Genomic DNA, 84,705 nt, shown 5'->3' on the forward strand with positions numbered 1-84,705 from the left:
TATCTGGGAAATCGCCTCAGGGTATTCGCTGCAAAACTCGCGTGGGATCACGTAATCGTTGGCAAGGCAGGTGCCTGCAGGGCGATAGGCTTAAGCCCATGAGTGCACAGATCAAGGTGGCCGTGCTCGGCGCGGCCGGACGAATGGGCTCGGAAGCGGTCAAGGCCGTAACTGAGGCTGCAGACATGGAATTGGTAGCAAGCTTGGGAAGAGGCGACGATTTGTCGCAGATCCTTGAAGCCGGCGCAACGCACATTGTTGACCTTTCTGTGCCGGCATCCACCGAGGCCAATGTGCGTTTTGCCGTCGAGAACGGGCTTCATGCAGTGGTTGGCACCACTGGCTGGGATGATGATCGCCGCGCGAATTTGGAAGGGCTGCTGGGCAAGCATCCGCAGGCAGGTGTGCTGATTGCGCCCAACTTCGCCCTGGGCTCGGTGCTCGCCAGCGCTTTCGCGGCTACGGCAGCCAAGTACTTCGAATCCGTAGAGATCATTGAGCTGCACCACCCGAACAAGGTGGACGCGCCTAGCGGCACCGCGGTGCGTACCGCTGAACTGATCGCGAAGTCGCGTGAAGCCGCTGGAGTCCCCGCGAGCCCGGACGCTACCGAGACCCAGCTCGATGGCGCCCGTGGCGCAGTCGTCGATGGAATCAACGTTCATTCGGTACGCCTGCGCGGCCTCGTAGCCCACCAGGAAGTGCTCTTTGGCGGCCCGGGGGAGCAGTTCACCTTGCGCCATGATTCCTTCGACCGTGCCTCGTTCATGCCAGGCGTCCTCCTGGGCCTGCGTACTGTTGCCTCCCGCCCGGGCCTGACCTATGGCCTTGATGGCTTCCTGGAGTTGGGCCAGTGAAAACGAAACTTTGGGTAGGCGGCATTCTGCTGCTGTTCGCGCTGTACATTGGAATGACCTTCACCCAGGCGATCCGTCTGCTAAAAACCGGGGAACTGGTCGCGCAGGTCATGGGCATTGCAATCCTGGTTATTCCTGCACTGTGCGTCTGGATCCTCATTCGCGAGGTGCTCTTCGGGCTGCGCACTGAGAAAATGGGCAAGTCCTTGGCCTCCTCAGGTGAGCTGCCAGAGGATCTTCCCCGCATGCCGTCGGGACGTTTCCTCCGTTCGGCCGCCGACGCTGATTTCCCTATCCATCAGCAGGATGTGGAAGAGAACCCGGAATCATGGAAATCCTGGTACCGTCTGGCACTGGCGTATGAAGCCTGCGGTGACAAGCCGCGCGCCCGCAAATCCATGCGTACTGCGATCGAATTCTGGCGAGCAGACCAGAAGGTCAGCCAGTAATTGCATAAAGCAGCATCATGTTGATGGCCCGGACTCACGAGAGTCCGGGCCATCGCTCTAGAATTTGCTCTTCGTCTCGGGGGTGCTGTCAGCTCCGCTAAACACCCGGACGCCATATTCCAAAGGGCCAGAGGCCTTGCTGAAGCCAAGCCAAATTCCGAAGACGGCCGTCGTTGCACAGAGAACCCACCAAATCACCATTGGGTCCAAGTGCTCTTTCAGCGCCGGCAGCAAGATAATGTGCCCTGCATACAGGGTCAGCGGGGCCCGGCCGGCGCCAGCCAGAATCCGGCCGAGCGCACCCAGCCGACCAATAATCAGCTGGAGCAGGCCGATGATAGCGACAGCGCAGGCGGCGTTGTGCAGCGTGGAGAGCGAAGAATTGCTGTGACCGGTCGGCAGCCAAAGATAGGCTGGATTGTCCAGGAACGGATCCAGGTTGGCGCCCGGCAAACGCCCGGTGGTGATCATTGTGGGAACGAGGGATAATTCCAGGCCCAGTTCACGGGCTATGAGCCCGGCATTGTGCATGCTCACCGAATGGCCCGCCCATTGGGTTGCCGCCGCGATAATCGAACCGCCCAATGCAAGCAGGCTCGCAGTCCTCGTGCTGTGCAGGTTGCATCTTGCGATGGCTATTCCAAGAAGGCCGAAACCGAACCAGACCATCAATGGGTAGTATCCGGTGACCGTTAGATCCTTGAGGAGCAGTTGCGGGGTGAGAATGTCGCCGAAGCTCGGATTATGGTCCAGCGAGTCCGCAATCCAGTTGCTGGCCAGCGGTCGCCAAAGAACCGGCATAAGCAGCAGCCAAAGGGCCGAGACTACCCAAATGGTTGTTCTCGACAGCTTCAGCGCCAGTGGAAGCAATAGAAACAGTAGCCCATAGTGGACAAGAATGACCGCGATGGCTTCATTTACTGACCCAATTGCCATTCCGAGCACGGCAATAATTAATGCTCTCAGCACAAGGACTGAGTAAACCTTAGGGTGGGAACAGCCCTTTCGAGCCAAGGATTTCGAGAGCAGGACCAGGGATAAACCCGCCAGCACCATGAACAGGACAGATGCTCGGCCGGAGGCGAAAGCCCCGGTAAATGTTGGGGAGTAGGCGGGTGCGCCGCTGGTTTCATAGAGCGCGAAAACGTGCGCGGCGAACATCCCGAGGATGGCGGCAAGCCGTGCCGCGTCCACGCCCAGCAACCGCTGGGAACTACCCAAATCGTTCATGGAATCATCGCACCACGAATTGCGCGGGGGATGCCATTGCAACATGCGCGAGTGTAGATTTAATGCCATGGCTACAAGTGCAATTGATAATCAGGCATACCCGTTCGGTACCGTGCTGACCGCTATGGTCACGCCCTTCGATGAAGCGGGTGAAGTCGATTACGCGATGGCTGCCAAACTGGCAACGAAGCTGGTTGATGATGGCTGCGACGGACTGGTCGTCACCGGCACCACCGGCGAGACCTCGACCCTGACCGATGAAGAGAACATCGAGATGTTCCGTACCGTCGCCGAGGCGGTGGGGGACCGTGCCGCAGTGCTGGCCGGTTCCACTACCAACGACACCCGTCACTCCATCAAGCTCTCGCTGGCTGCCAAGGAAGCGGGCGTAGACGGTGTGCTGTTGACCACCCCCTACTACAACAAGCCAAGCCAGGCCGGCATCATCGCCCACGTCAAGGCCATCGCCGAAGCCGTTGAGCTGCCCATCATGCTCTACGACATCCCGGGACGCACCGGCATCGCGCTGGCGCCCGAGACCATCATTGAACTGTCCAGGATTCCTCAGGTCATTGCCCTGAAGGACGCCAAGGCGGATTACCAGTCCACCACCACCGTGCTGGCCACAACCGATCTGCACGTGTACTCCGGCGACGATGGGCTGACTTTGCCGCTGATGGCGGCAGGTGCTGTCGGCGTGGTTTCGGTCACCGCTCACGTTGCGGCCGCTAAGTACCGTACGCTTGTTAATGCAATGCATGCAGGAGATCTGGCGACTGCACGCACCACACACTTTGAGCTGGACGCGATCCAGCGCGGCATCATGGGCCACATTCAGGGCGCCGTGGCCGCAAAATATGGACTTCACTGGCAGGGTGTCCTGCCGAACACCGTCGTCCGACTGCCGCTGTTGGCACCGTCGGACGCAGAGCTCGATGCCATCCGCGCGGACCTACGTGAAGGTGGATGGGATCTGTAACGAAAGGGACTAACCACATATGACTGAGAGTTCAGTAGGCAAGGCTGACGCTGCGCGTATGCAGACTCCGGCGAAGCTGAAGAAGGGAACAATGCGAATTGTTCCCCTCGGCGGCTTGGGCGAGGTCGGCCGAAACATGACCGTTTTCGAACTCAACGGGAAACTGTTGATCATCGACTGCGGCGTGCTCTTCCCCGAGGAGCACCAGCCTGGCGTGGATCTGATCCTGCCAGACTTCTCCTACATCAAGGACCGCTTGGACGACGTGGTGGGCCTCGTGCTGACCCACGGCCACGAGGACCACATCGGTGCTGTTCCGTACCTGTTGCGCCTGCGCGAAGACATCCCTTTGTACGGGTCGAAGCTGACCCTGGCCTTCGTCGAAGCAAAGCTGGCAGAACACCGCATCAAGGCCAACACCAATATCGTGGTGGAGGGCGAGATCGCGCAGGTTGGCAACTTCGAATGCGAGTTCGTAGCTGTGAACCACTCGATCCCGGATGCCTTGGCAGTATTCCTGCGCACCGAAGCCGGTACCGTGCTGCACACCGGCGACTTCAAGATGGACCAGCTGCCACTTGACGGCCGCATCACCGACCTGCGCCACTTCGCGCGCCTGGGCGAGGAAGGCGTGGACTTGTTCCTGCCGGACTCCACCAACGCCGAAGTTCCGGGCTTCACCGTTGCCGAACGCGAAATCGGCCCGGTACTCGAGGCCAAGTTCGCGCGCGCCCGCCGCCGCATCATCGTCGCTTCGTTCTCCTCGCACGTCCACCGCGTGCAGCAGGTTCTGGACGCCGCAGCGGTGCACGGCCGCAAGGTGGCCTTCATCGGCCGCTCGATGGTGCGCAATATGGGCATCGCCGAACGCTTGGGCTACCTCGAAGTGCCACAGGGTGTCCTGGTCGACCTGAAGCAGATCGATTCGCTGCCAGACCACAAGGTCGTGCTGATGTCCACCGGTTCGCAGGGCGAGCCGATGGCTGCACTGTCCCGCATGGCCAACGGCGAGCACAAGGTCCAGATCAACCCGGGCGACACCGTCATCCTGGCCTCCAGCCTGATCCCGGGCAATGAGAACTCGGTCTTCCGCGTGATCAACGGCCTGATGCGCTTGGGTGCCGAGGTCATCCACAAGGGCATGGCCAAGGTCCACGTTTCCGGTCACGCATCGGCTGGCGAATTGCTCTACTGCTACAACATCCTGCGCCCGAAGAACGTGCTTCCGGTGCACGGCGAAACCCGCCACCTGATTGCCAACGGCCGCCTGGCCGCGCAGGCCGGTGTCCCGGAGGACAACGTGCTGCTGGCAGACGACGGCTCGGTCATCGACATGAAGGACGGCGTAGCAAAGCTCGTTGGCCAGGTCGAATGCGGCTACGTCTACGTTGACGGTTCCAAGGTCGGCACCATAACCGATGATGACCTGAAGGACCGCGTCACCCTGGGTGAAGAAGGCTTCATCTCGGTCATCACCGTCATCAACCGCCAGAACGGCACGATCATCTCCGGCCCGGACATCCACGCACGTGGCGTAGCCGAAGAGGACTCGGTCTTCAACGAGATCAAGCCGAAGATCGCAGCTGCGATTATGGAAGCGGTGGGCAACAACCCGAACCACTCCACGCACCAGCTGCAGCAGATCACGCGCCGCGTGATCGGCTCGTGGGTATCGCGCAAGCTGCGTCGCCGCCCAATGATCGTTCCTGTAGTGCTCGAAGCCTAGGCTTCCAAAAATATTGCCTCGAACCAATTAAGGTTCGAGGCAATATTTTTATGGGAAATCAAGCGCAAGGCATGCACCACAGCTCAAGCGTCAGCCAAAGAAGCCCAGGTATGCAGGACTTGGCGAGTCATCGAGCTCGATTGACGGGGCGGGACTTTGCGGCAGGATTTGCCCTGTTTGCGCGTCTACTACGACGACCGAATCCCACTGGTCCATATCGATCTGCTCCAGCACCTCGCCGGTGCGGGCTTCCATGGACACTGAGCTGTCCCAATCACCGGATGGGGCGACGTCTTGCTGGCCAGCGAATGCCGGTGATGAGAGTGCCAGGGCGCCAACGATTAAGGTTGCCGTCGCGATGCCAATTGTGCGTATGCGCAAGGTCTTCTCCCAATGCAGTAAAGATGATTTTCACTGACTCTACCGATGTTCCCGAAGGAAACCGGGAACCACCACGCAGTATGAAACTGGCTATTTCCCGGCATCTGGTGCCGTCACAGCACTTTTAAGGCAGAATTGGGCTCAACGCCAGCTCAAGGAGACGGAATATGCCCGGGCATCACCCAATGGGTTGGATCGAAGCCGCTGTGGAGGAATGTGCATGATTGAGTTCGATAATGTTTCCAAGCACTATCCGGATGGCACCGTTGCCGTCAAGGATTTCAGCCTGCAAATTCCGGCCCACCGCACCACTGTCTTCGTCGGTTCCTCAGGCTGCGGCAAGACAACATTGCTGCGGATGATCAACCGCATGGTTGATCCGAGCAGCGGTACGCTCCGTATCGACGGCGAGGACATCGCCAGCAAGCCGGCGGTGGGCCTGCGCCGCAGCATCGGCTACGTGATGCAGAACTCCGGCCTGCTGCCTCATTTCACTGTCGCACAGAACATTGCGACCGTGCCGCGGCTCATGGGTGAAACGAGCAAGGCATCACGAGCGCGTGCCTTGGAACTGATGGGCACGGTTGGGCTTGCCGGCTCCATGGCCGACAGGTATCCGCATCAGCTCTCTGGAGGCCAGCAGCAACGCGTTGGCGTGGCACGCGGGCTGGCCGCCGATCCGAACATCCTGCTCATGGACGAGCCCTTCGGCGCCGTGGACCCTATCGTTCGCGCCGAGCTGCAAGAAGAATTGCTTCGTCTCCAAAGAGAACTCGATAAGACCATAGTCTTTGTCACCCACGATATTGATGAAGCCTTCCTCCTGGGGGACCAGGTGGTAATTCTGGCGGCGGGCGCACAGAAGCTCCAGGTCGGCAGCCCCAGCGAGATCATTGAAAATCCGGCCAATGATTTTGTCGCCTCCTTCATTGGCGCGCAGCGTGGGGCACGGGCGCTGAGCTTGAAGCAGACGGAGCACGGAACCGTCCTGGTTGATGCGCAAGGCCGGACTCAAGGCAAGCTCGTCGAGGATGGGTCTGTCCAGTGAACTGGGTCCTGGAAAATCTCGGACTCATTGGTTCGCTATCGCTGGAGCACCTGCGCCAGTCCCTGATAGCAATCATTCTCGGATTCGTTCTGTCGATTCCGCTGGGTTGGGTGGCCTGGCGCTACAAACTGGTGCGCGGACCGGTCGTGAGCATCACCGGATTGCTCTACACGATCCCTTCGCTGGCTCTGCTGATGATCCTGCCCGTACTCACCGGGATGAGCGCGATCAGCGAAGCCAATCTCATTCTCGCCTTGGCGATCTACGCGATAGCGATCATGGTGCGCAGCGTGGTCGATGGGCTGAACTCGGTGGACCCGGCGACCAGGTCGGCCGCAACTGCCATGGGCTACGGATCGGCACGCCGCTTCTTCGCTGTCGACCTTCCCTTGGCCGGTCCCGTAGTTCTGGCTGGATTGCGAGTGACAGCGGTCAGCACCATCTCGCTGGCAACGGTCGGCATCCTGGTCGGGGTAACCAACTTGGGCTACCTGTTCACCAACGGTCTGCAGCGTCGCATCATTGAAGAAGTCCTGGCGGGGATCATCGCGGTGGCAGCGATCGCGTTGCTCGTTGACCTGTTGTTGCTCCTGGCCGGCCGTTGGCTGATGCCTTGGGCTGCAACGAGCACCAGGCAAAAACGAACTGCAGCGCAGCCGTCCACGCAGAAGGTGTCCTCATGAATCTGATTTCCGATGCGCTGGCGTGGATCTTCGCTCCCGAGCAGTGGCAGGGCGATGGGGGACTGGCTAGCTTGCTGGGGCAGCACTTGCTGTTCACGGTGGTTGCTGTGCTGATTGCTAGCGCGATTGCCATCCCTGCGGGGTGGGCCATTGGGCATACGGGGCGAGGAAGGGAATTGGCCGTCGGGCTGGCCGGCGTTGCGCGTGCGGTGCCATCCTTCGGACTGCTGATTCTGCTGGTGCTGCTTCTGGGGGTACTGCACAAGCCAGAAGCGGCCATGCTGACCTTCGTCGTGCTGGCAATTCCATCATTGCTGGCCGGAGCTTATACCGGCTTCGAAGCAATTGACCGCAAGACCATCGATGCTGCCCGGGCCATGGGGATGACCGAATGGCAGATCCTCGTCAAAGTCGAGATCCCGCTGGGACTTGCGCTGCTCGTAGGCGGGATCCGCTCCGCAGTGCTTCAAGTGGTCGCCACCGTTACTGTTGCCGCCTACGTGAATCTCGGCGGCCTGGGATTGCCCATCATCACCGGTCTGAACCTGCGGCGCTTCGACATGGTCCTGGGCGGCGCCTTGATGGTTGCCGCGCTGGCCTTGGTGCTGGATTTGGCATTTGCCATCGCCCAGAAAGCGGCAGTACCCCGCGGGCTGGGCGTGCCCTCAAAGAAGAAGACTTTCCAAGATACCGATGACTCAATCACCCGCGAAAGGGAAATGTCATGAAAATCAAGCAGATTTTGTCCACGAGTGCTCTCGTGCTGGCCGGAAGCCTCGCACTTGCTGGATGCTCCGGTGCGGATCCGTTGGCCACCGAAAGCGATGCTGCCCAGGAGGGGGGAGAATCGATCGTTGTCGGTTCGCAGGCCTACTATTCCAATGAAATCGTTGCTGAGATCTATGCCCAGGCGCTTGAAGGAGCCGGCATGGAAGTGGAACGGAAATTCAGCATCGGGCAGCGCGATGCCTACATGCCCCAGCTGGAAGACGGCAGCATTGATGTCTTCCCTGAATACACCGGCAACCTGCTGCAGTTCTACAAGGAAGACACCGAAGCACGCTCTGCCGATGAGGTGTACAGCGAGCTGAAGGAATCCTTGCCGGAATCATTGGCCGTGCTCGAAGCCGCGCCAGCATCGGATCAGGACTCCTACACGGTGACCAAGGAATTCGCTGAAGCCAATAAGGTCGCGAGCATCGAGGATCTGGCCGGCATTTCCGAACCCTTGACCGTGGGCGGCCCACCTGAATTGGCCCAACGCCCCTATGGACCCCAGGGCTTGGAGAGCGTCTATGGCGTTAAGGCCGAATTCTCGGCAACTGGCGACACGACCGTTGAAGACCTTGCCGCCGGCACGGTGAATGTCGCCAACGTCTTTACCGCCGATCCGCGGATCCAGACGGAGGACTTGGTAGTTCTTGAGGACCCGAAGTCGCTATTCCTGGCATCGAATGTGGTGCCATTGGTGGCCGCTGATCAATCCGGGAAATTGGCAGAAGTCCTGAACCCGGTCAGCGAAAAACTGACAGCGCAGGTTCTGGTGGACCTCAACGTGCAGAGCACCGTGGACAAGAAGTCTGCCGCCGACATCGCTTCGGCATGGCTGACTTCCGAGGGGCTGTAGCCCGGCAAGCCAGCATAAGAACATAGCTTCACCGCAGTCGCACCGCCCACGCAATGACGGGCAGTGCGGCTGCTTTTCCTTGTCCGGAAACGGCAGTGGCTTGGCTGAGGGGAATTCCGTTGCTTGCTCGTTTTGACAATTGATAATGATTCTCATTAGTGTTTAGCTCTGTTGGCAGAGGAGCTCGCCGGAAATCGGCGGCCGAGGCCTGCCCGCCATGAATGGAGCACTAATAGATGAAAAAACTCAATCCTTGGAAGTTGGCCGTGCCGGTTGCCATCCTGGTCCTGGCCACCGGATGCAGCGCGCCAGCCGGATCTGCCAGCGGTGCACCGCAGGGCACCGGCGCCAAGAGCATTTCCCTGGACAGCTGCGGAAGGCAGGTCGTCTTCGACAAGGCGCCGGACAGCGTTCTTGCAGTTGGCTCGGAAGCCCCGGCCCTGCTGTCTGCCGCTGGAGCGGGAGACAAGCTCACGCACTACGCAGGCAGCTGGCAGGTGCCTTTCGACGAAGAAACCATGGCGGCAGTGCGCAACGCGGAGCGGATTACCGAGGACTCGCATGATGTCTCCTACGAAATGATCCTGGACTCGGGAGCAGACGTGGTGATCGGCACCGATATCGCTGCTGGAATCGATCTCGACTCGTTGGCTGAACGCCTGGAAAGCGCCGGAGTGAAGATGCTGACCGTCAGCGGATATTGCGCCGGATTCGAGGACCGATCCACCGGCGGGCTGAGCGGCTTCGACCAGATCTACAAGGATGTCCAGTCCTACGGCCAGCTCTTCGGCACCGAGCAGGCGGCCGAGGACTCCGTGCAGCAGATGCGAGCACGCGTCGAGCAAGCCGCGCGCAGCGTCAAGCAGGAAAGCCAGCAGCGCGGGATGCCGCTGTACGTGCCCACCGCAGGCACCTTGGGATCCTACGGCCATGAATCGCTGGTTGCCGAGCAGATGGAACTGCTTGGCCTTCAGAACGTCTTCAACGACGTGCCCAAGCGCTACTTCGAGCCCTCCACCGAAGAACTCGTGAACAGCGGCGCCGACAAGGTCTTCGCCATGTACCTGCCGACAGGCTCCTCGAACTTGGAAACCGACCAGCAGGTCATCGAGGCGCTGCGCGACCGCCCCGAATTGGCCGGATTGCCCGCCATCGAGCAGGACAGCGCCATCGTGCCGCTGAACTACTACTATTCCTCGCCCGGTCCGCTGGCAGTGGACGGGGTCGAGCTGATCGCCGACCGGCTGGCCCGTTGATGAGCCAGCCAGCGGCGCTGCGCCGGCAAGCGGCCTCATCGCGCCGCGTGGCCCGCCCGGGGCACGGACGCGGCCCCAACCGCGGCCTGGTCCGGGGCGCCACCCCCGTGGAATTCGTCAAGCTCAGTCCGGCATCGAATACCACCGTGCTGGTGACCAGCCGGCACCCGGCGGCGCACTACCGCAGTATCGCTGACCGGCTGCTGCGCGCCGAGCATGTGCACGCCGAGCAAGTCGGGTTCATCCTGCCTCCCAGCTCGCCCCGGGCCCAGGCCCGGCTGCACATGGCCGGTGGCGAATTCTGCGCCAATGCCGCGATGTCGCTGGCCGCGCTGCAGGCCGCGCGCCGCGCCCGCAGCGGCCCGCTTGAGCTGCTGATCGAAGCCTCCGGCGCCGCGCAGCTGCTGGGCTGCCGGGTCGAGCCGGCCGGTGCCGCCTACCGCTGCCAGCTGAAGATGCCCTGGCCGCTGCGCATCGACCCGTACCCGTTCCCGGGCGTCGCCGGCGCCGGGCTGGTGCGCTACGCCGATGCGGTCCATCTGGTCGCCGAATGCGACGTCTCGGATCCCCAGCTGCGCGGGCATGCGCAGCAGCTGGCCCTGGATCTGGGCGCCAGCGAAGCGGTGTCCGTCGTGGGCATCATGCTCTACGATCCGGACCGCGGGCAACTGGCCCCGCTGGTCAGCGTCCCGGCACTGGGCAGCCTCATCTGGGAGGGCAGCTGCGGCTCGGGAAGCGCCGCGCTGGGCGCCTACCTGGCAACGAAAGCCGGCGCTCCGGTCAATGCCAGCGTGAAACAGCCCGGAGGCACCGTGCAGGTGCACGCCGATGGCAGCCGCGCCAAGGCCACCGCGCTGCAGATCAGCACCGAAGTAAGCATCGTGGCCGAAGGGACTGCATATATCCATGACTGAAACACCACTGGCCACCCAGGCCGCCGCCGCCGGCCTGGCCGGCGTGCTGCACGGCTACCTCGGACGGTTCGCCGAAGCCGCCCGAGACTATGACGGATCGACGCGGCACGCGGCGGCGCTCGAAGAGCTGCTGGCCGGCTATGCGCAGCTGGTCACCGACCCGGCCAATGAACCGGGCTATGCCCAGATGGCCGCCACCGACCAGGGCACGGCGCTGGTGGCGGCGCTGCGCACCGAATCGGCGCGCTGCGTCGCAGTCATCGAGAAGTACCGGGCGCTGCGCCTGCTCGAAGGCCGCAGCGGAGCCGAGGGCTACTTCGCCAACATCGAATCGTGCATCGCCGGGGAATTCGGCGCCGTCGCCCCGGACTCCAGCTCCAAGGTGCTGCTGGTCGGTTCGGGTTCCTTCCCGATGACCCTGCTGAACCTGGCCTCGCGCACCGGGGCCAGCGCCGTGGGGATCGACATCGATCCCGAAGCGCTGGAGCTGGGCCGCCGGGTCGTGGCGCAGCTGGGGCAGGGCCTGGACATCGGCCTGCAGGCCGATCAAATCCACCAGCTGGACTTCCTGCCGCAGGCCACGCACATCGTCTTCAGCTCCACGGTAGCCGTGAAATACGAGCTGCTGCACCAGCTGCACGCGCGCACCCGGCAGGACGTGGTGGTCGCAATGCGCTTCGGCGACGGGCTGAAGTCGCTGTTCAACTACCCGATGCAACCAGTGGACCCCCGGCGGTGGCAGCTGGACGGAACGATCCGCCAGCCCGGGCAGGTCTTCGACATCGCGCTGTACACCAAGGCGCGCACGAGAACGGAAAGCAATTAGCCCATGGATGAACTGGGAAATATCCTCATTGCCGGAACCGGACCGGTTGCGGTGCAAAGCGCCGTGCTGCTCGGGGCGCTGCCCGGGGAACTGGGCATTGCCGGGCGCGCCTCGCAGCGCTGCGCCGCCTTCTTCGACGCGCTGGAGGCCAACGCCGGCACCGCCCGCGTCCAGGTGCAAAACCCCTCCCATGCCGCACTGGCCGGGCAGGTGCGCATCGAGCACCGCTACCGCGGCTACCAGCAGGTGCGCGGCGGCTGGGACACCCTGGTACTGGCGGCCACCGCCGACGCCTACCTGCCGGTGCTGCGCGAACTGCCGCCGGGGGTGCTCGCATCGCTGGCGCGGATCGTGCTGCTCTCGCCCACGCTGGGCTCGGCGGCACTGGTGCGCGAATTCGCCCGCCGCAGCGGCGCCGACCCGGAAATCATCAGCTTCTCCAGCTATCTGGGGGACACCCGGCAGGTGGAGGGGACCGGCGGAGCGCTGGTGCTGACCGCCGGCGCCAAGGCCCGCATCTACGCCGGCTCCACTGGCGGGGCCACGCCCGCGCTGCAGCGGCTGCGTGCGGTGCATGCCGCGGCCGGCACCGAAGTGCAGCTGGCGGGATCGCCGGTTGAAGCCGAGGCGCGGAACATGTCGCTGTACGTGCATCCGGCCCTGTTCTTCAACGAGCAGGCGCTGCGCGCGGTCTTCGCTCCCGCCCCGCCCGTCCAGTACGTCTACAAGCTCTATCCCGAAGGCCCGGTCACCCCGGCGCTGATCCACTCCATGGCCGAGGCCTGGCGGGAACTGTCGGCCATCACCGCCGCACTGGGCGGCCAGCCGGTCAACCTGCTGGCCTTCATGCTCGATGACGGGTATCCGGTGCACCCCCAGAGCATCGACCCGGGGAAAGCAGCCAGCTTCGAGCAGCTGCCGGCCATCGAGCAGGAGTACCTGCTCTACGTGCGCTACGCCTCGCTGCTCATCGACCCCTTCTCGCAGCCCGACGCGCAGGGCCGCTACTTCGACTTCTCGGCCATCGCCTTCCGCCCGGTCTTCCTCAATGACCAGGGCCAGTGGGATGTGCCGCGGATGCCCAAGGAAGACTACTACCGCACCAGGATCATCGCCGGCCTGGCCCGGGAACTGGCCGTGGCCTGCCCGATGATCGACGCGCTGCTCGCCGCCTACGAAGACGCCCTGGTGCAAGCGGCCTCGGCCCGGGAGGGCCAGGGCTGCTCGCCGGCCTTCGCGGTGCAGGATTTCGCCGAGGACCTGGCCATGATCAGCGCCGGAATCGGGAGTGCGGCATGAGCCAGCCAGAAGTCGAAACAGCGCCGCAGCTGCCCAGCGAACGGCGCATCATCGCCGAGATCTGGCCGGCGCTGCTGGCCTCGGCGCTGGGCCTTTTGCCCTTCACGGTGCTGAGCACCTTCCTGGTGCCCATCGCCGACTGGGCCGGGGCCGGCTATGCCGAGACCGGCACCCTGCGCGGGCTGGCCGGCGTCGGCGCGGTGCTCGCCGGGGTTGCGCTGGCCCCGCTGATCGGGCGCATCGCCCCGGGCACCGTGGCCGCCGCGGCGCTGGGGCTGATGGGCGCCGCCGCCATCGCGGGGACCTTCTCGGGCCTGGCGGCACTGGCAGTTTTCTGCCTGGCCACCGGGGTGTCCAACGCGCTGCTCTACCCGGCGCTGTCCACCGCGGCCGCGGACCGCTTCGGCACCACCCCGGCCGCGGGCCGGGCAGCCACCTTGGTGATGACGGCCCAGACTCTGGCCTCCACGATCGGCGCGCCGCTGCTGGTGCTGCCGGCGATGTTCTGGGGCTGGCAGGGAAACCTGGTCGCCATCGCCGCCATCAGCATCGCCCTGATCCCGGCGGTGCTGCGCTACGGCCGCCGCGGCGCCGGGCACTGCGCGGCAGACCCGGCTCCGGCTCCAGCCCGGCTGGGCTACCTGGCTGCCTTCCGCACCCTGGCCGGCGTGCCCGGAGCCCGGGCGCTGCTGCTGGTCTCCTTCGGCCGCGCCGGCGCCTTCATGGGGCACCTGGCCTTCCTGGCCCCGCTGTACGCGGAGAAGTTCGCGCTGACCGCCAGCTGGTTCGCGTTCATCTGGTCGGTCAGCGGCGGGGCCTTCTTCCTGGGGCACCTGCTGGCCGGGCGGATGCTCAACGCCGGGGATTCGCAGCGGCGCACCCGTGCGGTGATGGTTTTCAGCCTGGGCATTTCGCTGGTGGCGCTGTTCGGCGTCTACCTCTCACCGGTGCTGCCGCTGGCGGTGGCCGGCACGGCGCTGCTTTCGGCTAGCCACGCGGTGGTCGCGGCCGCCGTGATGAGCCTGCTGGTGAGCCGTTGCACGCAGGTGCGCGGCACCGCGCTGAGCCTGAACGCGGCCGGCATGTCCCTGGGCCTGTTCCTGGGCACAGCAGCCTCCGGAGCGGCGCTGGCCGCCGCCGGATACCTGGCCGCCGCTGCCGTGCTTGGCGCATTGACCCTGATTGCGCTGGGTGCCGCACTGGGCCTGCGCACCGATTCCATTGGCGAAACCCCCGAAAGGCAGCCATGACCCCGTTGGAACCTATCGTGCGAGAACCCCGGGAACCGCTGGCCTGCGCCGGCGATGACCTGGACCATGACCGGCGGGCCCGGCACAGCTGGCTGTGGATCGCCGGGCTGCTCGCCGTACTGCTGGCCACCTTGCCGGTGGCCGTAGGGCTCGGCCCGGTGTCCATCGAGCCGGGCACCGTGCTGCAGATCCTCAAGGCGCACCTTTCCGGGATGCCCGCACCTGGTGCATTCAGCGCCTCCGATGAGTCCATCGTCCTGCTGCTGCGCGTACCGCGGGTGCTGCTGGGTGCCGCCGTCGGGGCCGGGCTGGCCCTGGCCGGGGTGGCGCTGCAGGCGCTGACCCGCAACATCCTGGCCGAACCCTACCTGCTGGGCGTGACCTCCGGGGCCTCCACGCTCTCGGCGGCCGCGATCCTCTTCGGCGCCACCGCCGGCATCGGCACGGCCTCGCTGGCGACGAGCGCCTTTGCCGGCGCGCTGGCCGCCGGGATCTTCGTCTACCTGCTGGCGCGGGTCGGTTCGGAGATGACGTCCACCCGGCTGGTGCTGGCCGGGGTGTCCGTGGGCTATGTGCTCCACGCGCTCACCTCGCTGCTGATCTTCGCTTCGGATGACCCCAATGCGGGCCGTTCGGTGCTCTTCTGGACGCTGGGTTCACTGGCGCAGGCAACCGGGCAATCGGCAATGATCACCTGGATCGTGGTGCTCGGGACCGCCACGCTGCTGGCCTATTGGTCGCGGCCGATGGACGCGCTGGCCATCGGCGATGGCACCGCGCAAGCGCTGGGAATATCTCCGGCCAAGCTGCGTGCGGCCGTCATGGTGGTGACCGCGGTGTGCGTGGGCGCGCTGGTCGCGTCCTCCGGCGGCATCGGATTCGTCGGGCTGGTGATTCCGCACGTAGCCCGGCTGTGCGTCGGCTCCACGCACCGCACCCTGATTCCGGTAGCCGCCCTGCTCGGCGCGATCTTCCTGGTCTGGGCCGATGTGCTGGCCCGGACGGCCATGGCACCGCAGGAATTGCCCCTGGGAATCGTCACCGCATTGCTCGGCGCCCCGCTGCTGTTCGCGCTGGTTCGCAAGCTCAATGCGGCCCAATAGGAACCAAGGACCTGGAAGAAGGCAAGAACCATGATTACTGCTACAGATATTTCCGTGGGCTATGGCGGAAAGCTGGTCATTGAATCGGCAGGGCTGCAGGCAGGCCCCGGGGAAGTCGTGGGGCTGATCGGCCCCAACGGCAGCGGCAAATCCACCCTGCTGCGCACGCTCTATGCGGCGCTCCGGCCCACGGCAGGACTGGTGCTCGTGGACGAGCGCCCCGTCACCGAGCTGCGCGGCAACGAACTGGCCCGCAGGATTGCCGTCGTGGCCCAGGAAACGCCCACCGAGCTGCCGGTCAGTGTCGCCGAAATGGTGCTCCTGGGCAGGGCTCCGCACCGCAAGGCGCTGGCCGCCTTTGCCCGCGAGGACCACCAGGCAGTTGCCTCGGCATTGTCCCGGGTCGGCGCCCGGCACTTGGCCGACCGCCGCTACTCGACCCTGTCCGGCGGCGAAAAGCAGCGCGTGCTGGTTGCCCGGACACTGGCCCAGCAGGCCGAGCACCTGCTACTGGATGAACCCACCAACCACCTGGATATCCGCTACCAGCATGAGCTGCTGCGCATGGTCGGGGAACTGGGAACCACCACGGTGGTGGTGCTGCACGATTTGAACCTGGCCGCCCGCTACTGCAGCAAGCTGGTCATGCTGGCCAACGGCGGGGTCATCGCTGCGGGCACGCCCCAGGAGGTGCTGAAACCTGAACTTCTGCTGCAGGTCTACGGGATCCACGCGCAGCCGGTGCTCGTGAACGGCATCGTGCAACTGGTCTTCAGCCTGGCCGATGAGCCCAAGGTGCAACATAGTGGCACTCCAGTGCCCGGATGATAGCCTGCCCGGTAGGCAAGCAATGGCCAAGCGCCTGCCTGCCGGGCCCCAGCATTGACCGTGAAAGGTACCCCTGCCATGACGAATTCCGCCGCAATCGAGGCAGACAAGCACTACGATCTGATCATCCTCGGCACAGGTTCTGGCAACTCCATCCCCGGTCCAGAATTCGATGGAAAATCCATTGCCATCATCGAGAAGGGCGCTTTCGGCGGTACCTGCCTGAACGTCGGCTGCATCCCCACCAAGATGTATGTCTACGCCGCAGACGTCGCCCTGGAAACCAGGCAAGCGGCACGGCTCGGAATCGATGCCCAGGTCAATTCCGTGGACTGGCCAGGCATCGTCCGCCGGGTCTTCGATAAGCGCATCGATCCCATTGCCCAGGGCGGCGAAGACTACCGCCGTGGCGCGCAGACACCGAATATCGACGTCTACGACCAGCACGCGCGTTTTATCGGCGAGCGCACGCTGCGTACCGGGCAGGGAACAGAAACCAAGACCATCAGCGCGGACCAGATTGTCCTGGCCGCCGGTTCACGCCCCTTCATTCCGCAGGAAATCATCGATTCGGGCGTGGCCTTCCACACCAACGAAGACATCATGCGCTTGGCCCGCCAGCCCAAGTCCATCGTGATCATCGGCGGCGGCTACATTGCCATGGAGTTCGCCCACGTTTTCGAAGCACTGGGCACCAAGGTCACCATCCTGGCCCGCTCCGAACTCATGCGCCAGCTGGATGCCGATCTGCGCGAGCCATTCAACCAGATGGCCGCAGAACGCTATGACGTGCGCCAGGGCAGGACCGTGATCAGTGCCGTGCAAGAGCCCGACGGGGTGAAGCTGACCCTGGATGACGGTTCCACCGCCAGTGCGGAGGTGCTGCTTGTGGCCACGGGGCGCATCCCCAATGGCGACCAGCTGGATCTGGACCGTGCCGGCATCGACTCCGAGGACGGCCGGGTCAGCGTGGATGAGTACGGCCGTTCGACATCTGCCGAGGGCATCTGGGCGCTGGGCGATATTTCCTCGCCCTTCCTGCTCAAGCATGTGGCCAACGCGGAAATGCGCGCGGTACGCCATAACTTGCTGAACCCGCAGAACATGAAGCAGATGCCCCATGAGCACGTGCCGGCGGCGGTCTTCACCCACCCGCAGATCGCCTACGTCGGCATGACCGAGGACGAAGCCCGCGAGGCAGGCCATGACATTACCGCCAAGGTGCAGAAGTACGGGGATGTGGCCTACGGCTGGGCGATGGAAGACAGCACCGGTATCGCAAAGCTCATCGCTGATAGGGAAACCGGCAAGCTGCTGGGCGCGCACTACATGGGACCGCAAGCTTCAACGCTGATCCAGCAGATGATTACGGTCATGGCCTTCGGACTGGATGTGCGCGAGGTCGCCACGCAGCAGTACTGGATCCACCCTGCCTTGCCGGAGGTCACCGAGAACGCATTGCTCGGCCTGGACTTCTCCTAGCGGCGGTTTTTCGGACCGGCGGCGAACGGATGATAGCTGGCAGCAGAACCCGAAAGGCAGTAGCAAATAGCGCCTGTTCGTCCTAGGGTGGAGCCATGAATGGGAAAACTTCAAGGACCGTGGCCTTGATGACCCGAAGCATGTTCGCGATCGCTGCCGGGGCAGGCATGGTCCTGGGGATGCTGGCGGTGCTCTGGATGTTCTGGCCGATCCGCGAGAACGGCTATGGCGGCAGCCTGGGCGATCTGGGCCTCCCGCTGGCATACGGCGCGGTTGCCGGAGTGCTGATGGGGCTTGTCTGCTGCAGCGGTGCGTATGCGGCCATTGAGATCCAGGCCATGGGGAACCAGCCGGCCACGGCTGCCAGGCAATCGGCCGCTGCCGGAATCGGCGCGGTCCTCGCGGCACTGCTTCCGGCGTTGGCCATAGCCGCGCTGGGCCTGGGCGAAATCGATCCGGCCCCGTTCCTAGGCACGGCCCTGGGGTTCCTGGCAGTGTGCTTTGCCTCGGGCTTCGCTATCCTGGCTGGGCTCAACCGCTGCGCGGCCCGCGGCTGAGGCCATCCGGGCTCCGCGGCCAGGCGCTGGCTGGCTACTGGCTGGAAGCTGCTGGCAGTGCAGGGCGTGCTGTGGCACTTTTGGAAGCGGGCGCTTGGCCCAAGCGCCGGGGACGAAAGCAGACCAGGAGTGCAAATGAAGTTCAAGAGCCATCTCGCCGCATGCGCCGTGGCCGGCCTGCTGGCCGGGGCGGTGGGGCTGGCCGGAATTCCGGGGGCCCACGCCAGCGGCACGACCTACACCCAAGAGGTCTCCAGCGCCGCTACCTGCGCCATGATGGAAACCGCCACGGTGGATGCCTTCAAGGCGTCCGGGTACGAAGTCGGCAGCCACGCCTGCCTGGAAGGCAATGGCCGCTACACCTTGGTGATCGAGTACTCGCAATAGTTCCCGGGCGCCACGTGACGATTATCTAGCTGCTGGCGCACCCCGTGCAGACGTGTAAATTCGGGGCGCATCCAGCCGGGGGCGATACCCTTGGAGTATGGCCCCACGTACCCAGTCTCAGGGGACGAAGAAGACCGCGGCGCGCAAACCCAAGGCGCCTGGCTCCTCGTCCTCCAAGAAAACGCCCGAGAACCCGGATGCGGAACTCGCCCTGCCGCTGCGCGCAATACGCAGCGTGTGGATGGGCATTGCCCGGATCTTCGGCGGCGCATTCCGCCGCATCGGCGGAACCGTCAAGCCTGACTACGAGCTGCGCCGCGACGGCACCGGACTGTTCCTCGCGCTGATCTCGATGATCGTCGCGATCATCGAATGGTGGGGCCTGCGCGATGCGGGCTGGTTCGGCACCGGCGTGCACGCGGTCGCCGGCGGCACCCTGGGCTTCATGGCCGTGCTGCTGCCGGTGATCTTGTTCATCGGCGCCTTCCGGCTCTTCCGCTACCCGGAGGCGGTCACCGCGAACAACCGCATCGGCATCGGCCTGCTGATCATGACGCTCTCCGGCTCGTCCATCGCCTCGCTGGCCAACGGCTCGCCAGCGGTCTCCGACGATTTCCAGGCGCTCTGGAATGCCGGCGGCATGGCCGGTTCCATCCTGGGCACCCCGCTGGGCCTGCTGATCTCGGTCCCGGGCGCCATGGCCGTGTTCATCTTCCTGGTGGTCATGTCCATCCTGATCGTCACCGCCACGCCATTTACGCAGATCCCTTCGCGCGTGCGTTCGGGCTACAACCGCCTGCTCGGCCAGGACCCGGACGCACCCCGTGCCGCCCGCCCCACGGCCGCAGTGGAACTTGATCCAGCCGGCGAGGACCATGACCAGTCCTACCTCTACCCGCAGGACGAGGCTCCGGCCCCCGCTGCCAGGAAGAAGAAGCCCGGCTTCTTCGAACGCCGGGCCGCGGCCGCCCGCAAGGTCACCGAGGTCTACGACGTGGACGGCGGCGAGCACGCTGAACGCCCCGGCGATGTCGCCTACGACAAGGCGGTCATCGGCCAGGATGATCCTGCCGAGCAGTCCACCGGCGCGATGCCTGCCGTCAACCGCAACTCCGGCAAGATCTTCGACGCCGACGAGGCCGCCACCCAGGCCATCGCCCGCCCGGACTTCGAGTCCGCCGCCGCCCCAGCCCAGGAAGACACCGCCACGGTTGCCATCCCGAAGCCCTCCGGTCCTCCGCCAGGGGTCAAGCGCCCGACCAAGGCCGAATCCGAGATGGCCGAGATCATGGCCAATATCGGGCTCAAGGCCGAGCCCGAGGCCACCACCTCCGCGATGGACCAGGTCTCCTCGCGCGCCGCCGGGCTCTCCGCATCCCCGCAGGCGCCGATCCCCGCGCGCAGCGAGCAGCTGCAGCTATCCGGGGATGTCACCTACACCCTGCCCGAGGAGCACTACCTTCCTGCCGGCCCGCCGGCCAAGGAAGCATCCGAGGCCAACCAGGTGGTGGTCGACGCGCTGACCAACACCCTGCAGCAATTCAAGGTCGACGCGAAGGTCACCGGGTTCTCCCGCGGGCCCACGGTGACCCGCTACGAGATCGAGCTGGCCCCGGGCACCAAGGTGGAGAAGGTCACCGCGCTGTCCAAGAACATCTCCTATGCGGTGGCTTCCTCGGATGTGCGCATCCTCTCGCCGATTCCGGGCAAGTCCGCCATCGGCATCGAGATCCCGAACACCGACAAGGAAGTCGTGGCGCTGGGCGATGTGCTGCGCAGCTCCAATGCCCGCAAGACCGAGCACCCGATGGTGATGGGCGTGGGCAAGGACGTGGAAGGCGGCTTCGTCGTGGCCAACCTGGCCAAGATGCCGCACCTGCTGGTGGCAGGCGCCACCGGCGCGGGCAAGTCCTCGTTCGTGAACTCGATGATCACCTCGATCCTGATGCGCTCCACCCCGGACGAGGTGCGCATGGTCATGGTCGACCCCAAGCGCGTGGAGCTGACCGCCTACGAAGGCGTGCCGCACCTGATCACCCCGATCATCACCAACCCGAAGAAGGCCGCCGAGGCACTGGGCTGGGTGGTCCGCGAAATGGACACCCGCTACGACGATCTGGCCAACTTCGGTTTCAAGCACATCGACGACTTCAACAAGGCGGTCAAGGCCGGCAAGGTGCACCCTCCGGAGGGTTCCAAGCGCGTGCTCAAGCCCTACCCGTACCTGCTGGTGATCGTCGATGAGCTCGCCGACTTGATGATGGTCGCCCCGCGCGATGTCGAAGAGTCCATCGTGCGCATCACCCAGCTGGCGCGTGCCGCCGGCATCCACCTGGTGCTGGCCACCCAGCGCCCCTCGGTGGATGTGGTCACCGGCTTGATCAAGGCCAACGTGCCCTCGCGCATGGCCTTCGCGACCTCATCGGTCACCGACTCCCGCGTGGTCCTGGACCAGCCCGGGGCCGAGAAGCTGCTGGGCCAGGGCGACGCCCTGTTCCTGCCGATGGGCACCTCCAAGCCGATGCGCGTGCAGGGCGCCTGGGTGACCGAATCCGAAATCCACCGCGTGGTCGAGCACGTCAAGAGCCAGCTGAAGCCCGAGTACCGGGAAGACGTGATCCCGGCTGCCGAGAAGAAGAAGCAGATCGATGAGGACATCGGAGACGATCTGGATCTGCTGCTGCAGGCTACCGAGCTCGTGGTCACCAGCCAGTTCGGCTCCACCTCGATGCTGCAGCGCAAGCTGCGCGTGGGCTTCGCCAAGGCCGGACGCCTGATGGACCTGATGGAATCGCGGGGCGTTGTTGGCCCTTCCGAGGGCTCCAAGGCCCGCGATGTGCTGATCCAGCCCGATGACCTGCCCATGGTCCTGGCCGCGATGCGCGGCGATGACCCGGCGACCAGCACCCCGTCGGCCACCGAGGCCGCGCTGGTGGCCGAAGCCAACGTGAACCACGCCGAGCCGGTCACCGACTATGCCGAGGACCTGGTTGCCAAGGATCTGGAAGATCGCCCGCAAGCCGTCGACTACTTCGATGGCTCCGACGAACCTGGCGAAGACGCCTGGGACCTGACAGGAAGAAACTGAAACCCATGAGCGAGCAAGCTGGCCGCAATGCCCAGCCACCGGTACCGACGCTGAATATCGCCAACGTGCTCACTACCATCCGCATCATCATGGTGCCTTTCTTCGTCTGGGCCCTGATGGCCGATAACCACGAGCAAGGCCTGTGGCGCTGGGTCGCGCTGGGACTTTTCGTGGTGGCCATGTACACCGACAAGCTCGACGGGGACCTGGCGCGCAGCCGCGGGCTGGTAACCAACTTCGGCAAGATCGCGGACCCGATCGCCGACAAGCTGCTCACCGGTTCGGCGCTGGTTTGCTTCTCGATCCTGGCCGAGCTGCCTTGGTGGGTCACCATCGTGATCCTGGCGCGCGAATGGGGCATCACCTTGCTGCGCGTGGTGGTCATCCGCTACGGCGTGATTGCCGCGAATATGGGCGGCAAGATCAAGACCGTGTTGCAGGCCATCGTGATCGGCCTGTACCTGCTGCCCTACACCCACACCATTGACTGGCTGGGCACCGTGGCGTGGTACCTGATGCTGCTGACCCTGGCCGTCACCGTGGTCACCGGACTGGAATACCTGGTCAAGGCCGGCCAGCTGGCAGCCGCGGCCAAGAAGCAGAAGTAGGGCCGGCACCATGAAGCCCCAGGCACCCGAGGTGATCGCCAAGGCCATTGAAGGCGATGTGCAGCTGGCTACGGCCGAATCGCTGACCGCTGGCATGATTGCCGCGCGCCTGGCCGAGGTGCCCGGCGCCTCGGCGGTGCTGCGCGGGGGAGTTGTCAGCTATTCCTCGGCGGTGAAGTCATCGCTGCTGGGCGTCGACGAGATGCTGCTTGCCTCCAACGGATCGGTGGATCCCGAGGTTGCCCGGCAGATGGCCGTAGGGGCGCAGCGTGCCTGCGGTGCAGACGCGGCGATTTCTGCAACCGGGGTCGCTGGACCGGACCCGCACGATGGCAAGGCGGTGGGAACCGTGTATATTGGGTGGGCCATGGGCGCTGACTCGGGATCCGAAGTCCACCACTTCGTGGGAGACCGGGCACAGATCCGCGAGCAGAGCACCCTGGCGGCACTTCACCAGTTCGCTGCCATCTTGGATAAAGCTTCTTCACAGTAAGACGCGAAATACTCTTCTTCCCGAGATGTTACGCAAAAATCACGGCATATGTGGCGTAGGTCGCATTTAAGTGATTAGGGTGAATGTACGGGAACAAAATCGTATGACCTGTCGTTGTACGAATTGCAGGGCCGCAAGGATGGCCCCCGTATTTGATTAGATCTTCGAGATGGACCTAGGAGCAGAGGCTAAATTCATGGTCAAGCAACCCGTAACTGTCAATGGTGTCGTCCGTTGGCGCGATATGGGAGAAGCCCATATGGTCCAGCCCGAGAAGGAGGAGCACAAAATGGTAGTACTCCGTCATGAAATCGGCGATGTTCTGCGCGACGTCCGTCAGCGCCAGGGACGTACCCTTCGCGAGGTTTCGCATAGCGCACGTGTTTCCCTTGGCTACCTGTCCGAGGTTGAGCGTGGCCAGAAGGAAGCCTCTTCGGAGCTGCTCTCCTCGATCTGCGTGGCGCTGGAAATCCCATTGTCCCTGATGCTCCGTGAAGTATCCGAGCGCGTTGCCCTGGCAGAGGGCATTGCTATCCCGGATACCGTCCCTACGGATATGGCCAACGAGTTTGCGGCCAAGAGCGGCAACAAGCCATTGGCCTCGGTCTAGAACCAAATTTTTTAGGGCTACCGCTACTCAGTAATCGAGACTGCCGGCAGCCGTGCAAGGAGCCTGCGCGAAATGCGTGGGCTCCTTGCCTATGCGTGGGAGAATAATTAGGTGAAAATCAGCGATTTCTGGCGCAACATGGAAAACGAGTTCGGCGCGCGGTACTCCCACGTGCTGGCCGATTCCATGGCCCTTACCGAACTTGGCAGCCTTACCGCCGCGCAGGCGCTGGACAAGGGCATCAAGCCCAAGCAGATTTGGGAAGCCCTGTGCAAGGCGCAAGACATTCCGGCCGAACGCTGGCTTGGCGTGGATATCGAGCCGAAGGAATCGTAGCGACTCCGTTCGAAAGTCCCGGCACTGGATCTTCGAACATGCCGTGTTGAATTTCGAACACCTGTTCGGATAGGGTTATCCTAGAAGCAACGCAGGAAACTGCACCAAGAACTTAAGCACTGAGACTGTCCACACTTGAGGGCTATCGGAGTCCAAAGTGTCGGTGGGCAAGCATACTGTCTATTGCAGGACAAAATTCATGAGCAAGTACGTAGCAGGCTTGCAAGAGCAAAGGTGAACCATGGCAGCAAAAAATGATCGGGAAAAGGCGCTAGAGGCTGTCCTGGGCCAAATCGACAAGGCCTACGGCAAGGGCTCGGTCATGCGCCTGGGCGATGAAACCCGTGCACCCATTGAAGTAATTCCTACCGGTTCGGTTGCCTTGGATGTCGCCCTTGGCATTGGCGGCCTGCCACGCGGCCGCGTGGTTGAAATCTACGGCCCTGAGTCCTCGGGTAAAACCACGGTTGCCCTGCATGCAGTCGCCAGCGCGCAGAAGGCCGGCGGCGTTGCGGCTTTCATCGATGCTGAGCACGCGCTTGATCCGGAATACGCCAAGAAGCTGGGCGTCGACACCGACGCACTGCTGGTCTCCCAGCCGGATACCGGCGAGCAGGCTCTGGAAATCATGGATATGCTCGTGGGCTCCGGCGCGCTGGATATCATCGTCATCGACTCCGTGGCAGCGCTGGTTCCACGTGCCGAAATCGAAGGCGAAATGGGTGACAGCCATGTCGGCCTGCAGGCCCGCTTGATGTCCCAGGCTCTGCGCAAGATCACCGGCCGCCTCTCGGCCTCGAAGACTACCGCAATCTTCATCAACCAGCTGCGTGAAAAGATTGGCGTCTTCTTCGGCAGCCCGGAAACCACCACTGGCGGCAAGGCGCTGAAGTTCTACGCTTCGGTCCGCATCGACATCCGCCGCATTGAGACCCTGAAAGAGGGCACCAATGCGGTCGGCAACCGCACCCGCTGCAAGGTCGTCAAGAACAAGATGGCTCCTCCTTTCAAGCAGGCTGAATTCGACATCCTGTACGGCCACGGCATCTCCCGCGAAGGTTCGCTCATCGATATGGGTGTCGAGCATAACCTGGTCAAGAAGTCCGGTGCCTGGTTCACCTACGACGGGGACCAGCTGGGCCAGGGCAAGGAAAACGCCCGCCGCTTCCTGCGCGACAACCCGGATCTGGCCGACGAACTCGAGCGCCAGATCTTGCAGAAGCTCGGCGTTCTGCCACAGGAAGAAGTTGAAGAAGACGAGACCGAACTGCGAGTCGTCGAGGGCGATAAGTAGTGGCCCCAGGCTTCCAGCGACGTAGCGTCCGACCCGGAAAGAATTCCGGGTCGGACGCTACGTCCGTTTCCAAAGAGTTCCAGGGGGATCCCGAGGACATGCCGGACTGGGCAAAACCCAGCCCGGAAGAAGTGGAAGCACAAGCGGCTGAGGAATCAGCTAGGCGGGAACGCGCCGCCCGGCGCGCCGCAACCCCAGCCATGCCAGCGGGCAGCACCTCCCGCACCATTGCCAGCTTCCCGGAGGAATCCAGGAAACCGGGCAGTGTTGAAGAGCTGCGTGCGGCGATGGAACAGATTGTTGCCGCGCCCGCACCGGCCAAACCCTCGAAGCAGGAACGCCGCGAAGCACGCGAAGCGAGAAAAGCGGCGCGCGAAGCCGGGGAGCCCGAAGAGCTCAGCGATGACCAGTGGCGGGAAAAGGCGCGTGGCATTTTGCTGCGCCAGCTCACAGCCAGCGACAAGACCGCGAAACAGCTCAAGGCCAAGCTTCTTGACAACCAATGCCCTGAGGATATCGCTGATGAAGTCATCGACCGGTATGCCGAGATCAATCTCGTTGATGATGAACGCTTTGCGAAGTCGTGGGTAGTTGCCCGCGCGCGCTCGCGCGGTTTGGCCCGTGGGGCGATCAAGCGCGAGCTGCGCACCAAGGGCGTAGACGATGAACTGGCCGCTGAAGCGCTTGAGCAGATTGATGATGAGGCCGAGGAGCAGCGGGCCCGTGAACTGGTTCGCGCGAAACTGCGCCCGGAATCCATGGGCGCAGATCGGGATAGGGCATTACGCCGACTAGTAGGGATGCTGGGGCGTAAAGGCTACAACGGCGGCTTGGCCTTCAAAGTCGCGCGCGAAGAATGGGAAGAGCGCTTCGGTAGCCGCTACTGATTGCGCTTCGGATCCTGGGCAGGTGCTTTGCTGCGGCGTCCAAACCAATCGTCAATGCCCTGGTATGCCCACAGGATCAAGGCGGCGATCCCGGCAAGCACCGAGCCAACACCGATATTGAACAGCAGGTCATCGGTCTCGTGGTCCATCGGCGGGAGGAGGCCGATGGCGATCGGGATGGCGAAAAGGAAAAGTGCGGATATTCCGGCCATCCAGATATGGAAGACCTTCATGCCGCGTGACAAGCGCAATGGGCGGGATTTCTCGGGTTCCGGTTGTGGGCGGGGTGAATGGTTTTCCACGGAAATCTCTCTCATAGGCCGAATTGGCTAGTTGATAGTCTAATTCAATCCTAACCCTTCCGAGGGAAGCGGTGAATTCGGCGATTAGCGGGCACGCGCTGCGAACAGCACGCAGGAGCGCGTCCCAAGGTCACCTGTATTTCAGCAGTACCCAATCTTCGGTAATCTTGAAGAGTGACTGAGCAACATACCTTGAGCAACATCGGCAGTGGAGAACTACCCCGTACCTATGAAGTACGTACCTTCGGCTGCCAAATGAACGTGCACGATTCCGAGCGGCTCTCCGGTCTCCTGGAAGATGCGGGCCTAAGCCGCAAATCCGAAGAGCTGGCCGAAGAAGCAGCCGACGTCGTCGTCTTCAATACCTGCGCAGTGCGTGAAAACGCAGACAACAAGCTCTACGGGCATCTGGGCCTGCTGAAGAACCTGAAGGCCGAACGCCCCAATATGCAAATTGCCGTCGGCGGGTGCCTTGCCCAGAAGGACCGGGACACCATCGTCAAGAAAGCCCCATGGGTAGACGTGGTGTTCGGCACGCACAATATCGGTTCGTTGCCTACGCTGCTGGCCCGCTCGCGCCACAACCAGGAGGCGCAACTGGAGATCCTGGAATCACTGGATGTCTTCCCATCCACCTTGCCGACTCGACGCGAATCCGTGTACGCAGGCTGGGTCTCCATTTCCGTGGGTTGCAACAATACCTGCACCTTCTGCATCGTCCCATCCTTGCGCGGCAAGGAGCGCGATCGCCGCCCGGGCGAGATCCTCGCCGAAATCCAGGCCCTGGTCGATGATGGGGCCATCGAAGTGACCCTGCTGGGCCAGAACGTGAATTCCTACGGCGTGGAATTCGGAGACCGCTTGGCCTTCGGCAAGTTGCTGCGCGCTTGCGGCGAAATAGAAGGACTCGAACGCGTGCGCTTCACCAGCCCGCACCCAGCGGCCTTCACCGATGACGTCATCGATGCCATGGCCGAGACCCCGAACGTGATGCCGCAGCTGCATATGCCGCTGCAGTCCGGCTCGGACAGGGTGCTCAAGGAAATGCGCCGCTCCTACCGGTCCAAGAAATTCCTGGGCATCCTGGAAAAGGTTCGCGAACGCATCCCGCATGCGGCAATCACCACCGACATCATCGTTGGCTTCCCGGGCGAAACCGAAGAGGACTTCCAAGCCACCCTCGACGTGGTTGAAGCGTCGCGATTCTCCTCGGCATTCACCTTCCAGTATTCCAAGCGGCCGGGAACACCGGCAGCCGAACTTGAAGACCAGCTGCCCAAGGCCGTGGTCCAGGAACGCTACGAGCGCCTGACCGCGCTCCAGGACCGCATTGCCAAGGAAGAGAATGCGAAGCAGCTGGGCCGTACCGTAGAAGTGATGGCCACCGAGCAGTCCGGACGCAAGTCCGGGGAAACCCGGCGCCTGTCCGGACGCTCGCAGGACCAGCGCCTGGTGCACTTCTCTGTGCCTGACGGAGCCCAAGCCCCGCGCCCAGGCGATCTGGTCACCCTGCCTATTACCGAAGTGGCATCATTCCACCTGATTTCCGATCCCACCGCTGACCAGTACTCCCTGCGCCGTTCGCGTGCCGGGGATGCCTGGGACCGTGCCCAAGCCGAAAGCTGCGGGGTACCTTCGCCAGCTGCGAACGGTTCCAGCGGCCGCACGAGCTTGGGCATGCCAACCTTGAAAGTGCGTAGCTAAGTACATGACCAATTCGAACCTGCCGGTCATCGCCATCGTCGGCCCCACCGGCACCGGCAAGTCAGATTTGGCTATTGCCCTGGCCCGGGAACTGGGCGGGGAAATCGTCAATTCAGATGCCCTGCAGTTCTACCGCGGCATGGATATCGGCACCGCGAAGCTGCCGGTGGATGAACGTGGCGGCATCGAGCATCATTTGCTCGACACCATGGCCATCACCGAGGAAGCGTCCGTCGCGGCCTTCCAAGCCCAAGCCCGCGACCACTTCGCCCGAATCCGGGCCCGCGGCAAGATTCCGGTGATGGTCGGCGGCTCTGGACTGTATGTGCGCGCAGCACTTGACGTCATCGATTTCCCGCCGACGGATCCCGGGGTCAGGAAACGGCTGGAGGCTGAGGTCGAGGCCGAAGGCGACGGACCCCTGCGCCGCCGTTTGGCCGAGGTGGACCCGGTGTCAGCTGGGCGCAACCTGGATTTGCGCCGCGCGATCCGGGCCTTTGAAGTCTACGAGATTTCCGGGCGGGCCTTCAGCTCCTTCATGCCGCAACGCGAGTATGCCGCACCGGCAATCCAGATCGGTTTGAACTATGACCGGCATGCATTGCACGAAGCCCTGGAGGCCCGCGTGCACAAGATGGATGCCATGGGATTAGCCGAAGAAGTCGCAGGACTTCTTGAACAAGGATTACGCGAAGGCAAGACCGCTTCGCGTGCCATCGGGTACCAGCAGTACATTGACTATTTGGATGGGCTGATCACCCGAGCCGAAGCCATCGACCAGACGATCATCGCCACGCGCAAGTTCGCGCGACGGCAGATCACCTGGTTCAATGCAGACCAGCGGGTCAACTGGCTGAACCCGATCGAACCGGGACTGCTGGAAAAAACGCTGAAGATCATTGGCTAGCCAACATACGCAGGAAAACTCTAGGAGCATTGATGTACCGCACCGAACTAGGACAGCTGGCTGGACAACATTTTGCCAAGGGCCACGCTACCGGCAACGACTTCGTACTGGTTGCAGACCCTGAAGCAAAGCTCGAAATCACCCCCGAACAGGTAGCGGCCCTGTGCCATCGCCGATTCGGCATTGGCGGCGACGGGCTCATCCGTGCCGTGCCAACCTCCAAGGTTCCGGGATACGAAGAGCAGTTCCTGGAGAACCCCAAGGCCTACTGGTTCATGGATTACCGGAACAACGACGGTTCCATCGCCGAAATGTGCGGCAATGGCGTGCGTGCCTTCGCGCACTACCTGATTGCCGAGGGGCTGGTGAGCCTCCAGGTGGGGCAAAGCTTCCAGATCGGCAGCCGTGCAGGGGTCAAGGAAATTACCCGCCTGGTCGATGGCTACGCAGTGAACCTGGGTCCTTGGGGCCTGATCTTCGAGCAGGACGCGGCCGAAAAATCCGTGGACTCCATGGTCAAGCCGCGTGGCTGGGAACAGGCCCTGCCGGCCTTGAGCATCACCATGGGCAATCCGCACACCGTTGTGGCGTTGCCCGATGCCCGAATGCTCGAAGAATTGGACCTGTTCCAGGCACCAGAGGTATCTCCCGTTCCTGCCCACGGCACCAACGTGGAATTCGTGGTTCCATCCGAACCGCTGATTGAAGAAGACGGAGTTGCCCAGGTCCAGATGCGCGTCCATGAACGCGGGGTAGGCGAGACCCTCTCTTGCGGTACCGGTGCCTGCGCGGCTGCAGCTGCCGTACGCTACTGGGCGCGCAGCACCGCGCTGATCAACCAGTGGGCTGTTGCGGTGCCAGGCGGCGTGGTCGGCGTTGAATTCCGCGGCAATGCAAGCGGCGGAGAAGATACGATCCTCAGCGGCCCAGCGGATCTGGTGGCGCGCGGGATCCTCGGTGCGCAGTAGAACTGATCCGGTTCTTCGCAGAACCGCAGATTGGCTCGGCAGCCGATCTGCGGTTTGCCTTCGGTCCTCTAGGCCGGGCGCGCTACCTTCAGCACGCGGAAGGCCTTGGCGGTCGCTTCGCGGGTGATCTTCCACTCCGAGGGAAGCTGCTCAACCAGCCACTTCTGCAAGGAGTCACTGCCAAGGTTCTTCTGCACCACCATCCAGGCCTCGCCGCCCGGGGCCAAACGCGGCAACCACAGCATCAGCAGCTCATGCAGGGCATCCTTGCCGATGCGAATGGGCGGGTTGGACCAGATGGTGTCGAATTCCAGGTTCGGATCCACGGATTCAGGAGTGCCGACAACAACGTTGGACAAGCCCAACGCCGTGGCGTTCAAGCGGGCCAGATCGATGGAACGCTCATTGACGTCGACGCCGTAGACCTCGGACTGCGGGGACTGCTCGGCAGCGGCCAAGGTGATGGGCCCCCAGCCGCACCCGATATCCAGGATGCGTCCGCGAGGGGCCGGCACGTACTGCAGCAATACCGCTGTGCCCTTATCCAGCCCGGCAGGGGAGAAAATGCCGGAGGCCGTCTGCACTTTGCGCAGCGAGCCATTGAGCTCGACTTCGATGGTGCGACGTTCGTCTGCCGAGGCCGGGCTGGCGGTGAAGTAGTGATCCGAGGTCATAGGCAAAGTTTATCGCCCAGTACGGTTACCCCAAAGAACAGGGTCGCCAACGTGAGCAAAGCGATATAGGCACGACACGATATCACTGATAGAGTTTTCCCTATGACTTTGATTTTCGTCTAATACGTAATCCTCTTGGTTACCCGCGATTCCACGAGCTGGCCGTGCACTTCTTGCGCGCCCACCTGCATGAATCAGCAGACAGCAAAGTCATTTCCCCTTCTTGGCAGTTCTTCTTTTTGGAACCCCGCATTCGCCTTTGCTCACCGGTAACCATGCATTCACCTGTCTGCTCATAGACCTTTACTCCTTGCAAAGGACCACGAATGTTTGATGAACCAACCGAAACTGAACGCGCCACGTCGCAAAGTGGGGCCCACCCGCACTATTCTGGAAAGCGAAGTACTTCTAAGGAGACCATGACTAACTCCGAGTCACACGAGCACGATTCGGCATCTATGGATGATGCCCAGATCCAGGCCGCCATCGATCGAATCCTCGCAGCCGACGATGCGCAGAGCCCGCAGGTCCAGCACTTCGGCGAAGAAGAGAGTTCCATCTTCGCCGGGCAAGCCTCTGCACTGAACCGTTTTTCCTCCGGCCTCACCCATTTCGACGGGGACCAGGAAGATTTGGACGACCGCCGTGCGCTGCGCCGCGTCGCAGGCCTGTCCACGGAACTGGAAGACGTCACCGAAGTCGAGTACCGCCAGCTGCGCCTGGAACGCGTCGTGCTGGCTGGCATCTGGAGCGACGGCACCGTCACCGACGCCGAGAATTCTCTGCGTGAGCTCGCCGCTTTGGCAGAGACCGCCGGCTCGGAGGTCCTGGACGGGCTGGTGCAGCGTCGCAGCAAGCCGGACCCATCGACTTTCCTCGGCTCGGGCAAGGCTGAAGAGCTGCGCGGAATTGTTGCTTCCACTGGCGCCGATACCGTGGTTGTCGATGCAGAGCTGGCTCCTTCGCAGCGTCGCGCCTTGGAGGATATCGTCAAGGTCAAGGTGATCGACCGCACCAGCCTGATCCTGGATATCTTTGCGCAGCATGCCCAGTCGCGAGAGGGCAAGGCACAGGTTGAACTGGCCCAGCTCGAATACCTGCTGCCGCGCCTTCGCGGTTGGGGAGAATCGATGTCCCGCCAGGCCGGTGGCCGCGTGGGTGCCGCCGGTGGCGGTATCGGTTCGCGTGGACCGGGTGAAACCAAGATTGAAATGGACCGCCGCCGCATTCGCGACCGCATGGCGAAGCTGCGCCGCGAGATCAAGGCCATGAAGCCTGCGCGCGAAGCCAAGCGTGCCAACCGCAAGCGCAATGAGGTTCCGGCCGTAGCCATTGCCGGCTACACCAACGCTGGCAAGTCATCGCTGCTTAACCGACTGACCAACGCCGGTGTGCTGGTGGAGAACGCGCTGTTCGCTACCCTGGACCCGACCGTTCGCCAGTCGGCGACCGAAGACGGGCTGACCTACACCCTGGCCGATACCGTGGGATTCGTTTCCAACCTTCCGACCCAGCTGGTGGAAGCCTTCCGTTCCACTTTGGAGGAAATCGCCGATTCGGATCTCATCCTGCACGTCGTTGACGGTTCCCATCCGGATCCCGAAGGGCAGATCCAGGCCGTGCGCACCGTGCTCGGCGAAGTCGACGCGTTGAACATCCCAGAGATCATCGTGGTGAATAAGGCTGATGTGGCTGATCCGTTCGTTATCGAACGCATCCGCAACAAGGAATCCAACACTGTGGTTGTCTCTGCGCATACCGGTGAAGGCATCCAGGAGCTGCTGGAAAAGATCAGTTCCTCGATTCCACGCCCCGGAGTCCAGCTTGAGGTACTCATTCCCTACAACCGGGGGGATTTGATCGCCAAGCTGCACCAGAGCGAATCCGAGATCCTGGAAAGCGAACACCTGGAGGAGGGCACCCGGCTGATCGTCAAGGTGCGCGATTCCTTTGCTGCAGAGTTGGAGACCTTCAACCTTCATGGATAAGCAAGAGCAGGCCCTGGGGCTCCTGGAGGCCGCGGTCACTTCCATGGGCGGCGCCATGCGCACCGGCCAGCAGGAAATGGTCAAGCACGTGGTCAGCGCGTTGGAAGACGAAAAGCATTTGCTGGTGCAGGCCGGTACCGGAACGGGCAAGTCCATGGGTTACCTGATTCCGGCACTGGCCCACGCGCAAACCAGCGCCAAGCCAGTGATCGTCTCCACCGCGACATTGGCGCTGCAATCGCAGATTGTCGGCCGTGACGTACCGCGATTACTCGACTCGCTCAAGGGCAAGCTCTCGCGCCCGATGGATGTCGCGCTGCTCAAGGGGCGCTCGAACTACCTGTGCCAGTACAAGCTCGGCGGCGGATACCCGGATGACGAAGGCACTCTTTTTTCCATGGACGAGCCGGCAATACCTGCCGGCACCACTTACTCGCCGCTGGCTAGCGAAGTAATGAAACTGCGTGAATGGGCCGAAGAGACCGACACGGGTGACCGCGATGAACTGGTGCCCGGGGTTAGTGACAAGGCTTGGAAGCAGGTCTCGGTTTCGGCCATGGAGTGCCTCGGCTCGCAGAAGTGCCCGATGGCGGACGAATGCTTCTCGGAAATGGCGCGTGCCCGTGCCGCCGAGTCCGACGTGGTCATTACGAACCATGCGTTGCTGGCGGTTTCGGCCTTCGAGGGGCTTTCGGTTCTCCCGGACTTCGAAGTAGCGATCATCGATGAGGCCCACGAACTGCAAGATCGCGTGACCAGCTCGGTTTCGGGCGCGCTCTCCTCGCGCATGGTGCTTACCGCCGCTGGCGGTGCCAAGCGCCATTGCGGTATCAATGCGGATGAGATGGTCAAGGCCGCAAACCGCCTGGAAAAGTCGTTGACCGGGTTGCCGACAGGCTTGCTGGAACATGGTCTGCGCGAAGACATGGGCATTGCCCTGAACGACATCGTGGAGCAGGCCCGGCTGGCTCTGGCGCTGTCCAAGCCCGAAGCCAATGCACCGGCCGATGGCGGCCGCCAGACTGCCCGCTCCCAGCTGCAGGCAGTGATGGATGATGCGATTCGCATGCTCGAATCCGAAGAACGCCGCGAGGTCCTGTACACCACCCGTCCGCGGGAGTTTGTCGAAGGCCGGGGCTACGTCGAGGCCGATGAGAGCCAGCCTGCAACCTTGAACGTGGCACCGTTGTCGGTGGCCGGCAAGTTGCGCGAGGGCCTCTTCGACGGGCGCACGGTCGTATTGACCAGCGCCACCTTGGCCATTGGCTCGCAGTTCGACTCGGTAGCAGGCTCCTTGGGCCTGATGGGCGCCGGCGCTCCATCATGGACCGGCGTAGATGTTGGCAGCCCTTTCGATTACCCCAAGCAGGGCATCCTCTACGTGGCCAAGCACCTGCCCAAGCCAGGACGCCAACTGGCGGCGGAGACGCTGGATGAGATCGAAGATCTCATCAAGGCCTCCGGTGGCGGCGCCTTGGCGCTGTTCACTTCCAAGCGTTCCGCCGAGGAAGCGGCAAGCATCTTGCGCGAGCGCCTGGACGTGGAAATCTTGTGCCAGGGTGAAGCCAGCATGAAGTCGTTGGTCGAACAGTTCAGCAGCGAACGCGACACCTGCCTGTTTGGAACCATGACCTTGTGGCAGGGCGTGGACGTGCCGGGCGATTCTTGCCGGCTGGTCATCATCGACAAGATTCCTTTCCCGCGCCCGGATGATCCTATCTCCAAGGCCCGTTCCGAGGACGTGGCCAAGCATGGCGGAAATGGCTTCATGCAGGTTGCCGCCACCCATGCGGCGATTCGTCTGGCCCAGGGTGCTGGGCGCTTGATTCGTTCGGTCGGGGATAAGGGCGTTGTGGCGATCCTTGATTCGCGCATGGCCACGGCGCGGTATGGCAGCTTCTTGAAAGCTACCCTGCCTCCGATGTGGCCGACTGTCGATAAGAAGGTCATCACTGGTGTTCTCAAGCGATTGAACCCGGGCGGGAAGTAGCCGCAACCAGAATATGAACTTGAGCTGTCCTTCGGGACAGCTCAAGTTCTTTAACCGGTACCAGCATGATGCTTCCAGATGCACTAAGGTCTGTGACAAGAACTGATGAAGCTCGAATCGGAAGGCACCATGGAGTCCATGCAGGAATTGGCGCACCAAGCCGCGATCGACACCCACCAGCGGTTCGGGCATCGCCTCATGGGGTTGCCCGGAACGTGGATTGGACAGAGCTACAGCAAAGCGCATCGGTTGCGCGACGGAAGCATGCTCAGCAATCTCAATGGTTTCGCGCACCCGCTTGCGGAGTGGAACTATTGGTGGCAGGCGCACTATCTGGATGCCATCATCGATGAGGGCCGATCGTACTGGGACGAAGGCAATGAACACCGGGCGCGCGAAGCGCTTGCCCGGGCCAACGGCCTATTGCGCGGCATTCGAATTCGAAACTTCGGGATCTTGCCCAACTACTTCTTCGACGACATGGCTTGGCTTGCTCTGGCCAGCGGCCGCCTGTCAAAGTTCACGCAGCTGGCGACGGGGCACAAGAGCCGTCCTGCCGAGGCGGCAGTTCGGACGCTGGGACGGCAGCTCCATGCCGGCATGGATGGGGTGCTGGACGGCGGCCTGTACTGGTCCAGAAAGCGGGATTTCAAGAACACGCCAGCCAACGCGCCGGCGGCACTGTTCTTTGCCCGTACCGGGGAGATAGAGACCGCGCGAGAGCTTCTCCAGTGGCTGGAAAAGAATCTGTTCAGCGTGGAGCGAGGACTGTATCTGGACGGACTTCGGTTGACCACGCAGGGACACGCCGTGGAACCAGCGGTCTACACCTATAACCAGGGCCTGGTGCTCGGGGCATTGCTTGAGCTTGGCGAGCCTGCTGATCTGGCTCACGCTAAAGTACTGATCGATGCCACCACGAAATCGCTGTCAACTGTTGCCGGGGTCCTCTCGTTCAACAGCGGGGGAGACGGCAACCTGTTCGCGGGGATACTCTGCCGATATCTGGCCCTCGCCGGTAATGATGTCCGCTTGGAAGCCCGGAGCCGGGAGCAGGCCAGGAGGCTGGTCATGGCAACGGCGCGCCATCTGGCTGACCAGGAACCACGCCGGCTTTCGGCGGCAATCCAACGCTGGATGATCTTCTCGGCGGCCGCTCAATTCGAGTTGAACGCCGGCCAATAGCGGGTTAAACGAGAATTGCGCTGGTGCCAAGCACCAGCGCAATGACCGTACGTATTCTAGAGCGAGCGCATCACCGAGACGACGCGTCCCATGATCGTTGCGGCATCACCCAAAATTGGTTCGTAGCGCGAGTTCTGCGGAAGCAGCCAGGTATGCCCGTCACGCTGCCGGAAAGTCTTTACCGTGGCTTCTTCATCGAGCAGGGCAGCTACGATGTCGCCGTTGTCCGCCGTCTGCTGGCGGCGGACAACTACCCAGTCGCCATCGCAAATCGCAGCGTCAACCATTGAATCGCCGGAAACCTTGAGCATGAACAGTTCGCCGTGGCCTACGAGCTGACGAGGCAACGAGAAAACATCTTCGACGGACTGTTCGGCAAGGATCGGACCGCCGGCAGCGATACGGCCAACCAGGGGAACCATGGTGGTGTCAGCGGAAGTGCTCAATTCAATGATCTTGGCGTCTTCGCTGGCATCTGGCTCGACCGGCTTCGAAACTTCGGCCTTCTCGGCGTCTTCGGCCAGCTGCAGAGGCAGCAGGATTTCCATTGCGCGCGGACGGCGTGGATCTCGACGGATATAGCCGAGCTTTTCCAGCTGGCTCAGCTGGTGGGTGACGCTCGAAAGGCTCTTGAGCCCCACTGCGTCACCAATCTCACGCATCGATGGTGGATAACCGTTCTTGCCGATTGACCGCTGGATCGTCTCCAGGATCTTCTTTTGGCGAATCGTCAGCGAACGTGCATTCGATCGGGGAGTGCGTTGTGAAGCTGACATGAGATTTTGCCTTCCCTAGCAATCATTCGAAAGTTCGTAAGTCCAAACTGTCGGCGCTAGATGGTGAGATGTTTTCATTGCTCGTCTACTTCGAAATCTTAGTAGATAAGCGAGCTTCTTTCAAAGATTTGTTCGAAAACTTCTGGACAAGTTCCGCAAACCTCTGTTAGAACAGATATACGAGGTTCGAACAAGTTTTCGAATCTACGCTTTCGAATACAAATTCGCATCACTTGAATTTCTTGAGGAGACAAAGTCATGGCAACCGTCGCACTTGACTCAAATCAGACCCAGGCACCACTGAAGATCCGCATCAACCGTCGCGGATGGGCCGTGCTTGTGGGTATGCCCATTTTCGCACTCACCATCGCCGCAGCTTTCTTCATCTCCATGTTTGCCTCTGACGCGCATGCCGCAGCTGATACTCCTGTTGGAGTCGGAACCGTTGATGTCACCGTTATTCCAGGGGATACGCTGTGGAGCCTGGCCCGGGATTACGCCACCGGTTACGACGTGACCTCGGCAGTGGGCCACATCGCCGAACTCAATGCCCTGACCGGCAGTGAAATCCAGGTTGGCGAAACCTTGTCGATTCCGGTCCTTGCCGGCTAGCTTCCCCAGCCTGCTTCGAGTTTGTTACCTGTGGCCGTAGCGGATTCACCGGCAGGCGCGCTGCGCACGTAGACTTGATGCGTGAATGACCGCAGTGAACTTTTGAGTCAGCTGCCCTTGCGTGAGAATCTCCGCGGGCTATCCCCTTATGGCGCACCACAAATTGACGTGCCCATCCAGCTGAACGTCAACGAGAACACCCATCCGTTGCCACCGACAGTCGTCGATGCCATTGCACAAGAGGTGGCCAAGGCGGCGGCAACGTTGAACCGGTATCCGGACCGCGAGTTCACCGAGCTTCGCGAACTCCTAGCCGATTACCTCGGCCACTCGCTCACCAAGGACAATATCTGGGCCGCTAACGGTTCCAATGAAATCCTGCAGCAAATCCTGCAAGCCTTTGGCGGCCCCGGCCGTGCCGTGATGAGCTTCGGCCCAACCTACTCCATGTACCCGCTGCTTGCCAGTGGTACTGACACGAAATATATCGCCGGTGAACGCGCCGCAGATTTCACGTTGTCCGCCGATTCCGCAGCCGCACAGGTTCGCGAGCACAAGCCGAACATCGTTTTCCTCTGCTCTCCGAATAACCCCACCGGCACGGCCCTTGGCCTGGACGTCATCACCGCGGTATATGAAGCCATGAGCGAGCATAACGGCATGGTGATCGTGGATGAGGCGTACGCCGAGTTCTCCTTGGCCAGCACCACCTCGGCGCTGAGCCTGCTCGAAGGCCGCCAGCGGCTGATTGTCTCGCGCACCATGTCCAAGGCTTTCGGCCTGGCCGGTGCGCGCGTAGGCTACCTGGCCGCTGCGCCAGAAGTCACCGATGCCATCCGCTTGGTGCGACTGCCGTACCACCTGTCGGCAGTGACCCAGGCAACCGCCATCGCGGCCTTGAAGAACATCGAGTTGCTGTTGGCCCAGGTCGAGGACATCAAGTCCCAGCGGGACCGCATCGTCGCGCGCCTGAAGGAACTTGGCCTCAAGCCATCGGTCTCCGACTCCAACTTCGTCTTCTTCGGTGGCGTCGAAGACCCCCACAAGATTTGGGAAGGCCTGTTGGAAGCCGGCATCATCATCCGCGACAATGGAATCCCGGGAACCTTGCGTGTTACGGCAGGAACCGAATCGGAAACCACAGCCTTCTTGGAACGACTTGCCGAACTGCTCGGCTCGCAGAAGTAATCAAAGACAAGCGAAGGAAGACATGTCTGCCGAATTGATTGGCGCACGTCGCGCCCGCATGGAACGCGTGACCAGCGAATCGTCCGTATTCGTTGAACTGGACCTCGATGGCACCGGTGTCTCTGAGATCAGCACCTCGGTGCCGTTCTACGACCACATGCTGACTGCGCTATCCAAGCATTCGCTCATCGATCTCACCGTGCGTGCAACCGGCGATACCCACATCGACGTTCACCACACCGTCGAGGACACCGCGATCACCATTGGCGAAGTACTGCGCGTGGCACTGGGCAACAAGGCCGGCATCCGCCGTTTCGGCACCTCCTACGCTCCACTGGACGAAGCCCTGTCCCGTTCGGTAGTCGATGTGTCGGGCCGGCCATACCTCGTGCACTCCGGCGAGCCTGCGGGCCAGGAATACCACCTGATCGGTGGTCACTTCACCGGTTCGATGACCCGTCACGTCTTCGAAGCCATCACTTTCCACGCACAGATCTGTGCTCACATCGAGGTGCTCTCGGGTCGCGACCCGCACCACATCGTTGAAGCGCAGTTCAAGTCCTTCGCGCGCGCATTGCGCGAAGCGGTAGAGCGCGATGAGCGCATGGGCGACAAGATCCCATCCACGAAGGGTGCACTGTAAGTGGAAAAGAAAACAGTAGTTGTCCTGGATTATGGTTCCGGCAACGTCCGCTCCGCTGTGCGCGCTTTGGAAGCCGCCGGCGCCGAAGTGGAACTGACCGCAGATCCGAAGAAGATCGTGGCCGCCGACGGCCTGGTAGTCCCCGGTGTTGGCGCCTACGCCTCGGTCATGGAGCAGCTGGCCAAAACCGGTTCCCTGCGCTGGATCGGTCGCCGCATTGCCGGGGGCCTGCCGGTTTTGGGTATCTGCGTGGGACACCAGGTCTTCTTTGAAGAAGGCGTGGAACACGGTGTGAAAACCGAAGGCATTGGCGAATGGCCGGGCAAGGTTGAACGCCTGCAGTCAGATGTCATCCCGCACATGGGCTGGAACACGGTACGCCCGCCGGAGGGATCCAAGCTGTTCGCCGGCATCGAGGGTGAACGATTCTACTTCGTGCACTCCTACGCTGTTCAGAAGTGGGAATTCGACGTAACGCAGCCAGCGATGACCCCGCCACAGGTGACCTGGTCGACGCACGGAACGCCCTTCGTGGCCGCCGTCGAGAACGGCCCGCTATCGGCAGTGCAGTTCCACCCGGAGAAGTCCGGGGACGCTGGCGCGCAGCTGCTTCGCAATTGGTTGGGGACGCTCTAGGCATGTGGACCCTTATTCTGGGCGTTGTCGGGGCCTTCCTGATTGGCGGAGCCATTTCGCTGAAGAGCCAGAAGGCCCATATCTCATGGATCATCGCGCTGTGGGTACTTGCAGGCCTGAGCCTGATCGCAGCCTGGTCCTTGACCTACTAATCACACTACTTCTTCACTAAGGACATCATGAGCGAGCAACCAATCCTCGAACTTTTGCCTGCAGTAGATATCGCTGGCGGACAGGCAGTGCGCCTGGTCCAGGGCGAAGCCGGTTCCGAGACCGGATACGGCGACCCGCTGGAAGCTGCGCTCTCCTGGCAGAATGCCGGCGCTGAATGGCTGCACCTGGTCGACCTGGACGCAGCCTTTGACCGTGGCAGCAATGTTGAGATTGTCCAGCGCATTGCCAAGGAACTGGATATCAAGGTCGAGCTCTCCGGCGGTATCCGCGATGACGCTTCACTTGACCGGGCCCTGGAATTCGGTGCTACCCGCGTCAACCTCGGAACCGCCGCGCTGGAGAACCCGGAATGGACCAAGCAGGCCATTGCCCGCCACGGCGACAAGATCGCCGTGGGCATGGACGTGCGCGGAACCACCTTGTCCGGCCACGGCTGGACCAAGGACGGAGGCGACCTGTGGGATGTTCTGGCCCGCCTCGAAGATGCCGGATGCGCCCGTTACGTCGTCACCGACGTGACCAAGGACGGCACCCTGCGCGGACCGAACGTTGAACTATTGCGCGAAATCGCTGCCAAGACCAGCAAGCCGATTGTCGCCTCGGGCGGCATCTCCTCGCTCGAAGACCTCCGGGTCTTGCGCGAGCTGGTTCGAGAAGGCATCGAAGGAGCCATCATGGGCAAGGCGCTGTACTCGGGCCAATTCACCTTGCAAGAAGCGCTCGATGTAGCAGGGCGCCGCTAGGCCCCATGCTGCAGCAGGGAAAGACGATTCAGGAGCTCGCGCTTTTGAATCGTCTTTTTTTATTCGTGAAAGCGGATCCCGGTCTTTCCCTCCTCGGGCCCGCGACTGCGCGCAGGTGCTGGGAAAGAAATCTGAAATCATCGGATAGGGGTGTCCAAGCTCATGACTGCAGTTTTGAAACTTCCCTCCAACAACCCCGAAACCACCGATAGCATGGAGCTATGAGTACCGAGCAACCTGAATCTGCACCCAAACGCCACCTGCCGGGACATATTGTCGCTGCACTGGCGCAGGCAGGCTCTAGCACCGACTCTGCCGGTCAGGACTGGGAAGGCCGGGACCTGAGCGGTGAAGGCAACCCCCTGCATAATTTCGACAAGGACGACGGCAAGGCCGACGCCAACGTCGTTGCCGCACTGGCGGCCTTGCGCGATGGCAGCGCAGGGGAGGGCGAGGTGCATAAATCCTTGTCCGAGGCACGCGTTTTCGTTGCGGTGGTAGCCCAGCTCGGCGAAGAAGCCATGACGGAACACGGCTTCGCATCCGACAAGGAAGCCGATATGGCGCTGGTGAAAATCAAGGCTCCAGATGGCCGCATGGCCCTGCCGATCTTCACGACCGTCGAACGATTGCAGGCTTGGCACAAGGAAGCTCGACCAGTGGCGGTTTACGCCCCGCGGGCGGCCCTCTCGGCAGTCAGCGAGGAATGCCAGCTGCTGGTACTCGATCCCGGAAGCGAATTCACCTTCGTGCTTCGACGACCGGGGGTCTGGAACCTGGCCAAGCAGATCGACTGGATTCCGAGTTATCAGAACCAGCGGATCGCCAACCTGGTGCAGGATGCAACCGAAGGCTTTGGCCAGTTGCAGACCGTCAAGGTTGCCCCGGGCAGGGGAGTCGGCTCACGCAGCAAGGACGGGAAAGTGGTCCTTGGCGGAGGTCCCGGACCGGAACTGAACTTGCAGTTTGTTTTTGTTCCCGGAACGAGCGAGAACGACGCTCGCGAGACGACTCGCGCAATCCACGGACGTTTGTCCCAAAACACCGAATTCGCTGAAGCAGTGGATTCCCTCGAACTCAGTTTGCACAGCGCGCCGAACTAAACCGGCGGGCTCCTTTCGACCAGACAAGGAACTTTCCGGGCATGAAAAGCTATTGGCAGATTTTGCGTCAACCGCAGATCTCACTTTTGTTGCTGATTGGCATGATTGCCCGACTTCCGCACTCCGCATTGAGCATGCTGCTGCTCCTGCATCTGGTGAACAACCTCGGCCAATCCTGGGTTTCGGCCGGTCTGGTCACGGCCGTCATGACCTTGGGCATCGCCATTGGCGCCCCGTGGCGCGGTGCCCGCGTAGATGTCTGGGGATTGCGCCGCGCGATGATCCCATCGGTGATCGTCGAAACACTCGTCTGGTGCACGGTGCCGCATGTTCCACTGGTCTGGGTGTACCCGCTGGCCTTCATCGGCGGACTCTTCGCGCTACCGGTCTTCTCCGTGGTGCGTACCGCGCTGGGCATCATGACCACCGGCGAACAGCGCCGTACCGCCTTCGCCTTGGATGCAACCGCCACCGAACTGGTGTTCATCGTCGGACCTGCAAGCGCCGGTATTGTCGCCACCCAGATCAGCAGCGTCATTGGATTGAGCGTCATCGGCGTGACCTCGACGGTTGCCGGGTTGGCGCTGATGATCCTGAATCCGCCAACGCGCAGCGATGATCCCAAGGCGATCGCCTCGCGGGCCAACGTGCACGAGGAACGCTTGGGGGCGGAGGCCAGCTTCATTGCGGCCGCGCCGATGGGTGTACCCGAAGTCGAGGGCGAGCTGATCGCAGCCGGCATGAAGTCTGCCCGCGCCCGCATCAAGCAGCGTGGTCGCAACTTCAAGAACCGTTTCAACTGGGTCAGCGCTTCGGTCCTGGCAGTATTCATTGCCGCGGCCGGAGCAGGCATGCTGCTCACCGGCACAGAAGTGGCCATCGTGGCCGAATTGGATGCGTCGGCGCAGAGCCACCAGCTGGGTCTGGTGTTCTTCTTCTGGTGCGGAGCTTCGCTGGTCGGCGGCCTGATCTACGGGTCGATGAAGCGGGTTATTTCTCCACTGGTGCTGCTGCTGAGCATGGCCGTGCTGACGATCCCCATGTACTTCGCGTGGGATACCTGGTCATTGGCGCTGTTCTCCGCACTCCCCGGCTTCCTGTGCGCGCCGACGCTGTCGGCGGCCTCTGAGTGGCTCACCGACTTGGTGGCCGAAAAGCGTCGCGGCGAAGCCATGGGCTGGTATGGCTCTGCGATGACCGCTGGCACCGCGTTGGGATCGCCGATCACCGGCATATTCGTCGACAACCTCGGACCCGCCCCGGCCTTCCTTGGCATCGGCGCCATGGCTGCAGTGGTCGTGGTGATTGCCTTGATTGCGCAGCAGATCCGCCGCCGCGTTCGCCGCGCCCGCCGCCGTCGCCTGGAAACGATCGCCTAGGCTCTTGGAGTCGCCCTGAGCCGCGAGTACATGTACATGTCCCTGCGTGCGGTGCCCACCTGTTCCCAGCTGCGCAGCAAGCCTTCACGCTGGAAGCCGCACGCTTCAGCGGCCCGCCACGACCCCTCGTTCCACGGCTCCACGTAGAGTTCGATCCGGTCGATTCCCGGATGCTCCAATGCCCAGGCGCCGAGCGCAGCCAACGCGTGCTTGGCAATGCCGCGCCTGCGGTGCTCCGGTGCGATCCAATACCCGATGCTGGCCCTGCCGTGGTCGGCATTGCGCAGCCACAAGCCGATTTGCCCAACGGCACGATCCGTGGCCGTTTCGGCTATGGCAAATGAATACCCGCTGCCCTCGGCCACCCGGCGGTGCTGGCGCTCGATGAATGCCGCATAGCCGGCTTCAGTTCCTTGCGCCGGGACCGTGGTGATTTGCGTAATGTAGGGGTCCGTGGAGGCCTGCCTCACGGCAGGAATGTCGCTGGGCTGGAAGGGGCGGAGCCGGAAAGCGCCGGCGTCGATCACTGGTTGTTCGAGCATCTGCATGATTCCAACCTAGCTTGGTGATCCGAACAACAATGGACCCGTTTCCCTGGGGAAACGAGTCCATGATGTTAATCTCTTAAAATTCAGCCAATATTACTTAGTTGACCGGTCCGGTGAACTTCTCGCCCGGGCCCTTGCCTGGTGCATCCGGGATGATTGAAGCTTCGCGGAAGGCCAGCTGCAGGCTGCGCAGGCCGTCACGCAAAGGCGCTGCGTGCTGCGAGCCGATCTCAGGCGCACCGGCGGTGACTAGGCCTGCCAGTGCGGTGATCAGCTTGCGGGCCTCATCGAGATCCTTCAGCTCATTGGCATCTTCGCCCTCTGCAAGTCCGCACTTGACTGCTGCTGCACTCATCAGGTGGACGGCGGCCGTGGTGATGATTTCAACGGCTGCAACTTCTGCGATATCGCGCACCTGCTGGTCGACAGCGTGCTGGTGCGAGTTGGTGTCTTCGTTAGTCATACTGCTAAGCTTGTCACAGACCGACTCGATGCCGGTACTTCTCGCAGTTCTCCAGCTAGCACTGGATGTGGGATTCGTACTAGTATTGAGCCATGCAAGTGGAGGCCAACTCCCACCCGCTGTCGCCGTTTCCAGGCTTCCGGGTATTTCGGCAGGATTGCAGCAATGCATTCCCCAAGCGCTTACGCAGGAGCAATCCCGTGTTCGGCTTTGTCGTTCTTTTTGGCCTTCGCCTGCAATCGCAGACGGGGGCCTTCTTTGTTTGCGGTCATGGATTACGAATTTCAGGAGTGACACATCAGCGATCCACGCATTAATGAGCGCATTCGCGTGCCAGAGGTACGTCTCGTCGGCCCTAATGGCGAGCAGGTAGGCATCGTCCGTATCGAGGACGCGCTTCGTCTTGCTCTCGAGTCCGATCTGGACTTGGTCGAGGTGGCACCCAGCGCCAAGCCTCCAGTGTGCAAATTGATGGATTTCGGCAAGTACAAGTACGAAGCCGCTGTCAAGGCTCGCGAAGCTCGTAAGAACCAGACCAACACGGTCTTGAAGGAAGTCCGCTTCCGCCTGAAGATCGACACCCACGACTACGAGACCAAGGTCGGCCACGCACTGCGCTTCCTGGGCGCCGGCGACAAGGTCAAGGCCATGATCCAGTTCCGTGGTCGTGAGCAGCAGCGTCCAGAGATGGGCATTCGCTTGCTTGAAAAGTTTGCAGCAGACGTCGCCGAAGTTGGAATCATTGAGTCCAGCCCGCGCATCGATGGCCGAAACATGGTCATGGTTGTTGGTCCGCTGAAGAACAAGGCAGAGGCTCGCCGCGAACAGCAGCAGAAGTCGGGTGGCCGCAGCGCGGCCAAGCGCAAGATCCGCACCGACGCTCCGGCTGAGACCGAGGGCCAGAATGTCGCAGCTTCCATGGATGATGAAGCCCGCGCCAAGTTGGAGCAGGCACGTCAGGCAGCTGAAGGCGACGCCTAGCCAAGCCTGTTGGGCTTTCGAGCCCGTCACCGTTCACGGTGAAGGATCTTCTTCCGGGAAGGTCCAACTACAAGAGAACAACAGCGGTCACCTTTATCGGGGCCCGCTTCGGATGATCCCCACCCGGTGCTTTACCGGGTGGAGCACGTAAGGAGAACGGCAGCTATGCCGAAGTTCAAGACTCACAGTGGCGCCAAGAAGCGCTTCAAGCTCACCGGTAGCGGTAAGCTCGCTCGCCAGCAGGCCAACCGTCGCCACTACCTGGAGCACAAGTCCTCGCGCGTTACCCGTCGCCTGGCTTCTGACCAGATCGTCGCTAAGGCCGATGTAAAGACCATCAAGCGGATGCTGGGCCTCTAAGCTCTCCCTTTCGCAATACGGGGAAGCAATACCCCACCACCCATAGATTTCACCCATCCCGCAAAATCGCGGGCACTGGGGAACTGACTTGAAGGAGTACACACGTGGCACGTGTGAAGCGGGCAGTAAACGCCCACAAGAAGCGTCGCGTCGTTCTGGAACGCGCAAAGGGTTACCGCGGTCAGCGTTCGCGCCTGTACCGTAAGGCCAAGGAGCAGCTGCTCCACTCGTTCGTTTACAGCTTCAACGACCGCCGTAAGCGCAAGGGCGACTTCCGCCGCCTGTGGATCCAGCGCATCAACGCTGCATCCCGCGCCAACGGCATGACCTACAACCGTCTGATCCAGGGCCTGAAGGCTGCTCAGATCGAGGTTGACCGTCGTATGCTCGCAGAGCTGGCTGTTTCGGACTCGAACGCTTTCGCTACCCTGGTAAAGCTTGCCAAGGATGCACTTCCAGCTGACGTCAACGCCCCAAAGGCTGCCGCTGCTGAGGTTGCTGCACCTAAGGCTGCCAAGGCTCCAAAGGCTGCTGCCAAGTCCGTCGAGGGCGAAGGCGTAGTCAAGGCCGTTGAAGGCGAAGACGCACCTGAGGGCTTCATCATCAAGGGCAACGCCGGCTCGAACAAGTACCACGTTCCAGGCTCGACCTGGTACGACCAGACCGAAGCCGAGTTCTGGTTCAACTCCATCGAAGCTGCCAAGGCTGCAGGCTTCGAACCAGCTGGCGGCGAATCCCGTCAGCAGATGAAGTAAATCTCTTCTCCCTTTGAGCTGAGGCTCAGGTAGGACAGATCACACCGAAGGGTGGGTCCCGCGCACAGCGCGGACCCGCCCTTTGCGTGTTTCTACCGGTATTCTCGAGACATGAGCAGTTTTCCTCCAGAAGTGATGTCCAATCCACGCGCCGAACGAGTCAAGGCCATCGCGCGTCTGGCCAAGAGCAAGGGGCGCGAAGCCACCGGCGAATACCTCGTTGAGGGCCCGCAGGCGGTACGCGAAGCACTCAAGGCCCATCTGGAGGACGACAACCTGGTCCAGGGCGTCTATGTTGTCGGCGGCTTTCTGGAGAGCCACGAAGAATTCGTGCAGCTGCTCGATAGCGCCAAGGTTCCAACCCGCATCGTCACCGGCGAAGTGCTGCACGCCATGGCTGACACCCAGACCCCGCAGGGCATCCTTGCCGTGGTCGCCATGTCCCAGCCGCAGCTGAGCGAGGTGCTGGACACCAAGCCGAAGCTGATCGCCGTGCTCTGCCGCATCCAGGACCCGGGCAATGCCGGCACCATCCTGCGTGCCGCCGATGCCGCCGGAGCCGATGCGGTGATCCTGACCAAGGGCAGCGTGGATATCTACAACCCGAAGGCCGTGCGCTCCACCGCCGGCTCGCTGTTCCACGTACCGGTGCTGAACAACATCGAATTCGACCACCTGGTCGCCGCCGCGAAGACCACCGGAAGCCAGATCCTGGCCGCCGACGGCTATGCTGCCCACAACCTGGACACCCTGCAGGATGCCGCCGTGCTGCGTGCAAGCCAGCCAGGCACCGAAGCGCCAGAAGCACAGCCGGTGCTGGAAGCGCCAACCCTGTGGCTGTTCGGCAATGAAGGCCAGGGGCTGGAGGAGCGCGAGAAGGACGCCGCCGACTACCGCGTGGCCGTGCCGCTCTACGGTGTTGCCGAATCCCTGAACGTGGGTACCGCATCCACCGTCTGCCTGTACGCTTCGGCCCGCGCCCAGCGCTCAGCGAATCGGAGCGCACTGGACTCCCATGGCAGCTGAACTCAAGCAAATTGTTGCCGTGGCCATCGTCGATGACCTGGCCCGGCCCACCAGGCTGCTTGCCGCGCGCCGCAACCGCCCTCAAGCCCTTGCCGGGCTCTGGGAATTCCCCGGTGGAAAAGTCGAACCCGGCGAGAGCGAAGTCCAGGCCGTGCACCGCGAGCTGCGCGAGGAACTCGGGGTGCAGATGCGTCTTGGCGCGCCCATCCCAGGCCCGCATCCCCAAGGGTGGCAGCTGAACGAGAAGGCTGCCATGCGCATGTGGTTCGCCCAGATCACCGAGGGCGAGCCAGCGACCCTGGACGGGCATGACCAGCTGGCCTGGCTGGAACTCGATGACTCGCTGTCCGCCGTCGTCCCGTGGATTCCGGCCGATGCGCCGATCGTGGCGGCATGCCTGGCCCAGGCACGTGCCGGGGCGCAGCACTAAACACCCGTAAGCTTATTACCGCGCCAACTTCTGGCACTGTGCCTATAGCCGATATTTTGAGGAGCACTTTTCGTGAAGCGATTTATGAGCGTTATCGCTCTGGCCTTCGCCGCCGTCCTAGCACTTTCTGGTTGCGTCAACATGAACGCAGAAGTCAACGTCTTGGGCAAAGACAAGGTCGCCGGGGCCATGCAGTTGACCCTGCACAAGTCGACGCTCAATGGCGTCAGCTTTGAAGAAGTCCTCGAGAGCCAGATCGACATCGAAATGATGGAACAGCAGCTGGGGGACCAGTGGAGCTACAGCAACATCGATGATGGCGAAAACGTCGGCCTGCGCTTTGAAACCACCAGCCCGATGACCTACGTCCAGCTGGCTGACGCATTCCGCGTCTTCGGCTTCGAAATCAGCCTGGGCGATGACGGGAAGGAATACTCCTTCTCGATGCCGGGCGACAAAGCCACCGTGGATTCTTCCTTCACCGAAGCGAACCTGCACGTCACCTTCCCCGGCGCAGTCACCTCGCACACCCCGGGTACCGTCGAGCACCACACCGTCACCTTCGACATGATCAAGGGCGCCGCCGCCTACCAGGCTACCGCCAAGGTTGACCACACCATGTTCTACTCCGCAGTATTCGGCGGGGCGCTGCTGGTTTTGACCTTCGTCTTCGTTGCCGCTTTCGCGCCAAAGGGTGCCAAGGAATCGCATTAATGAGCAGCAATCCTGCTTCAAGGTAAGAAGCTTCACGCCAAGGGCCCGTCATCGGTGAAACGATCACGGGCCCTTAGCCATAGAATGGAAGCAAAGTGTTCTACGCGTAAGTACAAGATAAGAGTAAGGATCGATCGATCCCATGTCTGATCAGACAACTGAACAAGCTCCTGTCGGGGAGTCCAATGTTCCGCACCCAACCGATGAAGCCGGCATCCAGGGCGCGGTCGACGCCGCCCTGGCAGCCATCCAGGCCGCTGGCGACCTGAACGAGCTGAAGGAAGCGCGCCTGGCCCACACCGGCGAGAAGTCCGCGCTGTCCCTGGCCAACCGCCAGATCGGCAAGCTGGACAAGACCCAGAAGGCTGTTGCCGGCAAGCTCGTCGGCGGTGCCCGCGGACGGGTCAACAAGGCCCTGGCTGCCCGCACCACCGTGCTCGAAGAAGCCGAAGCCGCCCGCATCCTGGTCGAAGAAACCGTGGATGTCACCGCCGCCGCCCGCCGCCGCAGCGTTGGCGCCCGCCACCCGCTCTCGGTCCTGCAGGACCGTGTATCCGACATCTTCGTCGGCATGGGCTGGGAAATCGCCGAGGGCCCGGAAGTCGAATCCGAATGGTTCAACTTCGACGCGCTGAACTTCAAGCCGGACCATCCTGCCCGCGAAATGCAGGACACCTTCTTCGTGGAGCCTGCCGACGCGCACCTGGTGCTGCGTACCCACACCTCCCCGGTGCAGGTCCGCTCGATGCTCGAGCGCGATGTGCCGGTCTACGTGCTGTGCCCTGGGCGCACCTTCCGCACCGATGAGCTCGATGCCACCCACACCCCGGTTTTCCACCAGTTCGAAGGCCTGGCCGTGGACAAGGGCCTGACCATGGCCGACCTGCGCGGCACCCTGGAGCACTTCGCCCGGCAGATGTTCGGCGCCGAAGCGCAGATCCGCCTGCGCCCTGCCTACTTCCCGTTCACCGAGCCATCGGCAGAGCTGGACATCTGGCACCCAGGTGCCAAGGGCGGACCGCGCTGGATCGAGTGGGGCGGCTGCGGCATGATCAACCCGAACGTGCTGCGCGCAGCTGGCATTGATCCCGAAGAGTACTCCGGCTTCGCCTTCGGCATGGGCATCGAGCGCACGCTCATGTTCCGCAACGATGTCCCAGACATGCACGACATGATCGAGGGCGACATCCGTTTCAGCCAGCACTTCGGGATGGAGATCTAAGCAATGCGTATTCCACTATCTTGGCTGCGCGAGTACGCGCAGGTACCAGCCGACGCATCGGCTGAAGACGTCATGGCAGACCTGGTCAAGGTCGGCCTCGAAGAAGAAGATGTCCACCGTCCAAGCGATGAGCTCTCGGGCCCCATCGTGGTCGGCCAGGTGATTTCCCTGGAAAAGGAAGTTGCCTCCAATGGCAAGACCATCAACTGGTGCCAGGTTCGCGTGGTTCCAAAAGGCGCCGAGCAGACCCTGACCGGCAAGGGCATCGACCCCTCGGGCGTGCAGGGGATCGTGTGCGGTGCGCACAACTTCGTGGAAGGCGACAAGGTCGTTGTCACCCTGCCCGGCGCCGTGCTGCCAGGGGACTTCAAGATCTCGCCGCGCAAGACCTATGGCCACACCTCGGCGGGCATGATCGCTTCCTCCCGCGAGCTGGGCATCGGCGAAGACCACGACGGCATCATGGTCCTGTCCAAGCTGGGCCTGGACCCGGAACTGGGCACCGACGTCTTCGAGCTCTTCGGCCTGGATGACCAGGCGGCGGAGATCAACGTGACCCCGGACCGCGGCTACTGCTTCTCGATCCGCGGCGTAGCGCGCGAATACGCGCTGGCCACCGGCACCTCCTTCACCGATCCCGCATCGATCGTGACCGTTTCGGAAGCCACCGAAGCCGGCCATGAGGTAGTGCTCCGCGACGAAGCGCCGATCTACGGCGTACCGGGCTGCACCCGCTTCGTGACCCGCGAGGTCACCGGCATCAACCCGAGCCTCCCGACCCCGCGCTGGATGGCTTCGCGCCTGCAGCTGGCCGGCATGCGCTCGATCTCGCTGGTAGTCGATATCTCCAACTACGTCATGCTGGAACTCGGCGCGCCACTGCACTTCTACGATGCTGACAAGCTGGCCGGTGCGATTACCGTGCGCCGCGCCAACGCCGGCGAAAAGCTGGTGACCTTGGATGCCAAGGAACGCGAGCTGTCGGTCGAGGACCTGCTGATCACCGATGAGTCCGGCGCCATTGGCATTGCCGGCGTCATGGGCGGCGCGGCCACCGAGGTCTCGGATTCGACCAGCCGCGTGCTGATCGAAGCCGCTCACTTCGACACCGTGTCCATCGGCCGTTCGCGCCGTCGCCACAAGCTGCCTTCCGAAGCCTCCAAGCGCTTCGAGCGTGGCGTGGACCCACGCATCATGCAGATCGCGGCCCAGCGTGCCGTGGACCTGCTGGTGCAGCTGGCCGGCGGCACCGAAACCACCAAGGCCACCGACGCGGGCCAGATTCCTGCCGACACCCAGATCCAGCTGCCGGCAGGTTTCGCGGGAGCCCTGATCGGCGTGGACTACACCGATGAGCAGACCATCACCGCGCTGGAAGGCATCGGCGCGAGCGTTGAGCAGAACGCCGAGGGCTTCCTGGTCACCGCACCAAGCTGGCGCCCGGATTTGGACATCAAGGAAGACCTGGTCGAGGAAGTAGCCCGCGTAGTCGGCTATGACAAGATCCCGGCGACCTTGCCTGTGGCCCCTCCGGGCCGTGGCCTGACCCGCGCCCAGTCCCAGCGCCGCCGCCTGCTGCAGGGCTTGGCAGATGCAGGGCTGACCGAGGTCTTGAACTACCCGTTCGTTTCCGAAGCGCAGAACAGCACCTTTGGTGCTGCGCAAGCCGGTACCGAGGTCAAGGCCATTTCGCTGGCCAACCCGATTTCCAAGGAATTCCGCTTCCTGCGCACCTCGCTGCTGCCGGGCTTGCTGGAAACCGCTCGCCGCAACATCGGCCGTGGCTTCCGCGACCTGGCGCTGTATGAAGGAGGCCTCGTCTTCCTGCCAGGTACGCAGCTGGGCTCCTCGGTTCTGCCTCCGCTGGGAGAAAAGCCAAGCGATGAGGTCCTGGCCGAGCTGCTCAACGGCGTCCCTAACCAGCCATGGCACCTGGCCGCGGTTCTCACCGGCCGCGAAGCATCGGCTGCGGCCGGCTTCGCACCGCGTGCCTGGGACTGGGCCGACGCGCTGGATGCGGCGCACTGCGCGGCAGATGTCCTCGGCGTTGAGCTTGAGGTTGCCCAGGGCAGCCACCAGGCCTTCCACCCGGGCCGTGTTGCAGTACTGAAGGTTTCCGGGCAGGTCGTTGGCTACGCCGGTGAACTGCACCCGCAGCTGCTCAAGGACCAGGACCTGCCAGCACGTACCGTGGCCATGGAACTGAATGCTGCCGCACTGATGGCTGCTGCACCTGCAGTGGTTGTGGCCCAGCAGCACCTGTCCGCCCAGCCGCTGGCTACCCAGGACGTGGCCTTAGTTGTCGACCAGGACGTCGTGGCTGGCGATGTGCTTGCCGCCCTTCGCGAAGGCGCCGGTGAACTGCTCGAAGACATCGCGCTGTTCGACGTGTACCAGGGCCAGGGCATCGAAGACGGCAAGAAGTCGTTGGCCTTCGGCCTGAGGTTCCGTGCCGCCGACCGCACCCTGACCGCCGACGAGGCGTCCGAGGCTCGTGCCGCGGCGGTGGCTGCGGCTACCGAGAAGTTCGGCGCTTCCCAGCGCTAGGCTTTTGGCCTGCCAGATGCCCTGCTGCTCTCCTGATGATCGGAAAGCGGCAGGGCATTTTGCTTTGTCGCCATGCCCGGTTGGACAGGTTGAGGACTACACTTGATCTGGGATATCCCGACAATGCGACTAGATGAGGGAAGAGGCTTGAAGTGAAGGGATTGCGTTCATGCGGTGCTGTGCTGCTGGTGTTCTTCCTCGGGATCCTGGCCGTTGCCGTCCTCATCGCGGCAGGCTGGGCAGCGGTGCTGTTTATCCAGCGTGGCGCCGGAACCCACCTCGAAGAACCGGCGACCCCGAGCGCTACGGTAGAGGAAGAAGCACCCGATAGGCTCCGCCCATCGAAAACCTACACGCCCTAGCTGGCTGGCGGCACCGGTACAGTGGGAAGAACCCGTGTCAGCGTTATGAGCCCAGGGCCTTCCTTCGCCTGCGCGATGAACCCGTAACGGGCAAGCACTTTCAGCGAGGCGATATTCGAGGCATCGGCACGAGCGATAAATGCGCTTCGACCGGTTTCCTGCAATTGCGCGAGCCCTTCGCTGACTATTGCCTTCGCCAAGCCTTGGCCCCAGCATTCCGGGGCGATCCAATAGCCGATTTCGGTGGCATGCCTGCGTTCGGTAGCGGTGAAAAGTCCAACCGGAGAATTCTGGCGGCGCGCGATAAACCAGGAGATCTCCGGACTGCTCAGGGCATGTTCCACGCGTTGCGCGGTGTGCTCCGCGCTCCAGGTGCTTCCGTCGCCGATATGGGCCATGACGCGTTCGTCTGCAGCCAGGCGCGCAACGAAATCTGCATCCGCCTCGGTCATTGGCGTTAGCAGCAGTGAAGGACCCATGGGTTCAGCCTATGCGGGAACGAAGCGCGCGCAAACTTGTTTCATTGGCCGTAGTTCTTCTACGAGTCCTTCGGGATGGAAGCCGACTTCACCGGGGACTTTCCGCAATGCCCCGGATTCAGCCTGGACTTGCGCCCGCGGCAGTAGCTTCAAAACAAAAGCAGGGAACGGCGAAAGCTCGCCGTTCCCTGCTGAAATTCAAATACTTTACTTGGCTGCGCCAGCGGTAACTGGTGGCAGATCCGACCATGGGAAGGTAATCCACTTGTCGGTGCGGCGCCATTCGTAATCCGGGACCATGATGGTGCGCGGCTTGGTGTACAGGCAGACGGTCTTGACCTCGGCGCCCCAGGCGGACACCAGATCGACAACCTTTTCAAGGGTGCGGCCGGAGTCGGAGACATCGTCAACGATCAGGATCTTCTTGTCGCGCAGGTGGCCATCGTCCAGCATTGGAGGAAGAACCACTGGCTCCGGCAGGACGGTGCCGATGCCGGTGTAGAACTCCACGTTCAGCGCACCGCAGGCCTTGACGCCCAGAGCGTAGGAAATCGAGCCGGCCAGCAGCAGGCCGCCTCGTGCTACTGCCAGAACGATGTCCGGCTCGAAGCCGTCGTCGACAATGGTCTGTGCCAGTTCGCGGGAAGCTTCACCGAAGGTGTCCCAGGTGAGGATCTCGCGCTCTGGTTCTGAAAGGACGGATGCCCCGGAATCGTCAATGCTAGTCATTCTGCAATTTTAGCCCCGAATTTGGTGTGGTGCTGTCCAGTTCAAACCAATCGATCATTTTTTCCTCCCGTGCCCGGAGGATTCCCATCCGTTGATTAGGCATGAATAGGCATGCAATGCACCTGCTTGAGGAATCCATCACTTTTCGGCGAATCCCGGTTGGAACAAGCGCGTTGCGGCCCCAAAGCGCCGAAAGCCGTCTTAAGGATGATCGATGCCACACCCCGGCTCGCTAGGATAGGAGAAAGGCCATCAGCCGGAGATAACCCGGAACTCGAAAGAAGGAGACGCATCGTGGGCCCACGAACCCGGAGCATTCGAATAGCCGGTACCGCAGCGGCACTTTCCTTGGGGCTGGCTGGCGCCCTGCCTGCCGCGCAAGCTGCCACCGGTGTGCAGGTCGTGGCCGGGCAGAACCTGGAATCGGTCACCATCGAGGATTCCACCGGCAAGCTCAATGAGCAGCGGCTGCGTGACGCACTGGACGAGCTCGATTTCAACGAGCCCACGGATGTGGCAATCTACGCCCGCAACGGAGAATACTCCGATGACATCAACACCAAGACGCTGGAATACGCCAAGTCATCCCATCCGGAATGGATATCAGGAAAGCCCGAAGACTACGGCGACTACTGGGCCGACGGCCTGTTCATCATCACCTTGTCCATCGAAGGAGAAGGAGATGGACAGATCGGCACGTACTTCGGCGAAGACCGCAAGGTCTCAGAGAGCTCCATGGAGAGCATCCACGAAGCCGGCTACGACGACTTCAATCTATCCCGGTGGACCGACGGCGTCATTGCGGTAGCCGATCAGGCGGCCGTGATCATGAATCGGCCCTGGTACCAGCACCCGGCCTTGTGGATATCCACGGGCGTCGGAGGCCTCGTGGCTGCCATTATCGGCGGCGTCGCACTGCACACTCGGTCAACGCGTCGGAAAACTTTCGCGGAAGAACTGCATCAGGGGACCTTGCACCTGACCAACGTCACGATGGATCTGGAAGAAACCGAATTGGCGGCTCGTACGCTGCCGTCGGCTTCAGGGCATGCAGCCGAGCTGGAGCAGCGCTTCACCAAGTTCATGGCCAAATACCGTGCTTGTTTTGCAGCGCAGCAGGCACTGGAAGACTCGGGCAAGAAGGAGCGGTCCGGCTCCGAAGGCGTTCGCTTCGCCAAGGAGTTCCGGGAAACAGCGCAGTCCCTGGACCTGACCGATGACGCCATCATCGCCGCGGCGGCGCTTTATACCCGTTCAGCATCCTGGGAAGAGGCGTGGCATGCCCAGACCGAGCCGCTAGAAGAGGACCTCGACGAGATCAGGGAGTTGCTCAACGACGTAGAGCCGGAATTGATGGGCAGCGCGGCCGCCTTGGCTTCCTACCGGGAAATGGCAACCACGCAGCTCGGCGAACTGTCAGTGCAGCTGAAGGAAGAATCGATTACGGTGGATCAAGCGCTCGATGGATTATCGGAGTTGCGTGCCGAATTGACCGAAAAGCTGGATGTCTTCGCCCAAGCTCAAATCGAAGTGTATGCGGAAAGTGCCGAAGAGAAGGCCGACATGCAATCGGCATTGAAGAAATCCCGCTATGAATCCGGGGCATATGACGGCCGTTCCGGCACCATCCTGGACGTTTTGAATCCCGCATCGATGTATTGGCGCGTGGGTGGCTACCACCACGGATATTCCGCGGGCGTCAGCGCAGTGGCTGAGTCGCGTGAAGCAGCGAGCTCGTCGGGCGGAGTCTCCGGCGGATACTCTGGTGGCGGAAGCTTCTCCGGCGCTGGCGGATCTTCGCGCTTCTGATGGAAGGCAACGATATCTTCGCAGAGCTGCTGCCGTCTTCGGTACATGTGGTCCAGTCGCGTACCGAGCTGGAAGACGGCCGATCCTACGGGGAAGAAGAACGGTACATCGCCGAGGCGGTGCCTGAGCGGCAGCAGGAATTCCGTACTGTCCGTGTCTGCGCTCGCCGAGCGCTGGCACAACTGGGCTATGCGGGCGTTGCCTTGGTTCCAGATCAAAAACGGGCACCGATCTGGCCAGCTGGCGTGGTGGGGAGCATGACCCATTGCGCTGGCTTCCGTGCAGCGGCAGTAGCCTCCACCAGCGATATTCGCGGCCTTGGCATCGACGCCGAACTGCATGCTCCGCTGCCGGCAGAAATCCTCGACATCATCTTGCTTCCCGAAGAGCAGGTGATGGCCGCCGAGCTATCGGCGCACCATCCGGGCATCGCCTGGGACCGGCTGATTTTCAGCGCCAAGGAAAGCATCTTCAAGGCGTGGTTCCCACTGACCAGGCAGTGGCTGGATTTCCTGGAATGCGAGATTCGCGTCGATGCGCAGTCCCACCGTTTCCACGCCGGAATCCGGGCTACGGGACCGGTTGCCGCGCAGCATGCTCTCGCATCGATGAGCGGTCGCTGGATCGCCGAAGGACCGCGCGGCCAAGGGCTGCTGGGGACCTGCGTCATCGTTCCCTAGCAGCGGTGCACCGGGAACGGATCTAGAATTCTTCGCCGTGGGTAATCACCTTGGCCGCGCGGCCCACGATTTTCGGATCGGGGGAGCCTACCAGGTGGTGGTCCTTGCCCTTGTACTCGAAAAGGTTCAGCACGTGGCGCATCGCCTGCAACCGGGCGCGCTTCTTGTCGTTGGACTTCACCACGGTCCACGGTGCATGCTCCGTATCGGTCTTGAGGAACATTTCCTTTTTGGCTTGGGTGTACTTTTCCCACTTATCCAGGGACTCGAGATCCATGGGCGAGAGCTTCCACTGGCGCACCGGATCGATGCGGCGGATGGTGAATCGGGTCAGCTGCTCGCTGGCGGACACCGAGAACCAGAACTTCACCAGGTCGATGCCCTCGTCGACGACCATCTTCTCGAAGGCGGGAGTCTGCTCCAGGAAGTGGTCCACCTGGGTTTCGGTGCAAAATCCCATCACGCGTTCGACGCCGGCACGGTTGTACCAGGAGCGGTCGAAGAGCACGATCTCGCCCGCCGAGGGGAAATGCTGCACATAGCGCTGGTAGTACCACTGGGTGGACTCGCGCTCGCTCGGCTTTTCCAAGGCCACCACGCGGGCGCCACGCGGGTTCAGGTGTTCGGTGAAACGCTTGATCGTGCCGCCTTTGCCGGCCGCATCGCGGCCTTCGAAAACGATCATGATCCGGCGGCCATGGGCTTTCGCCCATTTCTGCAGTTTCAGCAGCTCGATCTGCAGTGCCCGCTTTTCAGCCTCGTAGGTGGCGCGATCCAGTTTCTGGAAATACGGGTAGTTCTCCCGCCAAGTATCGACGATGCTTCCATCGGCGCGGACGAGCACCGGATCGTCATCGTCGTTATCGAGGACGGAATAGCCCTGGAAGGCTTCATCGAGCAGGGGGATCTCTACAGTCATGCAATGACCGTAGAGCCATCCGGTGAACAGCTTGTGAACAAATGCTGAACAAGACCAAGCCAGAGGGTTATTTGTGATGAAGGACAACAGCCCTGCGGACCTGGCCGGAACATCATGGCACCGTGCGCCGATCAGGCAGGGAAGGGCGGAAGCGCCTCGGAAAACAGCCATGCGTCCAGGATGTCCTGGATCTCTTCCGCCGGTGCGTAGTGGCCCAATAGGTCAGCGAATTCCTGCGTGCTCACCGTCGAATGCTGATGCGTGGCGGTCCATTGGCGAAGCATCGTGTAGAAGTCCGTTTCGCCCAGCCGCCGCATCAGCGCATACAGGGCCAGCGCTCCGCGCTTGTACACCCGGTCATCGAACATGTCCTGGGGCCCGGGGTCCCCGACCATGAAGTCCTGCGGCAAGCCTTCGAGCATGGCCCACGCGTGGCGGGCACGCTCGTCCAACGCCATCACCTGGGCTTCTTCGGAGTACACCCATTCGCTGAAGCAAGCGAAACCCTCGTTGAGCCAGATATCCTTCCAGCGCCCCGGAGTCAGGGAGTTGCCGAACCACTGGTGCGCGAACTCGTGGGCGATCAGGCGCTGGGCTTCCCACTGCAGCGACAAGTGGTTCTTGCCGAAGATGCTCAAGCCCTGGGCTTCGAGCGGGATCTCCAGTTCGTCATCGACCACGACGATCTTGTAGCTCTCGAACGGGTACGGGCCGAATTTCCGCTCGAACAGCTCGGCCATCGCCGTCTGCTTCGCGAACGCGCCGCGCACCGGCACCTCGGTTCCCGGAACCGAGTAGGCCACCAGGTGGCCGCCTTCATCGAAAGGAATCTGGCTATAACGGCCGATCTGCACGGTGGCGAGGTAGCTGGCCATCGGCTCACGCTGCTCGTAGACCCACGTCTCGCGGCTGGCCGAACGGCGATGGTCCACCAGCTGGCCATTGGCCACGACGCGGTAGCCGGCATCCGCCGAGATCTCGAAGCGGTAGCTGGACTTGTGGCTGGGGTGGTCGTTGCACGGGTACCAGGTCGAGGCGCCTACTGGCTGGCCGGAGACCAGGATGCCATCGGTGAGCTCTTCCCAGCCAAGCTCGCCCCACAGCCCGTTTTCTGCCTGCGGGCTGCCGGCATAGCGCAGGTTCAGCTCCACGCGCTCGCCGGCTTTCACCACTGCTGGCAGGGAAACGACCATCCGGTGGTGCTTCTTTGCCACCGGCACCTTGCGCCCCTGGCAGGTGGCCTTGATGATCTTCAATCCGCTGAGGTTCAACGCGACCTCATTGATATCCTCCAAGGCGCGGATGCGCAGCATGGCCCGGCCATCGAGCAGGTTGCTGGCGAGCTTGATGACCAACGACAGGTCATAGTGCTCCACCGTGTACGTCGGGGACCCATGGTGCTTGGTGTACTCATCGAGTATGCGGTGGGGCATCGGCGGGGAATCCTCAGGGTTGTTGGTCAGCCGGTTGCTCGGCTTTGGTCTCGGGTTCGATGTTCCAGCGTACCGCCGGATTACCGCGCCAGTAGGTATTTGCCGGAAGCACCTCGCCGCGCAGCACCAGGCTGGCTGGCCCGGTGGTGGTGCCTTCGGAGATCCGCGCGGCGGGCAGGATGACGCTGTGCGGGCCGAGCGTTGCCCCGGCGCCCAGGGACACCGCGTCGATGGACATGATCCGGTCGTGGAACAGGTGGGTTTGCAGGACACTGCCGCGGTTCACCGTGGCGTGGTCTTCCAATGTCACCAGGTCCGCTTCCGGGAACCAGTAGCTCTCGCACCACACGCCATGGCCGATCTTTGCCCCCTGCGCGCGCAGGAACCAGACCAAGGCCGGGGTGCCCGAAGCCAAGTGGGCGAACCATTGGGCGCAGACCAGCTCGGTGAAGGAATCCACCATTTCGGTGCGCCATATGAAGGAACTCCACAATGCGTGCTCGCCCGGGCGAATCACGCCAACCACCAGCCACTTGGCGGCGACCGCCACCAGGGCGGCGACTGCTCCGGCCAGGACCAGCACCGCGCCGGAAAGCAGGATCGCGACCAGCGGGTTGAAGTAGGCGGTCAAGGCGGACAGCGCCCAAAGCACGCCGCCGGCAATTCCGACCGTGGTGAACACCGCGAGGCCACGGGTCAGCTCCCACCCCGCCCGCATCGCCTTGAGCTTCAGGGTTGGGCGGTAGGTCAGATCCGATTCGCCTTCCACGGTGGTGCGGCGCAGCTTGTGCGGGGGCGAGCCGATCCACGAGGTGCCGGCCTTCATCTTCTTCGGCGTGGCCGACAGCACCGCGATTAGCGAGCGCTTGGGCACCCGGCGCCCGGCATGCAGGATGCCGGAGTTGCCCAGGAAGGCCTTCTTGCCCACGCGAACCGGGGCAATGTGCATCCAGCCGCCACCGAGCTCATAGGAAGCAACCATGGTGTCATCGGCCAGGAACGCACCCGAGGAAATGGTGGTCATCTTCGGAATCAGCAGCACCGTGGAGATCTCCACGTCGCGGCCCACCTTGGCACCGAGCAGGCGCAGCCAGATCGGGGTGAAGAGCGAGGCGTAGAGCGGGAAGAGCAGGTCGCGGGCGGTATCCAAGACGCGTTCGGTAGCCCAGGCCTGCCAGCCAACGCGGGAAGTGACCGGATGCCACCCCTCTGCCAGGCCGATGGAAAGCAGGCGGACAATAACGATGGTCAGCACCATGGTGGCCAGGAACCACACGGTGGCGCCCAGCAGCACGGCCGGAATGAACCGCCAGCCGATCCCGGCCAGCGATTGCGCGCTGCCAAGTACCGGGGCTATGGCCAGCAACGCGGCAATCACCGGAAGCCACTGTGCGAGGTTCAACGCCATGGAACCGATGCCGCCCAGAATACGGGGCAGCGCCTTGTGCTCCGGTTCCTGCGTTGGCCACTTCGGCTTGGCCTTGCCTTCGCGCTGCGCCGGCGAACCGGCATAGCGGGAATGGCTGCGGGCCTGGCCGTAGACCGCGGATCCGGCTTCAACGATGGTGTGCGCACCGATGGCTGCCCCGGGGGCCAAGGTGCTGCGGGCGCCGATGGAGGCGTGGGCGCCGATCTCAATGGTGCCCACGTGCAGCTTGTCCCCGTCGATCCAGTAGCCCGAGATATCCACCTCGGGCTCGATGGAGGCTCCGGGGCCGACTCGCAGCATGCCGGTGACCGGTGGCAGGGTGTGCATGGTCGCGGTGCGGTCGATCTGCGCACCGAGCATCCGCGCATACCAAGGCAGCAGCGGAGCGGACGCCAAGGACACCGGATCGACCACGTCGGCGATGTGCTGGGCCACCCAGAGGCGCAGGTGCACCGAACCCGAGCGGGGGTAGGTCCCCGGCTTCAAGCCGCGGAGCAAGAGCTTCGTGGCCGCGATGGACAGGCCCATGCGCCCTACCGGGGTCACGAAGACCAGCCAGAGGCCGGCAAGCACGTACCACGGGGTCGGCAGGTGCGCCTCGAAAACACCGAGGAACACCAGCAACAGGTGTCCGAGCATGAGGTAGGTGAACCAGCGCAGGCCCGAGAGGATGAACAGCGGCGCGGCGGCCAGGGACTGCGCCCATTGGGTTCCCCGCTGGGTGCGCTTGACCATGCGCGGCTGCGCCGGCGTCGCGGATTGCTGCTGGCTGCCGAGGTATTCGAGCAGTGCGCCAAAACGCGGGTAGTCGTAGAGCTGCGCGACGGTCAGGTCCGGGTAGCAGGCACGCAGTGCCGAAACCAGCTGGGCCGCGGCCAGCGACCCGCCACCGGAAGCGAAGAAATCGGCGTCCAGGCCGGCGGCCGAAGCGCCCAGCGCGCCGCGCCAAGCTTCGGCAAGGAACTGCCCGGTCTCATCGAGCTCGGGCAGGCCGGAGCCCTCGGCAGCCAGTTCGGCGCCCGGCAACGGCCACGGCAGCGCATTGCGGTCCACCTTGCCGCTGGTCTTCATCGGCAGGCTGCCCATCACCGCCAGGATCGGCACCATCGGCGCTGGCAGGTCGGCAAGCAAGCGGGTGCGCGCTGCCCCCAGATCGTAGTTTTCCGCTGCCTGCAGGTAGCCGACCAGGACCTTGTTGCCGGTGGCGGTCTCGCGTACCGCTACCGCCGCGGAAGAAACTTCGGGAAGGGAGTTGAGCGCGGCGTCGATTTCGCCCAGCTCGATACGCCGACCGCCGATCTTCACCTGGTCATCCACGCGGCCGATGAAGATCAGCCCCAGCGGGTCATTGATGACCATATCGCCCGAGCGGTAGGCGCGCTCCCAGCCCAAGGTGGGCATCGGCGCGTACTTCTCGGCATCCTTTTCCGGATCCAGGTAGCGGGCCAGTCCCACGCCGCCGATGATCAGCTCCCCGGATTCCCCTTCGGCGACCGGGATCCCCTCGGTATCAACCACCGCCAGATCCCAACCGTCCAGCGGCAGGCCGATGCGTACCGGCACGCTGCCGTCCATGGTGGCGCCGCAGGCTACCACGGTCGCTTCGGTCGGTCCGTAGGTGTTCCAGACTTCGCGGCCTTCGGTGGCTAGCCGCCCGGCCAGTTCCGGCGGGCAGGCCTCGCCGCCGAAAATCAGCAGGCGCACCGAGTCCAGGGCCTGCGCTGGCCACAGCGCCGCCAGGGTGGGCACGGTGGAAACGGCGGTAATGGAACGGGAAATCAGCCACGGGCCCAGGTCCATGCCGCTGCGCACCAGGGCGCGCGGGGCCGGGACCAGACAGGAGCCGTTGCGCCAGGCGATCCACATTTCCTCGCAGGAGGCATCGAAGGCGACCGACAGTCCGGCGAGCACCCGGTCGGTGGTGTTCAGCGGATCGCCGGGCAGGAACATCTTCGCTTCGGCATCCACGAAGGCCGCTGCCGAACGGTGGGTGACCGCGACGCCCTTGGGCTTGCCGGTGGAACCGGAAGTGAAGATGATCCATGCGTCATCTTCCAGTCCAGGCATTCGCGGGTTCGCAAAGGGCTTGGGGCGCTGGCTATCGGCCACGACGGTATCGCGTCCCTTGATGATGCCCGCGACTTCGGCCTCGGTGAACACGGTCTTGGCGCGCTCGTCGGGGTCATCGGCATCGACCGGGACATAGGCGGCCCCAACCCACATGATCGCGAGGATCCATTCATACAGGTGCCGGGTGCCCGATTCAACGCGCACGCCGATGCGGTCGCCGGCGCCCAGGCCCTGGGCATGCAGCCGCCGGGCCTTGTTCTTGACCTCTTCGAGCAGCTCCGCGTAGCTCTCTACGCGTTCGCCGTCGTCAATGGCCGGCGCATCGGGATGAGCCTGGGCGGTGGCCTGCAGGATGTCCATGAGGGTGCGCGCAGCCGGCGCCAGGGTTCCGGAGGGGAACTGGGGTGGATGGATTGGTGCATCCGGCGCTGGAGTTCGTTCGTTGTCCATGCTGATCGGATCCGTCCCTTCACTATGAGTGCAAGATGGGTCGCTGGGGGAGAGCGTCCCAGAAGTGAAGTGGATCCTGGAGGGGTGGAACGCAAGGGTTCCAGTCACCATTAAAGCGTGTTACGGGTTAAGAGCGGAAAAATCTGATTGAAGTGTCATGCATCTCTCAACTGTTGCGGACCGGCGGCAGCAACGAGCGCGCGGTGAATGCCGGCATCGCCCCGGTGCTCTCGGGGCAGATGCCGGCATGCCCAGCCTGCGGATGCCCGGCCATCGCTAGGGAACCAGGATGACCTTGCCGGTGGTGGCGCGCGATTCCAGCGCGGCATGGGCCGCGGCGGCTTCGGCCAGCGGGAACTCGGCGCCGATGCGCACATCGATGTCCCCGGTGGCGACCCAGCCGAAGATATCGCCGAAGCGCCAGTGCAGCTCCTGCTCGGTGGCCAGGAAGTCATCGAGCTTCGGCCGGGTCACGCTCAGCGAACCGCCGGCGTTCAGCCGCTGCAGGTTGAAGTCCGGGACCTGGCCGCTGGCCCCGCCGAAGAGCACCAGGGTGCCGCGCCGGCGCAGGGCTGCCAGCGAGGTCTCGAAGGTGTCCTTGCCGATGCCGTCGTAGACCGCGTGCACGCCCGCGCCGCCGGTGACCTGCGCGACGGTGTCCGCCACCTGGTCGTAATCCACCACGTAGTCGGCTCCGGCCGCCTTGGCCAGGTCCTTCTTTTCCTGCGTGGAGGCGGTGGTGATCACGGTGGCGCCCTTGAGCTTGAGCAGCTGGGTGAGGATCAGGCCCACGCCGCCAGCGCCCGCGTAGGTCAAGACGGTATCGCCGGAGCGCACCATGTAGCTCGAATGCACCAGGTAGTGCGCGGTCATGCCCTGCAGCGGCAGCGCGGCGGCGATGCTCAGGTTCACCGCATCGGGCACCTTGCCCGCGCGCTTGGCTTCCACCAGCGCGTACTGGGCGTAGCCCCGGGAGCCGGAGGCGGTGGCCACCCGGTCGCCCACCTGGTACTTCTGCACGCCCTCGCCGATCTGCTCCACCACGCCGGAGAATTCGCTGCCCGGGGTGAAGGGGTAGTCCACCGTGTACACGCCGCTGCGCTGGTAGGTTTCGATGAAGTTCACGCCGGTGGCCGCGACCTTCACCAGCAGCTGGCCCGGGCCCGGGGCAGGGACCGGGATCTGATCCGGGACCAGCCCGCTGGCATCGGTCGGTTCGTGAACCACAATGGCTTGCTGCTGCATAGTGCCGCGCTCCTTAAGCTGCGTGTTTCGATCCCGGCACGCGATGCCGGGACGGTCTCCAGGGCCAGTTTAGGACTTCGGAGCGCTGCGCGGGCACCGTGGGGCGGATGTCGGGTTACGTGACGAAGAATTTTATGAATATTTATTAGCCTGCATGAATAATTCGCGGTAGAATCAGGTCATGACGATTTCAGTAGCTGTTTCCGGCGCCAGTGGATACGCCGGTGGCGAGGTCCTGCGCATCCTCGCGGCCCACCCAGAAGTAGAGATTGGCGCGATCACCGCGCATTCGCAGGCCGGGCAGCGGCTCGGCTCGATCGCCCCGCACCTGCATGCGCTCGCCGATCGCGTCCTGCTGGACACCACCGTGGAAAACCTCGCCGGGCACGACGTCGTGTTCCTGGCCCTGCCGCACGGCGCATCGGCCGCCGTGGCCGCGGCGCTGCCCGAATCCACCCTGGTCATCGACGCCGGCGCGGACCACCGGCTGGAATCCGCCGAGGCCTGGGAGAAATTCTACGGCTCGGAGCATGCCGGCTCCTGGCCCTATGGCCTGCCCGAACTTCCCGGTGCGCGCGAAAAGCTGGTGGGCACCAAGCGCGTGGCCGTCCCGGGCTGCTACCCGACCGGCGCGCAGCTGGCCCTGGCTCCGGGCTTCGCCGCTGGCCTGCTGGAAGCCGACGACGTGGTCATCGTTTCCGCCTCGGGCACCTCGGGCGCCGGCAAGTCGCTGAAGCCCAACCTGCTGGGCAGCGAAACCATGGGCTCGATGAGCACCTACGGGGTGGGCGGGTCCCACCGCCACATCCCGGAAATGGAGCAGGGCTTCTCCCAGCTCGCCGGCGAACCGGTCACCGTCTCCTTCACCCCCACCCTGGCCCCGATGCCGCGCGGCATCCTGACCACCGCCACCGCCAAGGCCAAGCCCGAGGTGAGCGAAGCGCAGCTGCGCGAAACCTGGTCCGCGGCCTATGCCGACGAGCTCTTCGTGCACCTGCTGCCCGAGGGCCAATGGCCGACCACCGGGGCGGTGCAGGGATCGAACCACGTCCAGCTGCAGCTGGCCTTCGACACCCACGCCAACCGCGTGATCGTCACCGCCGCACTGGATAATCTCACCAAGGGCACCGCAGGTGCCGCGGTCCAGTCGATGAACATCGCACTGGGACTGGAAGAAAACACCGGATTGCTCATGCAAGGAGTTGCACCGTGAGCCTCGCGCACACCAACACCCACCCATCCGCTGCCGCCACCGGGGTCACCGCACCGGCGGGCTTCGCCGCCGCCGGCGTCCCGGCAGGCCTGAAGTCCACCGGCAAGAACGACGTGGTCGTGGTCAAAAACCTCGGCCCGCAGTTCACCGCCGCCGGCGTATTCACCTCCAACCGCGTGGCCGCCGCCCCGGTGCACTGGTCCAAGCAGGTGCTGGCCGACGGCCGCATCGACGCCGTGGTGCTCAACTCCGGCGGGGCCAACGCCTGCACCGGCGCCGAAGGCTTCGCGAACACCCACAAGACCGCCGAATACGCCGCGCAGCTGCTCTCGGTTTCCGCCGGCGACGTGGCCGTGGCGTCCACCGGGCTGATCGGGATGCAGCTGCCCATGGACAAGCTGCTGCCCGGGGTCCAGGCTGCCGCCGGGGCGCTGGCCGACGACCAGAACGCGGCCGATGCGGCCGCCGCGGGCATCATGACCACCGACACCGTGCCGAAGCTGGTCTCCCGTATCGTCGGGGCACCGGGCTCCGGCCAGGTCATCATCGGCGGCATGGCCAAGGGCGCGGGCATGCTCGCCCCGGCGCTGGCCACCATGCTGGTGGTGCTCACCACCGATGCGGTGCTGACCTCCGCACAGGCCGATGCCGCGTTGCGCGCCGCCACCGCGATGAGCTTCGACCGCGCGGACTCCGATGGCTGCATGTCCACCAACGACACCGTGCTGCTGCTGGCCTCCGGCGCCTCGGGCGCCGCCCCGGACCTGGCCGAGTTCACCGCGGCGCTGACCGACGCCTGCTGCGAGCTGGCCGCGAAGCTGATCGAGGACGCCGAGGGCGCGCAGCACACCATCGCGATCCGCACCTTCAATGCCGCTACCGAGGCCGACGCCCTGGAAGTATCCAAGGCCGTCTCGCGCTCCAATCTGGTCAAGACCGCGGTCTTCGGCAAGGATCCGAACTGGGGCCGGGTGCTCTCCGAGGTCGGCACCACCAAGGCCGCGTTCGAACCCGATGAGCTGAACGTGTCGATCAACTCCGTGATGGTCTGCAAGAACGGCGGGGTGGGCGAGGACCGCAGCCTGGTTTCGCTCGAAGAACGCAACGTGTTGATCGAGATCGACCTGAACGCGGGCACCGAGGAAGCCACCGTGCTGACCAACGACCTGACCCACGACTACGTCCACGAGAACTCCGCCTACTCCAGCTAGGCAGAAACTAGGAACACTCCCATGGCCCACACCGCCCGCACCAACCTGGGCATCGCCCAGTCCAAGGCCGAAGCGCTCATCGAGGCGCTGCCCTGGATCCAGCGCTTCGCCGGGACCACGATGGTCATCAAATACGGTGGCAACGCGATGGTCAACGACGATCTGCGCCGCGCCTTCGCCGAGGACATCGTGTTCCTGCGCCACGCCGGGATCAACCCGGTGGTGGTGCACGGCGGGGGACCGCAGATCAACAGGATGCTCGACACCCTCGGGATCGACTCCGAATTCCGCGGCGGGCTGCGGGTGACCACCCCCGAAGCCATGGACGTGGTGCGGATGGTGCTCACCGGCCAGGTGCAGCGCGACCTGGTCGGCCTGATCAACTCGCACGGACCCTACTCGGTGGGCATGTCCGGCGAGGACGGCGCCACCTTGCAGGCAGTGCGCACCGGCACGGTCGTGGACGGCCTGCCCGTGGACCTGGGGCTGGTCGGCGAGGTCACCACCGTGCGCACCGACCAGGTGGACTCGCTGGTGGATGCCGGGATGATCCCGGTCATCTCCACCGTCGCCCCGGAGTTCGACGAATCCGGCGAGCCCACCGGCGCGGTGCTGAACGTCAACGCGGATACCGCCGCGGCCGCGCTGGCCACCGCGCTGGGCGCCGCCAAGCTGGTGATCCTCACCGACGTGGAGGGCCTGTACGCCGCCTGGCCGGACAAGTCCTCGCTGATCAGCTCGATCACCAACGACGAGCTGCGCACCATGCTGCCGTCCCTGGAATCGGGCATGATCCCGAAAATGGGCGCCTGCCTCAAAGCCGTCGACGGGGGCGTGGGCCAGGCCCACATCGTCGATGGCCGCGCCCCGCACTCGATGCTGCTGGAAATCTTCACCACCGCCGGCGTGGGCACCCAGGTGCTCCCGGCCTCCGCACAAAAGAAGGACGCCAAGTGAGCGAGCACGCCGCTGAAACCACCTCCTCCGCCCTGGCTGGAACCGCTGACGCTGCCGGGCTGGCGCAGCTGTCCTCGGCCGCCCTGGCCGAACGCTACTCCAGCTCCCTGCTCGGCGTCTTCGGCACCCCGCAGCGCGTGCTGGTGCGCGGGGCCGGCTGCCATGTCTGGGACGCCGATGGCAACCAGTACCTGGATCTGCTCGGCGGCATCGCGGTCAACACCCTGGGCCACGGGCACCCGCTGCTGGCTTCCGTGATCAGCAGCCAGCTGTCCACCCTGGGCCATGTCTCGAACTTCTTCACTTCCCCCAGCCAGATCGCGCTGGCCGAGAAGCTGCTGGACATCTCCGCCGCCCCGGCCGGCTCCAAGGTCTTCTTCGCCAACTCCGGCACCGAAGCCAATGAGGCCGCGCTGAAGCTGACCCGGCGCAACGCCGGCACGCCGCAGGCCCCGCGCACCAAGGTGATCGCCCTGGAGCATTCCTTCCATGGCCGCACCCTGGGCGCGCTGTCGCTGACCTACAAGGAAAAGTACCGCGCGCCCTTCGCCCCGCTGCCCGAAAACGTCAGCTGGATCCCGGCCGGGGACATCGACGCGCTGCGTGCCGCGGTGGACGAAACCGTCGCGGCGGTCTTCATCGAGCCGATCCAGGGCGAAGCCGGCGTGAAGATGCTCTCCGCGCAGTACCTGCAGGCCGCCCGCGACATCACCCGCGAAGCCGGCGCCCTGCTGGTCTTCGACGAGGTGCAGACCGGCATGGGCCGCACCGGGGCGTTCTTCGCCTCGGCCCCGGTGATCCCGGATGTGATGACGCTGGCCAAGGGCCTGGGCGGAGGCTTCCCGATCGGCGCGATGATCGTGTTCGGCGAGGAGAACACCCGCTGGCTGGCCCCGGGCGACCACGGCACCACCTTCGGCGGCAACCCGGTGGCCTGCGCTGCCGGCCTGGCCGTCATCCACACCATCGAATCCCAGAACCTGCTGGCCCACGTGCGCGCCACCGGCGCCTGGCTGCGCGAGCAGCTGGCAGGCGTCGAGGGCATCGCCGCCGTGCGCGGCGCCGGGCTGCTCACCGCCTTCGAACTGGAATCCGCCAACGCGCCGAAGCTGGTTGCCGCGGCGCTGGATGCCGGATTCATCGTCAACGCCACCGACGAGAAGACCATCCGCCTGGCCCCGCCTCTGGTGATCACCACCGAGCAGCTGGGCACCCTGATCGCGGCCCTGCCGCAGCTGATCAGGGCCGCCAGCTAGCGGCCGGCAGCAACTTCGCGACCACCCCCTGCGACAGCAAAGGACTAACACCATGAGCGCAACCCGCCACTTCCTGACCGACCTGGATTTCACCCCCGACGAGCAGTCCAAGGTGCTGGACCTGGCCGCGGCGATGAAGGCCGACAAGTACGGCTACCAGCCGTTCGCCGGCCCGCAGAGCGTCGCGGTCTTCTTCGACAAGACCTCCACCCGCACCCGCGTGTCCTTCCACGCCGGCATCGCCGAACTCGGCGGCTCGCCGCTGATCATCAACTCCGCCGATTCGCAGCTGGGCCACAAGGAGTCCATCGCCGATTCCGCCAAGGTGCTCGAGCGCATGGTCTCCACCATCGTGTGGCGCACCTTCGCCCAGTCCGGCCTGGAAGAAATGGCCGCGAACTCTTCGGTTCCGGTGATCAACGCGCTATCCGACGACTACCACCCCTGCCAGCTGATCGCCGACCTGCTCACCGTGCGCGAGCACAAGGGCAAGACCGCCGGGCTGACCATGGCCTACCTGGGCGACGCGGCCAACAACATGGCCAACTCCTACCTGCTGGCCGGGGTCACCGCCGGCATGCACGTGCGCATCGCCGGCCCCGAGGGCTACCTGCCCGAAGCCCGCATCATCGAGGCCGCGCAGCAGCGCGCCGCGCTGACCGGGGGATCGGCCACGATCACCACCGATGCCGCCGCCGCGCTGCAAGACGCCGACGTGGTCGTCACCGACACCTGGGTGTCCATGGGCCAGGAAGCCGAGAAGGCCGAACGCCAGCAGCTGTTCACCGGCTACTCGGTGACCGCCGAAGCCATGAAGCTGGCCAAGGACGACGCGATCGTGCTGCATTGCCTGCCGGCCTACCGCGGCTACGAGATCGACGCCGAGGTCATCGACGGCCCGCAGTCGGTCGTGTTCGACGAGGCCGAGAACCGCGTGCACGCGCAGAAGGCCGTGATGGCCTGGCTGATGGTCGCCTCCGGCCTGGCCGAAGATCCACGAGTGGAGCTCTAGGATGTCCGCCCAGCCAAGCACCAAAACCGCCCGCCAGGCCCGCATCCGCGCGTTCCTGGGCAACAACTCGGTCAAGTCCCAGGCCGAGCTGCTCGGCCTGCTCAAGGACGACGGGCTGGAAGTCACCCAGGCCACGCTCTCGCGCGACCTGGTGGAAATCGGAGCGGTGCGCATCCGCGACAACTCCGGGCAGCTGATCTACGCGGTGCGCCAGGAAGGCGGGGACCGTTCCCCGAAGACCGCGATCACCCAGGAAGTGCTCGACGCGCGCCTGGCCAAGATCTGCGCCGAGCAGCTGGTCACCGCCGAGGCCTCCGGGAATATCGTGGTGCTGCGCACCCCGCCGGGCGCGGCGAACCTGCTGGCCCTGGCCATCGACCACTCGCAGATGCCCTCGATCCTGGGCTGCATCGCGGGGGATGACACCATCATGGTCACCACCCGCGCGGCCGACGGCGGCGCCGAAGTGGCCGCCCGCTTCCTGCAGCTGGCCGAGCCGCGCTGACCGGCGCCGCCAGTCCATCGGGCGCTTGCCGCCGCGAACTTCTCCACAGTCCGCGGCGGCTTTGCCATGCCGGTCGAGATGGCGCCCGATGATCGGGGCATGGAACCACTTCAGAGCGCCAGCGCCACGAGCACCGCGGGACCCGCACTGGCCGCCAGCCTGGGGACCGTGGCGCAGCAGCTGGCCAGCGGCACCCCGCTGGACGCCGCCAGCTTGCTGCGCGCCGAAGCAGCGTGCCTGTTCCTGTTCCAGAACCTCTGCGCCCAGGCCTCGGGCTGCGCCGATCCGCGCCTCGCGCTAGCCCACGCCCACTTCGCCGAAGCCTTCAGCCGGCAAGCCGCCCGCACCGTCGTGATGGCGGCTAGCCAGGTGGAGACCAGCGCCGCCCACTCCCTGGACCTCGCCGAATTCGACCACCTGCGCGCGGGCACCACCGATTTCAGCGCCCCTGCGCAATTCGCGCCCGGCCGCACCCTCTACCTCGATGCGGCCACCGTCCTGTCCCAGATGCTGGATGTGAATTATTTCGAGGCCGACCGCCGCGTCAAGGACGCCCATCTGGTCCACGCCCGCAAGGATATCGCCGGTGCTGCCTGCGCCCCGCGTTTCACCCTGCTCGCAGAACACTTCGCCGGCACCCCCGCGCCAGGCACGCCAGTCGCAGATCCGTCCACGGAGGCCTTGCTGTCGCCGGCCGGCTGGGCCCTGCCGGGCCTGCACAGCACGCCGGATCCCCGCGAGGTGCTGAAAACCGCCCGCGCGCTGGACAAGTTCGAACCCGAGGACACCACCTTCGACGGCCTGCCCACCACGGCCACTGCCAAGGCCGCGGACGGCACCTTGCTGGAGGAGCATGCCGCCGCGCACCTGAGGGAAGACCAGATCCGCATCCGGCAGAAGCGCATCAATGGCTTGATCAAGGAGTACAAGGACGCGCACGACCAGGCTCCGACCCCGAAGCTGGGCCTCTTCCGCGGCAAGGTGGTCAACGGGGTCCATGAATTCATCGTCCGTGTCCGGGAGATCGACGCGGAACTCTGGGAATCGCTGATCACGCAGGCCGACAACAAGCGCACCAAGGCCGGCGCCGCCGCCCGCAAGGCCGCAGGCGCCGCCAGCGACAGCCCTTCCGGCGATGAGCACGGCGATACCGCAGAGCCGTCTTCCAGCGGACACCCCGGCCCGGAGCCCGACCCCGACCCGGAATTCGACGGCGGCCAGCAAGCGCCTGATGGCAAGGCCGAGTGGGAAGAACCCGCGGAGCACCTCTGGAACAGCGACCAACCTGCTCCGGACTGGGCGGGCGTTGGCCTGCCAGCTCCTGCGGATGATGCCACGCCAGATCCCGACCCGCCGAACCCGCCGGGCACACCACTGCCGGGCTTGCCGGCAACTTGTTCGGTGCCCGAACGCCGGCTCAATGCGCTGAATGCAATCCTGCGCAATATCGGCCCCGACAGCCGGGGCAAGCGCATCACCCCCGAAATCGTGGTGCACGCGCGCTTCGAGGATCTCCAGGATCTCGCATCGCTCACCGGCATCAGCGCGCACGGCGTGAGAATTTCCGCGCCCCAGTTGCGCACCATGCTGTGCGAAGCCAAGGTGATCAGCCCGATCTACAACGTGGACGGGGTGATCATGGATATCGGACGCGACGCCCGGCTCTTCCCGCGCTGGATGAAACTTGCCGCCCGCGACCGGGACGGCGGCTGCCTGGTCCCAGGCTGCACGGCAGACCCGGCACTGATCGAATTCCACCACTTCAAACCGTGGGCCAAGGGCGGCCATACCCGACTCCAGGACTGCTGCCCGCTCTGCGCACTGCACCACACCATGGTCCACAGCGGCTACCTGAAACTGGTCAAGATCAAGGGCCTGCCCCATGTCATCCTGCCCAAGCATCTGGATCCGCAGCAGCTGCCGCGGCGCAACACCTATTTCGCCCGCACCTAGCTGCCCGACCTCGCAAAACTGCCGCGCCCTCGACTAGGAGTGCGCGGCAGAGTTCGTGCGTTAATGCCATTCGGATCCGGTCAGGCGGCAATATCCTCCACGGCATCCAGCGAGAAGGCCCGCTCGAAGGCGGCCTGGACCTCATCGGTATGCGCGACCAGGATGATCTTGTGGATCGGCGAAATATGCTTATTGGTCTCGATCCACCGGCTGATCGCTGCATGGGCGATGCTGGCAACCTGCTCAGGATCCCACCCGAACGCCCCTGCGCCAATCGCCGGGAACGCGACCGAGTGGGCCTCGTGGCGGGCCGCGACATACAGGGAGTTCACGAAGCAGTCATCGAGGATCTTGGGGTTCGGCTTGATCAGCGCCAAGTTGGGGGCCGCGGTGTGGACGACCCACTTGGCATGCAGGTTGCCGGCCTTGGTGACGACGGCAATGCCCGAAGGAATCCCGTCGGGGTAGCGGTTGGCCCGAATTTCCCGGCAGGCGGCCAGCAGGCTGGGACCAGCAGCTGCATGGATCGCGCCGTCGACGCCGCCTCCACCGAGCAGCGAAGGATTGGCCGCATTGACGATGGCATCAACATGAAGGGTGGTGATATCACCCCGGTACAGCTGGATTTCCATTGGGTACCTCCGAAGAACGTTCCGTATCGGCTCTATGATCACACCATACGCCCGGGCGCTGAGTACTGGAAGAGGCAAAACTTAAGGTTTCCTGCGTGTTCCGGAGCCTAGCCAGGCCCCGCAGAGCAGGCCGCAGCGATAAGCATGTGATGCATGAATCGGCACACCGTTGCATAAATATGAGTTACATTGCATAAAGCTTTGCTAGAGTAGGGTGCAACGTCATTTTTCTCCGGCAGAAAGGAACGGGCCATGGCCTCGTCAACAAATGAAGGATCGCTCTGGGGCGGTCGCTTCTCCGGCGGCCCAGCGGATGCAATGGCAGCGCTGAGCAAGTCCACCCACTTCGACTGGCGCCTGGCCAGCTACGATATTGCCGGATCCCGTGCCCATGCCAAGGTGCTGAACCGCGCGGGCCTGCTCACCGATGCCGAGCTGGCAGACATGATCGCCGCCCTGGACCAGCTCGAAGCCGACGTCATCTCCGAGGCCTATGTCGCAGCGCCAACCGACGAAGACGTCCACGGCTCGCTGGAACGCGGCCTGCTGGAGCGCGCCGGCACCGCCCTGGGCGGCAAGCTGCGCGCCGGCCGGTCGCGCAATGACCAGATCGCCACCCTGGGCCGGATGTTCCTGCGCGACCACGCGCGGATCATCGCCCGCGGCGTGATCGACACCCTTGACGCGATGGTCGAGCAGGCCAAGGCGCACCCCTATGCGCCGATGCCCGGCCGCACCCACCTGCAGCATGCCCAGCCGATCCTGCTCTCGCACCTGCTGCTGGCCTACTCCTGGCCGCTGCTGCGCGATGTGCAGCGCCTGGTCGACTGGGACAAGCGTGCCGCCGTGTCGCCCTATGGTTCCGGTGCGCTGGCCGGCCAGACCCTGGGCCTGGATCCGAACTTCGTCGCCGCCGAGCTGGGCTTCGACTCGGCCGTGCACAACTCGATCGACGGCACCGCCGCCCGCGACGTGTTCGCCGAATTCTCCTGGATCGCGGCCATGATCGGCGTTGACCTCTCGCGCGTCTCGGAGGAGGTCATCCTCTGGGCCACCAAGGAATTCAGCTTCGTGAAGCTGCACGACTCCTTCTCCACCGGCTCCTCGATCATGCCGCAGAAGAAGAACCCCGATATCGCCGAGCTGGCCCGCGGCAAGGCAGGGCGCCTGATCGGCGACCTGACCGGCCTGCTGGCTACCCTCAAGGCCTTGCCCCTGGCCTACAACCGCGACCTGCAGGAAGACAAGGAACCGGTGTTCGACGCCGCGGACACCCTGGAAATCCTGCTGCCGGCGGTCGCCGGAATGATGGGCACCTTGACCTTCAATACCGAGCGCATGGCGGATCTGGCCCCGCAGGGCTTCGCCTTGGCGACCGACATCGCCGAATGGCTGGTCCGCCAGGGCGTGCCGTTCCGCGACGCCCACGAACTCTCCGGCGCTGCGGTGCAGCTGGCCGAATCGCGCGGCGTGGAACTGTGGGACTTGACCGACGAGGAATACGCCGGCATCTCCGAGCATCTGACCCCGGCGGTGCGCGAGGTGCTCTCCACCGAGGGTTCGCTGAACGCCCGCAACGGCCAGGGCGGCACCGCCCCGAGCGCGGTCGCAGCGCAGCTCGCCGAGTTCGAGCGACAGCTCGACCAGATCAAGGCCTGGGCCAAGTAGCACCGGGCAGGGCCAAGCGGCCGCCGCGCGGGAAGAATCCTGCCCGGCGGCCGCTTGCGCGTTAACCACGGCTTCGAGCCCTTGCGCATTTGCGCCCGGTTCGCGCTAAAGTGTGATTCATGACTCGACTCCTGGCCCCTGCCGAACTCATCGCGCAGGTCACCACCGCATTGGATGAACTTTCCGTACAGGTGCGGGAGGTTCCCGACACCCAGTACAGCAAGCCCAGTTCGCTGCCGGGCTGGAGCACCGCCCAGCTGATCGCGCATCTGGCCTCCTTCGCGAAGGCCGCCGTGCGCCAGTTCGAGAACGCCGGAGCCCAGCGGCCGCCGCTGATGTACGACGGGGGCGCCGAGGGCCGGATCGAGGCGATCAACATGACCGCGCTGATGCGCCCGGAGTCCCTGCGCGCCTTGGCCGCCGACGCGTTGGCCCAGTTGCGCGCCACCCTGCCTGGTGCCGAAGCCACGTGGGAGCAGCCGGTGGGGTACCGCCCGGGGGCCAAGGCCGCGGACCTGATGTACGCGACCTGGCGAGAGATGCTGATCCACGCCACCGACCTGGACGAATTCCTGCGCCCGGCCGCCAGCTGGCCGCCGGCATTCAGCGCGCATCTGTTCCGGGCGCTCGAAGCCCGCGTTCCGGAAGGAACCCGTCTGGTGCTGCAGCCGCATGGCAAACCCCGGATGGTGCTCGGGGACGGGGCGAAATCGTGGGTGCTCTCGGGCGCCGATTTCGACTTGGCCGCATGGATGGCCGGACGCCCTGCGGCCGGGCCGGTGCAGGTTACCGCGGCCGCCGACGGGGCCGCGGACCCGCAGCTGCTGCCCTGGCCCAGCGATCGCTTGATGAACCGCTAGCCTGGATGGTTAACCGCCGTACCGCATGGACACCGCCCAAAATGTGCTCATGATTATGCACGATCGTGCGGCGTGCGGCGCGCGGAGGGACTAAAATTACTAGGCGTGACTACTTCTGAGAGCATTAGCGACCTGCTGGATCGACTGTGCGAGATCGTGCCCGACTACCCGCAGCCAGGGATCTCCTTCAAGGACCTCACCCCGGTCTTCGCCGACCCGACCGGCCTGCGCCGCATGGTCGACGAGCTGATCGCCCCCTTCGAGGGGCAGTTCGACATCGTCGCGGGCCTCGAAGCCCGCGGTTTCGTGCTGGCGGCGGCCGCCGCCTACGCCTCGGGGAAGGGCATGCTGACCATCCGCAAGGCCGGCAAGCTGCCGCGCGAGGTCTACCGCGACGAGTACACCTTGGAATACGGCACCAGTTGCCTGGAGGTGCACAAGGACGAGATCGCCCCGGGCACCCGCGTGCTGATTCTCGACGACGTGCTGGCCACCGGCGGCACCGTGGGTTCAGCGGTCCGCCTGCTGGAGCAGACCGGTGCCAGGATCGCCGGCGTCGGCGTCGTGCTGGAACTCGATGGCCTCGAAGGACGGGCCAAGCTGCCGGGGCACAAGGTGCTCTCCTTGCAGGTCGTCCACTCCTGAGCCGGGCAGCGCGGTGCCGAAGCGGCAGTCGGGAAGCGGCGCGCAGGTAACAAACCGCCACGCTTCCACGCCGCTGGCGAACAGCCCGGCAGCGGGCCCGGCCAGCGCTTGGCACCGGTGCGCGCGATTACCTGCGCCGGGCCAAAGGCGCGTATCATTATCTGTCCTGTGTTTTTACGTGGGAACCGTTTTACGTAGGGCCCTGTGCTTTGCGCAGGGGCACATTTTGAGCGCGAGGGGAAACTGGGTTGACCGATACGATCGAGGCCGATCTGTTAGCTGAATCCGACTATGTGGGCCGCCTGTACGCGCGGCTGGACGAGTTGCGCGCCGAAAAGGTGGAGCAGCTTGAGCGCACCCGGGCCCAGGGGGCGGTGGGCACCTTCCAGAACATGTCCGAACGCGACTCTTTCGCCACCCTCTACGAGGACCGGATTGCCCAGCTCGACGCCGTCGAGGACCGCCTGGTCTTCGGCCGCCTGGATATGGCAGCCAACGGCCAGGGGCAGGAAGCCGGCAACGGCTCATCCTCCGGCACTCCTCGCTACATCGGCCGCATCGGCCTGTCCGACGAGGACCTGAACCGGCTGATGATCGACTGGCGCGCCAGCGAAGCGGCCCCCTTCTACCAGGCGACCGCGCTGAATCCGCGCGGGGTGCGCCGCCGCCGCCACCTGATGCTCAAGGGCCGGACCGTGGCCGGCATCGAGGACGACGTGCTCGACGAGACCTGGCTGGATGAGGGGCACACCCACCACGGCGAGGGCGCGCTGATGGCCGCTTTGCGCGAGAAGCGCACCGGCCGCATGGGCGATATCGTCGGCACCATCCAGGCCGAGCAGGATGCGATCATCCGCGCGCAGCTGCCCGGCGCCGTCGTGGTCCAGGGCGGTCCGGGCACCGGCAAGACCGCCGTCGCCCTGCACCGCGCGGCGTTCCTGCTCTACGAGTACCGCGAACGGCTGAAGAACGCCGGGGTGCTGATCGTCGGCCCGTCCACTTCCTTCATGCGCTACATCGAGCGCGTACTGCCCTCGCTGGGCGAGACCGGCGTGGTCATGTCCTCGGTGGGCGAGCTCTACCACGGCATCCACGCCGTGCCGGAAACCAACCGCACCGTCGCCCGGCTCAAGGGCCAGCTGTCCATGGCCAGGGTGATCGCCACTGCGGTGCGCAACCGCCAGCGGCTGATTCCGGAAACCCGCACCCTGGTGGTGGAGGGAACCCGCCTGACCCTGACCCCGAAAATGGTCAAGAACGCGCGCGAACGCGCCCGCCACACCCACAAGCCCTACAACGAGGCGCGCGAAACCTTCGTCAAGGTGCTGGTGGGGGACCTGGCCGAACAGCTGCGCCGCAAGCTGGAGGAATCGGCCGGGCAGTCCTCGACCACCGACCGTTCCTACCTGCCCCAGGAAGTGCGCGAATCGCACGATGTGCGCGTGGCGCTGAACCTGTGCTGGATGCCGATGACCCCGCAGCAGCTGGTGGCAGAGTTGTTCGCCACCCCGCACCTTTTGGCCGCCGCGGCCCCGCACCTGAAGGAAACGGACCGCGACGCCCTGTACCGCCGGGCCGGCTCGCCGTTCACCGAGGCCGATGTGCCGCTGCTCGATGAGGCATCCGGGCTGCTCGGCGAGTTCGCCGACCCGCTGGCCGGCACGCACACCGCCCAGTACGAGGCCGACGTGGAAAATGCCAAGGCCGCGCTGCGCAATATGCACACCATGCTGGAAAACGCCGGCATCGACGGTGTGGTCACCGCGGAGCAGGTGGCCGGAGTGAACCAGGAAACTGCGGCCCGGCTCACGGCCGCCGAACGCGCCGTCGCCGATCGCACCTGGGCCTACGGGCACATCGTGGTCGACGAGGCGCAGGAGCTTTCGCCGATGCAGTGGCGCCTGCTGGTTCGCCGCTGCCCGATGAAGTCCTTCACCATCGTGGGCGACATCGCCCAGACCTCGGCCGCCTCGGGCGCCAGCAGCTGGTCCCAGGCCCTGGAGCCGTTCTTCGGTGAGCGCTTCGAGCTCGAAGAGCTGACCGTCAACTACCGCACACCGGCGCAGATCGCCGACGCGGCGGTGCGCGTGGCCCAGGCCGCCGGCCTGCGGATCACCACCCCGCAGGCGGTCCGCGAAGGCGACTGGCCACCGGTGCTGACCAAAACCACCGAGGCCGAAGTCCAGGATGCGGTCCTGGCCGCGCTGGGCGAGGAGCTGGAGTACTCGGCCGGGGGACTGCAGGCGATCATCGTGCCTCAGCAGGATCTGGCCCGCATCCGCGCGGCGGTCCAGGACGTGCATGGCGACCGCGTTGGCGCCGGTTCGGGCGGATTGAGCCAGGACATCGTGGTGATCACCGCGCGCGAGTCCAAGGGCCTGGAATTCGACGGCGTGCTGATCCTGGAACCGGCCGAGCTGGTCGACGAGGTGGACGGCGGCGTGGGCGATTTGTATGTGGCGATGACCCGTACCACCCAGCGCCTGCGCGTGGTCCACACCCGCGAACTGCCTGAAGGCCTGGAAAGCTAGCAGCGCACCGCGGGGTCGGCTATGTGACCAAGGGGCGGGCCGGGGAAGTGGCACGAGCCTGCCACCAAGCGATAACCTTAAACCCATGCGCCGGGAAGGCAACCCCAACTCCCGGTGCGATCACAGGTGCACGCAAGCAGCAACGCGGGCACTCGGGGCAGAACGAAGACAGAAAATGGTCACAGTGAGCATGTCTGATACGAAGCAGAATCCCGTGATTGCGGGACAGAGCAACGACGCATCTTTCGAGAACGTCTGGCAGGAACTCAAGTGGCGCGGCCTGGTGCACGTGTCCACCGACGAAACCGAGCTGGAACGAGCCCTGTCCGAAGAGTCTGTGACCTACTATTGCGGGTTCGATCCGACTGCGCCGTCCCTGCATCTGGGCAACCTGGTGCAGTTGCTGAATATGCGCCGCCTGCAGCTGGCCGGCCACAAGCCGCTGGCCCTGGTTGGCGGTTCCACCGGCCTGATCGGCGACCCGCGCCAAACTGCGGAGCGCACCTTGAACACCAGGGAGACGGTGACCGAGTGGGTCGCCAAGCTCCAGGCGCAGGTTTCCCGCTTCCTCTCCGATGAGGGCGAGAACGCGGTGCAGCTGGTCAACAACCTGGACTGGACGCAGCAGCTGTCGGCCTTGGACTTCTTGCGCGATGTGGGCAAGTACTTCCGTGTGGGCACGATGATCAAGAAGGAGATCGTCGCCGCGCGACTGAACTCCGACGAGGGCATCAGCTACACCGAGTTCTCCTACCAGGTGCTGCAGGGCTACGACTTCCTGGAGCTGAACCGCCAGTACGGCTGCACCCTGCAGACCGGCGGCTCGGACCAGTGGGGCAACCTGACCAGCGGCACCGACCTGATCCGCAAGGTCCAGGGCAACTCGGTGCACGCCTACGGCACCCCGCTGATCACCAACTCCGACGGCACCAAGTTCGGCAAGTCCGAGGGCAACGCCATCTGGCTGGATGCCGAAATGTGCAGCCCGTACACCTTCTACCAGTTCTGGCTGAACACCTCCGACGCGGATGTGATCGACCGCTTGAAGGTATTCACCTTCCTGACCCGCGAGCAGATCGCGGAACTGGCAACCGAAGTTGCAGAGCGCCCGTTCAAGCGCGTCGCCCAGCGCACCTTGGCCTGGGAAGTCACTTCCCTGGTTCACGGTGTGCAGGCTACCGAGCAGGTGATCGCCGCTTCGGCTGCGGTCTTCGGCAATGGCGATCTGGGCGCGATTGATCTTCCTACCTTGGAATCGGTTATCGCGGAGCTGCCTTCGGCGAAGGTTGCTGCGGACGATCTGGGCATTTTGAATGTCCTGGTTGCCTCGGGCCTGAGCAAGTCATTGTCCGAAGCACGCCGTACGGTCACTGAAGGTGGCGCCTACGTCAATAACGGCAAGGTTGGCGGCATCGAAACTGAACTGGCCGAGGCGGACTTCCTGCATGGCCGCTACGCGATCGTGCGCCGCGGCAAGAAGAACATGGCAGTGGCTGAACTGGCCAAGTAGGGCCCAGTAACTACCGCACTACACGAAACCGCCGGAAAAGCTTGTGAACCAAGACACTTTTCCGGCGGTTTTGTTGTACCTAATTATGATAATCCCTAGTCAAGGTAGGATTAGTGGCTGAAATTCGACCCGTAGGCCGATTTTGCGTCGTGGCTGAACCCGTGTAGAGTTTTATCTCGCGCCGCTGATCCGGACAGCCTGAGAGGGTGAAACGGAAACGGCGGGGTGAACAAGACTGAAACGTCGAGTTGACAACGGTCAACTTGGTGGTAGGCTTGTAAAGTTGCTCCGGAGCGAAGCAGTCATCGAAGGATTGGTGGTTGTGGTGTCGAGAGTGTTTGTTGTTTGAGAACTCAATAGTGTGCCAAGTTTGTTGATACCGAATATTTTTATTTGGTGAATACATAACATTTGCTTGAGGCATTGCACCCCCGTGCAGTGTTCTTGAGTGTTTTATTATTCGCCAGGACTTCATTGGCTTCGCCCTTATTTTCCAAGGGGTTGCCGGTGGCTTTTTATTTTTTTATGGAGAGTTTGATCCTGGCTCAGGATGAACGCTGGCGGCGTGCTTAACACATGCAAGTCGAACGATGAAGCCCAGCTTGCTGGGTGGATTAGTGGCGAACGGGTGAGTAACACGTGAGTAACCTGCCCCCGACTCTGGGATAAGCCCGGGAAACTGGGTCTAATACCGGATATTACCTTTGACCGCATGGTTGTTGGTGGAAAGATTTATCGGTGGGGGATGGACTCGCGGCCTATCAGCTTGTTGGTGAGGTAATGGCTCACCAAGGCGACGACGGGTAGCCGGCCTGAGAGGGTGACCGGCCACACTGGGACTGAGACACGGCCCAGACTCCTACGGGAGGCAGCAGTGGGGAATATTGCACAATGGGCGAAAGCCTGATGCAGCGACGCCGCGTGAGGGATGACGGCCTTCGGGTTGTAAACCTCTTTCAGTAGGGAAGAAGCGAAAGTGACGGTACCTGCAGAAGAAGCGCCGGCTAACTACGTGCCAGCAGCCGCGGTAATACGTAGGGCGCAAGCGTTATCCGGATTTATTGGGCGTAAAGAGCTCGTAGGCGGTTTGTCGCGTCTGCCGTGAAAGTCCGAGGCTCAACCTCGGATCTGCGGTGGGTACGGGCAGACTAGAGTGATGTAGGGGAGACTGGAATTCCTGGTGTAGCGGTGAAATGCGCAGATATCAGGAGGAACACCGATGGCGAAGGCAGGTCTCTGGGCATTTACTGACGCTGAGGAGCGAAAGCATGGGGAGCGAACAGGATTAGATACCCTGGTAGTCCATGCCGTAAACGTTGGGCACTAGGTGTGGGGGACATTCCACGTTTTCCGCGCCGTAGCTAACGCATTAAGTGCCCCGCCTGGGGAGTACGGCCGCAAGGCTAAAACTCAAAGGAATTGACGGGGGCCCGCACAAGCGGCGGAGCATGCGGATTAATTCGATGCAACGCGAAGAACCTTACCAAGGCTTGACATGTGCCAGACCGCCTCAGAGATGGGGTTTCCCTTCGGGGCTGGTTCACAGGTGGTGCATGGTTGTCGTCAGCTCGTGTCGTGAGATGTTGGGTTAAGTCCCGCAACGAGCGCAACCCTCGTTCCATGTTGCCAGCACGTAAAGGTGGGGACTCATGGGAGACTGCCGGGGTCAACTCGGAGGAAGGTGGGGATGACGTCAAATCATCATGCCCCTTATGTCTTGGGCTTCACGCATGCTACAATGGCCGGTACAATGGGTTGCGATACTGTGAGGTGGAGCTAATCCCTAAAAGCCGGTCTCAGTTCGGATTGGGGTCTGCAACTCGACCCCATGAAGTCGGAGTCGCTAGTAATCGCAGATCAGCAACGCTGCGGTGAATACGTTCCCGGGCCTTGTACACACCGCCCGTCAAGTCACGAAAGTTGGTAACACCCGAAGCCGATGGCCTAACCACCTTGTGTGGGGGGAGTCGTCGAAGGTGGGACTGGCGATTGGGACTAAGTCGTAACAAGGTAGCCGTACCGGAAGGTGCGGCTGGATCACCTCCTTTCTAAGGAGCTAACCATTATTGGTTGCCCATGCTGGACACGAGTGTTGTCCGGGTGGGTTGCTCATGGGTGGAATATCAATGGACTCAATACCGGAAAACGTGCTGGCTGATGCTGGTGCGGGGTATTGGCTGTGGCCGCGTGGTGCTTGGGCATCTGCTAGTACGCATTGCGAGGGGTTTTCTTCTTGCGGTGCTGGAATGCGGTGTGTGGGTGTTGTGTGGTTTGTATGGTTTGGCATGCTGTTGGGTTTTGAGGCAACAAGCCTCCTTTCCTGGTGAATGGTTGCCGGGGTTCTTCCTGTGGGGAGGGTCCTGGTGGTGTTCGCTTGGGTGAGGGGTTCTTGGTGTTTCGGTGTTTGTCCTGTGTTTGCTGCAAGGATGTCCTGTTGGATTGATGCTGGCCTTTGGCTGGTGTTGGTTTTGGGGTGTTGTTGCGGGGGTGCGGGGTTGTTGTTTGGGAACTGTATAGTGAACGCGAGCATCTTGCAGATGAGATGAGCTGGGTAGTCCTTTTCCTTGGATTGCCTGGTGTTGGAGTCTTGTCTGCGTGATTTTGTTAGATTGTTTTATTGCTCATATCTTTTGACTTTGATGTTGTGTTGAAGTTTTTAAGGGCGCACGGTGGATGCCTTGGCATCAAGAGCCGATGAAGGACGTGGGAATCTGCGATAAGCCTGGTGGAGTCGATAACCGGACGTTGAGACCAGGATTTCCGAATGGGGGAACCCCGCACCATGTTATGTGGTGTGACCTGCAGCTGAATGTATAGGCTGTGTGGAGGGAACGCGGGGAAGTGAAACATCTCAGTACCCGCAGGAAGAGAAAACAACAGTGATTCCGTTAGTAGTGGCGAGCGAACGCGGATGGGGCTAAACCGGTTGGTGTGTGATAGCGGATAGGCGTTGCATCACCGGGGTTGTGGGGTCGGCATGTACCAGCGCTATCTTGCTGGTGGGATGAGGTGCAGGCGTATAGGTGAATCGGTTGGAATGCCGGACCATAGAGGGTGATAGTCCCGTAGGTGTAATGCGTGTCTGCCGTTCTAGTGTTGATACCCGAGTAGCACGGGGCCCGTGAAACCTTGTGTGAATCTGCCAGGACCACCTGGTAAGCCTGAATACTACTTGATGACCGATAGTGAATCAGTACCGTGAGGGAATGGTGAAAAGTACCCCGGGAGGGGAGTGAAATAGTACCTGAAACCGTGCGCTTACAATCCGTTAGAGCTGGGGACTTGTTCCCTGGTGATGGCGTGCCTTTTGAAGAATGAGCCTGCGAGTTAGTGTTACGTCGCGAGGTTAACCCGTGTGGGGAAGCCGTAGCGAAAGCGAGTCTGAATAGGGCGTTTGAGTGGCGTGATCTAGACCCGAAGCGAAGTGATCTACCCATGGCCAGGTTGAAGCGCGTGTAAGAGCGTGTGGAGGACCGAACCCACTTCAGTTGAAAATGGAGGGGATGAGCTGTGGGTAGGGGTGAAAGGCCAATCAAACTTCGTGATAGCTGGTTCTCCCCGAAATGCATTTAGGTGCAGCGTTGCGTGTTTCTTGCTGGAGGTAGAGCTACTGGATAGGCGATGGGCCCTACAAGGTTACTGACCTTAGCCAAACTCCGAATGCCGGCAAGTGAGAGCGCAGCAGTGAGACTGTGGGGGATAAGCTTCATAGTCGAGAGGGAAACAGCCCAGAACGCCAACTAAGGCCCCTAAGCGTGTGCTAAGTGGAAAAGGATGTGGAGTTGCTGTGACAACCAGGAGGTTGGCTTAGAAGCAGCCACCCTTGAAAGAGTGCGTAATAGCTCACTGGTCAAGTGATTCCGCGCCGATAATGTAGCGGGGCTCAAGCACACCGCCGAAGTTGCGTCATTCAAATATTAACCTGGTTTCGATTGGGTGTTTGGATGGGTAGGGGAGCGTCGTGTGGACGGTGAAGTCGCGGTGTAAACCAGCGGTGGAGGCCACACGAGTGAGAATGCAGGCATGAGTAGCGAATGACGGGTGAGAAACCCGTCCGCCGAATGATCAAGGGTTCCAGGGTTAAGCTAATCTGCCCTGGGTTAGTCGGGACCTAAGGCGAGGCCGACAGGCGTAGTCGATGGACAACGGGTTGATATTCCCGTACCGGCGAAGGACCGCCCATACTGAGCTGTGGATGCTAACCATGATTGACGCTAGCTGTTGGTGCCTTCGGGTATCTTGCTGGTTGATGTGGTGGGAACCGATGCAGTGAGGTCAGCGTATTAACAGGTGTGACGCAGGAAGGTAGCCGAGCCAGGCAATGGAATTGACCTGGTCCAAGGGTGTAGGAAGAGTGGTTGGCAAATCCGCCGCTCATATATTCTGAGACCTGATAGGCGCCCCGTTTTCGGGGTGATTCGGTGATCCTATGCTGCCTAGAAAAGCATCGGCGCGAGGTCCAAGTCCGCCCGTACCCCAAACCGACACAGGTGATCAGGTAGAGAATACTAAGGCGATCGAGAGAATCATGGTTAAGGAACTCGGCAAAATGCCCCCGTAACTTCGGAAGAAGGGGGGCCTGCCCCGTGATGAGAACTTGCTTCTCTGATGCGGGTGTGGGCCGCAGAGACCAGGGGGAAGCGACTGTTTACTAAAAACACAGGTCCGTGCGAAGTCGCAAGACGATGTATACGGACTGACTCCTGCCCGGTGCTGGAAGGTTAAGAGGACTGGTTAGCAGTAATGCGAAGCTGAGAATTTAAGCCCCAGTAAACGGCGGTGGTAACTATAACCATCCTAAGGTAGCGAAATTCCTTGTCGGGTAAGTTCCGACCTGCACGAATGGAGTAACGACTTCCCCGCTGTCTCAACCATGAACTCGGCGAAATTGCAGTACGAGTAAAGATGCTCGTTACGCGCAGCAGGACGGA

Annotated in this window: 76 protein-coding genes and 2 rRNA genes; 64 read left to right on the forward strand and 14 right to left on the reverse strand. The window is 63.2% G+C overall.

The window, feature by feature from the left end:
- Positions 1-98: 98 nt before the first annotated feature.
- Both dapB and CQ012_RS08375 read left to right on the forward strand, forming a co-directional pair.
- Positions 99-857 carry a 4-hydroxy-tetrahydrodipicolinate reductase gene (gene dapB / locus CQ012_RS08370; RefSeq protein ID WP_105661862.1) on the forward strand — a complete coding sequence of 253 codons (759 nt, stop codon included), beginning with the start codon at positions 99-101 and terminating at the stop codon, positions 855-857.
- The gene (locus CQ012_RS08375) at positions 854-1,306 is read left to right on the forward strand and encodes a tetratricopeptide repeat protein (protein WP_105661863.1); all 453 of its coding nucleotides are present in this window, start codon (positions 854-856) and stop codon (positions 1,304-1,306) included. The genes dapB and CQ012_RS08375 overlap by 4 nt, the downstream gene beginning before the upstream one ends.
- A gap of 57 nt (positions 1,307-1,363) precedes the next feature.
- Here the strand turns inward: CQ012_RS08375 and CQ012_RS08380 are convergent, their stop codons facing one another.
- Positions 1,364-2,536, reverse strand: coding sequence for a heparan-alpha-glucosaminide N-acetyltransferase domain-containing protein (locus tag CQ012_RS08380; RefSeq protein ID WP_181149036.1), 1,173 nt, complete (start codon positions 2,534-2,536; stop codon positions 1,364-1,366).
- A 67-nt stretch (positions 2,537-2,603) separates the two neighbouring features.
- Between CQ012_RS08380 and dapA the strand changes: the two genes are divergently transcribed.
- Together dapA and CQ012_RS08390 are read left to right on the forward strand one after the other, a co-directional pair.
- Positions 2,604-3,515: a 4-hydroxy-tetrahydrodipicolinate synthase gene (gene dapA / locus CQ012_RS08385; protein ID WP_105661865.1), complete on the forward strand. Its 912-nt coding sequence runs from the start codon at positions 2,604-2,606 to the stop codon at positions 3,513-3,515.
- 19 nt (positions 3,516-3,534) lie between these two features.
- On the forward strand, positions 3,535-5,241 hold the full coding sequence (locus CQ012_RS08390) for a ribonuclease J (RefSeq protein WP_105658187.1): 1,707 nt from the start codon (positions 3,535-3,537) through the stop codon (positions 5,239-5,241).
- Positions 5,242-5,331: 90 nt separating this feature from the next.
- Here the strand turns inward: CQ012_RS08390 and CQ012_RS08395 are convergent, their stop codons facing one another.
- Positions 5,332-5,622, reverse strand: coding sequence for a hypothetical protein (locus CQ012_RS08395; RefSeq protein WP_105661866.1), 291 nt, complete (start codon positions 5,620-5,622; stop codon positions 5,332-5,334).
- Positions 5,623-5,842: 220 nt separating this feature from the next.
- Between CQ012_RS08395 and CQ012_RS08400 the strand changes: the two genes are divergently transcribed.
- The 21 genes from CQ012_RS08400 (at position 5,843) to CQ012_RS08500 (ending at position 26,198) form a co-directional block, all read left to right on the forward strand.
- Positions 5,843-6,670 carry an ABC transporter ATP-binding protein gene (locus tag CQ012_RS08400; RefSeq protein WP_105658185.1) on the forward strand — a complete coding sequence of 276 codons (828 nt, stop codon included), beginning with the start codon at positions 5,843-5,845 and terminating at the stop codon, positions 6,668-6,670.
- Positions 6,667-7,353: an ABC transporter permease gene (locus tag CQ012_RS08405; RefSeq protein WP_105658184.1), complete on the forward strand. Its 687-nt coding sequence runs from the start codon at positions 6,667-6,669 to the stop codon at positions 7,351-7,353. Before CQ012_RS08400 ends, CQ012_RS08405 begins: the two co-directional genes overlap by 4 nt.
- Complete coding sequence (locus CQ012_RS08410; RefSeq protein ID WP_105658183.1) at positions 7,350-8,081, forward strand: ABC transporter permease; 732 nt, start codon at positions 7,350-7,352, stop codon at positions 8,079-8,081. Before CQ012_RS08405 ends, CQ012_RS08410 begins: the two co-directional genes overlap by 4 nt.
- Complete coding sequence (locus CQ012_RS08415; protein WP_105658182.1) at positions 8,078-8,980, forward strand: ABC transporter substrate-binding protein; 903 nt, start codon at positions 8,078-8,080, stop codon at positions 8,978-8,980. Before CQ012_RS08410 ends, CQ012_RS08415 begins: the two co-directional genes overlap by 4 nt.
- Before the next feature lie 236 nt (positions 8,981-9,216).
- Complete coding sequence (locus CQ012_RS08420; protein WP_105658181.1) at positions 9,217-10,236, forward strand: ABC transporter substrate-binding protein; 1,020 nt, start codon at positions 9,217-9,219, stop codon at positions 10,234-10,236.
- Positions 10,236-11,150 (forward strand): histidine racemase CntK family protein, encoded by a 915-nt coding sequence (locus CQ012_RS08425; protein ID WP_105661867.1) that lies wholly within the window; start codon positions 10,236-10,238, stop codon positions 11,148-11,150. The genes CQ012_RS08420 and CQ012_RS08425 overlap by 1 nt, the downstream gene beginning before the upstream one ends.
- Entirely contained in the window at positions 11,143-11,976 is an 834-nt protein-coding gene (locus CQ012_RS08430; protein ID WP_105661868.1) for a class I SAM-dependent methyltransferase, read from the forward strand. Before CQ012_RS08425 ends, CQ012_RS08430 begins: the two co-directional genes overlap by 8 nt.
- 3 nt (positions 11,977-11,979) lie before the next feature.
- Complete coding sequence (locus CQ012_RS08435) at positions 11,980-13,275, forward strand: opine metallophore biosynthesis dehydrogenase (RefSeq protein ID WP_105661869.1); 1,296 nt, start codon at positions 11,980-11,982, stop codon at positions 13,273-13,275.
- Positions 13,272-14,525, forward strand: coding sequence for an MFS transporter (locus CQ012_RS08440; RefSeq protein WP_105661870.1), 1,254 nt, complete (start codon positions 13,272-13,274; stop codon positions 14,523-14,525). The genes CQ012_RS08435 and CQ012_RS08440 overlap by 4 nt, the downstream gene beginning before the upstream one ends.
- Positions 14,522-15,628, forward strand: coding sequence for a FecCD family ABC transporter permease (locus CQ012_RS08445; RefSeq protein ID WP_105661871.1), 1,107 nt, complete (start codon positions 14,522-14,524; stop codon positions 15,626-15,628). The genes CQ012_RS08440 and CQ012_RS08445 overlap by 4 nt, the downstream gene beginning before the upstream one ends.
- A 30-nt stretch (positions 15,629-15,658) precedes the next feature.
- Positions 15,659-16,456, forward strand: a complete 798-nt coding sequence (locus CQ012_RS08450; protein ID WP_105661872.1) for an ABC transporter ATP-binding protein — start codon at positions 15,659-15,661, stop codon at positions 16,454-16,456.
- A gap of 78 nt (positions 16,457-16,534) precedes the next feature.
- Positions 16,535-17,938, forward strand: a complete 1,404-nt coding sequence (gene mtr, locus CQ012_RS08455) for a mycothione reductase (protein WP_105661873.1) — start codon at positions 16,535-16,537, stop codon at positions 17,936-17,938.
- 95 nt (positions 17,939-18,033) lie between these two features.
- Complete coding sequence (locus CQ012_RS08460) at positions 18,034-18,495, forward strand: hypothetical protein (protein WP_146112931.1); 462 nt, start codon at positions 18,034-18,036, stop codon at positions 18,493-18,495.
- A gap of 135 nt (positions 18,496-18,630) precedes the next feature.
- Positions 18,631-18,882 carry a hypothetical protein gene (locus CQ012_RS08465; protein WP_105658172.1) on the forward strand — a complete coding sequence of 84 codons (252 nt, stop codon included), beginning with the start codon at positions 18,631-18,633 and terminating at the stop codon, positions 18,880-18,882.
- Between the two features lie 97 nt (positions 18,883-18,979).
- Positions 18,980-21,970 carry an FtsK/SpoIIIE family DNA translocase gene (locus tag CQ012_RS08470; RefSeq protein ID WP_105661875.1) on the forward strand — a complete coding sequence of 997 codons (2,991 nt, stop codon included), beginning with the start codon at positions 18,980-18,982 and terminating at the stop codon, positions 21,968-21,970.
- Between the two features lie 5 nt (positions 21,971-21,975).
- Positions 21,976-22,578, forward strand: coding sequence for a CDP-diacylglycerol--glycerol-3-phosphate 3-phosphatidyltransferase (gene pgsA, locus CQ012_RS08475; protein WP_105661876.1), 603 nt, complete (start codon positions 21,976-21,978; stop codon positions 22,576-22,578).
- A 10-nt stretch (positions 22,579-22,588) separates the two neighbouring features.
- Positions 22,589-23,071, forward strand: coding sequence for a CinA family protein (locus tag CQ012_RS08480; protein ID WP_105661877.1), 483 nt, complete (start codon positions 22,589-22,591; stop codon positions 23,069-23,071).
- 196 nt (positions 23,072-23,267) lie between these two features.
- Entirely contained in the window at positions 23,268-23,681 is a 414-nt protein-coding gene (locus tag CQ012_RS08485; protein WP_105658240.1) for a helix-turn-helix domain-containing protein, read from the forward strand.
- A gap of 111 nt (positions 23,682-23,792) precedes the next feature.
- Entirely contained in the window at positions 23,793-24,017 is a 225-nt protein-coding gene (locus CQ012_RS08490; RefSeq protein WP_105658168.1) for a DUF3046 domain-containing protein, read from the forward strand.
- Positions 24,018-24,258: 241 nt separating this feature from the next.
- On the forward strand, positions 24,259-25,311 hold the full coding sequence (recA, locus tag CQ012_RS08495) for a recombinase RecA (RefSeq protein ID WP_105658167.1): 1,053 nt from the start codon (positions 24,259-24,261) through the stop codon (positions 25,309-25,311).
- A gap of 98 nt (positions 25,312-25,409) precedes the next feature.
- Entirely contained in the window at positions 25,410-26,198 is a 789-nt protein-coding gene (locus CQ012_RS08500; RefSeq protein ID WP_105661878.1) for a regulatory protein RecX, read from the forward strand.
- On the opposite strand, the gene CQ012_RS08505 is transcribed toward CQ012_RS08500, so the two are convergent.
- Entirely contained in the window at positions 26,192-26,515 is a 324-nt protein-coding gene (locus tag CQ012_RS08505) for a hypothetical protein (protein ID WP_181149037.1), read from the reverse strand. The two genes, CQ012_RS08500 and CQ012_RS08505, sit on opposite strands and share 7 nt — an antisense overlap.
- 159 nt (positions 26,516-26,674) lie before the next feature.
- Here CQ012_RS08505 and miaB point away from each other — a divergent pair, with 159 nt between their 5' ends.
- The 3 genes from miaB to dapF are packed head-to-tail and all read left to right on the forward strand — an operon-like array spanning position 26,675 to position 30,079.
- Entirely contained in the window at positions 26,675-28,204 is a 1,530-nt protein-coding gene (miaB, locus tag CQ012_RS08510; RefSeq protein WP_105661880.1) for a tRNA (N6-isopentenyl adenosine(37)-C2)-methylthiotransferase MiaB, read from the forward strand.
- A 4-nt stretch (positions 28,205-28,208) separates the two neighbouring features.
- Positions 28,209-29,111, forward strand: coding sequence for a tRNA (adenosine(37)-N6)-dimethylallyltransferase MiaA (miaA, locus tag CQ012_RS08515; protein ID WP_105661881.1), 903 nt, complete (start codon positions 28,209-28,211; stop codon positions 29,109-29,111).
- Positions 29,112-29,143: 32 nt separating this feature from the next.
- A complete protein-coding gene (dapF, locus tag CQ012_RS08520; RefSeq protein WP_105658162.1) occupies positions 29,144-30,079 on the forward strand; it encodes a diaminopimelate epimerase in 936 nt (311 codons plus the stop codon).
- A 68-nt stretch (positions 30,080-30,147) separates the two neighbouring features.
- Here the strand turns inward: dapF and CQ012_RS08525 are convergent, their stop codons facing one another.
- On the reverse strand, positions 30,148-30,753 hold the full coding sequence (locus CQ012_RS08525; protein WP_105658161.1) for a class I SAM-dependent methyltransferase: 606 nt from the start codon (positions 30,751-30,753) through the stop codon (positions 30,148-30,150).
- Between the two features lie 419 nt (positions 30,754-31,172).
- Here CQ012_RS08525 and hflX point away from each other — a divergent pair, with 419 nt between their 5' ends.
- The 3 genes from hflX to CQ012_RS08540 all read left to right on the forward strand — a co-directional run bounded on the left by hflX (position 31,173) and on the right by CQ012_RS08540 (position 35,916).
- A complete protein-coding gene (gene hflX / locus CQ012_RS08530; protein WP_105661882.1) occupies positions 31,173-32,741 on the forward strand; it encodes a GTPase HflX in 1,569 nt (522 codons plus the stop codon).
- Positions 32,734-34,731: an ATP-dependent DNA helicase gene (locus CQ012_RS08535; RefSeq protein ID WP_105658159.1), complete on the forward strand. Its 1,998-nt coding sequence runs from the start codon at positions 32,734-32,736 to the stop codon at positions 34,729-34,731. The genes hflX and CQ012_RS08535 overlap by 8 nt, the downstream gene beginning before the upstream one ends.
- 105 nt (positions 34,732-34,836) lie before the next feature.
- On the forward strand, positions 34,837-35,916 hold the full coding sequence (locus tag CQ012_RS08540; RefSeq protein WP_286134607.1) for a glycoside hydrolase family 76 protein: 1,080 nt from the start codon (positions 34,837-34,839) through the stop codon (positions 35,914-35,916).
- Positions 35,917-35,972: 56 nt separating this feature from the next.
- On the opposite strand, the gene lexA is transcribed toward CQ012_RS08540, so the two are convergent.
- Positions 35,973-36,692: a transcriptional repressor LexA gene (gene lexA / locus CQ012_RS08545; protein WP_105658157.1), complete on the reverse strand. Its 720-nt coding sequence runs from the start codon at positions 36,690-36,692 to the stop codon at positions 35,973-35,975.
- A 258-nt stretch (positions 36,693-36,950) separates the two neighbouring features.
- Here lexA and CQ012_RS08550 point away from each other — a divergent pair, with 258 nt between their 5' ends.
- The 8 genes from CQ012_RS08550 to CQ012_RS08580 all read left to right on the forward strand — a co-directional run bounded on the left by CQ012_RS08550 (position 36,951) and on the right by CQ012_RS08580 (position 43,170).
- Positions 36,951-37,304, forward strand: a complete 354-nt coding sequence (locus tag CQ012_RS08550; protein WP_105658156.1) for a LysM peptidoglycan-binding domain-containing protein — start codon at positions 36,951-36,953, stop codon at positions 37,302-37,304.
- Positions 37,305-37,385: 81 nt separating this feature from the next.
- Complete coding sequence (locus CQ012_RS08555) at positions 37,386-38,492, forward strand: histidinol-phosphate transaminase (RefSeq protein WP_105661883.1); 1,107 nt, start codon at positions 37,386-37,388, stop codon at positions 38,490-38,492.
- A 22-nt stretch (positions 38,493-38,514) separates the two neighbouring features.
- On the forward strand, positions 38,515-39,135 hold the full coding sequence (gene hisB / locus CQ012_RS08560; RefSeq protein ID WP_013348471.1) for an imidazoleglycerol-phosphate dehydratase HisB: 621 nt from the start codon (positions 38,515-38,517) through the stop codon (positions 39,133-39,135).
- The gene (gene hisH, locus CQ012_RS08565) at positions 39,136-39,771 is read left to right on the forward strand and encodes an imidazole glycerol phosphate synthase subunit HisH (protein ID WP_105658154.1); all 636 of its coding nucleotides are present in this window, start codon (positions 39,136-39,138) and stop codon (positions 39,769-39,771) included.
- Positions 39,772-39,773: 2 nt separating this feature from the next.
- Positions 39,774-39,923, forward strand: a complete 150-nt coding sequence (locus tag CQ012_RS17585; protein WP_166650645.1) for a CG2302 family histidine operon protein — start codon at positions 39,774-39,776, stop codon at positions 39,921-39,923.
- 27 nt (positions 39,924-39,950) lie between these two features.
- On the forward strand, positions 39,951-40,688 hold the full coding sequence (gene priA, locus CQ012_RS08570) for a bifunctional 1-(5-phosphoribosyl)-5-((5-phosphoribosylamino)methylideneamino)imidazole-4-carboxamide isomerase/phosphoribosylanthranilate isomerase PriA (RefSeq protein ID WP_105661884.1): 738 nt from the start codon (positions 39,951-39,953) through the stop codon (positions 40,686-40,688).
- Positions 40,689-40,909: 221 nt separating this feature from the next.
- Complete coding sequence (locus CQ012_RS08575) at positions 40,910-41,791, forward strand: SseB family protein (RefSeq protein ID WP_105661885.1); 882 nt, start codon at positions 40,910-40,912, stop codon at positions 41,789-41,791.
- A 41-nt stretch (positions 41,792-41,832) separates the two neighbouring features.
- The gene (locus CQ012_RS08580) at positions 41,833-43,170 is read left to right on the forward strand and encodes an MFS transporter (RefSeq protein WP_105658151.1); all 1,338 of its coding nucleotides are present in this window, start codon (positions 41,833-41,835) and stop codon (positions 43,168-43,170) included.
- Here CQ012_RS08580 and CQ012_RS08585 read toward each other — a convergent pair.
- The gene (locus CQ012_RS08585; protein ID WP_286134609.1) at positions 43,167-43,712 is read right to left on the reverse strand and encodes a GNAT family N-acetyltransferase; all 546 of its coding nucleotides are present in this window, start codon (positions 43,710-43,712) and stop codon (positions 43,167-43,169) included. The genes CQ012_RS08580 and CQ012_RS08585 overlap by 4 nt on opposite strands.
- Before the next feature lie 103 nt (positions 43,713-43,815).
- Complete coding sequence (locus CQ012_RS08590) at positions 43,816-44,181, reverse strand: DUF1844 domain-containing protein (protein WP_013348478.1); 366 nt, start codon at positions 44,179-44,181, stop codon at positions 43,816-43,818.
- A gap of 330 nt (positions 44,182-44,511) precedes the next feature.
- Here CQ012_RS08590 and infC point away from each other — a divergent pair, with 330 nt between their 5' ends.
- From infC to CQ012_RS08635, 9 genes are all read left to right on the forward strand, one after another.
- Entirely contained in the window at positions 44,512-45,162 is a 651-nt protein-coding gene (gene infC, locus CQ012_RS08595; RefSeq protein ID WP_388023856.1) for a translation initiation factor IF-3, read from the forward strand.
- A 165-nt stretch (positions 45,163-45,327) separates the two neighbouring features.
- Positions 45,328-45,522 (forward strand): 50S ribosomal protein L35, encoded by a 195-nt coding sequence (gene rpmI, locus CQ012_RS08600; RefSeq protein WP_013348480.1) that lies wholly within the window; start codon positions 45,328-45,330, stop codon positions 45,520-45,522.
- A 104-nt stretch (positions 45,523-45,626) separates the two neighbouring features.
- Complete coding sequence (gene rplT / locus CQ012_RS08605; RefSeq protein ID WP_105658148.1) at positions 45,627-46,277, forward strand: 50S ribosomal protein L20, sunset domain variant; 651 nt, start codon at positions 45,627-45,629, stop codon at positions 46,275-46,277.
- 111 nt (positions 46,278-46,388) lie between these two features.
- Complete coding sequence (locus tag CQ012_RS08610) at positions 46,389-47,303, forward strand: TrmH family RNA methyltransferase (protein ID WP_105661887.1); 915 nt, start codon at positions 46,389-46,391, stop codon at positions 47,301-47,303.
- Entirely contained in the window at positions 47,293-47,733 is a 441-nt protein-coding gene (locus CQ012_RS08615) for a (deoxy)nucleoside triphosphate pyrophosphohydrolase (RefSeq protein WP_105658146.1), read from the forward strand. Before CQ012_RS08610 ends, CQ012_RS08615 begins: the two co-directional genes overlap by 11 nt.
- Positions 47,734-47,805: 72 nt before the next feature.
- Positions 47,806-48,447 carry an LppM family (lipo)protein gene (locus tag CQ012_RS08620; RefSeq protein WP_146112933.1) on the forward strand — a complete coding sequence of 214 codons (642 nt, stop codon included), beginning with the start codon at positions 47,806-47,808 and terminating at the stop codon, positions 48,445-48,447.
- A gap of 142 nt (positions 48,448-48,589) precedes the next feature.
- The gene (pheS, locus tag CQ012_RS08625) at positions 48,590-49,669 is read left to right on the forward strand and encodes a phenylalanine--tRNA ligase subunit alpha (protein WP_105661889.1); all 1,080 of its coding nucleotides are present in this window, start codon (positions 48,590-48,592) and stop codon (positions 49,667-49,669) included.
- 3 nt (positions 49,670-49,672) lie between these two features.
- Complete coding sequence (pheT, locus tag CQ012_RS08630) at positions 49,673-52,216, forward strand: phenylalanine--tRNA ligase subunit beta (protein ID WP_105661890.1); 2,544 nt, start codon at positions 49,673-49,675, stop codon at positions 52,214-52,216.
- A gap of 152 nt (positions 52,217-52,368) precedes the next feature.
- The gene (locus tag CQ012_RS08635) at positions 52,369-52,578 is read left to right on the forward strand and encodes a hypothetical protein (protein ID WP_146112934.1); all 210 of its coding nucleotides are present in this window, start codon (positions 52,369-52,371) and stop codon (positions 52,576-52,578) included.
- Here the strand turns inward: CQ012_RS08635 and CQ012_RS08640 are convergent.
- Positions 52,575-53,057 carry a GNAT family N-acetyltransferase gene (locus CQ012_RS08640; protein ID WP_105661892.1) on the reverse strand — a complete coding sequence of 161 codons (483 nt, stop codon included), beginning with the start codon at positions 53,055-53,057 and terminating at the stop codon, positions 52,575-52,577. The genes CQ012_RS08635 and CQ012_RS08640 overlap by 4 nt on opposite strands.
- 207 nt (positions 53,058-53,264) lie before the next feature.
- Positions 53,265-53,786, reverse strand: a complete 522-nt coding sequence (locus tag CQ012_RS08645) for a phosphoribosyltransferase (RefSeq protein ID WP_105658140.1) — start codon at positions 53,784-53,786, stop codon at positions 53,265-53,267.
- A gap of 294 nt (positions 53,787-54,080) precedes the next feature.
- Between CQ012_RS08645 and CQ012_RS08650 the strand changes: the two genes are divergently transcribed.
- Together CQ012_RS08650 and CQ012_RS08655 are read left to right on the forward strand one after the other, a co-directional pair.
- Complete coding sequence (locus CQ012_RS08650) at positions 54,081-55,595, forward strand: DUF5129 domain-containing protein (RefSeq protein WP_181149038.1); 1,515 nt, start codon at positions 54,081-54,083, stop codon at positions 55,593-55,595.
- On the forward strand, positions 55,595-56,275 hold the full coding sequence (locus tag CQ012_RS08655) for a 4'-phosphopantetheinyl transferase family protein (protein ID WP_105658138.1): 681 nt from the start codon (positions 55,595-55,597) through the stop codon (positions 56,273-56,275). The genes CQ012_RS08650 and CQ012_RS08655 overlap by 1 nt, the downstream gene beginning before the upstream one ends.
- A 22-nt stretch (positions 56,276-56,297) precedes the next feature.
- Here CQ012_RS08655 and ppk2 read toward each other — a convergent pair whose 3' ends face one another.
- From ppk2 to CQ012_RS08675, 4 genes are all read right to left on the reverse strand, one after another.
- Positions 56,298-57,194: a polyphosphate kinase 2 gene (gene ppk2, locus CQ012_RS08660; protein ID WP_105658137.1), complete on the reverse strand. Its 897-nt coding sequence runs from the start codon at positions 57,192-57,194 to the stop codon at positions 56,298-56,300.
- 131 nt (positions 57,195-57,325) lie between these two features.
- Positions 57,326-58,627, reverse strand: coding sequence for a M1 family metallopeptidase (locus tag CQ012_RS08665; RefSeq protein ID WP_105661894.1), 1,302 nt, complete (start codon positions 58,625-58,627; stop codon positions 57,326-57,328).
- Between the two features lie 13 nt (positions 58,628-58,640).
- The gene (locus CQ012_RS08670; protein ID WP_105658135.1) at positions 58,641-62,576 is read right to left on the reverse strand and encodes a Pls/PosA family non-ribosomal peptide synthetase; all 3,936 of its coding nucleotides are present in this window, start codon (positions 62,574-62,576) and stop codon (positions 58,641-58,643) included.
- Between the two features lie 276 nt (positions 62,577-62,852).
- Positions 62,853-63,821 (reverse strand): quinone oxidoreductase family protein, encoded by a 969-nt coding sequence (locus tag CQ012_RS08675; RefSeq protein WP_181149039.1) that lies wholly within the window; start codon positions 63,819-63,821, stop codon positions 62,853-62,855.
- 181 nt (positions 63,822-64,002) lie between these two features.
- On the opposite strand from CQ012_RS08675, the gene argC reads away from it, so the two are divergent.
- From argC to CQ012_RS08710, 7 genes are all read left to right on the forward strand, one after another.
- Positions 64,003-65,034, forward strand: a complete 1,032-nt coding sequence (gene argC, locus CQ012_RS08680; protein ID WP_105661895.1) for an N-acetyl-gamma-glutamyl-phosphate reductase — start codon at positions 64,003-64,005, stop codon at positions 65,032-65,034.
- Entirely contained in the window at positions 65,031-66,245 is a 1,215-nt protein-coding gene (gene argJ, locus CQ012_RS08685; RefSeq protein ID WP_105658133.1) for a bifunctional glutamate N-acetyltransferase/amino-acid acetyltransferase ArgJ, read from the forward strand. The genes argC and argJ overlap by 4 nt, the downstream gene beginning before the upstream one ends.
- A 21-nt stretch (positions 66,246-66,266) precedes the next feature.
- The gene (gene argB / locus CQ012_RS08690) at positions 66,267-67,202 is read left to right on the forward strand and encodes an acetylglutamate kinase (RefSeq protein ID WP_105661896.1); all 936 of its coding nucleotides are present in this window, start codon (positions 66,267-66,269) and stop codon (positions 67,200-67,202) included.
- Positions 67,199-68,458: an acetylornithine transaminase gene (locus tag CQ012_RS08695; protein ID WP_105661897.1), complete on the forward strand. Its 1,260-nt coding sequence runs from the start codon at positions 67,199-67,201 to the stop codon at positions 68,456-68,458. The genes argB and CQ012_RS08695 overlap by 4 nt, the downstream gene beginning before the upstream one ends.
- Before the next feature lie 52 nt (positions 68,459-68,510).
- Entirely contained in the window at positions 68,511-69,470 is a 960-nt protein-coding gene (gene argF, locus CQ012_RS08700; RefSeq protein ID WP_105658130.1) for an ornithine carbamoyltransferase, read from the forward strand.
- 1 nt (position 69,471) lies between these two features.
- Positions 69,472-69,975, forward strand: coding sequence for an arginine repressor (locus tag CQ012_RS08705; protein ID WP_105658129.1), 504 nt, complete (start codon positions 69,472-69,474; stop codon positions 69,973-69,975).
- Positions 69,976-70,074: 99 nt separating this feature from the next.
- Positions 70,075-71,928, forward strand: a complete 1,854-nt coding sequence (locus CQ012_RS08710) for an HNH endonuclease signature motif containing protein (protein WP_146112935.1) — start codon at positions 70,075-70,077, stop codon at positions 71,926-71,928.
- Positions 71,929-72,008: 80 nt separating this feature from the next.
- On the opposite strand, the gene CQ012_RS08715 is transcribed toward CQ012_RS08710, so the two are convergent.
- Positions 72,009-72,560 carry a macro domain-containing protein gene (locus tag CQ012_RS08715; protein ID WP_105661899.1) on the reverse strand — a complete coding sequence of 184 codons (552 nt, stop codon included), beginning with the start codon at positions 72,558-72,560 and terminating at the stop codon, positions 72,009-72,011.
- A gap of 252 nt (positions 72,561-72,812) precedes the next feature.
- Here CQ012_RS08715 and argH point away from each other — a divergent pair, with 252 nt between their 5' ends.
- From argH to CQ012_RS08750, 7 genes are all read left to right on the forward strand, one after another.
- Entirely contained in the window at positions 72,813-74,228 is a 1,416-nt protein-coding gene (gene argH / locus CQ012_RS08720) for an argininosuccinate lyase (RefSeq protein ID WP_105658126.1), read from the forward strand.
- 119 nt (positions 74,229-74,347) lie between these two features.
- Positions 74,348-75,088 carry a maleylpyruvate isomerase family mycothiol-dependent enzyme gene (locus CQ012_RS08725; protein WP_105658125.1) on the forward strand — a complete coding sequence of 247 codons (741 nt, stop codon included), beginning with the start codon at positions 74,348-74,350 and terminating at the stop codon, positions 75,086-75,088.
- Between the two features lie 105 nt (positions 75,089-75,193).
- Positions 75,194-75,733: an adenine phosphoribosyltransferase gene (locus CQ012_RS08730; RefSeq protein ID WP_105658124.1), complete on the forward strand. Its 540-nt coding sequence runs from the start codon at positions 75,194-75,196 to the stop codon at positions 75,731-75,733.
- 248 nt (positions 75,734-75,981) lie between these two features.
- Complete coding sequence (locus CQ012_RS08735) at positions 75,982-78,264, forward strand: HelD family protein (protein WP_105658123.1); 2,283 nt, start codon at positions 75,982-75,984, stop codon at positions 78,262-78,264.
- A 190-nt stretch (positions 78,265-78,454) separates the two neighbouring features.
- Complete coding sequence (tyrS, locus tag CQ012_RS08740) at positions 78,455-79,774, forward strand: tyrosine--tRNA ligase (RefSeq protein WP_105658122.1); 1,320 nt, start codon at positions 78,455-78,457, stop codon at positions 79,772-79,774.
- Between the two features lie 522 nt (positions 79,775-80,296).
- Positions 80,297-81,822: ribosomal RNA gene (locus CQ012_RS08745) — 16S ribosomal RNA — on the forward strand.
- Positions 81,823-82,420: 598 nt separating this feature from the next.
- Positions 82,421-84,705 (forward strand): 23S ribosomal RNA (locus tag CQ012_RS08750); the annotation flags it as partial.

The organism is Arthrobacter sp. MYb214, assembly GCF_002979865.1.
Taxonomy (GTDB): Bacteria; Actinomycetota; Actinomycetes; order Actinomycetales; family Micrococcaceae; genus Glutamicibacter.

What these genes read in the sequence shown, in the direction of transcription:
- dapB (WP_105661862.1), top strand. Translation starts at nt 99, where the DNA reads ATGAGTGCACAGATCAAGGTGGCCGTGCTCGGCGCGGCCGGACGAATG.
- CQ012_RS08380 (WP_181149036.1), bottom strand. Translation starts at nt 2,536, where the DNA reads ATGAACGATTTGGGTAGTTCCCAGCGGTTGCTGGGCGTGGACGCGGCA.
- dapA (WP_105661865.1), top strand. Translation starts at nt 2,604, where the DNA reads ATGGCTACAAGTGCAATTGATAATCAGGCATACCCGTTCGGTACCGTG.
- CQ012_RS08390 (WP_105658187.1), top strand. Translation starts at nt 3,535, where the DNA reads ATGACTGAGAGTTCAGTAGGCAAGGCTGACGCTGCGCGTATGCAGACT.
- CQ012_RS08400 (WP_105658185.1), top strand. Translation starts at nt 5,843, where the DNA reads ATGATTGAGTTCGATAATGTTTCCAAGCACTATCCGGATGGCACCGTT.
- CQ012_RS08410 (WP_105658183.1), top strand. Translation starts at nt 7,350, where the DNA reads ATGAATCTGATTTCCGATGCGCTGGCGTGGATCTTCGCTCCCGAGCAG.
- CQ012_RS08415 (WP_105658182.1), top strand. Translation starts at nt 8,078, where the DNA reads ATGAAAATCAAGCAGATTTTGTCCACGAGTGCTCTCGTGCTGGCCGGA.
- CQ012_RS08420 (WP_105658181.1), top strand. Translation starts at nt 9,217, where the DNA reads ATGAAAAAACTCAATCCTTGGAAGTTGGCCGTGCCGGTTGCCATCCTG.
- CQ012_RS08425 (WP_105661867.1), top strand. Translation starts at nt 10,236, where the DNA reads ATGAGCCAGCCAGCGGCGCTGCGCCGGCAAGCGGCCTCATCGCGCCGC.
- CQ012_RS08430 (WP_105661868.1), top strand. Translation starts at nt 11,143, where the DNA reads ATGACTGAAACACCACTGGCCACCCAGGCCGCCGCCGCCGGCCTGGCC.
- CQ012_RS08435 (WP_105661869.1), top strand. Translation starts at nt 11,980, where the DNA reads ATGGATGAACTGGGAAATATCCTCATTGCCGGAACCGGACCGGTTGCG.
- CQ012_RS08440 (WP_105661870.1), top strand. Translation starts at nt 13,272, where the DNA reads ATGAGCCAGCCAGAAGTCGAAACAGCGCCGCAGCTGCCCAGCGAACGG.
- CQ012_RS08445 (WP_105661871.1), top strand. Translation starts at nt 14,522, where the DNA reads ATGACCCCGTTGGAACCTATCGTGCGAGAACCCCGGGAACCGCTGGCC.
- CQ012_RS08450 (WP_105661872.1), top strand. Translation starts at nt 15,659, where the DNA reads ATGATTACTGCTACAGATATTTCCGTGGGCTATGGCGGAAAGCTGGTC.
- mtr (WP_105661873.1), top strand. Translation starts at nt 16,535, where the DNA reads ATGACGAATTCCGCCGCAATCGAGGCAGACAAGCACTACGATCTGATC.
- CQ012_RS08460 (WP_146112931.1), top strand. Translation starts at nt 18,034, where the DNA reads ATGAATGGGAAAACTTCAAGGACCGTGGCCTTGATGACCCGAAGCATG.
- CQ012_RS08465 (WP_105658172.1), top strand. Translation starts at nt 18,631, where the DNA reads ATGAAGTTCAAGAGCCATCTCGCCGCATGCGCCGTGGCCGGCCTGCTG.
- CQ012_RS08470 (WP_105661875.1), top strand. Translation starts at nt 18,980, where the DNA reads ATGGCCCCACGTACCCAGTCTCAGGGGACGAAGAAGACCGCGGCGCGC.
- pgsA (WP_105661876.1), top strand. Translation starts at nt 21,976, where the DNA reads ATGAGCGAGCAAGCTGGCCGCAATGCCCAGCCACCGGTACCGACGCTG.
- CQ012_RS08480 (WP_105661877.1), top strand. Translation starts at nt 22,589, where the DNA reads ATGAAGCCCCAGGCACCCGAGGTGATCGCCAAGGCCATTGAAGGCGAT.
- CQ012_RS08485 (WP_105658240.1), top strand. Translation starts at nt 23,268, where the DNA reads ATGGTCAAGCAACCCGTAACTGTCAATGGTGTCGTCCGTTGGCGCGAT.
- recA (WP_105658167.1), top strand. Translation starts at nt 24,259, where the DNA reads ATGGCAGCAAAAAATGATCGGGAAAAGGCGCTAGAGGCTGTCCTGGGC.
- CQ012_RS08500 (WP_105661878.1), top strand. Translation starts at nt 25,410, where the DNA reads ATGCCGGACTGGGCAAAACCCAGCCCGGAAGAAGTGGAAGCACAAGCG.
- CQ012_RS08505 (WP_181149037.1), bottom strand. Translation starts at nt 26,515, where the DNA reads ATGAGAGAGATTTCCGTGGAAAACCATTCACCCCGCCCACAACCGGAA.
- miaA (WP_105661881.1), top strand. Translation starts at nt 28,209, where the DNA reads ATGACCAATTCGAACCTGCCGGTCATCGCCATCGTCGGCCCCACCGGC.
- dapF (WP_105658162.1), top strand. Translation starts at nt 29,144, where the DNA reads ATGTACCGCACCGAACTAGGACAGCTGGCTGGACAACATTTTGCCAAG.
- CQ012_RS08525 (WP_105658161.1), bottom strand. Translation starts at nt 30,753, where the DNA reads ATGACCTCGGATCACTACTTCACCGCCAGCCCGGCCTCGGCAGACGAA.
- hflX (WP_105661882.1), top strand. Translation starts at nt 31,173, where the DNA reads ATGACTAACTCCGAGTCACACGAGCACGATTCGGCATCTATGGATGAT.
- CQ012_RS08535 (WP_105658159.1), top strand. Translation starts at nt 32,734, where the DNA reads ATGGATAAGCAAGAGCAGGCCCTGGGGCTCCTGGAGGCCGCGGTCACT.
- CQ012_RS08540 (WP_286134607.1), top strand. Translation starts at nt 34,837, where the DNA reads ATGAAGCTCGAATCGGAAGGCACCATGGAGTCCATGCAGGAATTGGCG.
- lexA (WP_105658157.1), bottom strand. Translation starts at nt 36,692, where the DNA reads ATGTCAGCTTCACAACGCACTCCCCGATCGAATGCACGTTCGCTGACG.
- CQ012_RS08550 (WP_105658156.1), top strand. Translation starts at nt 36,951, where the DNA reads ATGGCAACCGTCGCACTTGACTCAAATCAGACCCAGGCACCACTGAAG.
- hisB (WP_013348471.1), top strand. Translation starts at nt 38,515, where the DNA reads ATGTCTGCCGAATTGATTGGCGCACGTCGCGCCCGCATGGAACGCGTG.
- CQ012_RS17585 (WP_166650645.1), top strand. Translation starts at nt 39,774, where the DNA reads ATGTGGACCCTTATTCTGGGCGTTGTCGGGGCCTTCCTGATTGGCGGA.
- priA (WP_105661884.1), top strand. Translation starts at nt 39,951, where the DNA reads ATGAGCGAGCAACCAATCCTCGAACTTTTGCCTGCAGTAGATATCGCT.
- CQ012_RS08575 (WP_105661885.1), top strand. Translation starts at nt 40,910, where the DNA reads ATGAGTACCGAGCAACCTGAATCTGCACCCAAACGCCACCTGCCGGGA.
- CQ012_RS08580 (WP_105658151.1), top strand. Translation starts at nt 41,833, where the DNA reads ATGAAAAGCTATTGGCAGATTTTGCGTCAACCGCAGATCTCACTTTTG.
- CQ012_RS08585 (WP_286134609.1), bottom strand. Translation starts at nt 43,712, where the DNA reads ATGCTCGAACAACCAGTGATCGACGCCGGCGCTTTCCGGCTCCGCCCC.
- CQ012_RS08590 (WP_013348478.1), bottom strand. Translation starts at nt 44,181, where the DNA reads ATGACTAACGAAGACACCAACTCGCACCAGCACGCTGTCGACCAGCAG.
- rpmI (WP_013348480.1), top strand. Translation starts at nt 45,328, where the DNA reads ATGCCGAAGTTCAAGACTCACAGTGGCGCCAAGAAGCGCTTCAAGCTC.
- CQ012_RS08610 (WP_105661887.1), top strand. Translation starts at nt 46,389, where the DNA reads ATGAGCAGTTTTCCTCCAGAAGTGATGTCCAATCCACGCGCCGAACGA.
- CQ012_RS08615 (WP_105658146.1), top strand. Translation starts at nt 47,293, where the DNA reads ATGGCAGCTGAACTCAAGCAAATTGTTGCCGTGGCCATCGTCGATGAC.
- pheS (WP_105661889.1), top strand. Translation starts at nt 48,590, where the DNA reads ATGTCTGATCAGACAACTGAACAAGCTCCTGTCGGGGAGTCCAATGTT.
- pheT (WP_105661890.1), top strand. Translation starts at nt 49,673, where the DNA reads ATGCGTATTCCACTATCTTGGCTGCGCGAGTACGCGCAGGTACCAGCC.
- CQ012_RS08640 (WP_105661892.1), bottom strand. Translation starts at nt 53,057, where the DNA reads ATGGGTCCTTCACTGCTGCTAACGCCAATGACCGAGGCGGATGCAGAT.
- CQ012_RS08645 (WP_105658140.1), bottom strand. Translation starts at nt 53,786, where the DNA reads ATGACTAGCATTGACGATTCCGGGGCATCCGTCCTTTCAGAACCAGAG.
- CQ012_RS08655 (WP_105658138.1), top strand. Translation starts at nt 55,595, where the DNA reads ATGGAAGGCAACGATATCTTCGCAGAGCTGCTGCCGTCTTCGGTACAT.
- ppk2 (WP_105658137.1), bottom strand. Translation starts at nt 57,194, where the DNA reads ATGACTGTAGAGATCCCCCTGCTCGATGAAGCCTTCCAGGGCTATTCC.
- CQ012_RS08665 (WP_105661894.1), bottom strand. Translation starts at nt 58,627, where the DNA reads ATGCCCCACCGCATACTCGATGAGTACACCAAGCACCATGGGTCCCCG.
- CQ012_RS08670 (WP_105658135.1), bottom strand. Translation starts at nt 62,576, where the DNA reads ATGGACAACGAACGAACTCCAGCGCCGGATGCACCAATCCATCCACCC.
- CQ012_RS08675 (WP_181149039.1), bottom strand. Translation starts at nt 63,821, where the DNA reads ATGCAGCAGCAAGCCATTGTGGTTCACGAACCGACCGATGCCAGCGGG.
- argC (WP_105661895.1), top strand. Translation starts at nt 64,003, where the DNA reads ATGACGATTTCAGTAGCTGTTTCCGGCGCCAGTGGATACGCCGGTGGC.
- argB (WP_105661896.1), top strand. Translation starts at nt 66,267, where the DNA reads ATGGCCCACACCGCCCGCACCAACCTGGGCATCGCCCAGTCCAAGGCC.
- argF (WP_105658130.1), top strand. Translation starts at nt 68,511, where the DNA reads ATGAGCGCAACCCGCCACTTCCTGACCGACCTGGATTTCACCCCCGAC.
- CQ012_RS08705 (WP_105658129.1), top strand. Translation starts at nt 69,472, where the DNA reads ATGTCCGCCCAGCCAAGCACCAAAACCGCCCGCCAGGCCCGCATCCGC.
- CQ012_RS08710 (WP_146112935.1), top strand. Translation starts at nt 70,075, where the DNA reads ATGGAACCACTTCAGAGCGCCAGCGCCACGAGCACCGCGGGACCCGCA.
- CQ012_RS08715 (WP_105661899.1), bottom strand. Translation starts at nt 72,560, where the DNA reads ATGGAAATCCAGCTGTACCGGGGTGATATCACCACCCTTCATGTTGAT.
- argH (WP_105658126.1), top strand. Translation starts at nt 72,813, where the DNA reads ATGGCCTCGTCAACAAATGAAGGATCGCTCTGGGGCGGTCGCTTCTCC.
- CQ012_RS08725 (WP_105658125.1), top strand. Translation starts at nt 74,348, where the DNA reads ATGACTCGACTCCTGGCCCCTGCCGAACTCATCGCGCAGGTCACCACC.
- tyrS (WP_105658122.1), top strand. Translation starts at nt 78,455, where the DNA reads ATGTCTGATACGAAGCAGAATCCCGTGATTGCGGGACAGAGCAACGAC.